General features: G+C 71.2%; 104 protein-coding genes and 4 pseudogenes (2 of these 108 running past the window's edge). 42 read left to right on the forward strand and 66 right to left on the reverse strand.

Annotation, left to right across the window (positions count from 1 at the left end; genetic code table 11):
- Window positions 1–71, reverse strand: partial view of a GAF domain-containing SpoIIE family protein phosphatase gene (locus ABZS51_RS00565; protein ID WP_355434255.1) — the start only. The gene continues 1474 nt to the left of window position 1, outside the view; 71 of the gene's 1545 nt are visible here — the first part of the coding sequence; the start codon lies at window positions 69–71; its stop codon lies beyond the left edge, outside the window.
- A 119-nt stretch (window positions 72–190) separates the two neighbouring features.
- On the opposite strand from ABZS51_RS00565, the gene ABZS51_RS00570 reads away from it, so the two are divergent.
- From ABZS51_RS00570 to ABZS51_RS00580, 3 genes are all read left to right on the forward strand, one after another.
- Window positions 191–4348, forward strand: coding sequence for a HAMP domain-containing protein (locus ABZS51_RS00570; protein ID WP_355434258.1), 4158 nt, complete (start codon window positions 191–193; stop codon window positions 4346–4348).
- 3 nt (window positions 4349–4351) lie between these two features.
- Window positions 4352–4981, forward strand: a complete 630-nt coding sequence (locus ABZS51_RS00575) for a response regulator (protein WP_310707372.1) — start codon at window positions 4352–4354, stop codon at window positions 4979–4981.
- A gap of 97 nt (window positions 4982–5078) precedes the next feature.
- Complete coding sequence (locus ABZS51_RS00580; RefSeq protein ID WP_355434261.1) at window positions 5079–6236, forward strand: VLRF1 family aeRF1-type release factor; 1158 nt, start codon at window positions 5079–5081, stop codon at window positions 6234–6236.
- A gap of 11 nt (window positions 6237–6247) precedes the next feature.
- Here the strand turns inward: ABZS51_RS00580 and ABZS51_RS00585 are convergent, their stop codons facing one another.
- Window positions 6248–7525, reverse strand: coding sequence for an NYN domain-containing protein (locus tag ABZS51_RS00585; RefSeq protein WP_355434858.1), 1278 nt, complete (start codon window positions 7523–7525; stop codon window positions 6248–6250).
- A gap of 185 nt (window positions 7526–7710) precedes the next feature.
- Window positions 7711–10761, reverse strand: coding sequence for a sigma-70 family RNA polymerase sigma factor (locus ABZS51_RS00590; RefSeq protein ID WP_355434264.1), 3051 nt, complete (start codon window positions 10759–10761; stop codon window positions 7711–7713).
- Window positions 10762–10894: 133 nt separating this feature from the next.
- On the opposite strand from ABZS51_RS00590, the gene pyrE reads away from it, so the two are divergent.
- A complete protein-coding gene (gene pyrE, locus ABZS51_RS00595) occupies window positions 10895–11428 on the forward strand; it encodes an orotate phosphoribosyltransferase (protein ID WP_355434267.1) in 534 nt (177 codons plus the stop codon).
- Window positions 11429–11449: 21 nt separating this feature from the next.
- Here the strand turns inward: pyrE and ABZS51_RS00600 are convergent, their stop codons facing one another.
- Window positions 11450–11842: a hypothetical protein gene (locus tag ABZS51_RS00600; protein WP_355434270.1), complete on the reverse strand. Its 393-nt coding sequence runs from the start codon at window positions 11840–11842 to the stop codon at window positions 11450–11452.
- Window positions 11843–11902: 60 nt separating this feature from the next.
- Window positions 11903–12616, reverse strand: a complete 714-nt coding sequence (locus ABZS51_RS00605) for a DedA family protein (protein WP_355434273.1) — start codon at window positions 12614–12616, stop codon at window positions 11903–11905.
- 122 nt (window positions 12617–12738) lie between these two features.
- Between ABZS51_RS00605 and fbaA the strand changes: the two genes are divergently transcribed.
- The 3 genes from fbaA to ABZS51_RS00620 all read left to right on the forward strand — a co-directional run bounded on the left by fbaA (window position 12739) and on the right by ABZS51_RS00620 (window position 15586).
- Entirely contained in the window at window positions 12739–13761 is a 1023-nt protein-coding gene (fbaA, locus tag ABZS51_RS00610; RefSeq protein ID WP_310707378.1) for a class II fructose-bisphosphate aldolase, read from the forward strand.
- 34 nt (window positions 13762–13795) lie between these two features.
- Entirely contained in the window at window positions 13796–14203 is a 408-nt protein-coding gene (locus ABZS51_RS00615; RefSeq protein WP_310707379.1) for a DUF3151 domain-containing protein, read from the forward strand.
- A gap of 99 nt (window positions 14204–14302) precedes the next feature.
- Entirely contained in the window at window positions 14303–15586 is a 1284-nt protein-coding gene (locus ABZS51_RS00620) for an adenylosuccinate synthase (RefSeq protein WP_355434276.1), read from the forward strand.
- A 42-nt stretch (window positions 15587–15628) separates the two neighbouring features.
- On the opposite strand, the gene ABZS51_RS00625 is transcribed toward ABZS51_RS00620, so the two are convergent.
- The gene (locus ABZS51_RS00625) at window positions 15629–16321 is read right to left on the reverse strand and encodes a GNAT family N-acetyltransferase (protein ID WP_355434279.1); all 693 of its coding nucleotides are present in this window, start codon (window positions 16319–16321) and stop codon (window positions 15629–15631) included.
- A gap of 86 nt (window positions 16322–16407) precedes the next feature.
- On the opposite strand from ABZS51_RS00625, the gene ABZS51_RS00630 reads away from it, so the two are divergent.
- Window positions 16408–16827 (forward strand): GNAT family N-acetyltransferase, encoded by a 420-nt coding sequence (locus ABZS51_RS00630; RefSeq protein ID WP_355434282.1) that lies wholly within the window; start codon window positions 16408–16410, stop codon window positions 16825–16827.
- A 70-nt stretch (window positions 16828–16897) separates the two neighbouring features.
- Entirely contained in the window at window positions 16898–17803 is a 906-nt protein-coding gene (locus tag ABZS51_RS00635) for a glycerophosphodiester phosphodiesterase family protein (protein WP_355434285.1), read from the forward strand.
- A gap of 22 nt (window positions 17804–17825) precedes the next feature.
- Here ABZS51_RS00635 and ABZS51_RS00640 read toward each other — a convergent pair whose 3' ends face one another.
- From ABZS51_RS00640 to ABZS51_RS00650, 3 genes are read right to left on the reverse strand one after another with little or no spacing between them, the layout of a single operon-like run.
- A complete protein-coding gene (locus ABZS51_RS00640; protein WP_355434287.1) occupies window positions 17826–18779 on the reverse strand; it encodes an Lrp/AsnC family transcriptional regulator in 954 nt (317 codons plus the stop codon).
- Window positions 18776–19369, reverse strand: a complete 594-nt coding sequence (locus ABZS51_RS00645; RefSeq protein WP_355434290.1) for a TetR-like C-terminal domain-containing protein — start codon at window positions 19367–19369, stop codon at window positions 18776–18778. Before ABZS51_RS00645 ends, ABZS51_RS00640 begins: the two co-directional genes overlap by 4 nt.
- Window positions 19362–20198 carry an alpha/beta hydrolase gene (locus ABZS51_RS00650; RefSeq protein ID WP_355434293.1) on the reverse strand — a complete coding sequence of 279 codons (837 nt, stop codon included), beginning with the start codon at window positions 20196–20198 and terminating at the stop codon, window positions 19362–19364. Before ABZS51_RS00650 ends, ABZS51_RS00645 begins: the two co-directional genes overlap by 8 nt.
- A gap of 238 nt (window positions 20199–20436) precedes the next feature.
- Between ABZS51_RS00650 and ABZS51_RS00655 the strand changes: the two genes are divergently transcribed.
- Genes ABZS51_RS00655 through ABZS51_RS00665 form a run of 3 tightly spaced genes read left to right on the forward strand, consistent with a single transcriptional unit; the run spans window position 20437 to window position 22643 of the window.
- Window positions 20437–21300: an NAD(P)H-binding protein gene (locus ABZS51_RS00655; RefSeq protein WP_355434296.1), complete on the forward strand. Its 864-nt coding sequence runs from the start codon at window positions 20437–20439 to the stop codon at window positions 21298–21300.
- Window positions 21297–22415 (forward strand): NAD(P)/FAD-dependent oxidoreductase, encoded by a 1119-nt coding sequence (locus ABZS51_RS00660; RefSeq protein ID WP_355434299.1) that lies wholly within the window; start codon window positions 21297–21299, stop codon window positions 22413–22415. Before ABZS51_RS00655 ends, ABZS51_RS00660 begins: the two co-directional genes overlap by 4 nt.
- A 6-nt stretch (window positions 22416–22421) precedes the next feature.
- Window positions 22422–22643, forward strand: a complete 222-nt coding sequence (locus ABZS51_RS00665; protein ID WP_355434302.1) for a Tn3 family transposase — start codon at window positions 22422–22424, stop codon at window positions 22641–22643.
- 116 nt (window positions 22644–22759) lie between these two features.
- On the opposite strand, the gene ABZS51_RS00670 is transcribed toward ABZS51_RS00665, so the two are convergent.
- Together ABZS51_RS00670 and ABZS51_RS00675 are read right to left on the reverse strand one after the other, a co-directional pair.
- Window positions 22760–23794, reverse strand: coding sequence for a DUF418 domain-containing protein (locus tag ABZS51_RS00670; RefSeq protein ID WP_355434305.1), 1035 nt, complete (start codon window positions 23792–23794; stop codon window positions 22760–22762).
- Window positions 23795–24095: 301 nt separating this feature from the next.
- Window positions 24096–24744: pseudogene (locus tag ABZS51_RS00675) on the reverse strand (response regulator transcription factor).
- A 91-nt stretch (window positions 24745–24835) separates the two neighbouring features.
- Here ABZS51_RS00675 and ABZS51_RS00680 point away from each other — a divergent pair.
- The gene (locus ABZS51_RS00680; protein ID WP_355434308.1) at window positions 24836–26014 is read left to right on the forward strand and encodes an alpha/beta hydrolase; all 1179 of its coding nucleotides are present in this window, start codon (window positions 24836–24838) and stop codon (window positions 26012–26014) included.
- A gap of 392 nt (window positions 26015–26406) precedes the next feature.
- Window positions 26407–27348 (forward strand): site-specific integrase, encoded by a 942-nt coding sequence (locus tag ABZS51_RS00685; RefSeq protein ID WP_355434312.1) that lies wholly within the window; start codon window positions 26407–26409, stop codon window positions 27346–27348.
- 153 nt (window positions 27349–27501) lie between these two features.
- Here the strand turns inward: ABZS51_RS00685 and ABZS51_RS00690 are convergent, their stop codons facing one another.
- The 6 genes from ABZS51_RS00690 to ABZS51_RS00715 all read right to left on the reverse strand — a co-directional run bounded on the left by ABZS51_RS00690 (window position 27502) and on the right by ABZS51_RS00715 (window position 32158).
- Window positions 27502–27801 (reverse strand): helix-turn-helix transcriptional regulator, encoded by a 300-nt coding sequence (locus ABZS51_RS00690; protein ID WP_355434315.1) that lies wholly within the window; start codon window positions 27799–27801, stop codon window positions 27502–27504.
- Window positions 27802–27806: 5 nt separating this feature from the next.
- Window positions 27807–28154, reverse strand: a complete 348-nt coding sequence (locus ABZS51_RS00695; protein WP_355434861.1) for a type II toxin-antitoxin system RelE/ParE family toxin — start codon at window positions 28152–28154, stop codon at window positions 27807–27809.
- A 115-nt stretch (window positions 28155–28269) separates the two neighbouring features.
- Window positions 28270–29091, reverse strand: a complete 822-nt coding sequence (locus tag ABZS51_RS00700; protein ID WP_355434318.1) for a sugar nucleotide-binding protein — start codon at window positions 29089–29091, stop codon at window positions 28270–28272.
- A 41-nt stretch (window positions 29092–29132) separates the two neighbouring features.
- A complete protein-coding gene (locus ABZS51_RS00705; protein ID WP_355434321.1) occupies window positions 29133–30236 on the reverse strand; it encodes a CU044_5270 family protein in 1104 nt (367 codons plus the stop codon).
- The gene (locus ABZS51_RS00710) at window positions 30233–30730 is read right to left on the reverse strand and encodes a SigE family RNA polymerase sigma factor (RefSeq protein WP_355434324.1); all 498 of its coding nucleotides are present in this window, start codon (window positions 30728–30730) and stop codon (window positions 30233–30235) included. Before ABZS51_RS00710 ends, ABZS51_RS00705 begins: the two co-directional genes overlap by 4 nt.
- A gap of 111 nt (window positions 30731–30841) precedes the next feature.
- On the reverse strand, window positions 30842–32158 hold the full coding sequence (locus ABZS51_RS00715) for a hypothetical protein (RefSeq protein WP_355434327.1): 1317 nt from the start codon (window positions 32156–32158) through the stop codon (window positions 30842–30844).
- A gap of 439 nt (window positions 32159–32597) precedes the next feature.
- Here ABZS51_RS00715 and ABZS51_RS00720 point away from each other — a divergent pair.
- From ABZS51_RS00720 to ABZS51_RS00730, 3 genes and pseudogenes are all read left to right on the forward strand, one after another.
- Window positions 32598–32830, forward strand: a pseudogene (locus tag ABZS51_RS00720) (hypothetical protein); the annotation flags it as partial.
- A gap of 282 nt (window positions 32831–33112) precedes the next feature.
- Entirely contained in the window at window positions 33113–33316 is a 204-nt protein-coding gene (locus ABZS51_RS00725) for a DUF433 domain-containing protein (RefSeq protein WP_355434864.1), read from the forward strand.
- Between the two features lie 73 nt (window positions 33317–33389).
- Window positions 33390–33767, forward strand: coding sequence for a hypothetical protein (locus ABZS51_RS00730; RefSeq protein WP_355434330.1), 378 nt, complete (start codon window positions 33390–33392; stop codon window positions 33765–33767).
- Between the two features lie 41 nt (window positions 33768–33808).
- Here the strand turns inward: ABZS51_RS00730 and ABZS51_RS00735 are convergent, their stop codons facing one another.
- Both ABZS51_RS00735 and corA read right to left on the reverse strand, forming a co-directional pair.
- On the reverse strand, window positions 33809–34210 hold the full coding sequence (locus tag ABZS51_RS00735; protein ID WP_355434333.1) for a UTRA domain-containing protein: 402 nt from the start codon (window positions 34208–34210) through the stop codon (window positions 33809–33811).
- A gap of 787 nt (window positions 34211–34997) precedes the next feature.
- Window positions 34998–36101, reverse strand: coding sequence for a magnesium/cobalt transporter CorA (gene corA / locus ABZS51_RS00740; RefSeq protein ID WP_355434336.1), 1104 nt, complete (start codon window positions 36099–36101; stop codon window positions 34998–35000).
- A 358-nt stretch (window positions 36102–36459) separates the two neighbouring features.
- Here corA and purD point away from each other — a divergent pair, with 358 nt between their 5' ends.
- From purD to ABZS51_RS00760, 4 genes are all read left to right on the forward strand, one after another.
- Window positions 36460–37698: a phosphoribosylamine--glycine ligase gene (gene purD / locus ABZS51_RS00745; RefSeq protein ID WP_355434338.1), complete on the forward strand. Its 1239-nt coding sequence runs from the start codon at window positions 36460–36462 to the stop codon at window positions 37696–37698.
- On the forward strand, window positions 37698–38534 hold the full coding sequence (locus ABZS51_RS00750; protein WP_355434341.1) for a phosphoribosylaminoimidazolesuccinocarboxamide synthase: 837 nt from the start codon (window positions 37698–37700) through the stop codon (window positions 38532–38534). Before purD ends, ABZS51_RS00750 begins: the two co-directional genes overlap by 1 nt.
- A gap of 82 nt (window positions 38535–38616) precedes the next feature.
- Entirely contained in the window at window positions 38617–39882 is a 1266-nt protein-coding gene (murA, locus tag ABZS51_RS00755; protein WP_310707403.1) for a UDP-N-acetylglucosamine 1-carboxyvinyltransferase, read from the forward strand.
- A gap of 201 nt (window positions 39883–40083) precedes the next feature.
- On the forward strand, window positions 40084–41373 hold the full coding sequence (locus ABZS51_RS00760; protein WP_310707404.1) for a GTP cyclohydrolase IIa: 1290 nt from the start codon (window positions 40084–40086) through the stop codon (window positions 41371–41373).
- Between the two features lie 461 nt (window positions 41374–41834).
- Here ABZS51_RS00760 and ABZS51_RS00765 read toward each other — a convergent pair whose 3' ends face one another.
- On the reverse strand, window positions 41835–42659 hold the full coding sequence (locus ABZS51_RS00765) for a patatin-like phospholipase family protein (protein WP_355434344.1): 825 nt from the start codon (window positions 42657–42659) through the stop codon (window positions 41835–41837).
- Window positions 42660–42769: 110 nt separating this feature from the next.
- On the reverse strand, window positions 42770–43228 hold the full coding sequence (locus tag ABZS51_RS00770) for a rhodanese-like domain-containing protein (protein ID WP_355434347.1): 459 nt from the start codon (window positions 43226–43228) through the stop codon (window positions 42770–42772).
- 202 nt (window positions 43229–43430) lie between these two features.
- Between ABZS51_RS00770 and ABZS51_RS00775 the strand changes: the two genes are divergently transcribed.
- Window positions 43431–44411 carry an EamA family transporter gene (locus tag ABZS51_RS00775; protein WP_355434353.1) on the forward strand — a complete coding sequence of 327 codons (981 nt, stop codon included), beginning with the start codon at window positions 43431–43433 and terminating at the stop codon, window positions 44409–44411.
- Between the two features lie 37 nt (window positions 44412–44448).
- Here ABZS51_RS00775 and hisC read toward each other — a convergent pair whose 3' ends face one another.
- The 6 genes from hisC to ABZS51_RS00805 form a co-directional block, all read right to left on the reverse strand.
- On the reverse strand, window positions 44449–45513 hold the full coding sequence (gene hisC / locus ABZS51_RS00780) for a histidinol-phosphate transaminase (RefSeq protein WP_355434356.1): 1065 nt from the start codon (window positions 45511–45513) through the stop codon (window positions 44449–44451).
- A gap of 25 nt (window positions 45514–45538) precedes the next feature.
- Window positions 45539–46204 carry an NUDIX domain-containing protein gene (locus tag ABZS51_RS00785; RefSeq protein WP_310707409.1) on the reverse strand — a complete coding sequence of 222 codons (666 nt, stop codon included), beginning with the start codon at window positions 46202–46204 and terminating at the stop codon, window positions 45539–45541.
- 54 nt (window positions 46205–46258) lie between these two features.
- Window positions 46259–48067, reverse strand: coding sequence for a DUF4434 domain-containing protein (locus ABZS51_RS00790; protein ID WP_355434358.1), 1809 nt, complete (start codon window positions 48065–48067; stop codon window positions 46259–46261).
- Window positions 48068–48110: 43 nt separating this feature from the next.
- A complete protein-coding gene (locus tag ABZS51_RS00795) occupies window positions 48111–49199 on the reverse strand; it encodes a glycosyltransferase (RefSeq protein WP_310707534.1) in 1089 nt (362 codons plus the stop codon).
- Between the two features lie 19 nt (window positions 49200–49218).
- The gene (locus ABZS51_RS00800) at window positions 49219–50472 is read right to left on the reverse strand and encodes a nucleotide sugar dehydrogenase (protein ID WP_355434868.1); all 1254 of its coding nucleotides are present in this window, start codon (window positions 50470–50472) and stop codon (window positions 49219–49221) included.
- A gap of 130 nt (window positions 50473–50602) precedes the next feature.
- A complete protein-coding gene (locus ABZS51_RS00805) occupies window positions 50603–52270 on the reverse strand; it encodes a glycosyltransferase family 4 protein (protein WP_355434361.1) in 1668 nt (555 codons plus the stop codon).
- A 56-nt stretch (window positions 52271–52326) separates the two neighbouring features.
- Between ABZS51_RS00805 and wecB the strand changes: the two genes are divergently transcribed.
- Together wecB and ABZS51_RS00815 are read left to right on the forward strand one after the other, a co-directional pair.
- Window positions 52327–53457, forward strand: coding sequence for a UDP-N-acetylglucosamine 2-epimerase (non-hydrolyzing) (gene wecB / locus ABZS51_RS00810; protein ID WP_355434364.1), 1131 nt, complete (start codon window positions 52327–52329; stop codon window positions 53455–53457).
- Window positions 53458–53551: 94 nt separating this feature from the next.
- Window positions 53552–55588 (forward strand): glycosyltransferase, encoded by a 2037-nt coding sequence (locus ABZS51_RS00815; protein WP_310707413.1) that lies wholly within the window; start codon window positions 53552–53554, stop codon window positions 55586–55588.
- Window positions 55589–55657: 69 nt separating this feature from the next.
- Here ABZS51_RS00815 and ABZS51_RS00820 read toward each other — a convergent pair whose 3' ends face one another.
- On the reverse strand, window positions 55658–56302 hold the full coding sequence (locus tag ABZS51_RS00820) for a hypothetical protein (protein ID WP_355434368.1): 645 nt from the start codon (window positions 56300–56302) through the stop codon (window positions 55658–55660).
- Window positions 56303–56690: 388 nt separating this feature from the next.
- On the opposite strand from ABZS51_RS00820, the gene ABZS51_RS00825 reads away from it, so the two are divergent.
- Window positions 56691–58658: an NAD(P)-binding protein gene (locus ABZS51_RS00825; protein WP_355434371.1), complete on the forward strand. Its 1968-nt coding sequence runs from the start codon at window positions 56691–56693 to the stop codon at window positions 58656–58658.
- Here the strand turns inward: ABZS51_RS00825 and ABZS51_RS00830 are convergent.
- Window positions 58639–59439, reverse strand: coding sequence for an SDR family NAD(P)-dependent oxidoreductase (locus ABZS51_RS00830; RefSeq protein WP_355434375.1), 801 nt, complete (start codon window positions 59437–59439; stop codon window positions 58639–58641). The two genes, ABZS51_RS00825 and ABZS51_RS00830, sit on opposite strands and share 20 nt — an antisense overlap.
- A gap of 153 nt (window positions 59440–59592) precedes the next feature.
- On the opposite strand from ABZS51_RS00830, the gene ABZS51_RS00835 reads away from it, so the two are divergent.
- Genes ABZS51_RS00835 through ABZS51_RS00850 form a run of 4 tightly spaced genes read left to right on the forward strand, consistent with a single transcriptional unit; the run spans window position 59593 to window position 63080 of the window.
- A complete protein-coding gene (locus ABZS51_RS00835) occupies window positions 59593–61752 on the forward strand; it encodes a nitrate- and nitrite sensing domain-containing protein (RefSeq protein WP_355434378.1) in 2160 nt (719 codons plus the stop codon).
- Entirely contained in the window at window positions 61749–62156 is a 408-nt protein-coding gene (locus ABZS51_RS00840; protein ID WP_310707418.1) for a roadblock/LC7 domain-containing protein, read from the forward strand. The genes ABZS51_RS00835 and ABZS51_RS00840 overlap by 4 nt, the downstream gene beginning before the upstream one ends.
- Window positions 62153–62527: a DUF742 domain-containing protein gene (locus ABZS51_RS00845; RefSeq protein ID WP_355434381.1), complete on the forward strand. Its 375-nt coding sequence runs from the start codon at window positions 62153–62155 to the stop codon at window positions 62525–62527. Before ABZS51_RS00840 ends, ABZS51_RS00845 begins: the two co-directional genes overlap by 4 nt.
- On the forward strand, window positions 62508–63080 hold the full coding sequence (locus ABZS51_RS00850; RefSeq protein WP_310707420.1) for an ATP/GTP-binding protein: 573 nt from the start codon (window positions 62508–62510) through the stop codon (window positions 63078–63080). Before ABZS51_RS00845 ends, ABZS51_RS00850 begins: the two co-directional genes overlap by 20 nt.
- Window positions 63081–63130: 50 nt before the next feature.
- Here the strand turns inward: ABZS51_RS00850 and ABZS51_RS00855 are convergent, their stop codons facing one another.
- The 3 genes from ABZS51_RS00855 to ABZS51_RS00865 form a co-directional block, all read right to left on the reverse strand.
- Window positions 63131–63505: a DUF742 domain-containing protein gene (locus ABZS51_RS00855; RefSeq protein WP_355434384.1), complete on the reverse strand. Its 375-nt coding sequence runs from the start codon at window positions 63503–63505 to the stop codon at window positions 63131–63133.
- On the reverse strand, window positions 63502–65802 hold the full coding sequence (locus tag ABZS51_RS00860) for a nitrate- and nitrite sensing domain-containing protein (RefSeq protein ID WP_355434387.1): 2301 nt from the start codon (window positions 65800–65802) through the stop codon (window positions 63502–63504). Before ABZS51_RS00860 ends, ABZS51_RS00855 begins: the two co-directional genes overlap by 4 nt.
- 62 nt (window positions 65803–65864) lie before the next feature.
- The gene (locus ABZS51_RS00865) at window positions 65865–66635 is read right to left on the reverse strand and encodes a DUF998 domain-containing protein (RefSeq protein WP_355434389.1); all 771 of its coding nucleotides are present in this window, start codon (window positions 66633–66635) and stop codon (window positions 65865–65867) included.
- A 190-nt stretch (window positions 66636–66825) separates the two neighbouring features.
- Here ABZS51_RS00865 and ABZS51_RS00870 point away from each other — a divergent pair, with 190 nt between their 5' ends.
- Window positions 66826–67785: an alpha/beta hydrolase gene (locus ABZS51_RS00870; RefSeq protein WP_355434391.1), complete on the forward strand. Its 960-nt coding sequence runs from the start codon at window positions 66826–66828 to the stop codon at window positions 67783–67785.
- A 147-nt stretch (window positions 67786–67932) separates the two neighbouring features.
- Here the strand turns inward: ABZS51_RS00870 and ABZS51_RS00875 are convergent, their stop codons facing one another.
- From ABZS51_RS00875 to ABZS51_RS00885, 3 genes are all read right to left on the reverse strand, one after another.
- Window positions 67933–69462 (reverse strand): FGGY family carbohydrate kinase, encoded by a 1530-nt coding sequence (locus tag ABZS51_RS00875; protein ID WP_355434393.1) that lies wholly within the window; start codon window positions 69460–69462, stop codon window positions 67933–67935.
- Window positions 69463–69738: 276 nt separating this feature from the next.
- A complete protein-coding gene (locus tag ABZS51_RS00880; RefSeq protein WP_310707425.1) occupies window positions 69739–69918 on the reverse strand; it encodes a hypothetical protein in 180 nt (59 codons plus the stop codon).
- 117 nt (window positions 69919–70035) lie between these two features.
- Window positions 70036–70485 (reverse strand): MarR family transcriptional regulator, encoded by a 450-nt coding sequence (locus ABZS51_RS00885; protein WP_310707426.1) that lies wholly within the window; start codon window positions 70483–70485, stop codon window positions 70036–70038.
- A gap of 60 nt (window positions 70486–70545) precedes the next feature.
- Here ABZS51_RS00885 and ABZS51_RS00890 point away from each other — a divergent pair, with 60 nt between their 5' ends.
- The 3 genes from ABZS51_RS00890 to ABZS51_RS00900 all read left to right on the forward strand — a co-directional run bounded on the left by ABZS51_RS00890 (window position 70546) and on the right by ABZS51_RS00900 (window position 74784).
- Entirely contained in the window at window positions 70546–71055 is a 510-nt protein-coding gene (locus tag ABZS51_RS00890; protein WP_310707427.1) for a VOC family protein, read from the forward strand.
- 140 nt (window positions 71056–71195) lie between these two features.
- Window positions 71196–71438, forward strand: a complete 243-nt coding sequence (locus tag ABZS51_RS00895; protein ID WP_355434397.1) for a hypothetical protein — start codon at window positions 71196–71198, stop codon at window positions 71436–71438.
- 148 nt (window positions 71439–71586) lie between these two features.
- Window positions 71587–74784 (forward strand): S8 family serine peptidase, encoded by a 3198-nt coding sequence (locus ABZS51_RS00900; RefSeq protein ID WP_355434400.1) that lies wholly within the window; start codon window positions 71587–71589, stop codon window positions 74782–74784.
- A gap of 65 nt (window positions 74785–74849) precedes the next feature.
- Here ABZS51_RS00900 and ABZS51_RS00905 read toward each other — a convergent pair whose 3' ends face one another.
- The 3 genes from ABZS51_RS00905 to ABZS51_RS00915 form a co-directional block, all read right to left on the reverse strand.
- Window positions 74850–75998, reverse strand: coding sequence for a CU044_5270 family protein (locus tag ABZS51_RS00905; RefSeq protein ID WP_355434403.1), 1149 nt, complete (start codon window positions 75996–75998; stop codon window positions 74850–74852).
- Window positions 75995–76486, reverse strand: a complete 492-nt coding sequence (locus ABZS51_RS00910) for a sigma-70 family RNA polymerase sigma factor (RefSeq protein WP_355434406.1) — start codon at window positions 76484–76486, stop codon at window positions 75995–75997. Before ABZS51_RS00910 ends, ABZS51_RS00905 begins: the two co-directional genes overlap by 4 nt.
- Window positions 76487–76600: 114 nt before the next feature.
- The gene (locus ABZS51_RS00915; protein WP_355434409.1) at window positions 76601–77176 is read right to left on the reverse strand and encodes an NAD(P)H-dependent oxidoreductase; all 576 of its coding nucleotides are present in this window, start codon (window positions 77174–77176) and stop codon (window positions 76601–76603) included.
- 106 nt (window positions 77177–77282) lie between these two features.
- On the opposite strand from ABZS51_RS00915, the gene ABZS51_RS00920 reads away from it, so the two are divergent.
- Together ABZS51_RS00920 and ABZS51_RS00925 are read left to right on the forward strand one after the other, a co-directional pair.
- Complete coding sequence (locus ABZS51_RS00920; RefSeq protein ID WP_355434412.1) at window positions 77283–77654, forward strand: helix-turn-helix domain-containing protein; 372 nt, start codon at window positions 77283–77285, stop codon at window positions 77652–77654.
- A gap of 22 nt (window positions 77655–77676) precedes the next feature.
- A complete protein-coding gene (locus ABZS51_RS00925) occupies window positions 77677–78135 on the forward strand; it encodes a MarR family transcriptional regulator (RefSeq protein WP_355434415.1) in 459 nt (152 codons plus the stop codon).
- Window positions 78136–78145: 10 nt separating this feature from the next.
- Here the strand turns inward: ABZS51_RS00925 and ABZS51_RS00930 are convergent, their stop codons facing one another.
- The 7 genes from ABZS51_RS00930 to ABZS51_RS00960 form a co-directional block, all read right to left on the reverse strand.
- Window positions 78146–79258 carry a hypothetical protein gene (locus ABZS51_RS00930; protein WP_355434418.1) on the reverse strand — a complete coding sequence of 371 codons (1113 nt, stop codon included), beginning with the start codon at window positions 79256–79258 and terminating at the stop codon, window positions 78146–78148.
- Window positions 79259–79315: 57 nt separating this feature from the next.
- The gene (locus ABZS51_RS00935) at window positions 79316–80725 is read right to left on the reverse strand and encodes an amino acid permease (RefSeq protein ID WP_355434420.1); all 1410 of its coding nucleotides are present in this window, start codon (window positions 80723–80725) and stop codon (window positions 79316–79318) included.
- 120 nt (window positions 80726–80845) lie between these two features.
- Window positions 80846–81475 (reverse strand): TetR family transcriptional regulator, encoded by a 630-nt coding sequence (locus ABZS51_RS00940; protein WP_355434423.1) that lies wholly within the window; start codon window positions 81473–81475, stop codon window positions 80846–80848.
- 36 nt (window positions 81476–81511) lie between these two features.
- Entirely contained in the window at window positions 81512–82210 is a 699-nt protein-coding gene (locus ABZS51_RS00945) for a DUF4328 domain-containing protein (RefSeq protein ID WP_355434426.1), read from the reverse strand.
- 113 nt (window positions 82211–82323) lie between these two features.
- Complete coding sequence (locus ABZS51_RS00950) at window positions 82324–83946, reverse strand: GMC oxidoreductase (protein WP_355434429.1); 1623 nt, start codon at window positions 83944–83946, stop codon at window positions 82324–82326.
- A 70-nt stretch (window positions 83947–84016) separates the two neighbouring features.
- Window positions 84017–84520: a carboxymuconolactone decarboxylase family protein gene (locus tag ABZS51_RS00955; protein WP_310707440.1), complete on the reverse strand. Its 504-nt coding sequence runs from the start codon at window positions 84518–84520 to the stop codon at window positions 84017–84019.
- Window positions 84517–85596 carry a dihydrodipicolinate reductase gene (locus tag ABZS51_RS00960; protein WP_355434432.1) on the reverse strand — a complete coding sequence of 360 codons (1080 nt, stop codon included), beginning with the start codon at window positions 85594–85596 and terminating at the stop codon, window positions 84517–84519. The genes ABZS51_RS00955 and ABZS51_RS00960 overlap by 4 nt, the downstream gene beginning before the upstream one ends.
- Before the next feature lie 225 nt (window positions 85597–85821).
- On the opposite strand from ABZS51_RS00960, the gene ABZS51_RS00965 reads away from it, so the two are divergent.
- Window positions 85822–86199, forward strand: coding sequence for an alpha/beta hydrolase (locus ABZS51_RS00965; RefSeq protein WP_355434435.1), 378 nt, complete (start codon window positions 85822–85824; stop codon window positions 86197–86199).
- A gap of 15 nt (window positions 86200–86214) precedes the next feature.
- On the opposite strand, the gene ABZS51_RS00970 is transcribed toward ABZS51_RS00965, so the two are convergent.
- From ABZS51_RS00970 to ABZS51_RS01040, 15 genes are all read right to left on the reverse strand, one after another.
- Complete coding sequence (locus ABZS51_RS00970) at window positions 86215–87756, reverse strand: aldehyde dehydrogenase (NADP(+)) (RefSeq protein ID WP_355434439.1); 1542 nt, start codon at window positions 87754–87756, stop codon at window positions 86215–86217.
- Window position 87757: 1 nt separating this feature from the next.
- Window positions 87758–89248, reverse strand: coding sequence for an FAD-dependent oxidoreductase (locus ABZS51_RS00975; protein ID WP_355434443.1), 1491 nt, complete (start codon window positions 89246–89248; stop codon window positions 87758–87760).
- The gene (locus ABZS51_RS00980; RefSeq protein WP_355434446.1) at window positions 89232–89516 is read right to left on the reverse strand and encodes a (2Fe-2S)-binding protein; all 285 of its coding nucleotides are present in this window, start codon (window positions 89514–89516) and stop codon (window positions 89232–89234) included. Before ABZS51_RS00980 ends, ABZS51_RS00975 begins: the two co-directional genes overlap by 17 nt.
- Complete coding sequence (locus tag ABZS51_RS00985; protein WP_355434449.1) at window positions 89513–90688, reverse strand: FAD-binding oxidoreductase; 1176 nt, start codon at window positions 90686–90688, stop codon at window positions 89513–89515. Before ABZS51_RS00985 ends, ABZS51_RS00980 begins: the two co-directional genes overlap by 4 nt.
- Window positions 90685–91368: a GntR family transcriptional regulator gene (locus ABZS51_RS00990; RefSeq protein WP_310707446.1), complete on the reverse strand. Its 684-nt coding sequence runs from the start codon at window positions 91366–91368 to the stop codon at window positions 90685–90687. Before ABZS51_RS00990 ends, ABZS51_RS00985 begins: the two co-directional genes overlap by 4 nt.
- Entirely contained in the window at window positions 91365–92366 is a 1002-nt protein-coding gene (locus ABZS51_RS00995) for a proline racemase family protein (protein WP_310707447.1), read from the reverse strand. The genes ABZS51_RS00990 and ABZS51_RS00995 overlap by 4 nt, the downstream gene beginning before the upstream one ends.
- Window positions 92363–93268, reverse strand: coding sequence for a dihydrodipicolinate synthase family protein (locus ABZS51_RS01000; RefSeq protein WP_355434454.1), 906 nt, complete (start codon window positions 93266–93268; stop codon window positions 92363–92365). The genes ABZS51_RS00995 and ABZS51_RS01000 overlap by 4 nt, the downstream gene beginning before the upstream one ends.
- Before the next feature lie 66 nt (window positions 93269–93334).
- The gene (locus ABZS51_RS01005) at window positions 93335–94669 is read right to left on the reverse strand and encodes an aminopeptidase P family protein (RefSeq protein WP_355434457.1); all 1335 of its coding nucleotides are present in this window, start codon (window positions 94667–94669) and stop codon (window positions 93335–93337) included.
- Window positions 94662–95954: an alpha/beta fold hydrolase gene (locus tag ABZS51_RS01010; protein WP_355434460.1), complete on the reverse strand. Its 1293-nt coding sequence runs from the start codon at window positions 95952–95954 to the stop codon at window positions 94662–94664. The genes ABZS51_RS01005 and ABZS51_RS01010 overlap by 8 nt, the downstream gene beginning before the upstream one ends.
- On the reverse strand, window positions 95951–96769 hold the full coding sequence (locus ABZS51_RS01015) for an ATP-binding cassette domain-containing protein (protein WP_355434463.1): 819 nt from the start codon (window positions 96767–96769) through the stop codon (window positions 95951–95953). Before ABZS51_RS01015 ends, ABZS51_RS01010 begins: the two co-directional genes overlap by 4 nt.
- Window positions 96766–97566 (reverse strand): ABC transporter ATP-binding protein, encoded by an 801-nt coding sequence (locus tag ABZS51_RS01020; protein ID WP_310707452.1) that lies wholly within the window; start codon window positions 97564–97566, stop codon window positions 96766–96768. Before ABZS51_RS01020 ends, ABZS51_RS01015 begins: the two co-directional genes overlap by 4 nt.
- Window positions 97563–98552, reverse strand: coding sequence for an ABC transporter permease (locus tag ABZS51_RS01025; RefSeq protein ID WP_355434467.1), 990 nt, complete (start codon window positions 98550–98552; stop codon window positions 97563–97565). The genes ABZS51_RS01020 and ABZS51_RS01025 overlap by 4 nt, the downstream gene beginning before the upstream one ends.
- Window positions 98552–99508, reverse strand: coding sequence for an ABC transporter permease (locus ABZS51_RS01030; protein ID WP_355434470.1), 957 nt, complete (start codon window positions 99506–99508; stop codon window positions 98552–98554). Before ABZS51_RS01030 ends, ABZS51_RS01025 begins: the two co-directional genes overlap by 1 nt.
- A gap of 7 nt (window positions 99509–99515) precedes the next feature.
- Window positions 99516–101198, reverse strand: coding sequence for an ABC transporter substrate-binding protein (locus ABZS51_RS01035; RefSeq protein ID WP_310707456.1), 1683 nt, complete (start codon window positions 101196–101198; stop codon window positions 99516–99518).
- Between the two features lie 56 nt (window positions 101199–101254).
- Window positions 101255–103150, reverse strand: a complete 1896-nt coding sequence (locus tag ABZS51_RS01040) for a beta-L-arabinofuranosidase domain-containing protein (protein WP_355434473.1) — start codon at window positions 103148–103150, stop codon at window positions 101255–101257.
- Window positions 103151–103624: 474 nt separating this feature from the next.
- Here ABZS51_RS01040 and ABZS51_RS01045 point away from each other — a divergent pair, with 474 nt between their 5' ends.
- Both ABZS51_RS01045 and ABZS51_RS01050 read left to right on the forward strand, forming a co-directional pair.
- Window positions 103625–103975 (forward strand): DUF4190 domain-containing protein, encoded by a 351-nt coding sequence (locus ABZS51_RS01045; protein ID WP_355434476.1) that lies wholly within the window; start codon window positions 103625–103627, stop codon window positions 103973–103975.
- Window positions 103976–104121: 146 nt separating this feature from the next.
- Window positions 104122–104715 carry a hypothetical protein gene (locus ABZS51_RS01050; RefSeq protein WP_355434479.1) on the forward strand — a complete coding sequence of 198 codons (594 nt, stop codon included), beginning with the start codon at window positions 104122–104124 and terminating at the stop codon, window positions 104713–104715.
- 212 nt (window positions 104716–104927) lie between these two features.
- On the opposite strand, the gene ABZS51_RS01055 is transcribed toward ABZS51_RS01050, so the two are convergent.
- The gene (locus ABZS51_RS01055) at window positions 104928–105695 is read right to left on the reverse strand and encodes a hypothetical protein (protein WP_355434482.1); all 768 of its coding nucleotides are present in this window, start codon (window positions 105693–105695) and stop codon (window positions 104928–104930) included.
- Between the two features lie 821 nt (window positions 105696–106516).
- Here ABZS51_RS01055 and ABZS51_RS01060 point away from each other — a divergent pair.
- Window positions 106517–108022: pseudogene (locus ABZS51_RS01060) on the forward strand (ISL3 family transposase).
- A 61-nt stretch (window positions 108023–108083) separates the two neighbouring features.
- On the opposite strand, the gene ABZS51_RS01065 reads toward ABZS51_RS01060, so the two are convergent.
- Complete coding sequence (locus ABZS51_RS01065; RefSeq protein WP_355434485.1) at window positions 108084–108629, reverse strand: helix-turn-helix domain-containing protein; 546 nt, start codon at window positions 108627–108629, stop codon at window positions 108084–108086.
- A gap of 156 nt (window positions 108630–108785) precedes the next feature.
- On the opposite strand from ABZS51_RS01065, the gene ABZS51_RS01070 reads away from it, so the two are divergent.
- Window positions 108786–109187 carry a nuclear transport factor 2 family protein gene (locus ABZS51_RS01070; protein WP_355434488.1) on the forward strand — a complete coding sequence of 134 codons (402 nt, stop codon included), beginning with the start codon at window positions 108786–108788 and terminating at the stop codon, window positions 109185–109187.
- Window positions 109188–110001: 814 nt separating this feature from the next.
- On the opposite strand, the gene ABZS51_RS01075 is transcribed toward ABZS51_RS01070, so the two are convergent.
- From ABZS51_RS01075 to ABZS51_RS01090, 4 genes and pseudogenes are all read right to left on the reverse strand, one after another.
- Window positions 110002–110448 carry a hypothetical protein gene (locus tag ABZS51_RS01075; RefSeq protein WP_355434490.1) on the reverse strand — a complete coding sequence of 149 codons (447 nt, stop codon included), beginning with the start codon at window positions 110446–110448 and terminating at the stop codon, window positions 110002–110004.
- Entirely contained in the window at window positions 110445–111200 is a 756-nt protein-coding gene (locus ABZS51_RS01080) for a hypothetical protein (RefSeq protein WP_355434493.1), read from the reverse strand. Before ABZS51_RS01080 ends, ABZS51_RS01075 begins: the two co-directional genes overlap by 4 nt.
- A 5-nt stretch (window positions 111201–111205) precedes the next feature.
- The gene (locus ABZS51_RS01085) at window positions 111206–112435 is read right to left on the reverse strand and encodes a hypothetical protein (protein WP_355434496.1); all 1230 of its coding nucleotides are present in this window, start codon (window positions 112433–112435) and stop codon (window positions 111206–111208) included.
- Window position 112436: 1 nt separating this feature from the next.
- Window positions 112437–112649 (reverse strand): annotated as a pseudogene (locus ABZS51_RS01090) (transposase); the annotation flags it as partial.
- A gap of 99 nt (window positions 112650–112748) precedes the next feature.
- Between ABZS51_RS01090 and ABZS51_RS01095 the strand changes: the two are divergent.
- Window positions 112749–112931, forward strand: a complete 183-nt coding sequence (locus ABZS51_RS01095) for a helix-turn-helix domain-containing protein (RefSeq protein ID WP_355434498.1) — start codon at window positions 112749–112751, stop codon at window positions 112929–112931.
- Window positions 112931–113420 carry the beginning of a site-specific integrase gene (locus ABZS51_RS01100; RefSeq protein ID WP_355434501.1) on the forward strand. 752 nt of this gene lie beyond the right edge of the window, so the window shows 490 of its 1242 coding nt (coding positions 1–490); the start codon lies at window positions 112931–112933; its stop codon lies beyond the right edge, outside the window. The genes ABZS51_RS01095 and ABZS51_RS01100 overlap by 1 nt, the downstream gene beginning before the upstream one ends.

Here is a 113420-nt window from a genome sequence, read left to right on the forward strand (position 1 = left end):
ATCGCGGCCGGCACGGCGGTCTCGCCGGGCGCGAATGTGGCGGCCAGCACGGCCTGAGGAGAAGCAGTCATCCCCACGTGCCTACCACACTTCCCGGTGACTTGGGGTAAATCCAAGGACAGGACTACGGGCTACACAACGTGACAGACTTGAACCACTCAAGCGGCACCCCGCGCGTCAAGGAGGGCCTATGACCACGGTCAGGACCGCACCTGTATCTGAGGAGAAGGTCTACAGCGAGGCCGATCTCGTCCCGATCCTGGAGACCCTGTTCTCCTGGCGAGACGGCGACTTCCGGCGGCGTGTGCCCCACGCCAAGCCGGGGATCCTCAGTGAGGTCCGGTTGCTCCTCAACGAGGTGGCCGATCGCCGTGAGCACCTGGCGAACGAGCTGACCCGGGTGCGCAAGGAGATCGTCAAGGAGGGCCGCTTCGGCGAGCGGCTGACGCCTGGGCCGGGCGTGGGCGCCTGGTCCGAGGGCGTCGAGTCGGTGAACATGCTGATCGAGGCCCTGGTGAGCCCGGTCAGCGGCGCGGCCGACGTGATCGACGCCGTGGCCAAGGGCGACCTGTCCCGGCGCATCGACCTCGACCGGTCGGCCCGCGGCGAGGTGCGCCGCCTGGGCAAGGCGATCAACGGCATGGTCGAGCAGCTCGCCCTGTTCAACTCCGAGGTGACCAGGGTGGCGCGCGAGGCGGGCACCGAGGGCCGGCTGGGCGGCAGCGCCAACCTGCGCGGCATGTCGGGCAGCTGGCGCGACCTGACCGAGGCCGTGAACACGATGTCCTCACGGGTGGCCGCGCAGGTGCGCGACATCGCCGTGGTGACCACCGCCGTGGCCAGGGGCGACCTGAGCCGCAAGGTGACGGTCGACGCCGTGGGCGAGATGTTCGAGCTGAAGAACACCGTCAACACCATGGTGGACCAGCTCTCCGGGTTCGCCGAGGAGGTCACCCGGGTGGCCCGCGAGGTGGGCACCGAGGGCCAGCTCGGCGGCCAGGCGCAGGTGACAGGCGTGTCGGGCGTGTGGAAGGACCTCACCGACAACGTCAACTTCATGGCCAACAACCTCACCAGCCAGGTGCGCAGCATCGCCACCGTGGCGACCGCGGTGGCCCAGGGCAACCTGTCGAAGAAGATCACCGTTGACGCGCAGGGCGAGATCCTCCAGCTCAAGGACACCTTGAACACGATGGTGGACCAGCTCTCGTCGTTCGCCGACGAGGTGACCCGCGTCGCCCGGGAGGTGGGCACCGAGGGCAAGCTGGGCGGCCGGGCCGAGGTGAAGGGCGTGTCGGGCGTCTGGAAGGACCTCACCGACAACGTCAACTCGATGGCCAACAACCTGACGTACCAGGTGCGCAACATCGCCCAGGTGACCACCGCGGTCGCCAACGGCGACCTGACCCGCAAGATCGACGTCGACGCGCAGGGCGAGATCCTGGAGCTCAAGTCGACGATGAACACGATGGTGGACCAGCTCTCGTCGTTCGCCTCCGAGGTGACCCGCGTGGCCCGGGAGGTGGGCACCGAGGGGCAGCTCGGCGGGCAGGCGCAGGTCCGCGGCGTGTCGGGCGTCTGGAAGGACCTCACCGACAACGTCAACTCGATGGCCAACAACCTGACCTCCCAGGTGCGGCAGATCGCGGCCGTGTCGTCGGCCGTGGCCCAGGGCAACCTGTCGAAGAAGATCACCGTTGATGCGCAGGGCGAGATCCTCCAGCTCAAGGACACCTTGAACACGATGGTGGACCAGCTCTCGTCGTTCGCCGACGAGGTGACCCGCGTGGCCCGGGAGGTGGGCACGCAGGGGCAGCTCGGCGGGCAGGCGCGGGTGCAGGGCGTGTCGGGCGTCTGGAAGGACCTCACCGACAACGTCAACTTCATGGCCAACAACCTGACGTACCAGGTGCGCAACATCGCCGAGGTGACCACCGCGGTCGCCAACGGCGACCTGACCCGCAAGATCGACGTGGACGCGCAGGGCGAGATCCTCGCCCTGAAGACCACCATCAACCGGATGGTCGACCAGCTCTCGTCGTTCGCCTCCGAGGTGACCCGCGTGGCCCGCGAGGTGGGCTCGGAGGGCCAGCTCGGCGGCCAGGCCCGGGTGGAGGGCGTCGAGGGCACGTGGAAGCGCCTCACCGAGAGCGTCAACGAGCTGGCCGGCAACCTGACCACGCAGGTGCGCGCCATCGCCACCGTGACCAGCGCCGTGGCCCGGGGCGACCTGACCCGCTCGATCGCCGTCGAGGCCCAGGGCGAGCTGGCCGAGCTCAAGGACAACATCAACTCCATGGTGGCCAACCTGCGCGAGACCACGCAGGCCAACCAGGAGCAGGACTGGCTCAAGTCCAACCTGGCCCGCATCTCGCGGCTCATGCAGGGCCACCGCGACCTGTTCGAGGTGGCCAAGCTGACGATGAGCGAGCTGACGCCGCTCGTCTCCGCCCGCTACGGCGCCTTCTACAGCGTCGATCCCGAGGGCGACCACGAGCTGCTGCTGATCGGCGGCTACGGCGTGCGGCCCGACCGCGGCCCGCGCCAGCGCTTCGCCGTCGGCGAGGGCATCGTCGGCCAGGCCGCCGCCGAGGGCCGGCACATCGTGCTCGACGACGTGCCGCCCGGCTACGTCACGATCGACAGCGGGCTCAGCTCCTCGACGCCGGCGCAGATCGTGGTGCTGCCGATCCTGTTCGAGAACCGGGTGCTGGGCGTGCTGGAGCTGGCCTCGTTCACGCCGTTCGGCGAGGTGCACCTCGACTTCCTGACGCAGCTCGTCGAGACCATCGGCGTCACGATGAACACGATCATCGCCAACTCCCGCACCGAGGACCTGCTGACCGAGTCGCAGCGGCTCACCCGGGAGCTCCAGGAGCGCTCGGACGAGCTCCAGCGCCAGCAGGAGGAGCTGCGCCGCTCCAACGCCGAGCTGGAGGACAAGGCGGCGCTGCTGGCCAAGCAGAACCGCGCGATCGAGATCCAGAACTTCCAGATCGAGCAGGCCCGCCGCACGCTGGAGGAGCGGGCCGAGCAGCTCGCCGTGTCCTCGCGCTACAAGTCCGAGTTCCTGGCGAACATGTCGCACGAGCTGCGCACGCCGCTCAACAGCCTGCTGGTGCTGGCCAAGCTGCTGACGGAGAACGCCGAGGGCAACCTGACGCCGCAGCAGGTCGAGTTCGCCCGCACGATCCACGGGGCCGGCTCGGCGCTGCTCCAGCTCATCAACGACATGCTCGACCTGTCCAAGGTCGAGGCGGGCCGGATGGACATCCACCCGATCCAGGTGTCGCTGCCGAAGATGGTGGACCTGCTGGAGGCGGCCTTCGCGCCGCTGGCCGCCGACAAGGGGCTGGCGTTCACCGTGGACGTCGCCGAGGACGTCCCGAGGGAGCTGCTGGCCGACGAGCAGCGCCTGCAGCAGGTGCTGCGCAACCTGCTGTCCAACGCGGTGAAGTTCACCCCCAAGGGCGAGGTCAAGCTGCGGGTCGCGGTCGCGCCGCCCGGCGTGGTGTTCGACGACGAGACGCTGCGCGGGGCCCCGGACCTGCTGGCGTTCCAGGTGGTCGACACCGGCATCGGCATCGCGCCGGACAAGCGGGAGCTGATCTTCGAGGCGTTCCGGCAGGCCGACGGCACCACCAGCCGCAAGTACGGCGGCACGGGCCTGGGCCTGGCGATCTGCCGCGACATCGCCCGGCTGCTGGGCGGCGAGATCCACGTGGACAGCGAGCTGGGCGAGGGCAGCACGTTCACGCTGTACCTGCCGGCCTCCTACAGCGGCCCGCTGGCCGCCGCCGAGGGCGACGCGAGCCGCCGGCAGCTCATGACCACCCCGGTCGAGGAGCCGGCGCCGGAGCCGCCGATGCCGATGGAGCTGCCCGAGCTGGTCGAGACGCCGTCCGAGACGCCGCAGTGGCAGGGCGAGGACCCGCTCAACAACGCGAAGATCCTCATCGTGGACGACGACATCCGCAACGTGTTCGCGCTGACCAGCGTGCTGGAGCGGCACGGCTCGACGGTCGTCTACGCCGAGAACGGGCGCGAGGGCATCGAGCAGCTCGAACGCAACGAGGACGTCGCGCTGGTCCTGATGGACATCATGATGCCGGAGATGGACGGCTGGGCCACGACGTCGGCCATCCGCCGCATGCCGCAGTTCGCCGATCTGCCGATCATCGCGTTGACCGCTAAGGTCATGCGGGGCGATCGCGAGAAGAGCATCGCCTCGGGCGCGTCCGACTACGTGCCCAAGCCGGTCGACGTGGACCGCCTGCTCGAACGACTGCGCGGTTGGCTCAGCCGTGGGCGGGTGTCCACCACCACGGACTCAGCCGAAGGGGCGTGATCCATGACGGATCGAGCCAACATCCTCCTTGTCGACGACCGCGAGGAGAACCTGATCGCCCTTGAGGCCATCCTCAGCTCGCTCGACCTCGTGCCGGTGCGCGCCCGGTCGGGCGAGGAGGCGCTCAAGGCCCTGCTCAACACCGAGTTCGCGCTCATCCTGCTGGACGTGCGGATGCCGGGCATGGACGGCTTCGAGACGGCCGCGCACATCAAGCGGCGCGAGCGGACGCGCAACATCCCGATCATCTTCCTCACGGTGGTCGACAGCGCCCCCGACTACGCCTTCCGGGGCTACGCGGCGGGCGCCGTGGACTACCTGACCAAGCCGTTCGACCCGTGGGTGCTGCGGGCGAAGGTGGCGGTGTTCATCGAGCTGTACAACATGAACAAGCGGCTGGCCGAGCAGTCGTCGATGCTGCGCGAGCGGATGGCGGGCGAGCTGGCGCCGGGCGCGGGCGACCCCGCGGCGGTGCTGCCGGAGCTGTCGCGCCGGCTGACCGCCGTGGAGGAGGAGCTGGCCAGGGTACGGGAGCTGGCGCGCAAGTCGCAGGACCCGGCGCTGACGATCCCGCTGGGCGATCTGGCCGAGCGGGTGACCAACCTGCGGGCCGGGTTCGACGCGCTGTCCTGACGTGCGTAAAACCGAGGACAATATCCATTAACGTGGGGATTTGTGCCTTTTCGGGTTCTCTACAGTCGGAATGAGGCCGACGCAGAGGAGAACCGACGTGCTGCACGATCATGGCTTCCTCCGTGAGCTCGTCGCGATGAAGGACGAGATGGGCGTCGTCTCGCTCTACGTGGACGCGGGGCCGCGGGTGGACCCGGGGATCAGGCCCGCGTGGGAGATCCGGCTGCGTGACGACCTCGCCGCGATACGCGCCAGGGTGTCGGCCTGGCCGGAGCGGGTCCGGCGCGCCACCGTCCTGGAGCACCTGGAAGCCCTCGAACCCGAGATCGCCCGGCTGGTCGATCCGGCCTCGCCCGGCCTCGGGCGGGCGCTGTTCGCCCCGGTCTGCACCGGAGAGATCCACCGGACGTCGCTTCAGGTGCCCGTGGGCACGTGCGCGGTGCTGGAGTCCACGGCGTACGTCCGGGCGATGATCGCCGCGATGGCGACCAGCGCGCCCGCCGGCGTGGCCGTGGTGAGCCGGGACGGCGTCCGGCTCATCGACTACCGGTACGGCATGGCGGAGGACGTGTACCGGTCCTCGTACGAGCTGGACAGCGACGACTGGCGGGAGATGCGCGGCCCCGGGCGGGCCGGCACCGAGCAGCGCTCGTCGGCGCACCACGAGCGCTTCCGGCGGCGCGCCGAGGAGAGCCTGGCCCGCTACCTGCAGGGGATCGCGCCCGAGATCAGCAACCGGATGGGCGCCCTGCGCTGGGCCGACGTGCTGCTGGTCGGCGATCCGCGGCTGACCTCGACGCTGGCGGAGGCGCTGCGCCCGCTCGACCTCGTCCAGGTGGACAGGGTGATCTCCGACGGCCCGGCCGGGGACGTGGTGAGCCGCGTCTCGGCGGAGCTGGTCGCGGTGCGCGTCCGCAGGGACACCGCGCTGGTCCGGCGGGTCGTGGACACGGCGCGGTCCGGCGGGCGCGCCGTGCTCGGTCTGGGGCAGACGCTCGCGCTGCTGAACGAGGGGCGGGTGGACTGCCTGCTGATCGACGAGAACGGGCGGTGGCGCGGCGGGCGGGGGCCCGACGGCTTCCTCTACCCGGCGGAGCAGGTGCCGCACGGCACGGTCACCACGGACGAGCCCGACCTCGGGGAGCGGATGATCGAGCGGGCGTTGGAGAGCGGGGCCGAGGTGACGGTCGTCCACGCCGGCGCGGCAGGCGCCCTGGCGGCGTACGACGGGGTGGGCGCGCTGCTGCGCTGGTGAAAAAGGCCGGGTCAGTGGCGGGCGCGCTCCAGGGCGTCCCAGAAACCGCGGCGCAGGGCGTGGCGGACCTCGTCGTGCAGCAGGAAGTCGATCGGCAGGGAGGAGCCCTGCAGCAGCCTGGCCTCCAGGTCGGAGGGCATGCGTGGCTTGCGCGCCAGCACGGCCTCCAGCCAGAGCGCGGGCGCGTCACGGGCGACCGACTCGCCGAAGTCGTGTCCCTCGCGGTGCGCGGCCTTCACGGCGTCGGCCAGCGTGGTGGCCTGCGAGCTGGACGGCGGCGTCGGCGTCACCCCGGACTGCGGCCCGGTGAAGGCGCCGAACTGCGCCGGTTGGTAGCTGCCGTTGGCCGGCTGCGAAGGCTGCGCGGGCTGCGGAGGCTGTGACGGCTGTGGCGGCTGCTGGTAGGCGCCGTTGGACGGCTGCGCGGCGAACTGCCCGGTGGACGGGGACTGCGACGGCTGCTGCGGGATGGGTCCGGTCGCCGGCGCCTGCGGCTCCTGGTGGTAGTAGGTGGGCATCGAGGGCGGCGGCGCGGCCTGGCCCCGTCCGGAGGGCGGCTGGCCGTCGCCCGCCGGGAGCGAGGGGGACGGGGTCGTCGGCGGGGCGGCGTGGCTGCCGCTCGGCTTCGGAGCCGGCAGCGGCGTCGGCAGGGACGAGGACGGCGGCGGAGCGGGCGGCAGCGAGTGGGTCGCGGCGTGGGCGGCGGAGCGGCCGTTGGACAACGAATGATGGCCGTTGCCGGTCTCGCTGACGCCGCTCACCAGGTTGACGTAGGGCCGCAGGTGGGTGTTGCCCAGCTCGATGAGGTCGTCGCCCTCCTGGCGCAGGGCGCGCGAGACGGCCCAGCCGTCCTCGGTGGCGATGGGCACCACGGTCACCCGGATGCCGAGGTCCTGCGCGTCGCAGACGACCTGGGCGAGGTCCTCGTCGCCGCTGACGACCACGGCGTCGCAGATCGCGTTGTTGCGGGCCAGCGTCATGAGGTCGCGGTGGACCTGGGCGTCCACGCCCTCGCGCCGGCCGGGCCGGATGCGGGACAGGCGCAGCTTCAGGCCGGGGATGTCGGCGAGGACGTCGTGCTCGGGGGTGCGGCGGCCCTCGACCGTCGCCTCGTACCAGTAGCAGCGCAGCAGCGGCAGCCCGGTGCGCTCGCGCGCGAGGTTGCTCATGAGCTGGAGCAGACCCGGGTAGTCCCACGCGACGGCCTCGCGATGACGGGTCCCATGCACGGCCATCGCGCCGTCAGCCAGCAGATAGCCGGCGTCCACGAACAGCGCGCAGCGATCCACTGACACCGCCCCTTTCCTGATGGTCCGCCCTCAAAGGCTCTGCACCGTCAGAGCCGGACTCGGCGGCCCTTTCTCAGGGTAGTGAAAGCAGGTGATCGTCCGAGGTTAATCCCGACGATTCGCCACCGCCCCGGGCATAGGCCAGACGATTCAGGGAGACCGTACCAGTTTGTCCCGGTTTCTGGTTACTGACGCGTACGGATGCTGACTGCGGCAATTCCAAACAGAATCGCATCTTTCTCGCTGGCAATGGTGAGGGCGGGATCGTCGCCCAGCTCCGCCTCGAACGTGTCGACGTCCACCCCGAACGTTGTCCCCGTGGCCCCGCCGGACGAGCCGTCGAACGGGTTCGCGGCGTCGCGGTCGCCGCCCTCCGGCACCAGCGGGCCACCGCCGGCGGACACCGTGTCGCCGCCGAGCTCCGCGTCCCCCTCCCACGTCACCAGCCGGACCCGCGCCGACGCACGGTCCGGCGTCAGGCCGTCCAGCGGCAACCGCAGCGGCCCCTTGCCGTCGCCTGTCACGGCCGCCCCGTCCAGGACGACGGTCCTGGTGTACGGCTTGGCGGGGTCGGTCGAGATGACCACGAGGCTCCACCCCGCGTGCCGGGACACGCCGCGCTCCATGGGCGCGTCGGCCGCCCACCAGTCGCCGTCCTTCCTGGAGTTGGCCACCAGGCCGGTGACGTCGGCGAACGCCTGGTACGCCGTCCCCGACGGCAGCCTGCCGGCCACCACCTGGTCCGGCCGCACCGGCTCGTACCTCCTGTGACCGGGCGGCCTCAGCCTGATCGGCCCCGGGACGCCGCCGCCCGCCGACCAGTACAGCCCCGCCCACACGACCCTGCCGCGCCCCGGCATGCGCAGGCGCGCGGCGCTGGACGCGGCGGTGGAGGCGGTTCGGTCGGCGTCGAGCGGGACCATCGACCACAGGTCGTTGTCACGTCTGGTGCCTTCGCGCCGCCTCGCCTCGGGGCAGCCGCTCCGGCCGTCGGGGCAGGTGAGCAGGGAGTTGCCGACCGCCATGACCGACACCTTGCCCTCCGTGGCGAACCTCGCGGGCGCCCCGGACAGCCGCACGCCCGCCGCGGCCCGCGCCGCCGTCCTCTGCCGACCGGCCCGCACCCGTACGGCCGGAGCGGCGCCCTCCCGGGCGTCGGGGGCCACCTGGACCCGGAGGAACAGCACGGTGCTCTCACCGGCGCGCAGCGCTCCCCGGGCGCACCGCGCCCCCTCCGGGACGGCCCGGCACACCCACCCGCCGACCGCACTGCCCGCGCCCGTCGCCCCTACGGCCTCCCGCGAGCCCGGAGGGACGGCTGCGTGACGCCCGTGGCGCTTGGCCGCGCCGTCCGGCGTCGTGTCCCGGCCCGCCGTCGCGTCGCGGCCCGAGGTCGCATCGCGGCCCGAGCTCGCGTCGCGGCCCGAGGTCGCATCGCGGTCCGAGGTCGCGTCGCGGTCCGAGGTCGCGTCGCGGTCCGAGGTCGCATCGCGGTCCGAGGTCGCGTCCCGGCCCGGCAGCGCGCCGCGACCAGGCAGCAGGCCGCGGCCCGTGGCGGGGCCGAGCACGGCGCCGTGGCCGCGGCTGCCCGGCGGCATCATCGTGACGCCGGGAGGCAGGTCAACCAGTGCCTTCACGCCCGCGCTCGGCCCCCCTCCGGAGTTGCGGACCCGTATCGCGACGATCCCCGGCCGGGCGCGGACCAGGGCACCGAGCGGGTCGATCGTGGCGTGCAGCCGGGCGCCGCCGCCGGCCGTCCACCCGGGCTCCGGGCCGGGCGGCGACACCGGGTTCGGCTCCGTCACGGTCAGCGGTGAACGCCCCGGAGTGAGCGGGTGGGCCATGGGGAAGGTGGCGAGCCGGTCGGCCGCGTGGCGGCCGGACGCGACGGCGAAGGTGGTGGCGGCGGCGACGGCCACCGCCGCACCGCCCGCCACGGCCACCCGCCGGCTCGCGGCCACGCGCTGGAGCCAGGCGAGCAGGTACGGGGTCCGGCGCGCCCCACAGGCGCCGGCCTCCCGCTCCCCACCCGGCCGTCCCTCCTCTGCCGACCCCTCGCCCGCCCGATCCCCCGGCCGCTCCTGGACCGGGTCCTCGCCGTCCCGATCCCAGCCCGCCCGGTCCTCGCCGTCCCGATCCCAGCCCGCCCGGTCCTCGCCGTCCCGATCCCAGCCCGCCCGGTCCTCGCCGTCCCGATCCAGGGCCGCCCGGTCCTCGCCGTCCCGGTCCCGGCGCGTCCGATCGTCGTGGTCCTCCCCGAGCTCGAGGTCCTCGTCCGCGTCCGCCAGACCGCCGTCCTCCTCCCAGAACGCGGTCTCCTCCTCCGCGCGCCCGGCGGCCACCGGCGTGCCGAACGGCGCCTCGACCGCCGCCGTGTCCGGCCCGACGGGTGCTGCGGAGCGGCGGGGAGCCGGAGTGACGCGGACGAGCGCCGACGACGGAGGCGCCGGTGAAGGCCGGGACAGGGCCGAGGCGTAGCCCGGGAAGACCGGGCCGAGCAGCAGGGGCCCGATGACGACCCGCAGCCCCCCGTTGATGTCCGCGAGCTCCGTCATGACCGCGTGGCAGCGCGGGCACCCGTTCACGTGCCGCCGCACCGTCCTGGAGTCGCGGCGCGACAGCGCGCCCCGGACATGCGCGCCGAGCCTGAAGAGCACCGGCTCGCACGCCGAGCCCGAGGAGGCGGACAGGTGCATATGGACGTACGCCTGTCTCAACCCTTCGCGGGCCCGGTAGGACAGCGCCGGCACCCCGTTCGGCGAGAGTCCCAGCAGCGGCGCCACCTCGGCGGGCTTGGCGCCTTCCACCTCCGTGTGCCAGAGCACCGCCCGCCACCGCTCCGGCAGCGACAGGAACGCCTGGGCGATCATCGACTTCTCCAGCCCGACGAGCGCCGGGTCGACGAAGGGCACACCCGGGTCGAACCGCTCCGTGTCGTCCGCCGACACCTGCCGGCTCTCGATCCGCGCCCGGTCGTAGACCGTGCGCCGCACCACCGTCAGCAGGTACGTGCGGAAGGCGTCCCCGGGCCCGCCGCCCCGCCCCACTAGGTCGAGGATCTTGGTGAACGCCTCGGCCACCACGTCCTCGATCTCCTCCTCACCCCGTACGAGCTGGCGGGCCAGCGCGCGGGCGGCGGTGGCGTGCCGCTCGTGGAGCCGCCCGTAGGCGGCGGCGTCGCCCTCTCTGACGGCTTCGAGGAGCTCGGCATCGCTCTGTGGTGATTCGATACACATGGTCACCTCGCGATTACGATTCGTTGCCTCGCCGAGTCATTCCGCAGCCATGGGCATGGCCAAACCCCTCGCGAGCCTTTACCTCGGACGGGCCGTCGTCCGGCGCGGAAGGCCGGCCCCTAAGCTTGGGCGCATGACGGATCGCGACGACCTGCTGGCTGAGATCAAGAAGAAGGCCGTGGTCCACGGCAAGGTGGTGCTCTCCTCCGGGCGGGAGGCGGACTTCTACCTGGACCTGCGCCGCATCACGCTCGACGCCGTGGCGGCGCCGCTGGTCGGCAGGGTGATGCTGGACCTCACCGAGGATCTCGGCTACGACGCCGTGGGCGGGCTCACGCTGGGCGCGGACCCGGTGGCCGGTGCGATGCTGCACGCGGCGGCGGCCCGGGGGCGGGAGCTGGACGCGTTCGTGGTGCGCAAGGCGCAGAAGGTGCACGGCCTGCAGCGCCGCGTCGAGGGTCCCGACGTGAAGGGCCGGCGGGTGCTCGTGGTCGAGGACACCTCGACGACCGGTGGGTCGTCGATGACGGCCGTGGAGGCCCTGCGCGAGGCGGGCGCCGAGGTGGTGGCGGTGGCCACGATCGTCGACCGTGGCGCGGCCGCGCGCATGGCCGAGGAGGGCCTGGAGTACCGCACCGCGTACACGCTCACGGACCTGGGGCTCTGAGCCGCCCGGACGGACGGCGCGCTACGGCGCCTTGACCGTGAATGCCTCCCGCTCGCCGGCCTTGCCCTGGGCGCGCGGCCTGCCGTTCTCCGTGACCCGGACCGTGGCCGCGTCGCTGAGGACCACGTCGAGCTCGGGCTGGAAGTAGCTGACCTCCTCGCCCCTGCTCATGTCGCGGTACTGCAGGACGTCTCCGCCCGGCACCCGGACCGTGACGAGGGGGCAGGTGTCGGCCACGCACTCGATGCGCACGGTCGGCACCTGGGCGCCGGCCGACGGCTCGGTGGTGGCACGGTGCGGCTCGGCCCGCTCAGGGGTGTCGAGCGTCAGGAACAACGCGCGCCCGCCGATGACGAGAAGCGTCGCGATCCCGGCGACCGCCAGAACGGCGACCGCGAGGCGGGCGAGGCCCATCGGATCTGACCTGTGGCGTCCCACACTCCGGAGAGTACTCCCGGAACGGGCCGGTTCCGATTACGGGCCGTCAGTGCCCGTGGGGATGCGGTGGTGCTTGCCCGTGGGCGCCGGCCCGGCGGGCTTGGGCGACCTGCGGCGCTTGACCACCTCGAAGATGATGGGGATCAGCGAGATCAGCACGATGAGGAAGACGCCCGGCAGGATGTACTTGTCGATGGCCTTGGGATCGACCTTGTCGCCGAGGTAGTGGCCGAGCAGCAGCATGCCCTCGACCCAGACCACGCCGCCGATGACGTTCCAGACGAGGAAGCGCCTCGCGGGCATCTCCAGCACGCCGGCGACCGGGTTCATGAACGTGCGGATGATCGGCACGAACCGGGCCAGCACCACGGCCTTGGCCGGGCCGAACTTGTCGAAGAACTCCTCGGCGCGCAGGACGTGCTCGCGCTTGAACAGCCGTGAGTCGGGCTTGTCGAACAGCCTCCGCCCGAACCTCGCCCCGAGGAAGTGACCGAGCTGCGCGCCCGCGATCGCGCACAGCGGGGCGCCGATCAGCAGCATCGGGAACGACAGCGGCTCGATCCCCATGCCGGCGGCCACCGACGCGGAGCTGAAGATACCGGCCGCGACCAGCAGAGAGTCGCCCGGCAGGAAGAAGCCGAGCAGCAGACCCGTCTCGGCGAAGATGATGACGAGCACGCCGATCGTCGCGAAGGCGCCGAAAAGGGTGAGCCACCACGTCGGATCGAGAAGGTTCAAGAGCGAGTCCACAGGCTGAGCCTACCTGGAGAGCGGGGGCTCGACGGGTGGTCCGAGGCGCGTTGTCACTACCACATGGGGTAGCTGACGGTAATACTGGGCAGCGCGCAGCCTTACTTCTCAGGGAGACGATCATGCCGATAGCCACTCCAGAGATCTACGCCGAGATGCTCGACCGGGCCAAGGCTGGCGGATTCGCCTACCCGGCCATCAACGTGACCTCCTCCCAGACGCTCAACGCCGCGTTGCGCGGTTTCGCCGAGGCCGGGAGCGACGGCATCGTTCAAATCTCCACGGGCGGCGCCGAGTTCCTGTCGGGCGCGTCGGTGAAGGACATGGTGACGGGCGCGACGGCGCTGGCCGAGTACGCCCGGGTGGTGGCCGCCAAGTACCCGGTGACCGTGGCCCTGCACACCGACCACTGCCCGAAGGACAAGCTGGACGGCTTCGTGCGGCCGCTCCTCGACATCTCCCTCGAACGCGTCTCACGCGGCCTCGACCCGCTCTTCCAGTCGCACATGTGGGACGGCTCGGCCGTGCCGCTGGAGGAGAACCTTGAGATCGCGCAGGAGCTCCTGGAGAAGTGCGCGCGGGCGCGGGTCGTCATGGAGATGGAGATCGGCGTCGTCGGCGGCGAGGAGGACGGCGTCGTCGGCGAGATCAACGAGAAGCTGTACACCACGCCCGGCGACGCGCTCGCCACGGCGGAGGCGGTCGGCATCGGCGACAGGGGCCGCTACCTGCTGGCGGCCACGTTCGGCAACGTGCACGGCGTCTACAAGCCCGGCCACGTCAAGCTGCGGCCGGGCGTGCTGAAGGAGCTCCAGGACGCGGTCGCCGCCAAGTACGGCAAGGAGAAGCCGTTCGACCTGGTCTTCCACGGCGGCTCGGGCTCGTCGCTGGAGGAGATCCGGGAGGCCATCTCGTACGGCGTGGTCAAGATGAACATCGACACCGACACGCAGTACGCCTTCACGCGGCCGATCGCGGACCACATGTTCCGCAACTACGACGGCGTGCTGAAGGTCGACGGCGACGTCGGCAACAAGAAGAGCTACGACCCGCGCTCGTACGGCAAGGCCGCGGAGGTCGGGATGGCCACCCGCGTGCGTGAGGCGTGCGAACACCTCGGAAGCGCTGGGACGAAGATCTCCTAGCCACGTCAGGGGCCCGGCGGGTATGACTTGTCCTATGGACAACCTTCTCGCCGGGCCGCCCCCGACGTACCTTCCGGACCTGCCCGAGGCCAGGGAGGCGCTGGAAGCCGGGGCCAAGCCCTCCGACGTGGCCGCGCGGTTCCCGGCCTACCCGACGGCCTGGGCCGCGCTCGCGGAGGAGTACTTCGCGCAGGGGCACGCCGTCACCTCCTACGCCTTCGCCCGTACCGGCTACCATCGCGGGCTCGACCAGTTGCGCCGCAGCGGCTGGAAGGGGCACGGGCCGATCCCGTGGGAGCACGAGCCGAACCGCGGCTTCCTGCGCTGCCTGTACGCCCTGGCGAGGGCCGCGCAGGCGATCGGCGAGAAGGACGAGGCCGAGCGGTGCGTCCAGTTCCTCAAGGACAGCGACGAGGCCGCCTATGACGCGTTGGCCGGGTAGCCCTTGGGACGAATAGGCATACTCGGGTAGTCTCTCTACGCAAGAGCCCCTGTCGCGCTTGCGCCAGGGGTTTCGTTTTGTGCTCGGGAGACTAGAACCATGCCGGCTGTCGTTCTCGTGGGCGCCCAGTGGGGCGATGAGGGCAAGGGCAAGGCCACCGACCTGCTCGGTGGCGATGTCGACTACGTCGTCCGCTACCAGGGTGGCAACAACGCGGGCCACACCGTGGTCATCGGCGACCAGAAGTACGCTCTGCACCTGCTGCCCACGGGGATCCTGTCGCCCGACGTGGTGCCGGTGATCGGCAACGGCGTGGTCATCGACCCGCGCGTGCTGCTGGACGAGATCGACGGGCTCGCCGCGCGGGGCATCTCCGCCGAGCGGCTGTTGATCTCGGCCAACGCGCACCTGATCATGCCCCACCACCGTGCGCTCGACAAGGTCACCGAGCGCTACCTGGGCAAGGCAAAGATCGGCACGACCGGGCGCGGCATCGGGCCCGCGTACGGCGACAAGGTCTACCGCATGGGTGTGCGGGTCCAGGACCTGCTCGACCCGGGCATCCTGGCCAAGAAGATCGAGGCCGCGCTGACCGAGAAGAACCAGGTGCTCACCAAGGTCTACAACCGCCGCGGCATCGAGCCGGAGCGGGTCCTGGAGGAGTACCTCGGCTACGCCGAGCGGCTCAAGCCGCACATCTCCGACACCTCGCTGGTGCTGTCGAAGGCGCTGGACGAGGGCAAGTTCGTGCTGCTGGAGGGCGGCCAGGGCACGCTGCTGGACCTCGACCACGGCACGTACCCGTTCGTCACCTCCTCCTCGCCGACCTCGGGCGGCGCCTGCGCCGGCTCCGGCATCCCGCCGACCCGGCTGACGAAGGTCATCGGCATTCTCAAGGCGTACACGACGCGGGTGGGGTCGGGCCCGTTCCCGACCGAGCTCGAGGACGAGATGGGCGACTGGCTGCGCACGACCGGCGGCGAGTACGGCGTCACCACCGGTCGCAACCGCCGCTGCGGCTGGTTCGACGCGGTCATCGCCCGGTACGCGACCCGCATCAACGGGGTGACCGACTTCTTCCTCACCAAGCTGGACGTCCTGTCCGGGCTGGAGCGGATCCCGGTCTGCGTGGCGTACGAGGTGGACGGGGTGCGGCACGAGGAGATCCCGATGACGCAGACCGACTTCCACCACGCCAAGCCGATCTACGAGGAGCTTCCGGGCTGGCAGGAGGACATCTCGGGCGCCAAGACGTTCGAGGACCTGCCGCGCAACGCGCAGGACTACGTCCGGGCGCTGGAGAAGATGAGCGGGGCCCCGATCAGCGCGGTGGGCGTGGGCCCGGCGCGTGACGCGACCCTGGTGCTGCGCCCGCTGACCTGAGCGGCCGTGGGGGGCGCGCCCGCTCACCTGAGCGCCCCCCGGTCAGCTGGTGAGGACCGCGGCCGTCATGGGGGTGTGGACGGCCCAGCCGAGGGTCTCGTAGAGGGAGCGGCCGGCGGGGGTGGCGACCAGCACTCCGTCGGTGGCTCCGCCGGCCGCGGCGGTCGCGGTGAGGGCGCCCATGACGATGGTTCCGAGACCGCGCCGCCGGTGGTGCGGCGCGGTCTCGACCTGGTCGACGACCGCCGTGGTGCCCGCGATGGCCATCTGCCCCCGCGCGGCCATCTCGCCGGCGGCGGTGAGCAGGCGCGCGACGGTGACGCCGGCCCGCGTGGTGACGGCCAGCGTGTAGCCGTCCGGCGCGACCACGCCGGCCCGCGCGGCCGCCGTCGCGCCGGTCAGACCCCTGGTGCGCGGCGCGGGGTCGAGCGAGGCGGTCATCATGAACTCCTGCTCCTGTACGTCCCACGGCCGCGGCAGCCAGGGCGCGACCTCCTCGTACGGCGCGCAGAGCTTCAGCCAGGTGCCGGGGGCGCTGGGCAGGGCCGTCAGGTGGCGCAGGGTGGCCGGGGTGGGAGCCGGCACGACGTGGCGGACCACGTGGCCGGGCAGGCCGACGTCGACTCTCAGGCCCCAGGGCTCGCGCACGGGGGTGGGGGCGTTGCGGGAGACGACCCAGCCGTCCACCCAAGCCCGTACGGTCGCGGGCCGGACCGTTTTGAGAGCCCGTGTCATGGCGGTCAGCTTATTGCAGGAAGATTGCAGCTATCCAGGCAAAAAAGGCATGCGACGGCTCACACCGGACACCTAACCTCGACCCCATGGACATCCGCCGGGTCACCGCGTTCGAGGCCGTCGAGGCCGCCGGCCACCTGTTCGACACGCCGCCGCGCCGAGAGGCGACCGGCAGGTTCCTGGCGGACGAGGGGCACCATCTGCTCATCGCGTACGTGGACGGCACTCCCGCCGGGATGGTCACCGGGGTGGAGATGACGCACCCGGACAAGGGCACGGAGATGTTCCTGTACGAGCTGGGCGTGGACGGGCGCTTCCGCGGCCAGGGGATCGGGCGGGCACTGGTGCTGGCGCTGGCCCGGCTGGCCCGGGAGCGCGGCCTGTACGGGCTGTGGACGGCGACGGGCAAGGACAACGCGGCGGCCCAGGCGACGTACTCGGGCACGGGCGGCGACCCGGAGTGGGAGCAGGTGATCTACACCTGGGCCTTGGACGGCCCGATGTAGGGATTTTGCGGGCAAAAGGGATGCGGCGTGGCGGCGCGGGAAGGCGGCGGGCGCCCGGTAGGGTCCGGGTGTGCGCGTCGAGATACATGGCCACCGGGGGGCTAGGGGCCTCTGGCCCGAGAACACGCTGCCTGGCCTGAGCCGCACGCTGGAGCTCGGGGTCCACGCTCTGGAGCTGGACGTCGCCCTCACCGCGGACCAGCGGCTCGTGCTCACGCACGACCTCACGGTCTCGGCCGTGACCAGTGCCGACACGCGGCCGGTCCGGGCGGGCGACCCGGCGTACCCGTACGTCGGCAAGCCCGTCAACTCCCTCACGCTCGCCCAGCTGCGCACGCTCGACGTGGGCGTGCGGCTGCCGCGACACCCCGACGACCCGTTCGCCATCACGCAGGTGGCCGTCCCCGAGACCCGCATGCCCACGCTGGGCGCGGTGCTCGGGCTGGTGAACGCCTACGAGGCGGACGCCGTGCGCCTGCACGTGGAGCTCAAGTCCGACCCGACCCGGCCCGAGCTGACCCCCGACCCGGAGCTGTTCACCGGGCTCGTGATCGAGGAGCTCGACCGGCACGGCAGGCTGGACAACGTCGCCGTCCTCAGCTTCGACTGGCGGATCATCACGCACGCGGCGGCGATGGCGCCCGGGACGCGGCGGTTCGCGCTGATCGAGCCCGACACGCTGCACTGGCACGACGACCTGGGCGACGACGTCCCGGCCGCCGCCCGCGACGCCGGCGCCACCACGCTGTCGCCCGAGCACGTGATGGTGGACGAGCGCCTGATGTCCCAGGCCACCGCCGCCGGGCTCGACGTGGCGGTGTGGACGGTCAACGACGCCGCGCTCGCGACGCGCATGCTGGATCTGGGCGTCTCCGGCATCGTGACCGACTACCCGGACCGGATGCGGGAGCTGTGGCGCGAGCGCGGGCTGCCGCTGCCCGCCCCGGTCGAGCCCCTGAGGCCCGTCCCCGCCTGAAACCCCTTCAGGGGATGACGGCTCAGGGGAGGACGGCGCCCACCCGCTTGACGGTGCGGATGACCGGCGACGTCTCCACCTCGCGCACGCCGTCCAGGGGCGCGACCCGCTCGGTCAGGTACCGGTACAGGTCCTGGGTGTCGCGGCACGTCACGCCGGCCATGAGGTTGCTCGGGCCGGTGATGGCCGCGGCCACGTCCACCTCCGGATGCTCCGCCAGCGCCGCCCCCACCTCCGCCAGCCGCGCGGGCCGCACCTTCATCCACAGCCACGCCTCGGCCCGGTAGCCGAGGGCCCGCGGCGGGATCTCGACGTCGAACCTGAGCGCGCCGGCGCCGCGAAGCTGCTCGACGCGCCGCCGTACCGTCGACTGCGAGCAGCGTCCCGCCGCCGCCAGGTCGCCGTACCCGGCGCGTCCGTCCTGGGCGAGCACCCGCAGCATCGCGAGGTCCTGCTCGCTGAAGGAGACCACCGTCGTGGACGGCGGGGCGGGGCTGAGCCGTGTGACCTGTTCCTCGGAGAGGACGGCGATCCGCGAGCGCCATCCCGCGTACATGTGCAGGGTCGCGTGCGCGGTCATGGACACGACGCGCGGCGTGCGCGGCAGCTTCTTCAGCAGCAGCGCGTCGCCGTCCTCCTCGCCGCCGGCGTGGACGCCGCAGACGATCTCGGTGCCGCCGGACAGCAGGCGCACCCACACCGTGTCGTCACGCCGGGCCAGCGCCTCGGCCACGGGCCCGGCGGCGTCGGGCGTGCAGACCAGCCGGACGGCCCACGAGGTGTGCCCGAGCAGGGTGCCGTCGAGCGTGCCGACGATGCGCAGCAGCCCCTGCGCGCGAAGCCTCCGGTAGCGCCTGGCGATCGTGTGCTCGGAGACGCCCAGGACCTCGCCGATCCCGTTGAACGGGGCCCGCCCGTCGACCTGGAGGGCATGCACGAGAGCGAGGTCGAGCGCGTCCATCGAGCCACCGCTCATGGTCGCGGAGCCGGGGAGGGGAGGCCTGAGATGATCATATCGGCGAGCAGGGCGTAGCTGGCGTCCAGGTCAAGCGGGAGCCCGAACGCGCCCCCGCTCTCCAGGACGGCGAAGCCGTGGACGGCCGAGCGCAGGCACCGCGCCGCGTGGACGGCGTCCGCGCCCTCCAGCCCGTACCCCCGGAACGTGGCGAGCATGATGTCGATCACCCGCTGGCCCGCCTTGGCCATGTCGTCCTGCTCGTTGGCCATGTCGTCCTGCTCGGGGCGGGCGGCCTGGATGACGGCGGCGTACCTGCCGGGGTTGCCGGTGACGTAGTCGCGGTAGGCGGCCATGCAGGCGCGCAGCGCCTCGTCCCCCGAGCGGCCCAGGACGGCTTCGCGCAGGCGGTCCGCCAGCTCGTCCATCACGCGTACGGACACGAGGGTGTTGAGCTCGGCGAGGTTGCGCACGTGCTTGTAGAGGGACGGCGTGGCGACGCCCGCGCGGCCGGCCACCGCCGCCAGCGTGACCGCGGCCGCGCCTTCCTCGTCGATGATCCGCAGGGCGAGATCGACCACGGCGTCCCGGGACAGGCCGGCCCTAGCCACGGGCGTGCTCCTTGAGGAAGGGCAGCACGACCTCGGCGACCTCCTCGGGGAACTGGGCGTGGGCGTAGTGGCCCGCGCCCTCGACCATCACCACCGTACCCAGCCCGGCCGGCATGCCGGCGACGATGCCCTCCGCCTCGGCCTCGGGGTCGGCCCAGTCGGGGTCGAGCGTACCCATGAGGACCAGAGCGGGGACGCGGAGGTTCGCGAGCTGAGCGCCGGCGTCGGTCGGGGCGGACATGCCCATCTTGGCGACCACGCCCATCCGGCCGGGACGGCTGAGCGCGGCGGCGAGCGCGGACATGTACGCCTCGTGGTCCGCGGGTCTGGCGCCCGGGTACGCGTGGTCGAGGTAGCTGCGCCACAGCTTCAAGCTGCGCAGCATCCCGGCGCTCATCAGCAGTCTGATCCCCTTGCGGTGCCGGCCGTTGCGCAGCAGGCCCCCGAGGTCGGGCTTCTGCTCCCGCGTGAACGGGGCGATCTCGACGACGGCGCTGACCAGGTCGGGCGCGAGCGCCGCCGCGATGGTGGCCGCGCCGCCGGCGAAGGAGTGGCCGGCGATGACGGCCGGGCCCCCCAGATGGCGTATGAGAGCCAGCAGGTCACCCGCGACGTCCGTGCGGGTGTAGGACGGCCAGTCGAGGCTGGACTCGCCGTGACCGCGCATGTCGACCGTGGCGACCCGGTAGCCGACGGCCACCAGGCGGGGCGCCAGGAAGCGGTACGCCTCCCGGCCGTTCCCGATCCCGTGCGCCAGCACGACGAGCGGCCCCTCACCGGCCACGTCGTAAGCCAGCCGACCGCCCTCGATCTCCAGGTACTGGGTCATGCCGTCCTCCTGTTGGCTAATCTCTGTTGCTTTAAAGCTACTGTCATTAGCCAATGCCTGTCAACAGCCGATCAGCCGGGAGAACGTCGCGCCCATCGAGTCGCCGGACATGCACGAGAGCTGGGCCGATCGCCGCGTCTGAGCCGCTTTTCGCCAAATTTCTCGATCTTGTGCCGGAAATCATCATCCGACCGGCTCCGAGCTGCGCCACCCGGGCTGCCGGGACGATGGTTGAGCCATGAGCACATATCTGGTTTTCGGCGCCACCGGTAACGTCGGCAGGCGAGTGACTGAGCGACTCTCCTGGTCAGGGGCCGCCGTGCGCGCCACCAGCCGCCGCCCCGAGTCGGCGCGGCTGCCCGAGGGAGTCGAGGTGGTCGCCCCCGACCTGACCGCGCACGGCGTCCTGGAGGACGTCGAGGCGATGTTCCTGATGTGGCCGTTCCACTCCGCCGAGCAGGCGGGCCCGTTCGTCGAGGCGATCAAGCGGAACGTCCGCCGCGTGGTCTTCATGACCGGCGGCGGCGTGCGTCCCGGGCTGCCGCCGGAGGAGCAGCCGAACCCGGTCGCCCGCTGGCACGCCACCGTGGAGCACCTGATCGAGCAGTCGGGCGTGGAGTGGACGGTGCTGAGCCCGAGCACGTTCATGACCAACACCCTGTGGTGGAGCGACCAGATCAGGGCCGGCGACACGGTCCGGGGAGCGTACGGCTCGGTGACCATGACGCCGATCCACGAGGACGACATCGCCGCGGTCGCGGTCGCGGCGCTGACCGGGTCCGGGCACGGGGGACGCCGCTACAACCTGACGGGCCCCGAGGCGCTGACGCAGGCCGAGCAGGTACGGGTGATCGGCGAGGCGATCGGCCGCCCCCTGCGCTGGGTGGAGCTCTCCTTGGCGGAGGAGCGGGAGCGGCTGCTCGCCGACCCGTCCTTCCCGGACTCCTTCGTGGACGAGCTGCTCGCCGGGTACGCGAAGATGACCTCTGCCCCGCCCCCGGCCCCCACCACCACGGTCGAGGACGTCACCGGGACGCCCCCGGCGACGCTGGCCGCCTGGGCCGCCGAGCACGCCGGCGCGTTCGAGAGGTTCCCCGCGTGAAAGTGATCGTCGCCGGGGCTGGGCTGGGCGGGCTGTGCCTGGCCGGCGCGCTGCGCAGGGCCGGGATCGAGGTGGCCGTCCACGAGCGCGACCCCGCTCTGAACACCCGCCGGCAGGGCTACCGCCTGCACCTGGGCGAGACGGCCATCCAGGCCCTCACCGCCGTGCTGCCGCCCGACCGGTGGGAGGAGTTCCTGGCCACCGCCCACGTGCCGCGGCCGCGCTTCGTCCGGCTCGACCCGGCGCTGAAGGTCCTCGACGTCGTGGAGATGGGGCACCACGGCCGGCACCTGGCCGTCGACCGGGAGACCCTGCGCCGGGCGCTGCTGGCCGAGGTGGAGGACGCGGTCACGTTCGGCCGGCGCCTGACGGCCTTCGACGCGCGGCCGGACGGGGTGACGGCGCTGTTCGCCGACGGGTCCACCGCCACGGGCGACGTGCTCGTCGGCGCCGACGGCGTCAACTCCGCGGTGCGCCGGCAGTACCTGCCGCATGCCCGGGTCGTCGCCACGGGCCTGGTCCAGCTCTACGGCAAGATCCCGCACGGCCTGGCGGACGACATGGGCAACGTGTTCACCGCGATCTCCGGGTCCGGCCACCGGGTGGTGGGCGTCGCGCCCACCCGGGACTACACGACCTTCTCGTTCAGCGCCCGCGCCGAGGACCTCCCCGCCGGCCTGGCCGAGCTGAGCCAGGAACGGCTTCGCGTCATGGTCCTGGACATGACGCCCGGCTGGCACCCCCGCGTCCACGAGATGATCGCCCGCTGGACGGAGGTCTTCCCGCTGGAGCTGCGCACCAGCGTGCCGGTCCCGGCGTGGCCGACCACCCGGGTCACGCTGCTGGGTGACGCCGTCCACGCCATGAGCCCGGCGGCGGGGGCGGGAGCCGGCATCGCCCTGCGCGACGCGACCGCCCTCGCCGCGGCCCTCGCCCGCGGCGGCGATCCTCTGGACGCGCTGCGGGCGTACGAGGGCGAGATGGTCGAGTACGGCTTCGCGGCCGTCCGCGACTCGGCCGCCAACGGAGCCCGCTTCCTCGGCCAGGACCCCCTTCCGGGCCTCCTCGGGCCGGCTCATTCGCCGGGCGGCAGGCGGGGGATGCCGGCCCGGTAGAGGCTCGTGATCTTCCATACGGCGCTGGACATGATGGAGGTGATGCGCCAGCTCCTGGCCGAGGGCTGGGAGATCAGCGCCGAGGACGTCGCACAACTGTCGCCCTACCTGACGGCGCACATCAGCCGGTTCGGCCTGTGTGCCACCGACGTGCTGCGGCTGCGGCCTGATGACTTCGACCCCGACCTGCCCGAGATCGACTTCGCCACTCTGGCCAAGGCGGCGTAGCGCTCCACCTTGCTCACGCGGTGACGGGCTGAAAGGGCTCGTTGGGTCGCCGGATAAGTCGCACCCCTGACGGCCGCGGTGGTTAACCGGGAAGAATCGCGTCTTCCCGGCGGCTCTTACAGGTCCGTACGTAGATCTCTCGATTCAGACGGCTCCTGGTCATCGTCCGATTGCCACGGGATGGGCTCAGCTCGTGGGATGCGCAGGGTGGGGCGGCGGGCCCAGGTGGCCCAGCGCCACAGCCACTCCATGGGGCCCTGGCGATGGCGGCGCAGCCAGAGGGTGGAGAGCAGCCACTGGGCCGCCAGGATGACTCCTGCGGCCTGGAACGCCGTCGACGACGATTGGCCGATCGGCAGGCCGAAAATGTGACTGACCGTCAGAACGAGGAGTGTGGCGGTCACGTAATTGGTCAGTGCCATCCGGCCCAGCGGCGCGAAGACGAACTGCAGCACCGGTCTTAGCGGCGTTCTGAGCAGGATGAGCAGGACGCACACGTATATACCGGCGAGCAGCAGATCGGCCAGGGTGGTCGTGGCGGGCAGGTACGTCGTGGCCCCCACGGCCCGCATGCTGGCCTGTACCCATAGGACGGCGGCCAGTCCCGCCGCGAAGGCCAGGCCCAGCAGGACCGGCCCTCGGGTGGACCGCTCGATCTTCTCGATCACCCCGTATCGGACCAGTGCCGAGCCCAGCAGGAACAGCCCTGCGATGAGCAGGGGCCCGCCCCCGCTGATCACCGCCCCCGTCATGAGCGTGGCGGCGAGACCGACCACGGCCCACCGCGGCAGCCAGGTCGAGGGCAGCAGGACCAGCAAGCCGGCGATGGCGTACTTGGTCAGGACTTCGCCCGGCCACAGCAGCATGTGCACCAGCCCGATCGCGAGCAGCATCAGGAGCCGGCGCAGCAGGGCCAGCCAGGGGCGGGGGACACGGTGCGCGGCGGAGTCGTGCAGCAGGGAGAACCCGATGCCGAACAGCAGGGAGAAGATCGGGAGCCCGAGCCAAGGGTCCCAGTCCCCCATGGGCTGCACCGCGACGGCGGTACCGCCGTCGGCTATCAGCTGGATGTTGGCCAGCAGGATCTCACAGAGTGTGAACCCGCGCAGAACGTCGAGCGCGGCGATACGCGGTCGGCCGGGGAAAGTCATGGGCGGGGTCTCCCCTGCCATTGCCCCGGCGTGGGTGGAGGGGACGCCGGGAGCGCGGGTCAGATCTCCGGCATTCATTCCCGGAGCGTGATCTTCATAGGGCATGGGGCCTCATCATGCGGATGCGGGCCTAGCGCGGACATCGACCACAAGTCTGGTCTCACGGTCTGCGACCGTACTTTCGGCCGATTCAGCGCAGATGTTGTCCGCTGAGATGTCGGCGTGCTTTTCGCGCACGATGCCCCTCAACGGGGCATCGGTGAGGTCCTGATTCAGTTGTTCCCGACAACCCCTCCGTTGCTCAGCTCACCACGCCGGATTCCCACGCCCAAGCTGCGATCCCCACCCGATTCCTGACACCGAGCTTGGCGAAGATGCTGCCTAGGTGCGTCTTGACCGTCGACAGCGACACGAACAGCTCCGCAGCCACCTCTTGGTTGGAGCGCCCCCTGGCCACCAGCCGAACGACGTCCAGCTCGCGATCGGTCAGCGGGGCGTTCGCCGGTTGCGCTGCCTGCCGGGGCTGGGTCAGGTGCTGCAGCAGTCGTACGGTCACCGACGGCGACACCAGCGCGTCGCCCGCCGCGGCCGCCCTGACGGCCTCGATGAGCAGCGTGGGCCCGCTGTCCTTGAGCAGGAACCCGGTGGCGCCGGAGCGCAGGGCGCCGTAGACGTACTCGTCCAGGTCGAAGGTGGTGACGATGACCACCCGCATCGGGTTGTCCGCCCCAGGCCCGGCCAGGGATACGGGTCACCTCGATCCCGTCCAGCTTGGGCATCCGGATGTCAAGCAAGCACACGTCAGGTCGCAGGCGTCTGGCCTCCGAGACGGCCTCGGCGCCGTCCGAGACTGCGGCCACCACCTCCATGTCCGATTGAGCGTCCACAATCATCTGGAAGCCGGTGCGTACCATTTGCTGGTCGTCGGCGATAAGAACCCGAATAGTCACGACAGCAGCTCTAGAGATCAACCGTTCGGCCGATGAGGTCATGGACTCGCGGCCGATGCCGGCGCCGATCCGGAACCGCAAGATCAGCTTCATGGCACACGACAACCCCTTCCCGGCGCGGAGAAGGCCGATACTTCTGGCCGCCGTCGCGGGACTGCTCGCCCTCACGGCCTCTCTCGTCGCGGCGCCGGCCCCCGCAGCCGCCGCGGCACCCGGCACGCCGTACCTCCCGAAGCCGACCGGCCCTCACCGCGTCGGCACCACATCCCTGCACCTGACCGATACCTCCCGCCCCGACCCGTGGGTCCCCGCGGCCAAGACCAGGGAGCTCATGGTCTCCCTGTGGTACCCGACCGCGGCGCGTGCCGGGCGGCGCGCGCCGTACGTCACCCCCAAGGAATCCGAACTGCTCTTGAAGGGCTCGGGAATCAAGGAACTGGAGAACATACCGCCTAAGGCGCTCAGCCGGACGCGGACGAACGCCCTCACTGACGCCGAGCCGTCGGGACGCCGGCGAAGCCTGCCGCTCGTAGTGCTGTCGCCCGGTTTCACCTGGCCTCGCAGCTCTCTCACGGGTCTGGCCGAGGACCTGGCGAGCAGAGGGTATGTGGTGGCCGGCATCGACCACACCTACGAGAACTTCGCCACCACCTTTCCTGACGGGCGGGTCGCCACCTGCGCCGCCTGCGCGCATGTCAACGACGGCGACTTCGGCCAGAGGGTGATCCGGAGCCGGGCGGTCGACATCCCCTTCGTGCTCGACCAGTTGACCGGTCCGCGGCCCAAGTGGAAGGGCAGCGCCCTGATCAATCCGGCCCGGATCGCGATGGCGGGCCAGTCCATCGGAGGGGCCGCCGCCCCGGAGACCATGTTGAAGGATGTCCGGGTTCGCGCCGGGGTCAACCTGGACGGCAGCATGTTCCTCCCGATCCCCGAGAGCGGGCTGGCGCGACCGTTCATGTTGATGGGCGCCCCCTCGGGCGACAGCACCTGGAAGCGTGACTGGGAGCACCTGACCGGGTGGAAACGCTGGCTGGTGGTGAAGGGAGCGCTGCACCCGTCCTTCACCGACTACGACATGCTGCTCCAGCAGCTCGGCGCGGACCTCGGCGGCGGCCTGAAGGAAACCCGCTCGATGGACATCACCCGCACGTACGTCGCCGCCTTCTTCGACCTGCACCTGCGCGGCAAGCCGCAGCCCCTGCTGAACAAGCCCTCCCCGCGCTACCCCGAGGTCCAATTCTGCGCACCGTCGGCCAAGAACTGCTGATGTGAACGCTTGCGCTCCAGGCCGATGATCATCCATCACAGTCGAGGGCAGCGCTGACCCCAGCATCGGCGGAGCCAACCGCACCGGGCTGCGCTGCCGGGGTCAGCCTGAGCCCCGAACACCTGGCGGGATTCCTCGGCAAGTGTGTGGGCGTGGGAACGCCCACACGCCCCGACCGCAAGATCGTTAACCCGGCGACTGCGGTGCCCCGGTGGCGAGAAGGGCGCTCTGTTCTCCAGCAGCTCATGTACGGGATAATTGTCTATTATCACGTACATGAGCGATCATGGCGGCGCGGCGACCAGGACAACACTTCGCAGGGACGGTGCGCGACTTCGGCACGTTATCCGGTACATCATCCGGGCCGCAGCAGGCTCCGCCGAGCGGTCGGCATGAGCGCCGCGCCAAAGATCACCGCCCTGCGCGGCGGGCACGTCACACTCGCCGCGGCCGCCGACGCCTTCCTCGCCACCCCGCGCACCGCCAACCCCAACACCCACCGCGCCTACGCCTCCGCGATCGACCGCACCATCGAGCGGCTTGGCCGCGACCGGCCGCTCGCCGAGATCGCCGACGCCGAGATCGGCCAGGCGCTCGCCGAGCTGTGGGGCCGCTGCGCGCCGGCGACCTGGAACCGCAACCGCGCCGCCGTCACCTCCTGGCTGACCTGGTGCCAGACCAAGAAACACTGGGCCACCCCCTCGGTCCCGGCTGAGGCCGAACGCCGCAAGGAGATCGCCGACGAAACCCGCGCCGTCGCCAAGACCACCATCCACCGGCTGCTGTCACGCCGCGACATCCCGCTCCGGGAGAAGACCCTGTGGCGAATGCTCTACGAAACCGCCGCCCGGGCCGCGGAGATCCTGGCGCTCAACGTCGAGGACTTGGACCTGGAGCATCGGCGGGCACCCGTCCGGTCCAAGGGCGGCGCGCTCGAGTGGGTGTACTGGGAATCCGGGACCGCCCACCTGCTGCCCCGGCTCCTCCGGCTCCCGGACGGCAGCACCCGCACGCAGGGCCCGCTGTTCCTGTCCGAACGCCGCCCCGTGCCGGCCCGCCGCCCGGCGGCCGCCGACATCTGCCCGCACACCGGCCGCGCGCGCCTCGGCTACGACCGCGCCCGCGTCCTGCTGGACACCTACGCTGGGCTCGACCTGCACCAGCTGCGCCACAGCGCGGCCACCCACCTTGGGGACGCCGAGATCCCGCTGCAGCTCATCATGGGCAAGACCCGGCACAAGAACCCTCGCACCGCCCTGCGCTACGTCAAACCCGGCACCGAAGCCATCGCCAAGGTCACCGAGGTCCTGGCACCCCGCCGCCGTACCCACTGATCAACGAGTGGCGGCTGGCCGGAGCTATAGGAGTTCCGGGCCGTCCTGCCTATGTGGCACCCGAAGGGGGGATCGCTTGCCTCAAGATCATCCCAATGTGGGTTTTGGGCTTATGTGGGCTGACCCCCATGAAGGCGTTCGGCCGGAGAAATGTCAGCCGGTTTCGCGCAGCGGCTCGAACGTGACGCTCAGCCGCAGCTCCAAGGCCTCAGCCAGGCGCTCCAGGAGGGGGATGGTAGGCATGCTGCCGCCCGCCTCGAACCGCGCCACCGCAGGCTGGAGAAGGCCTGCCCGCTCAGCGAGCTGGGCTTGTGTGAGGTCGAGCTCTTCACGGCGGCGCCGGACCGCCTCCCCAAGCTCGAATCGAATCCTGGCGGCTTCGTAACCCTCTCGGGCTCCAGGGTGGTTCATGATCTCGGCGCGCTTGTCGGACCACGCCTTCCGTTCGGCCATACCGCTCACTCCTCGTCCGCAGCGTGGGCCTCGGCCAGGCAACGCCACATTGCCCTCATCGCACCCTCCACCTCAGCCTTCTCACGCATCCGCTGCTTCCGCAACACCGTCAGCAAGATGGTGCGTCTGCCTGGCGCGATCCAGTAGCTGATCCGTACGGCCTCACGATCTAGATGGAAACGGAGCTCCCGAAGCTTTCCACGCAACTGCCTGGTGTACGGCTCATCCAGAAGCACTCCCCGCTCACCCGGTAGATCGACATAGAAGACAGCCGTTCCACGATCGTCCGGACTGAGCGAATCATCATGTCGTCGTGGCGTCCAGACTGTGCAACGCCGCCAAAGTCCGCTCAGGACTGGGGGGGTGGGGGCCGGTAGGCCCCACCTGGGGCGTAGCCCCCGGTGGGGCGTCCGAGCGGAGGGAGGGCCATGCCCTTGGCCCTCAAACGCTGACCCGCCACCGGCACTGTCACGACTGGAGGAACTCCCGCGCGCCCCGCAGCCGCGTCCTCAGGAACCGCTGCGTCATCGTGCAGTCCAGTCGTACGTCGAGCGGCCCCGTCAGGTCCGTGTCGGCACGTCGCCCCCGCGCCAGACGGGACGGATCGAGCCCGTCACGGCGCGCGACCAGGCAGCCGAGCTCGTACCGGCTCACCGCGTCGCTTCCGGCCACGTGGTGGACCCCCTGACGGTCAGCGGCCGCGAGCTCCAGCAGGGCGGCGGCGAGGTCGCCGACGTGCACCGGGCAGCGTACGTCGTCCGTGAACAGGGTCCCCTGCCTCCGGCCGGTCGCCAGGTCGCGCACGAAGGACTCATGCCCGGACCGCCCGTCACCGAGTATCAGAGACGTACGGGCGATCACCGCCGCCGGCGCGATCGCCCGGACGGCCACTTCGGCCGCCGCCTTCGCCGCCCCGTACGGGGAGACGGGATCCGGCACGCACTCCTCCGCGTAGGTGACCGCCCTCCCCGAGAAGACGGCGTCGCTGGACACGTGCACCAACCGCCCACCGGCCGCCGAGACCGCGAGCGCCACATGAGCGGCGCCGTCCGCCGTCGCCGTCCAGTCCGCCTGCCGGAACGCGGCGTTGACGACCACATCAGGCCGGAAGGCGCCGACCAGAGCGGCGACGGCCCTCCGGTCACGGACGTCCAGCGCCGACCACTCGACGCCTTCCACCTTCCCGGGACGGGACAGGCAGGTCGCAGCCACTACGTGCCCCTCGGCGATGGACCGCCGGGCCAGCTCACTGCCGAGGAAACCACTGCCCCCGACGATGAGAATTCTCATGGACGATCACCTGTCGCTCGGTCGATCACTCCGAACTCGTCCTACCCGGACACGCGCTCGCCCAGGCTGTCGACCCAGCCCATGTCCTCGTAGGTGACCTGCATTGCCGGCGACGATCCCCCTCGCGAGCGGAACTCGAAGGAGAGCAGCTCCGCCGTGTCGTCGTCCACGATCAGTCGGGACTCGCCCTCACCCTCCCCTGCTACGGTCCTGGCCAGGGCGGTCCCGGTGCGGCCCTGCGCATCGGTGACCCCTCCCAGCGACCTGATCGCGGGCTGTTCGGCGAGCACCCGGTACAGGGCGGAGCGGGTCCCGGGACTGATCGGCCCGGCCAGCAGGTCCTGCGCCGTCGACCACACGTAGTCGGTGAACTCCGGCTTGGCGGGCGACCATTCGTCTGGGGGCTCCTCGTCGTACAGCCGCCGCAACCGGCTCTCCAGGCTGTCCTTCTCGGCCGGCAGTTCGAGCAGTTGCCGGACCGTGAAGCGGTGTGTGCCGATCTGGAAGAACAGTGCCATGTCGTAGTCGTTGGTCGACGGCTTCTCCTTGACCAGCTCGGGCGAACCCAGTCGCCTCCACTTCGCCTCGTCCTCCGGGGAGGCGAAGGCGACCTTGGGGTTCTGGCCGGTCACGGTTCGGCTGGGCGCGCCTTTGTCGCTCGCGTACCAGCTGTCCTGGGTACTCGCCACGGTCGCCGAGAACGGTATCTCCTGGCGTCCCGGCTTTCCGATGTCCTTCGGCAGGCGACGCACCGGCTGGGAGATGCGCTGACGGGTGTACCAGTAGTGGCCCGACGTGGCCGGCTCACGGGCGGCGGTCTCGGCCGCGGCCAGCAGCACGGAGCGGGCGTCGAGAGATCTCGCACCGGGGAGACGCGAGGGCGGCGAACCGTCTCCGGAGCGCGGCCCACTCGCGACCGGAGCCGTACTCGGCGGCGTGGCGGGAGGGCCGACCCCGCCGGCGCCCAGAGCCACGACGACGGCTGCCGCGGCAAGACCCGATCCCGCGATGGCGCCCACCACGGCACGGGTCCTCCTGGCTCGGCGTCCCCGGCGTACCAGGTCCGACACCGGCGCGGGGGTGGCCGGCTCACGGTCAGCGAGGGTACGCAACGCTCGCGCGAGCTGTTCCTGATCGTCGTTCATCGTGCTGCCTCCTGGTTCTCCCGCAGAGCCGTGCGCAGCCGCGCCATCGCCCTGGAGTGCTGACTCTTGACTGTGCCGACCGTGCAACCGAGGGCGGCCGCGACCGCTTTCTCCGTCAGGTCCTCGTAGTGGCGGAGCACGACTATGGCGCGCTGCCTGCGCGGCAGGGAGAGCAGCGCGCGCCGCAAGCCCTCGTGCGGCTCGTACGGTCCGGACCGAGGATCCGCGTGGTCAGGTGGCTCGGCGGTGGGCAGTTCCCGTCCACGCCGTCGCCACCAGCTGACGTTCCCGTTGACCAGCATGCGTCGCAGGTAGGCGTGCGGGTCGTCGGGAGCTACGCGTCGCCACCGCACGTACAGCCGCACCAGGCAGTCCTGGAGCAGTTCCTCGCCCCGGTGGCGGTCGCCGGTGAGCAGGATGGCGACGGCCATGTGCCTGTTCCAGGCCGCCTCGACGAAGGCGGCGTACGCGGCTTCTTCCGTTGGGTCACTCACATGGCCTCGACGCCGAGGTGGCGGGAAAAGGTTGGCAGAAGGGCAGGATTGTTTTCCGCTTCCGCCGGGGCGGCGTAGCGCCGCCGCCAAGGCTCCTTCTGAAGCACAACGTCACCGGTAGACGGTCGGCCCCTTCCGCTCGCCGGGGAACACCATGATCAGCAGCTCGACGGCGCCGTCCGGCGGGTAGGGAACCTCGTGGACGAGGTCACGGCCGCGCAGGTGGACCCGAACCCGGTAGGACCCAGGGCCGCTGGTCGTCAGCTTGGGCGATGTCGCCCCCTCGCCGTCGACCAGGGTCAGCGAACCGGCCGGGCTTTCGTAGGCGACCTCGACCACTTCCTTCCACCCCTTGGTCTCCAACGGCGGCCGCCGGGTGTAGGACTCGGTGGTCACGCAAGCGTGGCCGATCTCGTCGGCGGCCCAGACGGCCAGCGCACCCGGTTCGCTTCCGACCAACTCCTTGACCAGGTCGGGGACGCTGTCTTCGTATCCGTCCTCCCATCCGCCGATGGTCCAGAACTCGGTCCACATGGTGGCGCGGTGCTGCCGGACCGGTTTGATCTTCGGACGGTGGGCGGGGTGCGCGGCGCAGGCCTTCTCCTTCTCGGCGAAGTAGGCGGCATGTTCCGCCTGTTCGCGCTGGCTGGCCAGCTCCTGGGCGCGGGCCACCGCGGGGCACAACGGTGCCAGTACGCCGGCCAGCGCCGCGTGGGGTGCCTCGCGCACGGCGGGGGCGCCGGTGTCGCCGCCGTGCTGTTCGGCCAGGCGACACAGGTGGCGGCCCTGGGTCAGGACCACCCGATCGGGAACCTGCGCCCAGCTTTCGATGCCGTCGTCCATGAACGAGTCGTAGCCGCGGACCCGGCACAAGAAGTCCTTTTCCGCCTTGGTCACGTCATGGACGGTGCCGTTGCCGAAACCAGCGCAGTCGAGCTCCCGGTCGCTGCTCATCCTGCCGGAAGCGGCCGCCTGGTCCACGACCAGAAGGGTCGTCATCAGCGTCAGGACTGCGACCACCGTACGGGCGAAGCGGCCTCTCCGGACGAAACCGCGGCGAGCGGGGCGCACCGCGAGCAGGACCAGGATCGGCGGCACCAGGAAGTAGAGGTCCATGCCCGCGTTCCGGGTCGCGATCTCGGGTGGGCCCCACGCGTCCATGCATTCCTGGCCCAGCGCCCCGTCGAGCGTGAACAGCAGCAGCTCGGGGAGTCGCAAGAGGAGAAGGGTCACGGCGCCTGAGCGGGCGACGATCCTGCCGAGCCGGTCACGCCCGGTCCGCACGCTCACGTGCCAGCAGACGAAGGCCACGACGATCATCGGCGCGCCGCCGTACCAGAAGAGGGGCAGAATCCTGGCCACGGCTTCCGGGGATCTGAGCAGGTCGTTGATCTGGTCGCCCAGGCACGAACCCCCCGACATCCACACGTAGCCCCGGCCACCCTCGTCTCCGGTCAGGAGTGATCGGATCCAGAAGAAGACTCGGGGAGTCAGGGTGACCAGTAATGCCGCACTCCACAGAATCCATGATCGTCGAGACACGACACCGAACCCTAGGACACCACACGGCCGGGTCGAACGTTGTGCAGCGGCTTGCAAGAATTGCGCGGGTCATCGGCTGAGCAACTGGAGCGGCTACCGGTCGTGGCTTCTCGGGCGTCGGGATGGCTCATGATCCCCGCGAGCCTGTCAGACCAAGGCCACCTTCTCCTCGGGGACAGACGAGCGCGGACCGCAGCGCCACCGAGGGCTGCTGACCCTCGATGATGAGTATTTACATGATGGACCCGATCAACGGGCAGAGGTCACATGCGTCCAGGCGCTTTGTTCTCTAGGCTGTGCCCTGGAGGGAGGGCCGCCGATGAGCATGCAGCGCGGCAGCCAGGACACTGGACTGATCGGCGACTTCCGCTATGTCACTCCCCTGTACACCAAGGGACAGGCAGCGGACCTCATCGGTGTGCCTCGGCAGTCGTTCCGCAATTGGGCCGTGGGTATGCCTACAAGCGGCTCGACGGCCCGGTCGTGGCAGCTGATCCCCTGGTCACGACCGTGGGTGCGAGCGGACCCACAGTCCCGTTCGTGGGCCTGGCTGAGGCGTACATGCTCGCAGCATTCCGTAGCGCCAAGGTGCCGATGCAGCGTATTCGCCCCGCCATCCGCTGGCTGGAGGAGAACATCGGCCTCGAGCAGGCGCTGGCGAGCGAGCAGCTCATGACCGACGGGGCCGAGGTGCTGTGGGACTTCCGGGAGCACACGGACGACCCTGCTGAGCGAGACGCCGTTGATGGGCTTGTTGCCGTACGCAGCGGCCAGCAGGTGTTCCGCCCTGTCGTACGCGACTATCTGAGACGCGTCACATATCAGGACGGGTGGATGCGGATGATCCATCTCCCCGGTTATGAGCGTGTGGACGTGACCGTCGACCCATGGGTGAACGGTGGACAACCCACGGTTGCCCGACGCGGGATACGTGTCGCCGACGTCCTCAACCGTCTGAAGGCTGGAGAAGACCGGCTGGATGTTGCCGAGGATTACGACCTGCAACTGAACGAGGTCGAGGCGCTCCTTCCGCAAGCCGCTTAGGGAGAGACATGGCGGATGAAGCGAGGGAGTCCGGGCTGATCTTTTTCCTTGATCGTGGCTAGGATCGAGGATCGTGCCAAACGCGCTCCGTGCCGCTGGGTGGATTTTGGAGACCATGGACGAGCGCTACGGAAAGGAAAAATCGCAGCAGATCGAGGATGTCCGGTGGATTGAGGAAGCCACTCTGCGTGGCGACATCCTGCTCTGCAAGGATCTGGCCATCGCCCGCAACCCGATCGAGGCCCGAGTGATCTACATGAGTGGTGCTCGTGCCTTCGCCCTCGCCAACGCGAGCGCCGTGGGGCGGGAGATGGCCAACATCTTCCTCGCGAATGAAGCGAAGATCATCCATATGGCTCAACGGGTGGCTGGACCTTTTGTCTTTGCCGTTGGCATCGAGGGGCTTCGGCGTACACGAGTGCGATACCCCATCGAGGGTTCAGATCTCTGAGTGATCAGCTGGGTGACAACGGCCGAGAAACAGGTGGTCGCTCAGAATTCGTCGTACCCGGAGACCTGGCCGATCGGGAAGATGTGCCGGTTGGCGGCGCAGATGGTCTCCAGCACGTGGACCGGCGTGTCCTCGGTCGAGTAACTCGCACGGAGCACCTGGACGATCCACTCGCCGGGCTCAAGCTCCAGCGTCTCGCGCTCGAACGAGGTCGGCGGCCGGGCGGTCAGGTTCTCCTCCGCATGACCGAACGCGTAACCGAGGGCGGTCAGCGCGGACTGGAGTGACGGCCGCACGAACTCCGGCTCGGCGATCCGGGTGTCACCGAACAGGTCGGCGCGGAAACAGCTCGTCGCGATCCGCACGGGCACGTCGTTCGCCGTCATCATCTTGCGGCGGGCGATGATCTCCGTACCGGGCTCGACTCGTAGGCATGCCGCCACATGATCGCCGGCAGGCTGGGCCCCACGTAGAGCATCCGGCGGTCGGCCTCAGGAACAAGGACTTGGATCCTCGTACGGCGGGCTCGGTCGGCAACGCACGCTACGAGCACGCGCGACCCTGGCGAGGCGGGCCCTTCAGGTGCTCGGGCGGCCGGTCCCTTCTTCATCTGGGAGATACGGCCAGGCGAGACACCGAGCCGTCCGGCGATCTCCTCCAGACTCATGCCCGACTCCCGGGCCTCGGCGATGGCCTGCCGCCGCATCCCGTCTCGAACGGGGAAGCCACGCAACACGCCGTTGCCGCTCACAGGGAGATCAGCGGGAAGCCGGTCGTCCCCTTGCCAGTGCTCGGGTGGTCCTTGCCCTTCCTGCCAACGGCGACGCAAGCCTGCCCAGCCTGCGTCCACCTGGCCCGAACAGTCCGCCGACAGCGGTGACTACGGGCCGGTAGAAGTTTCGGCATGAGCCCGATACGAGGGATCGGGTCGTGGGATCTACGGTTCGGCGACAGTGACGCCGTCACAGGGCGGGAAGAACTGTGCCGTCATGCCCTGACCAATACACGCCGATGCTTCAGCGGTGCCGCGACAAGCAGCCGTTTCCATCGGCATGGGCCGGGGGTGTGGGGGCCGGTAGGCCCCCACCTGGGGCATAGCCCCCAGTGGAAGGTCCGAGCGGAGCGAGGGCCATGCCTTCGCGGGTCGAGGGGCGGAGCTTCTGGGGGGCGCTGTCCGAGACGAGTGGGCGAAGCGCCCCCAGAAGCGAGGGCCTTGCCGAGAGGGTCCCTTCAGAGCCAGCCGTTGCGGCGGAAGCCGCGGTGGAGGACGACGCAGGCGGTGATCATGATGGCCAGGACCGCCGGGTAGCCCCAGACCTGCTTGGTCTCGGGCATGAAGTCGAAGTTCATGCCGTAGATGCCGGCGATCATCGTGGGGACGGCCAGGATGGCGACCCAGGAGGAGATCTTGCGCATGTCCTCGTTGGCGAGGGCGTTCGAGCGGGCCAGGGCGGCCTGGAGGATGGAGCTGCACAGCTCGTTCGAGGACTCGACCTGCTCGCAGACGCGGGACAGGTGGTCGCCGACGTCGCGGAAGTACTCGCGCATCTCCGAGGGGATGACGCGCCGCTGGGGCAGTGCCGCCAGCGGGTGCTGCAGCGGCGTGACCGCGCGCTTGAGCTCCAGCATCTCCCGCTTGAGCTGGTAGATGCGGTTGATGTCGCGGGAGCTGACGTCGGCGAAGACCGTGGCCTCGACCTCCTCCAGCTCCATCTGCATGAGGTCGGCCACCTGGAGGTAGCGGTCGACGACGTGGTCGGAGATGGCGTGCAGCACGCCGGCCGGGCCGCGGGTGATGAGCTCGGGACGCTCTTCGAGGCGCTCGCGCACCTCGGTGAGGGGGCAGTGCTCGCCGTGCCGTACGGTCACCACGAAGTCGGCGCCGAGGAACACCATGATCTCGCCCGTCGCGATGATCTCGCTGGTGGCGGTCAGCTCGTCGTGGTCGAGGTACGCGATCGTCTTGAGCACCATGAACAGGGAGTCGCCGTAGCGCTCGACCTTGGGACGCTGGTGGGCCTTGACGGCGTCCTCGACGGCCAGCGGGTGCAGTCCGAACACCCCGGCCAGCCACTCGACCTCGGGCGCCTCGGGCTCGTGCAGGCCGACCCAGAGGAAGGCGCTGGGCTTGGCGGCGCCGGCGTTGTGCTCGCGGACGAGGCGCAGCGACTCGGGGATGCCGACGGCCCCGGTCTTCTTGCCGTCGATGTAGGCGCCGTACTCGACGATGGAGTGGGGCACGCGGACCTCAGGCAGCAGCTTGGAGTGCTGGCGCTGGGAGTGCGGCTGAACCGGGTGACGGTTGATGCGACGGAAAAGCGTGGACGAGCGCATGGCAGTCCCTTTCCGCCCGACATGGCACGCTCCACGCGCGACGAAAAGTCACCTCAATCAACACAAATGCGTGGAGGCACGATCAGGCTGCCGGATTGGAGTGGTCGGGGGTATTGACGGTGTACGTGAACGAGCACGTACTGCTGGGATCACCAGGATTCATCCCGGACCACCTCCAATCACACGAGACGCACATAGCCGCCCCAAGCTACCACAGGCGGCGAGAACCCAACCGACGATACCTGCATGGCGGTCCGTCATCAGAGAGAAGTTCGTCATGGCTCCCCATGACGCCGGTGCCGACCGGGCGGGTCCACGTGGATGCGGGGCGGACGGCGGTAGCTGCGAGAATGGGCGCGTGCGCGTTCTAGTCATCGGATCCGGCGGGCGTGAGCACGCCCTGTGCCGCTCGCTCAAACTCGACCCCCACATCACCGACCTTCACTGCGCCCCGGGCAATCCGGGCATCGAGGAGGTCGCCACCCTGCACGCCGTCACCCCCACCGACCCGGAGCAGGTGGCCGCCCTGGCCACCCGGCTCGGCGCCGACCTCGTGGTCGTGGGTCCCGAGGCTCCGCTGGTGGCCGGGGTGGGCGACGCCGTGCGCGCCGCCGGGATCCCGTGCTTCGGGCCGTCCGGGGACGCCGCGATGATCGAGGGCTCCAAGTCGTTCGCCAAGGACGTCATGGCCGCCGCCGGCGTTCCCACGGCGCGGGCCCGTACCTGCTCGACGCCCGAGGAGGCGGCCGCGGCGCTCGACGAGTTCGGGGCGCCGTACGTGGTGAAGGACGACGGGCTGGCCGCCGGCAAGGGCGTGGTCGTGACGGGCGACCGCGACCACGCGCTGGAGCACGCGCGAGCCTGCGAGCGGGTGGTGGTCGAGGAGTTCCTCGACGGGCCGGAGGTGTCACTGTTCGCGCTGTGCGACGGCACGACCGCGGTGGCGTTGCAGCCCGCCCAGGACTTCAAGCGCGCCTACGACGGCGACCAGGGCCCCAACACCGGCGGCATGGGCGCCTACACGCCGCTGCCCTGGGCGCCCGAGGGGCTGACCGAGCAGGTGATGCGCGAGGTCGTCCACCCGACGATCGGCGAGCTGGCCCGGCGCGGCCTGCCGTACCAGGGCGTGCTGTACGTCGGCCTGGCGCTGACCGCCAAGGGCCCGAAGGTCGTGGAGTTCAACGCGCGCTTCGGCGACCCGGAGGCGCAGGTGCTGCTCGACCGGCTGGAGACGCCGCTCGGCGCGCTGCTGCTGGCCTGCGCGACCGGCACGCTGGCCGAGCACGCCCCGCCCGCCTTCCGCGAGGGGTCCGCGGTGACCGTGGTGGTCGCGGCCGAGGGTTACCCGGAGGCGCCGGTCAAGGGCGACCCGATCAAGGGGCTGGAGCCCACGGACGACGCGTACGTGATCCACGCGGGCACCCGGCGGGTGGACGGCGAGGTCGTCTCCGACGGCGGGCGCGTGCTCAGCGTCGTCGGCACCGGGCCCGACCAGCGCACCGCGCGGCGCCACGCCTACGACCTGGTGGCCCGCATCGAGCTGCGCGGCTCCTTCCACCGTACGGACATCGCCGGCTCGGGCATGGAGGACGTGTGATGAGGCATCTGCACTCGGGCAAGGTTCGCGACCTGTACGAGGCGCCCGACGGGCTGCTCCTCATGGTCGCCTCGGACCGGATCTCGGCCTTCGACCACGTGCTGGAGCCCGGCATCCCGGACAAGGGCGCCGTGCTCACGCAGCTCTCGCTGTGGTGGTTCGAGCAGCTCGCGGACGTGATCCCCAACCACATCGCCGGTCCCGGCCCCGACGCGCGCAGCGTGCTGTGCCGACCGCTGCGGATGGTCCCGGTCGAGTGCGTGGCCCGGGGCTACCTCGCGGGCGGAGGCCTGGCCGACTACCGGCGCGACGGGGCGGTGTCGGGCGTGCGACTGCCCGAGGGCCTGGAGGACGGCTCCCGGCTGCCCGAGCCGATCTTCACGCCGTCGACCAAGGCGCCGATGGGCGAGCACGACGAGCCGATCTCCTACGAGCAGGTCGTCGAGCAGGTGGGCGAGGAGACGGCGGCGGAGCTGCGCCGCATCACGCTGGCCGTCTACACGCGCGGCGCGGAGATCGCGCGGGAGCGCGGCATCATCCTGGCCGACACCAAGATCGAGCTGGGCTGGGACTCCGACGGCTTGCTCACGCTCGGGGACGAGGTGCTCACCCCCGACTCGTCGCGTTTCTGGCCGGCCGACGGATGGACGCCCGGGCGTGCGCAGCCGTCATTCGATAAGCAATTTGTCCGCGATTGGCTAATGTCGCCCGAATCAGGATGGGACAAATCCTCGGGGAACCCACCGCCGCCTCTTCCGGACAAGGTGGTCGAGCAGACGAGGCAGCGCTACCTGGAGGCGTACGAACGCATCACCGGCAGTTCCTTTAACAGGTGATTCGGCTGGGGCAGGTGGTGCGAGCGGCTACTGTTGGCCCGATCCCCCGCCCCCACCGATGACTTCCGAGGAGCCGCCGGAAATGGTCCGTTACCGCGTGCGCGGTGGCAACGCCCTGCGTGGAACCGCCTTCATCCAGGGCGCGAAGAACGCCGTGCTGCCCATGATCGGCGCCGCTCTTCTCGTGCCGCAGGGCCGCACGGTCCTGCGCAACGTGCCGATCATCGAGGACGTGCGCCGGGCCGTCGAGCTGGCCGAGGCCGTGGGCGCCCACGTGGAGCTGCACGAGGCGGAGCGGACGCTGGTCATCGACGCCTCCAGGCTCGACAAGGCCGTGCTGCCGGCCCGGATCGCCCGGCGCTTCCGCGGCTCCGTGCTGTTCACGCCCGCGCTGCTGCACCGGCTGGGCGAGGCGATCGTCGAGGGCGTCGGCGGCTGCAACCTGGGCAGCCGCAACCTCGACTTCCACTACCTCGGCTACAAGCGCCTCGGCGCGGTCGTGGACGAGGGCGAGACCGTCATCCACGTGAAGGCGTCGGGCCTGACGGGCGCCACCCTCTACCTCGACACGCCCTCCCACACCGGCACCGAGAACCTCATCATGGCCGCCGCCCTGGCCAAGGGCACCACCGTGATCGAGAACGCCGCGCTGGAGCCCGAGGTCCTCGACGTCATCGACATGCTGACCAAGATGGGCGCCCGCATCAGCGGCGGCGGCACCGGCTTCATCACCGTCGAGGGAGTCGAGGAGCTGCACGCCGTCGAGCACACCGTGATGCCCGACCGGCTCGACGCGGGCGTGTTCGCCATGGCCGCGGCCATCACCGGCGGCGAGCTGAGCCTCGTCGGCACCGGCCTCGACCTGGGCGTGGTCCGCTACAAGCTGGAGCAGATGGGGGTCGACTTCGCCCGGCAGGGCGCGGTGCTGAAGGTGCGCTGCGACCGGCCGCTGCGCCCGATCAACATCATCACCGACACCTACCCCGGCTTCGCCACCGACCTCCAGTCGCCCATGATGACGGTCGCGGCGCTGGCCGACGGCACCAGCTACATCCACGAGCGCATCTTCGACGGCCGCTTCGCGCTGGCCGGCGAGCTGAACAAGATGGGCGCCGACGTGGAGGTCGACGGCAGCCGGGCGATCGTGCGGGGGGCGACCCCGCTGACGGGCGCGCGGGTGACCGCTCACGACCTTCGCTCGGGCATCGCGCTGGTGCTCGCGGGACTGGCGGCCGAGGGCGAGACCCTCATCGAGTCGGGATACCTCATCGACCGCGGCCACGCGCATCTCGCCGACCGAATGCGGGCACTCGGAGCGGACATTACACGAGAGATTTCTGAAGGTTGAAAATGGCCGGGAAATCCTCTCTGAGCTGCTAGAACTTCTTCCCACGCGGCCAAGCTGAACGACTTTCCGGAAAAGTCGGGCGTGACATTACGGCCCTCGCGAGCGATCGTTCCAAAAGAGAGCACTGCAACTTACGGCAGGATGGGACGAACATTGGTCGAGAGGGCCGAAGAAACAACTCGAGTGTCGCGCCCGGGCGCCATGACACCGGACCTCACCATTGGCGTGGTCGGGCCCCACGATCTGGTCGAGCGCGTCATGTTGATGGGGCACGCCGCCGCGCCTCTGCCCTGTCGCCTCGTGGCCGCCGCGTACCGCGATGAGCAGGAGGCGCCCGACAAGGTGACACGGCTCGGTCCCGGCGTGGACGCGTGCCTGTTCGCCAGCCCGGTCCCCTATGACCTGGCCAGGCGTTCGGGTGTGCTGACGATGCCGGCGACGTACGTGCAGCTCGGCGGCGCGGCCCTGGTGGCGGCGCTGGCCAAGGCGGCACTGGATCCGCGCATCGAGCCGCAGCGGGTGAGCATCGACGTGGTGTCACGTGCGGACGTGGAGGAGGCGTACACCGACCTCGGCATACCCGCGTCCGACGTGCACAGCCGCGACGAGCCGGGAGCGACCGGCACGATCGCGGCCTACCACGAGCGCCTGAACCGGCAGGGGGCCACGACGGGGGCGCTGACGTGCCTTCCGGCGGTGGCCGACCGCCTGCAGACGGCGGGCGTGCCCGCCATCAGGATCAGGCCCACGTCGGCGGCCGTGCGCAGCGCGCTGCACACGGCGGCGCTGCTCGGCGCCCACCACCGGCTGGAGGAGTCACAGCTCACGGTGGTGCTGGTGGAGGTGCCGACGCTGCGCGAGCCCGTACGCCGGGCCGCGCCGCGTTACTGGCGCGACGAGCTGCGGCTGTCCCTGCACCGGTTACTGGTGCAGGAGGCGAACCGCATCAACGCCACGGTGTGGCCGATCGACGATCACAGCTACCTGGTCACGGCGACCCGGGGCTCGATCACGGCGGCCACGGACGGGTTCAGGGTGCTGCCGTTCGCCGCCAGGATCCGCGAGGAGCTGGGGCTGGCCGTCGAGGTGGGGGTGGGCATGGGCCGCACCGCGCACGACGCGGAGGCGCACGCGCGGGCCGCGCTGGCGCGCACCCAGGCGGGCAAGCAGGCCCAGGGGTTCGCGGTGGACAGGGAGGGCCGAGCGCTGATCCCGGCCCCGCGGATGCCGCCCACGGGCGCCGGGACGCTCAAGCCCAAGGGCGTCGAGGTGCTGGCCCGCCTGGCGGCCAAGCTGGAGGGCGGGGACACGGTCGTGGACGCGGAGGGCGCCGGCAAGATGCTGGGCGTCACGCCGCGTACGGCTCGGCGGTTGCTGCGCACGCTGGTTGACGAGGGACTCGCGTGGCCGCTTCCGCCGAACCGCACGCCGCAGCCGGGGCGTCCGCGCCAGCTCTACCGGCTCATCGTGGAGAAGCTGGGGCCGCGCTGACCACACACCGCTGATCACAGCCCACTGATCACAGCCCGCTGATCACACAGGGCCCGCCGTTCTCCTTCCCCTTCCAGGACGGCGGGCCGCCCTTTTTCCATCCTTTACGGCACAGCCGACCTGCCCCCACCCGCCGCACGGGGCCGAGGGCCTCCAGGGAGACGGCCGCTGACCGGATGGTGGCGGGCCGCCGTCACGGCGTCCTCTGGGCCATGCCTTCCTGGAAAACCACCGGCCATGCCTTCCGGAGAACCGCGGGCCACGCCTGCCGAGGGACGAGTCAGACACAACCAGACTTTGCCCCCTATGGGGATGCTCCAGGATTTTCGGGAGCCTGGTTGCGAGGTTCTTGGTTGACCGTTGCAGATCGGGGTATGTTCTGGGAGCCCCCGATCGACGGGATTCGGACGGGGGCGCCAACATTTCCTGGCCCCCCAGGGGCCGCACCGGTTTGGACCGGTTCATCCCCACAGTTCGGCGATGCGGGCCGCCAGAGCGGCGCCCTGGGCGTATCCGGCCTCGGCAGCGGGGCCTCGCACCTCGGGAGCCAGGGGGTCGGCGCCGAATGCCGCCAGTGACGCCTCGTCAGGTCCGACCACCTCGACCTTGCCGCCCGTGGCCTCGAAACCTTCGACCGGCTCCGGCATCGGCGCGATGACGAGGATCCGGTCGTGGCCGGAAGCGAGGTCGGCGTTGGCGGCCGAGCGCACGCCGCCGTCGATGTACCGTACGCCGTCGATGGTCACCGGCGGCCAGACGCCCGGGATCGCGCAGCTCGCCGCGACCGCGTCGACCAGCTCCACGCCCGAGCCGGGGCCGAACAGGGCGGTCTCCCCTGTGAGCGCCTCCACCGCCACGATGACGAGGTCGCGTTCCGGCCAGGTGTGGACGGGCAGGCGGCCCTCGATCACCCGGCGGCGTTCGGCCTCCGGGACCGTGTCCGCGGCCAGGGCCATCGCGCCGAACCCGCGCAGCCGCTCCACCCGGTCCCTGGAGCTCTCGTAGATCTCCTGTATGACGGCCCAGAGCTGGTCCATCTCCACGCCACTCCTGAGCTCGGGGGCTTGGAGGGCGGGGTTCGTCTGGCGTTCGAGGAGCTCGGGCATCGAGAGGCCGCTGGTGATCTGGGCGGCTACCGCGGAACCGGCCGAGGTGCCGATGATCTTGTCGGCGGTGGCGGGAACGTCCACTCCGTTGGCGGCCAGGGCTGCCAGGACGCCGGTGGCCCAGGCGATTCCGGCCACGCCTCCGCCACCCAGCACCAATGCCCGCTTGATCTCGCTCATGACGTTCCTCACCCATCCGAAGAAGGCGGCGATATCTGACAGCTGTCCACTATGACATCGTCATCCGCCGTCGAAGATGGTGGCGTCGCCGGCGCCTCCCGGTTCGGCGGTCAGCACGCGCAGGCGATGCCCGTGACCGGGGCCGTGAGCGCGTCCACGGGGCGCCGGGCGACCCCTGAGGGGGTCTCCACCGGAAAGCCCTCCCTCGCCCAGTACTCGAAGCCGCCGATCATCTCCTTGACCGGGTGGCCGAGCTTGGCCATCTCCAGCGCGGCCCGCGTCGCGCCGTTGCACCCGGGACCCCAGCAGTAGGTCACGACCGTGGCGCCCGCGGGGATCACCTCCGCGGCCCGCGCGGCGATCTCCGCGGTGGGCAGGTGGACGGCGCCCTGGATGTGGCCCTGCTCCCAGCTCTCCCGGCTGCGGGAGTCGACGACGACGATGCCGGGCACGGCGGCGGCCAGGTCGGCGGCCACGTCCGAGACGTCTGTCTCGAAGGCGAGGCGGCCGGCGAAGTGGGCGAGCGCCGCGGCGTTGGCGGCGGGCGGTACGGCGGTGACGGCGGACATGGTGCGGGACTCCCATCGTCGGGCGGATGCATCGGATGCGCGGAGCCGGCTCCCGGCCAGGGGCCCGGCTTCAGCGGAATCCTCGCAACGACCGGGTGTCCCGCGACAGTGGCGGACAGGTCCGCGACCGATGAGATCCCGCCAGTTGGTTGTCCGATATCTGCGGGTTCTCTGTCGGTGCCGACCGCTATCGTCATGACCCATGAACGAGAACACACCTGGCCGCCGGGCTCCCCTCCTCATCTGGGGCGCGCTCGGCATCGTCTACGTGGTGTGGGGCTCGACCTACCTCGGCATCGCCGTGGCCGTCGAGTCCATCCCGCCCATGCTCAGCGGCGCGATGCGGTTCCTCGTCGCCGCGCTGCTCCTCGGCGGGATCGTCCTGGCCAGGTCGGGGACCGGGGCGTTCCGGATGACCCGGCGGGAGTTCCTCGGCGCGGCCGGTGTCGGGCTGCTGCTGCTCACGCTGGGCAACGGCATGCTGGCCGTCTCGGAGCAGTACATCAGCAGCGGCCTGGCCGCGCTCCTCGTGGCGTCGGTGCCGCTGTGGCTGGTCGTGTTCAGGTTCGTGGTGCGGGACCGGCCGAAGACGCTGACGCTCGCCGGCGTCCTGGTGGGGTTCGCCGGGGTGGCGGCGCTCTCGCTCACCGGCGGGCAGGCGGGCAGCACGACCGGGATCGTGATCGTCCTGGTGGGCTCGCTGTCGTGGTCGGTGGGATCGTTCCTGTCGAGCCGCATCGCGATGCCGGCCAACGCCTTCGCCGCGAGCGCCGTCGAGATGCTGGCGGGCGGCGCCGGGCTCCTGCTGCTCAGCGTCGCGACGGGCGAGCGGCTGGACGTCTCGGCGGTCACCGGCAGGTCGTGGCTGGCGCTGGTCTACCTGGTGCTGGTGGGGTCGCTGGTCGGCTTCACGGCGTTCTCGTGGCTGCTCGGCAACGCGCCCATCTCACTCGTGTCGACCTACGCGTACGTGAACCCGGTGGTGGCCGTGGTCCTGGGCGCCCTCGTGCTGAGCGAGCAGGTGACGGTCCAGATCATCGCGGGCGGCCTGGTGATCCTGGTGGGGGTCGCGCTGGTCATCTCGACCGAACGCAGGGGCCGCCGGACGGAACACGAGGAGACCACGCCGCGCGAGGACGCCGTACGGGACGCCCGGCAGCCCGCCGAGGCCCCGCACGACTGACGAGTCCGAAGAGCGGACTACCCCGGCCGGGGAGGGATCAGAGCCGGGTGTGGAAGGCCGCCGCCGCCTTCAGGAAGGCGTCGTTGGCCTCCGGGTCGCCGATCGAGACCCGGGCCCCCTCGCCTTCGAACGGCCGCACGGCGACGCCCTCCACCGCGCACGCGGCGGCGAAGTCGAGCGTGTGCTCGCCCAGGCGCAGCCAGACGAAGTTGGCCTCCGTGGGCGGCACGGTCCAGCCCTGGGCGATGAGCGCCTCCCGGACCCGGGTGCGCTCCTCGACCACCCGGTCCACCCGCTCCAGCAGCTCGTCCTCGGCCCGCAGGGAGGCGACCGCCGCGACCTGCGCCAGGTGGTTGACCGCGAACGGCACCATCGTCTTGCGCACCGCGTCGGCGACCGGCTCGTGCCCGATCAGGTAGCCGACCCGCAGCCCCGCCAGGCCGTACGCCTTGGAGAACGTGCGCAGCACGCAGACGTTGGGCCGGTCGCGGTAGAGGGTCAGGCCGTCGGGGACGTCCTCGTCGCGGACGTACTCGCGGTAGGCCTCGTCGAGCACCACCAGCACGTCACCGGGCACCCGGTCGAGGAACGCCGCCAGCTCGGCGCGGCGGATCGCGGTGCCGGTCGGGTTGTTGGGGTTGCACACGAACACCATGCGGGTCCGCTCGGTGATGGCCTCGGCCATGGCGTCGAGGTCATGGTCCTCGCCGGCCAGCGGCACCCGTACGGAGGTGGCGCCGGACAGGTCGGCCAGCAGGGGGTACGCCTCGAAGGAGCGCCAGGCGTAGACCACCTCGGCGCCCGGCTCGCCCACGGTCTCGAAGAGCTGCTGCGCCACGGTGACGGACCCCGCGCCGAGCGCCACGTGCGCCGTGGGGACGTCGTACCGCTCCGCGACGGCCTCGGTGAGGGCGACGGCGGCCGGGTCGGGGTAGCGGTGGACCTGGCGGGCGCCGGCGGCGATGGCCTCGACCACGGACGGCAGCGGGTCGTAGGGCGACTCGTTGGAGGACAGCTTGTACGACCGTCCGTCGGCGGTGGCCACGGCCTTGCCCGGCCGGTAGGGCGGCATGGTGTCGAGAATGGGGCGGAAACGAGGCATGCCCTCACTCTAACGACGTCCGTGCCTACTCCTTCAGGGAGCGCAGCATGGGCGGATGGAGCAGCTCGGCGGGGCCGCGCCGGTAGAGCTTGGCGGGGCGTCCGCCGTCACGCGTCGTCGACGCGCCCGTCTCCACGAGGAAGCCCTCGGCCTTGGTCACCTTGCGGTGGAAGTTACGCGGGTCGAGGGTCCGCCCCCAGACGATCTCGTAGACCCGGCGCAGGTCGGCCACGGTGAACTCCGGCGGGCAGAAGGCCGCCCCGAGCGAGGTGTACTCCAGCTTGGCGCGGGCCCGCTCGATGCCGTCGAGCATGATGCGCCGGTGGTCGAAGGCCATCACGGCCAGCTCGGTGGCCGGCCGCCAGCTCATGTGGGCCTTCTCCGAGGCCGGCAGGTCGGGGGCCAGGCCGAGGTAGGCGACGCTGACGACGCGCTGGCGCGGGTCGCGGTCGGGGTAGCCGTAGGTCTGGAGCTGCTCCAGGTGGACGGGCGCGCCCGGCAGGCCGGCCCGTTCGGCCAGGATGCGCTGGGCCGCGGCCGGCAGGTCCTCGTCGAGCTGGACGAACCCGCCCGGCAGGGACCAGCGGCGCAGGAAAGGCGGGTTGTCGCGCCGCCACACCAGGGCGCACAGCGCCTGGCAGCGCACGGTCAGCACGACCAGGTCGACGCTGACCGGGACGCTCGGGACCATGGCCTGCACGTTACACGCCCCCGCCCGGCCGCGTGACGGCATGACGGGCTGACGTCACGAGGTGATGCGGACGTGCAGGCGTTCGCTGGTCTCCTGGCCTGACGGCAGCTTGACCCCGACCCGGACCCACGCGCCCGGCGGCACCTGCGCCCAGTCGAACGGCACCCATGCCGTCTGCATGCCCTCGGGCAGCTCCTCCAGCGGGTCGTCGTCCAGCCAGCCGACGGCGGCCACGTCCAGGTCCCGGGCTCCGCTCTCCCACTCCACGGTGACGGTGCCGCCCTTGAGGTTGTAGCCGCGCACCTCGATGCCGTCCTGGACGTCGCGCCCGCGCCGGATCGCGTCGACGGCGATCGGCCGGGCCCAGTCCTTCATGACCTCGCTCTCCAGGGACGGCGAGCCGCAGGTCATGAAGTCGCTCCACATGTAGGAGACGATCTTCTGGACGTACCGGCCGGCCATGGTGACAGCCTGGTCGAGCCGCTTCTTGTCGGTCTTGCCGCGCGAGCCCTGCGCCGCGCACGGCTCCTCGCCGGAGGGCTCGAACGCCTCGACGTTGGCCCACAGGTCCACGTCGCGGCCGCCCTTGACCAGCTCCTCGCGGACGAGGGCCATCTCGCGGTAGTAGTCGCGGGTGGAGCCGTGGTACGCCGTGCCGTACGTGCTCTCGCCGACGGCGGGCCGCAGCCGCTCGTCGACCTCCTGGTCGCGCTCGTCCGGCCAGAACAGGCCGACCTTGCCGGTGCCGCGGCTGTCCTGCGGCGCGATGATGCCGACGCCCGTCAGGGCCAGCGCCTTGAAGGCCGCGGCCACCTGCTTGGGCGTCTGGCCGAAGGGGACCCGCTTGCGGGCGTCCAGGTACGGGCTGATGAGGATGGGCTTGCCGGGCAGCTCCTGCTGGACGATGTCGTGCTGGCCGGCGTACACCTGCAGGGTGGGGTTGCTGGCGAGGGTGGCGGCCATCTGCACCTCGAACGGCTGATAGACGCCCCCGAGCGAGTCGCGGCCGGCGAAGCGGACGCCGTAGTCCTGCAGGATGCGGCGGGTCAGCGTGGTCAGCGTGTCGATGTGCTCGGGGTTGGCCCTCGTCTGGTTGTCCCGCTGGCGCGGCGCCAGCGGCAGCGCGGGGAAGATCCGGATGCCGAACTGGTCGCCGAGGTCCAGCAGCGTGGTCAGGCTGTCCTTGACCTCGCCGTCGCCCTTCCTGGTCGCGCCGGCGACGATGATCAGGTCGTACGGCCGGGGCTTGGTGAAGTCGCAGGTGGCGTCGTCGGAGCCGTCCATGGGGGCCAGCAGGCGGTAGTAGACGCGCTTGGCCGACATGACCCGGTGCTCCATCGTGGCGCAGCGGAACAGGTCGTCGCCGAACGCCTCGTCGGTCCGGTAGACGTAGGTGCGGGCCACCCGGTTGCCCGCGCCGGCCTTCTTCAGGTCACGCTCGGCCGCGTCGTGGCAGGACAGCCCGTCCTCCTCGCAGTCCCCGTAGAGGGGGTCGAGCTCGCCGTCCTTGTCGAGGACGCGGCCCTCGTCGTCCACCGCGCGGTACTGCAGGCCGTACCCGATCCTGATGACCGTGTCGCCGCCGACGTTGTGGATCTCCTGGAGCTGCTTGCGCCAGGTGCACGGGTTGGAGGTGGGCGTCACCCAGTAGCCGGTGACCGCGTACGGGGCCTTCTCGCCGGTGTCGAACGTGCCGCAGGAGTCGGTGACCGCGCTGACCTGCGGCGTCGGGAAGGTGGCGGAGGGCGTCGGCGCGGTCTGCCGGCTGACGGGCCTGGACGGCTGATCCGACGGGAGGACGACGACCACGGCCGCGACGGCCGCCAGGATCGCCGCGCCCACGAGCACGAAGAGCCAGCGCACGTTCAGGAACCTACCGCCCTCGGGATATGCCGGATGTCAGCCGCTAGCGCAGGCCCGCGGCCCAGGCTTCGAGCTGGGCGACGAACCGCTTGGCCGAGTTGGGCCAGTGGTGGTTGGACCGGGCCGCCGCGTAGCCGCGCGCGCCCTGCGCCCGCCGCTCCCTGACGTCGTCCCGGAGGGTGAGGACGGCCCGCGCCACGGCCTTGGGGTCCTCCCAGGGGACCACGACGCCGCTCTCGTACCGCTCGACCAGCTCGACGGCGCGGGGCGAGGGCGTGGTGATGACGGGGATGCCGTGCGCCATGTACTCCATGATCTTGGTAGGCATGGAGTGCCGGTAGTTGGGCTCGTCGTGCAGCAGAGACAGGCCCGCCAGGGCGCCGTCGAGCCGCTTGAGCGCCTCGTCGTTCGGCATGAAGTCGCGCCACTCCAGCAATCCCTCGGTGACGGCCTGGTTGAGCAGCGGGCGGCTCTGCGGGTCGGCGTAGCCGATCAGCTCGACGGACACCCGGTACGGCTGGAGCAGCCGCGCCACCTCGATGGCCTCCATGACGCCGCGCGCCCTGGACAGCCAGCCGAGGTAGACGACCCGGTCGTCGCCCGGCGGCGTGACCGAGTCGGGCACCCACGTCTCGTTGGGCACGATGAGGTGGGCGTGCTTGAACCTGCCGGCGTAGGCGGTCTCGGCCAGCAGCAGGTGCATCCGGCGCTCGGCCATGCTCTCCAGCATGCGGGCGAGGAAGCGGGCCGGCGGGCGCAGCAACGACGGCAGCCACGGCTTGAGCGACAGCGTCGCCGGGGTGTCCTCGTGCACGTCCCAGACCACGGGCGGGCTGTTGCGCACCCCCCAGACCGCGAACAGCAGCTCGGGGTCGTGGATGAGCACGAGGTCGACCTTGTCGCGCATCCGCTTGAACAGCCTGCGGGCCGCCCAGACGGCCGCGAGGCGCTTGCGCTGCGCGGCCCGGGGCAGGTCCACACCGTTGACCCACGGCCGGGGCACGATGCCGTGCGCCGTGAAGGACGCCGCATACGTGACCTCATGACCGGCGTCCACGAGGGCGCGGATCTGCCGATGCAGGATCCGCGCGTCCTCGGGGTTATGCACCACCGTCATGACGAGCACGTGCACAGCGCGCAACCCTCCGTCGCTACAGCCGCTCGACGCGTTCACCCTCGGCGAGCACGCCGCGGGTGTCGAGAACGAGCCTGGCCTTCGCCTCGACCATGTCGAGGTCGAACGCGGCGTGCTGCTGGAGCAGCAGCGTCACGTCGGCGCCGACCACGGCCTCGGCCAGATCCTCTTCGCGCGGCACGGGTGTGCCGTCGACCGACCATTCCTTGACATACGGGTCCACGAACGAGAGATCGGCGCCCAGTTCCAGCAGCGCACGGGCCACGGGGAGGGCAGGAGTCTCGCGTTCGTCGGCGATGTCCGGTTTGTAGGTGACGCCGAGCATAACCACTTTGGCGCCGTTCACGGGCTTCTTATGCCGGTTCAGCAGTCGCTGTACTCGTGCGACCACGTACGACGGCATCCGCTCGTTGATCTCCTGCGCCAGCTCGACGAACCGGAACGGGTACCCGAGCTTGCGCACGGTGTACGACAGGTACGACGGGTCGACGGGGATGCAGTGGCCGCCCACGCCGGGCCCGGGCAGGAACTTCTGGAAGCCGAACGGCTTGGTGGCCGCGGCCTCGATCGACTCCCACAGGTCGATGCCCAGCTCGTCGCAGAAGATCGCCATCTCGTTGACGAGGGCGATGTTGACGTGCCGGTAGGTGTTCTCCAGCAGCTTGGCCATCTCGGCCTCGCGGGTGCCGCTGACCGGCACGACCTGCTCGATGAAGCGGCCGTAGAACGAGGTCGCCCGGTCGCGGCAGGTGGGCGTGTAGCCGCCGACGACCTTCGGGGTGTTGCGCAGGCCGAACTTGGGGTTGCCCGGGTCGATGCGCTCGGGCGAGAACGCCAGGTGGAAGTCCTCGCCGGCGACCAGGCCGGAGGTCTCCAGCAGCGGGCGGGCCACCTCGTCGGTGGTGCCCGGCCAGGTGGTGGACTCCAGGACGACCAGCGTGCCCTTGCTCAGGTTGCGCGCGACGGTCCTGGTGGCGCCCTCGACCGCGGACAGGTCGGGGCGGTGGTCCTCGTCCAGCGGAGTCGGCACACAGATGACGATCGTGTTGCTCCTGGCCAGGACGGACTCGTCGAGCGTGGCGCTGAAACCGTTGGCCAGCATGTGCTCGAGGTCGGCGTCGGACAGGTCGTCGATGTAGGACCGTCCGGCGTTGAGCGCGTCGACCTTGGCGGGGTCGACGTCGACGCCGACGACCTTCAGTCCGGCGGCCACCGCCTCCTTGGCGAGCGGCATGCCGACGTACCCCAGGCCGATGACAGACAAGTCTATTTCTGTCACAGCAGTGCCTTGGAAAGACGGAAACAACACTTCATGGTCGCAAAGGTTATCTCAAGTCCACCTAGCTCACGCCTAATGCCGCTGAACCTGTCGCAACAGACAGGCAATCCGGAGGCCGGCATCAGGTGAGCGACCGGTAAAGGTCCCGGTAGGTCTCGGCCACGCGGCCCCAGGTCCGCTTGGCCGCGACCTCGGCGCGACCGGCCTCGCCCATCTCCGCGCGCCTGGCCGGATCGTCCCTGAGCCCGGCGATGGCCTTGGCCAGCTCCGCCGGGTCGCCAGGGGGCACGAGCATCCCCGCGCCCTCGGAGCCGACCAGCTCCGACAGCGCGGGCAGGTCGCTGAGGACGACGGGCTTGCCGAGGGCCATCGCCTCGACCGGCTTGAGCGGCGTCACGAGACGGCACACGCGCAGGTCCTCGCGCGGGCAGATGAAGATGTCGATGGCCTCCTGGGCCTGGAGCGCCTCGTCGGGCCCGACCCGGCCCGGCAGGACGGCACTGGTCAGCGAGAGCTCCTCGACGAGCTCCAGCAGGTTGGGGCGCTCGGCGCCGTCGCCGACGATGAGGACGCGCACCGGCGCGCCCTGGTCGCGCAGCAGCGCCGCGGCCCGCAGCAGGGTGGCGAAGCCCTCGTAGGCCACGATGCTCGACACCGAGCCGACCACGATCTCGTCGTCGCCGATGCCCATGCTCCTGCGGAAGGACGCGCCGTCGTAGTGGGTGCTCAGGAGCGAGTCGTCCACCGCGTTGGGGGCCAGGAAGATCCGCTCTCTCGGCACGCCGCGCTCGACGATCTCCGCGGCCATCGTCTCGGCCAGCGTGACGACGGCGTCGGCCTCGCGCATGAGGAACGCCTCACGCTCGCGCTGGAGCACGTGCCGCTCGCTGCCGACGCGGATCGGGTCGCGGGAGGCCCAGGTCTCCTCCAGGAAGCCGCGCACCTCGTAGACGTACGGGGTGCCGGTGCGGTCGCGGACGGCGTGGGCCACCGAGCCGTTGCGATGGTCGGTGGCGGCGTGCAGGAGCTGCGGGCGCAGCTCCTTGACCAGGTCGGTGACCGCGTCGGCGCCGCGCACCATCCGGCCGCGCATCTCGAACGGCATGTCGCCGTGGCCGTCCGGCAGCAGCCGGTGGTACGGGATGCCGTCGATCTCGTCGTACGGCGTGGCGTCGGCGTGGCCCTGGAACATCGGCCAGCCCCAGCTCGTCACCACGTGCGGGTCGAGCCCCGCGGCCTGCTGGGCGGTGACGATGCGGTGGGTGCGGACGGTGTAGCCCGCCTGGGTGTACGGCAGGGCGTTGGTGACGCAGTGCAGCACCCGACCCTCGACGCGCTCGCCGACGGACACCTTGCCGCCGGGCGGGATGGGGCCGGGGCTGATGGCGGCCAGCTCACCCCGGTAGTAGGCGGCCCGGCGCTTGACGAAGGGGTACTTGGTGTGGGCTTCGAGCACCTGCGCGGCCATGCTGACCCGGCCGGCGTTCCAGTGCTCCTTGGCCTCGTCCCACGGCGCCCTGATGACCCGCATGCCGAACTTGCGCACGGCCCGGCGGGCGCGGCGCGCGGCGGGCCAGGCCACCTTGCCGACGACGGGGCGAAGGCTCGGCGGAAGGGCTTCGGCGGCGGCCTGCGCGACCCGCACCGGGTCGGACTTGACCTTGGTGTAGACGACCCTGGAGACGAGGATCGGGTGCTGGACGAAGCCCTTCAGCAGCCCACCGACACCGGCACGCGCGGACTTGGCGGAAACCTTGGAGGAGTCTGGTCGACTGGCGTCGGATACCACGCGGTGACCGTACCATAGGCAGCGTTTTTTCCCTTCCGCACCGAAAGGCGAGGTCAATGAGGGAGAACCCCCTGGTCCTGCACGTCCTGGGCGCCCGGCCCAACTTCGTGAAAGCGGCCCCGGTGGTCAGAGCGCTCGGCGAGCTCGGCGTGCGGCAGGGCATCGTCCACACCGGTCAGCACTACGACGCGCTGATGTCCGACGTGTTCTTCGCCGACCTCGGGCTGCCCGAGCCGGTGGCCAACCTGGCCGTCGGCTCCGGCACCCACGCCAAGCAGACCGCGGCCCTGCTCGTCGGCCTGGAGGAGGTCGTGCTGGAGCACGCGCCGGACCTGGTCGTGGTCTACGGCGACGTCAACTCCACGCTGGCCGCGATCCTCGTCTGCGCCAAGCTCGGCGTCCGCACCGCGCACGTGGAGGCGGGGCTGCGCTCGTTCGACCGCGGGATGCCGGAGGAGGTCAACCGGATCGTCACCGACTCCCTGTCGGACCTGCTGTTCGCCACCTCCCCCGAGGCGCTGTCGTACCTGGCGGCCGAGGGCGTGCCGGCCTCGAAGGTGCACCTGGTGGGCAACCCCATGATCGACAGCCTGTTCGCGGCGCTGCCGTCGCTGGACCCGGCGCCCGTGGTGGCGCGGCTGGGCGCGCCCGAGCGCTACGCGGTGGCGACGCTGCACCGGCCCGCCAACGTCGACACCCCGGAGGCGGCGGCCGAGCTGGTCTCGGCGGTGCTGGAGGTCTCGCGGCAGATCCCGATCATCGTGCCGATCCACCCGAGGGGGCGCACCCGGCTGGCGGAGGCCGGGCTCGTCGACGGCCCGTCGGTCCAGGTCGTGGACCCGCTCGGCTACGTGGACTTCCTCTCCCTCGTACGCGGGGCCGCGCTGGTGGTCACCGACTCGGGCGGCGTGCAGGAGGAGACCACCATGCTCGGCGTGCCGTGCCTGACCGTGCGGCCGAACACCGAGCGGCCGGTCACGATCACCCACGGCACCAACCGGCTGGTCACGCCGGCTCTGCTGCCGGCCGCCGCGGAGAAGGCGCTGGCCGACGGCGCCTCGACGCCGTCGGGGGAGCTGCCCCCGCTGTGGGACGGCGCCGCCGGGCCGCGCATCGCCCGGGTGATCTCGGCGTGGCTCAAGGGCGACAACCTCTCGCCGGCTTCCCAGGGCATCCGGTCGGAATAGCCCCTTTCGTACGGCTTTTGGCCGCTTCACCGGCGCGCTCCCCCACGCTCCGCGTACCATGACATCTCTCCGCTAGCGATAGGCGAGCATCCCCATGGCCGAAACTCCCGAAGAGCCTGCCTTCCAGCGGCTCGGCCCCGTCAACTGGCTCCCGGAGGAGCGCAAGGTCGTCGAGCGCTACGAGACCGAGCTGAGGGAGCTGCGCCGGCGCCTGGAGATCGCCGAGGCCAGGGCCGCCTACGCCACGTGGAAGCTGGAGGCCACCCAGGCCAAGCGGACGTTCAAGCTGGGCGAGGCGATCGGGACCAAGCGGCCCGGCAAGGTGCTGGAGGCGGTCAGGTCCAAGGACCGCGCCCCCAAGCCGCCCGTCCCGGTCAGCGAGGCGATCGAGACCGCCAACCACCGGCCGCCGCTCGTCGACGTGCCCGCCGTCAAGTGGCCCTCCGGCCCCGTCAACCGGCCCGACCTGAAGGTCGCGGTCATCCTGGACGACTTCTCCCGGATGGCGTTCCGCTACGAGTGGGACCAGATCGAGTTCGGGCTCAAGGACTGGCCGGAGATCTTCGCCGAGAAGCGGCCCGACGTGCTGTTCTGCGAGTCGGCCTGGCACGGCAACCAGGGCCGCTGGCGCTACCAGATGACCGGCACCAACGCGCCCAAGGAGCCGCTGCGCGACCTCGTGGCCTGGTGCAGGGCGGAGGGCATCCCCACGGTCTTCTGGAACAAGGAGGACCCGCCCAACTTCGACTTCTTCATCGACACGGCCAAGCTGTTCGACTACGTCTTCACCTGCGACGGCGACATGGTGCCGAAGTACCGCGAGGTGCTCGGCCACGACCGGGTGGACGTCCTCCAGTTTGCCGCCCAGCCGCGCGTGCACAACCCCATCCAGCAGAAGGAGGGGCGGCTGCATGACGTGGTCTTCGCCGGCATGTACTTCCGCGACAAGCACCCCGAGCGGCGCGAGCAGATGGAGGTCGTGCTCGACCCGGTCCGTGAGCTGGGCCTGCACATCTTCGCCCGCAACGGCGAGGTGGACGAGAAGTACGCCTGGCCGGAGAAGTACCGTCCGCACATCGTCGGCGAGCTGCCCTACGACCGGATGCTCGCCGCGTACCGGATGTACAAGGTCTTCCTCAACGTCAACTCCGTGCTGGACTCGCCGACCATGTGCGCGCGCCGGGTCTTCGAGCTGTCGGCCTGCTCCACCCCGGTCGTCTCCGGCTGGTCACGGGCCATCGAGGAGACCTTCGGCGACCTGGTGCCCATCGCCCGCGAGCCGATCGAGTCGTACAACCAGGTGCTGCACCTGATCAACAGCCCCGAGCTGCGCGCCCGGATGGGGCACCTGGCCATGCGGGAGGTGTTCGACAAGCACCTGTTCTCGCACCGGGTGGACCAGATCCTGGGCTTCCTCGGCCGGCCGGTGCCGTCGCGGTCGCGCTCGATCTCGGTGGTGCTGCCGACCAACCGCGCCTCGCAGATCGAGCACGCCATCTCCTCGGTGGCCCGGCAGATCCACCGGCCGCTCCAGCTCGTCATGGTCCTGCACGGTCTCGACATCGACCCGGTCGTGGTGGCGGACAAGGCGCGCATGGCGGGCATCACCGACGTCGTGGTCCTGCCGGCGGCGCCCGAGCTGTCGCTCGGCGCCTGCATGAACCTCGGCATCGCCGCCGCCGAGGGCGAGCTGATCGCCAAGATGGACGACGACAACCTGTACGGCGAGCACTACCTGTCGGACCTGGTGCGCGCCTTCGACTACACCGACGCCGAGCTGACCGGCAAGGGCGCCCACTACTCCTACTTCGAGGGCAGCAACACCACCATGCTGCGCCTGCCCGGCCTGGAGCACCGCTACTCGTTCCTCGTGCAGGGCGGCACGTTCCTCGGCAAGGCGGACATGTTCCGCTCGTACGGCTTCGCCGACATCACGCGGGGCGAGGACACCCACCTCGTGCGGCGGCTGAAGGAGGACCGCGTCAAGATCTACTCGGCCGACCGGTTCAACTTCGTCTACTGGCGCAGCGCCGACGCGAGCATGCACACCTGGCAGGCCGACCACATCAAGCTGACCCGCAACGCCCAGTTCTCCTTCGTCGGCCGCCCGGACGACCACGTCCTCATCTGAAGCCCGAAGCCCGAAGCTTGAAGCCGCGCGGCCGGCCCCGGCTGTGCGGTGGCGGGGCCGGCGGGCGGCTCAGCCGTGCAGTTTCGCCAGACGTTCGTCGGCGAGCCGGCCGAGCTCGTACAGGCCCTCGCGTTTGACCTTGTGGCCCACCACGAGCAGGCTCATGACGGCCTTGCCCCGGCGGACCAGCACGGTGCCCACCTGGACGTCCTGGCCGCCGCCCGCGGCGGTGGTGAGGTAGGCGCGCGACTGGTCGCCGCGCCGCGGCATGGACAGCTCCCGCGTGCGGTAGGTCACCTTCGTGCCGTTGACGGCCGCCGTGTAGGAGGTGCACTGCTTCGGCAGCGGCGCCGGGAACCCGGGCGTGGGCATCGACACGATGGCCTCGGTGATCGAGCCCTTGTCGGAGGCGAACGCGACGACCGCGGCGGGGGCGCTCGCCACGGTCGGCTCGGTGGCGTCGAGCTGCGCCGCCTTGGCGCACTCCGGCCGGTCCGCGCTCGCGGCGCGGACCGCGGCCAGCCCCTTGCGGGTCGACTCCAGGGAGCCGAAGAACCCGGTCTCGGGCCCGTGGACCACCCGCATGCCCTGCGGCGGCGGCAGCAGGATGGCGCGGAGCCTGCCCGCCTCGGCGGTGGCGGCGGCGACCCGCGCCGGATTGGACCCGGACGCCCCGACGCTCTCCCCCGCGGCGCATCCCGCCACGAGCGTCACGCCCGCGCATATCCCTGAGAACACCTTGAAGGTGGACTGACGATTCGACTCTCCCAGCATATTTCCGAACGCTAGAGGAAAGGGCTCGGGCGGGGCCGGGCAACAGCGCTATTCACGGAATCGCGCGGTTTCATGGCGGCCATATGCATTCACCCCCATTCCGGGGCGAGTTCCGGACGACTTCCGTGCGAGTTCCGGGCTAGTTCCGGGCGAGGGGAGTCACCGTACGGTCGCCACCAGCGACGACCGGCGCCTCTTCCCCTCACCGGACCGGAACGGGTGCACGCCCCGCAAAGCGGCAATTCACCGTGACAGGTCGCGCAAAATGTTTCTCGGGGCGCTGCGCGGCGTAGCGCCGCATTTGCCCGGCGTCATCATCATCCAGCACATGGGCGACATCGACCCGCGCCGGGCGCGCGACCTCGGGATGGACCGGCTGATTTCGCGCCGCGACTTCTTCGACGGAGTCGCCGTGACCGCGGGCGCGGCGGCGGTGGGCGCGGTCACCGGGATCCCGCTCCTGCGCGGCGGGCACGGCGGGGGCGGCCCGGAAGGGCGCGCGGAGATCCCCTACCCGCCGGCGCTCACCGGGCTGAGGGGAGACGACCCCGACGCGCTCAGCGTGCCGCACGCGCTGCGCGACGGCCGCTTCTGGAAGCACGCGGGCGCGCCCCACCCCACGGGCGAGGCCTACGACCTGGTGGTCGTGGGCGGCGGCGTCAGCGGGGTGGCCGCGGCCCACGAGTGGCTGCGGCGCGACCCCGGCGCCCGGGTGCTCATCCTCGACAACCATGACGAGATCGGCGGGCACGCGCGGCGCAACGAGTTCCGGGGCGGCGGGCGGCCGGGGCCGCTGATCGGGCCGGGCGGCTCGCCGTCGCTCGGGTCCCCCGAGGCGTGGACGCCCGAGGGCAAGGAGCTGCTCGCGCTCCTCGGCGTCGAGCCGGACACGCTCGCCGGCTACACCGACCGGACGCTCTACCCGGGTCTCGGGCTGCGCAGGGGCGTGATGTGCGACAAGGAGACGTTCGGGCACGACCGGCTCGTGCGGTTCGAGGCCGGCGTGCAGGCCGAGGAGTGGGTGAGCCGCCTGCCGATCGACGAGCGGGCCCGCCAGGACCTGGTCATGCTCTACACCGACCCGCCCGACTGGCTCGCGGGCCTGTCGCGGGAGGAGAAGGAGGGGCGGCTGGCGGAGCTCACGTACTCGGCGTTCCTGCTGGAGGTGTGCGGGGTCCACCCGGACGTGGAGCGGTTCTGCCGCACGATGCCCAGCGCCCGGTGGGGGTACGGGGCCGACTCCTTCGGCGCGATCGACGCCTGGGGCACCGCCCGCCACTGGGACTATCCGGGCTTCCAGGGGCTCGGGCTCGGCAGGGGCAAGCCGTCGCGGTTCAACTCGCCCACGGTCCGCAAGGAGTGGGACGCGGGGGCCCCGGTCCGCTTCCCCGAGGGCAACCAGGCGCTGGTGCGGATGCTGGTGGGCCGGATGATCCCCGGCTTCGCGGGGTCCACCTCCGCGGACGGCGTCACGGCGGCCTCCTACGACTACGGCCGGCTGGACCGGCCCGGCAACCGGGTGCGCTTCCGGCTGTCGAGCCCGGTCGTCTCGGTGCGCAACGACGGCGATCCGCGCGGCGCGGATCCGGAGGCCGCCTCCACGGCGACGGTCGGCTACTTCGACGGCTACCGGCTCAGGACCGTCAGCGCGGGGGCCGTGGTGCTCGCCTGCTGGCACACCGTCATCCCGTACCTCGTTCCCGAGCTGCCCGAGGACCAGCTGCGCGCGCTGCGGGCCGCGGTCAAGACGCCCGTGCTGCACGCCACCGTACGGCTGCGCGACTGGCGGGCATGGCACGCGGCGGGGCTGCGGGCGGTCCGCTGGACGGGCGCGTACTGGTGTCAGACGGAGCTGGGGAGGCCGGTGAGCACTCCGGGCTACCAGAGCCCCAGGGACCCCTCAGAGCCGATCCTGGCGCATCTGGTGGCCGCTCCGTGCCGGTCGGAGCTCGGGCCCGTCCGCGGGGCCGCCGCGGGCCGTCAGGCACTGCTCAAGACCTCGTACGAGCATCTGGAGTACACCGTGCGGGATCAGCTCACCCGGCTGCTGGAGCCGCACGGGTTCGACCCGGCCGCCGACATCGAGGCCGTCACGGTCAACCGGTGGGGACACGGGTACGCGCCCGAGTACCGCAGGCCGTGGCACGACTTCTACCCGGACGGGCCGTTCCCGGCCGAGGCCGCCCGGCGGCCGTTCGGGCGGATCGCGATCGCGAACGCCGACGCGGTGCCGGGCGCGGGGTTCGACGCCGCGGTGACCGCCGCCCACCGGGCCGTCAGGGAACTGTCCCGTTGACCCCCACGGCCGCCAGGCTGGCCTCCCAGAGGCGCTCGGCCAGGGCCGGGTCGGCCATGGCGGCCGGCACCCGCCGGGGCGCCATGCCGGCGAAGTAGCGGCCCGCGCGCTCCGCCCCGTCGGCGTGCGTGGCGAGGTGGACGAGGGACCGCGCGCCGTGCTCCGGTGGTTTGGCGTACCCCGGCATGGCAAGGAAGATCCGCATGAGCAGCGAGCCGGAGGCGAACCCGGTGCGGATCACGCCCGGGTGGAAGCAGGTCGCCGCCACCCCGCGCGCCGCCAGCGCGACCGTGAACAGCGCGTTGGCCTGCTTGGTGTCGCCGTACTGGAGCCAGCCGTTCCACCGCCGCCGCTCCCGCGACAGGTCCGAGGGGTCGAGCCGGCCGGTCCTGCCGGCCCGCGACGAGGTGGTCACCACCCGGTCCACCCGGCCCGTCAGCGCCCGGGTCAGCACGAAGGGGGCCAGGTGGTTGACCTGAACCATGAGCTCGTGCCCGTCGGGCGTCACCTTCCGCTCCGTGCTCATCACCCCGGCGTTGTTGGCGAGCACCGCGATGCGCTCGTAGCGCTCGGCGAGCCGGTCGGCCAGCGCACGCACGTCGTCGAGCGAGGTGTAGTCGCACGTCAGCACGTCGGCCTTGGGGCCGGGCAGCCCGCCCGCCACCTCGTCGAGCCGCCGCCGGTCACGGCCCACGAGCACCACCCGGTGCCCCCGGCGGGAAAGCCCGGCCGCCGCGGCGGCCCCGATCCCGGAGCTTGCCCCAGTAATCACGCTAATCATCCTGTTCCTCCCACTGCGCCGGAACCTTAAACGGTGCTAGTCTCCTGTGCGATCTTCCGGAGGTGTATTTACACAAAAGGTGGAAATGCCCCTCGACTCCGAGGTTGGGACATGGGCTCGCGTAACCGGTCAATTCGGTTCAAGATCTTCTTATTGCTGCTGCTACCCCTCCTGTCTCTGAGCGCGCTCTGGGGGTTCGCACTGAACCTCACCGTGGGCGACGGCCAGGCCCTCCTGCGGAGCAACACCGTGTACCAGACGGTCGGCCTCACCTCGACCGAGCTGGGCCTCCAGCTCCAGGCCGAGCGCGCGCGCTCCGCCGTGGCCGTCACCACCCGTAAGCTCACCCAGGACCTCGGCGCCCAGCGAGCCCGCACCGACAAGGCCGTCGCCGACTTCCGCCGCTCCACCGTCGAGGCCGGCGACGCCGTCGACGGCGAGCTGCGCGGCCCCATCGACGGGCTCGACCGCGCCCTGTCCCGGCTCGGCTCCATCCGCGCCGACATCGACGCCGGCCTCAGCTCCCGCCTCATGGGCATCGACGCCTACAACGCCGTCCTCGACGCGCTCTTCCGCTTCTACGACCACATGGTCTCCGTGCCCGACCTGCCCCTCTTCCAGGTGGCCACGGCCATGCAGGCGATGGGCAACGCCCGGGAGGTCATCGCCCGGGAGCACGCCCTGATCAGCGGCGCCCTCATCGACGGGCAGCTCACCGACCCCGAGGCCGCCGCGTTCACCGAGTACGCCGCCGCCCGCAAGTTCCTGCACGCCCGTGGCATGGCCGGGCTCGACGTCGCGCTGCGCGGGCCGTACGAGAAGGTGTTCGGCGACCAGACCTTCCGCGACTTCGCCCGGATGGAGACGCGCGTGGTCACCACCGGCGCGCCGCCCCCCGACGGCGACGCCTGGAACGCCGCCGCCGGCCAGGTGATGACCCAGCTCGACCGGATCAACGCCGACTCCACCGCCGTCCTCGCCGACCGCGCCACCAGCGCCGCCACCGTCATCCTGCTCCGCATCGCCGTCGCGGGCGTCCTCGGCCTGATCGCCGTCCTCGCCTCGATCATCATCTCCGTACGCCTCGGCCGCCGGCTGGGCGCGGAGCTGTCCGGGCTGCGCGCCGCCGCGGTCGAGCTGTCGGACGAGCGGCTGCCCGCCCTCGTCGAGCGCCTGCGCCGCGGCGAGACCGTGGACGCCGCCAAGGAGACCAAGCCGCTCAAGGTCAGCGGCTCCGCCGAGATCACCGACGTGGCCCGCGCGTTCGCCTCCGTGCAGTCCACCGCCGTACGGGCCGCCGTGGGGCAGGCGGAGCTGCGCCGGGGCGTGAGCCAGGTCTTCCTCAACCTCGCCCGGCGCAAGCAGGGCCTGCTGCACCGCCAGCTCGCGCTGCTCGACAGCATGCAGCGCCGCACCCACGACCCCGACCGCCTGGAAGAGCTCTTCCGCGTCGACCACCTCACCACCCGCATGCGGCGGCACGCCGAGAGCCTCATCATCCTGTCGGGCTCCGCGCCCGGCCGGGCCTGGCGCAAGCCGGTGTCCGTGCTCGACATCGTGCGGGCCGCCGTCGCCGAGGTCGAGGAGTACACCCGGGTCACGGTCGACGCCATGCCGGCCAGCGCCATCGACGGCGGCACCGCGGCCGACCTGACCCACCTCGTGGCCGAGCTGGTCGAGAACGCCACCCTGTACTCGCCGCCCGACGCCGTCGTCCACATCCGCGGCGACCTGGTGAGCAACGGGTACGCGATCGAGGTGGAGGACAGGGGCCTCGGGCTCTCGCAGACCGAGTACGCCGCGGTCAACGCGCGGCTGGCCCGGCCGCCGGAGTTCGACCTGGCCGACAGCGACAGGCTCGGCCTGTTCGTGGTCGGCAAGCTGGCCGAGCGGCACGGCATCCAGGTGCTGATGCGCCGCTCGCCCTTCGGTGGCACCACGGCGATCGTCCTGGTGCCGCGCACGCTGGTCAGCGAGCAGGCGGCGCTGACGGCCGGCGACGACGACCGTGAAGCGGCCCGCGAGACGGGCAAGGACACGGGCGGCAGCGGCCGGGGCACCGCCACCACGCTGCCCAGCCGTACGAGGAAGAAGAAGGCCCTCGCCGTCGTGAACGGCGGGACCCATGCCGGCCTGCCCACGCGGGTCCGGCAGGCAAACCTGGCACCCCAGCTCCGGCCGGACCCCCAGCCGGAGCCGGAGCCGGAGCAGAAGACGGAACGCTCTCCCGACGAGGTACGCGATCTGTTCTCCGCGTTCCAACGGGGAACCCAACGTGCCCGAGAAGAAGCAACAGAGGAGGGGGAGGCATGAGCGCGCCCACGACCAACACCGGTGAACTGAACTGGCTGCTCGACGACCTGACGACCAGGGTCGCCGCGGTCCGGCAGGCGGTGATCCTGTCGACCGACGGCCTCGCGGTGGGCTACTCCAAGGGCCTGAGCCGGGAGGACGCCGAGCACCTGTCCGCCGTGGCGGCCGGGTTCCAGAGCCTCGCCCGCGGCACCGGACGCCACTTCGGAGGCGGGGACGTCCGCCAGACCATCGTCGAGATGGAGTCGGCGTTCCTTTTCGTGACCGCGGCCGGCAAGGGCACCTGCCTGGCCGTGCTGGCCGAGGCGAACGTCGACGTCGGGCACATCGCCTACGAGATGGCGATGCTGGTCAAGCGGGTGGGCCAGCACATCTCGACCAACCCGCGAGCGACGGCGCCATGACGGAGACCCCCCAATGGCTGGACGAGGCGGCGGGGCCGATCGTCCGGCCCTACGCGCTCATCCGCGGCAGGACCAGGTCGTCGGGGGACGCCTTCGACCTCATCGCCACCGTGAGCGTCGTCGGAGAGCCCTCCGACGAGGCGGCCGATGAGCTCGGGCCGGAGCAGCGGCTCATTCTGCGGGTGGCGCGCGACCCGATCTCGGTGGCCGACGTGGCCGTCGAGATCGACCTGCCCATCGGGGTCGTGCGGGTGCTGCTCGGCGATCTGCGTGACAACGGCCTCATCTCGGTGACATCCCCCTCAGCGGCCAGGCCGCGTCCGAGCGAGGGCATTCTCAAGGAAGTGATCAATGGACTCCGGGCTCTCTGACGACCCCGTGGCGCTGAAGATCCTCATCGCGGGGGGCTTCGGCGTCGGCAAGACCACCCTGGTGGGCGCCATCAGCGAGATCAAGCCGCTGCGCACCGAGGAGGTGCTGTCCGAGCGCGGGATCGGCGTGGACGACATCGACGGCGTGGAGGCCAAGACCACCACCACCGTCGCCATGGACTTCGGCCGCATCACCATCCGCGAGGGGCTGGTCGTCTACCTGTTCGGCACGCCGGGCCAGGAACGGTTCTGGTTCATGTGGGACGAGCTGTCCTACGGCGCGCTGGGAGCCGTCGTCATCGCCGACACCCGGCGGCTGACCGACTGCTTCCCGTCCGTGGACTACTTCGAGCAGCGCGGCACGCCGTTCGTGGTGGCCGTCAACTGCTTCGAGGACGCCGAACAGCACAGCGTGGAAGACGTGCGGATCGCGCTCGACCTGGACCCGGACGTGCCGGTGCTGCTGTGCGACGTGCGCCGGCGCACCTCGGCGAAGGAGGTCATGGTCACGCTGGTGGAGCACTCCCTGCGGACCCTGACCGCGACAGGCTAGCGTCCCGGCGCCCGCCCCCCGGCGAGGCGCCCGTCCGGCCCTGGCGGGCGCTACAGCGCCCGCAGGCCGTTGATGACCTCTCTGAGCAGGTTCTCCGTCGCCCCCGTGCCCTTGGCCAGCGGCGGGCGCACCGAGACCAGCCCGTAGTGCAGCAGGTCGCCGAGGAGCACCCGTACCACCCCCACGGGCAGTTCGAGCTCCGCGGCGAGCTCCACCACGGGTTTGGCCTGCACGGCGACGCAGCCGATCAGCCGCCGGTGCTGGCCGCTCAGCTCCGCCTTGGCCGGCGCGGGCAGGCCGCTGGCGACGACGTTCGCCAGCAGGTCGATCTCCGGGGCCGAGGACCTGGTGCGTCCGCGGGCGACCGCGTAAGGTCGCACGACCGGCCCGGCCTCCTCATCCACCCATTCGGGCTCGCGGCTCACGATCGAGTTCCCCCATCCTGGTCGCTGTCCTGGCGCCCGCGCCGCCAGCCCGACTGGAGGGAGGACAGCAGGGCCCTGGCCTCCTCGGGCGAGCGCTCGTCGGCGGACCGGGCGGGCTGCTGCGTGCGGGTACGGGACGGCAGTGCGGACTCCTGCTGGCCGCCCTGGGCGGGCAGGCCGGCGCCCTGCTGCTGGAGCTGGGGCGGCAGGTTGGTCTGCCGGACGCGGCGGGGCAGCCCGGAGTCCTGGGGCTGCTGCTGCGGCGCCGAGGCGCGGCGGGACGTGCGGACGCGGCGCGGCAGCGCTCCCGGCCCCGTGGTGCCCGTGCCGCCTTCCAGGGCCCCGGAGAGCCGCTCGGCCCCGTCGGCGTCGTGCCTGGCCATCGGCACCGACACCGGCTCGAACTCCGGCATGTCCAGCGGCGGCGGCAGCAGTTCCACCAGCATCGACGGGACGAGCACGATCGCCGTGGTCCCGCCGTAGGGTGACGGCTTGAGCGTCACCGAGATGCCGTGGCGGGCGGCGAGCATGCCGACCACGGCGAAGCCGAGCTGCTCGGTCTGCGACGGGTCGAAGTCGGGCGGGCTCGCCAGCCGCAGGTTGATCGCGTCGCGCTGCTCCGGCGCCATGCCGAGGCCCCGGTCCTCCACCTCGACCGCGAAACCGCGGCCGACCATCTCGCCGCGCACCGACACCTCGTTGTCGGGGGAGGAGAACGTGGCCGCGTTCTCGATCAGCTCGGCGAACAGGTGCATGAGGTCCGCCACCGCCGAGCCGGAGAAGCCGGCCTCGGGCATCGGGTAGACGCGGACGCGGGTGTACTCCTCGACCTGGGCGGCGGCGCCGTTCAGCACGTCCTCGACCGGGATGGTGCCGCGCCAGCGGCGGCCGGCCGAGCCGCCCGACAGCAGCACCAGGCCCTCCGCGTGGCGGCGCATGCGGGTGGTGAGGTGGTCGAGCTTGAACAGCCTCTCCAGCGCCTCCGGCTCCTCGGTCTGGCGCTGCATGTCGTCGAGCAGCCTGAGCTGGCGCTGGAGCAGCGTCTGGCTGCGCCTGGCCAGGTTGCGCAGCGCCTCGGAGACGCCCTGGCGGAGCCTGGCCTGCTCGACGGCGGCGTCGACGGCGGTCCGCTGGACGCTGTCGAAGGCCGCCGCGAGGTCCTGGACCTCACTCGTGGTCTTGTCGGCCACCGTGATGGGCGGCGCCTCGGCGTCCACGTCCACGTTGTCGCCCTGGCGCAGCCGGGTGACCACGTCGGGCAGCTTGATCTCCGCCAGGTCGAGCGCGCTGCGGCGCAGCGTCCCGAGGTCGTGGGCGATGCGCCGGCCGGCCCGGATGGAGACGACGAGGGAGAAGATGACGGCGAGCAGCCCGAGCGCGCCCGCGATGGCGGCGCGGACGATGATCGTGATGCCGGCCGGCTCGATCCGCGCGAACAGCGCGTCACCGGTGCGCCAGATGGCCTCGGTGTAGTCCTTCAGCACCGGGTCGGCCAGCTCGCGCCACATCTGCATGTTCACGGGCTCGCCCATGACGTACGACTCCAGCGCCCGCTCCATCGTCGCGAAGCGGGAGGAGCCGGCCACCTTCCGCACCCCGGCGCTCAGGTCGGCGTCCATGTTGGCCATGGCCGTCGGGAAGAGGTTCTGCCGGGCGCCGTCGATGCGTGCCAGCATGTGCAGGTCCGACATGGACGGCTTGCCGTTCGCGGCCACGATGAGGGCGTTCTCGCGGCTGAGCAGCTCGCGGACCTCGTCGGCGGCGATCAGGCCGTGGCTCTGCCGGGCCAGCTCCACGTCGGTGCTCACGGTGAACGTGGCGTACATGAGGTGGACGGCATCGGAGATCTCGGAGTACTGCTCGATCAGGGCCGAGGGGGTCATCCTGCCGCCGTCGACCTGGCGCCGCACCTCCGGCAGGCGCTCGATCGCCTGGTACGCCTTCTTCAGCCGGTCGCGCATCTCCGGCGTCATGGCCGACTGGGTGCCCGGGGCGGCGCCGTTCTCGACGAGCTTGGCGCGCACCCGGTCGACCTTGGCGCGGGCCTCGGACAGCGCGGCGGGGTCGGTGGCGGTGCCCGCGAGCCGCTCGGCGGAGGCCAGCCGCTCCTGCTGGAGATTGCCCACCACACCGTCGGCGTAGTTGATCACTCCGGTCCAGAGGGTCTGCGCCTTGAGGAGGTTGACGGCCTCGCCGATGGTGGTGCTGGCGGCGAACGCCCAGAGCGCGACGAGAGAGACCAGGGGGATGACGAGCAGTGTCGAGATCTTGAATCTTATGGATCTGCCCGATGCCATGGTACCTGCTCCCGGATAGAAGATCGCGGGAGAGAATAGCACCGATACGGGTGGGTTTAAGATCAACTAGCGATAAATCTGTGGTAAGTCAGGAAATTTGCGTCTTTTCCGATCGTCCGGGCCCAGGCCAGCCGGGCCAGCCACCCGGCCAGGACCAGCAGCAACGCCACCTCGGCGCCCAGCAACAGCCGCTCCACCAGCCCGATCATCACCCGTCCGCCGGGCAGCGCCACGTAGGTGATCGCCAGCAGCCCCAGCCCCCCGGCGAGCGCCAGCCACTCCACCACCCGCGCCACCGGCTTCCACGCCGCGTCGGCCGCCAGCCTCGGCACCATGAGCGCCGCCGCCGCGGGCAGGCTCACGAACGCCGCCACCGACACGTACCGGTGGATCTGCGCGGTCAGCGTCAGGTCCTGGCCGATGGGCGTGGTCGGCACCACCGCCGCGACCACCAGCGCCACCGACCACACCAGCAGCAGCCGCTCGGGCATGCCGCGGACCGGCGCCCCCACCGCCCGCAGCCCGCCCAGCAGCGCCAGCGACCCCAGTCCCATGACGGCCATCGCGACCTCCGTGACGCCCCCGCGGTCGGACACGGCGTACTCGCTGATGGTCACGTTCAAGGGGTCGAGATACGGGTCGGGACCGAGCTGGCCGGCCACGACCGCGACGACGGCGAACGCGATGGACAGGCACGCGACGAGGGCGTAGACCCCCACCCGCGCCCCGCCGAACCCTTTGGACCGGCCCCCGGCCGACGGCCGCGCCGTCCCCTCCGGCGCGGCCGTGACACGGCTCGTGGTCGCGGGGGTCCCGTCCTTCACTGCTGTCATGCCCCAACCTTCCCGTCCCGGCCGGGCCCCGGGCATCAGGCCACACCCCGAACGCGCCCCTGATCCCTTCCCGGGGTCCCCTAGGGGGCCGTCGGGGGATCGGCCGGGGTCAGGGCAGGTATCAGGGGGTACGTCAGCCCGAGGGCTCACATGACACACAGGCGAACACCCGACGAGAGGGACGTACCTCATGAGTGAGCACATCCTGGAGCCTGAGGCACAGGAGATCGCGGACGCGACCTCCAAGCCCCCGTTCCTGTACGAGCTGGGCCCCGAGGGCGCCCGGAAGGTCCTCGACGACATCCAGGCCGCCCCGATCGACAAGCCCGACGTCGACGAGAAGTGGATCACCGTGCCGGCCGAGGTGGGGGACGTTCGGGTCCGCATCGTCAAGCCCGCCGGCGCCGGCGGCCCGCTGCCCGCCGTCCTGTACGTCCACGGAGGCGGCTGGATCCTCGGCAACGCCGGGACGCACGACCGGCTCGTCCGCGAGCTGGCCGTCGGCGCGAACGCCGCCCTCGTCTTCGTCGAGTACGAGCGCTCCCCCGAGGCGCAGTACCCGGTCGCGATCGAGCAGGCGTACGCCACCGCGCGCTGGATCACCCGGGACGGCGGCTCGGAGGGGCTGGACGCCTCTCGCCTCGCGGTCGCGGGCGACTCCGTCGGCGGCAACATGGCCACCGCCCTGGCCATCCTGGCCAAGCAGCGCGGCGACGTGACCTTCGTCCACCAGTCGCTCTACTACCCGGTCACCGACGCCGCGCAGGACACCGGCAGCTACCGGGAGTTCGCCAACGGGCCCTTCCTGACCGCCAAGGCCATGGCCTGGTTCTGGGACGCGTACCTGCCCGACCACGGCAAGCGCGGAGAGATCACCGTCTCGCCGCTGCGGGCGAGCGTGGAGGACCTCGCCGGCCTGCCGGAGGCGCTGGTGATCGTGGACGAGAACGACGTGCTGCGCGACGAGGGGGAGGCGTACGCGCGCAAGCTGGTCGCGGCCGGGGTGCGGACGACGTGCGTCCGCTACAACGGCATCATCCACGACTTCATGATGCTCAACCCCGTCAGGAGCTCGGCCGCCGCGACGGGCGCCGTCGAGCAGGCCGTCCGCGTGCTGCGCAAGGCACTCGGCACCTCCGGCACCTCCTGACGCCACCCCGGAGGGTCACCCGCCGCCTGGACCGGCCGTTCGTCCGCACCGGGCGGCCGTGCGGACGAGGGCATCCGTCCGCACCGGGCGGCCGTGCGGACGGGGGCGTCCGTCCGCATCGGGCGGCCGCCCGGACGGGGCGTTCTTCTAGAGCGGGCGGTCGAGGACGTGGGGGCGGGCGGCGGCGTAGCGGTGGCGGATGTCCGGCACGGGGTCGGCCTCGTAGACCGCGGCGTCCTGCGACGACCAGTCCACCTCCGCGTCCAGCAGCCGGGCGGCCTGGTAGGCCGCGCCGTCGGCGACGTACTCGCCCGGCGGCGGAGCCAGGACGGGCCGGCCGAAGACGGTCGGCGCGATGCGGCGGACCGCCTCCGAGCGGGCCCCTCCACCGATCAGCAGGACGCGCTCCGGGACGTGGCCGAGCGCGTCGAGGCCGTCGGCCAGGCCGCACAGCATGCCCTCGATCGCCGCCCGGGCCAGGTGGGCCGGGGTGGAGGTGGCCAGGGTTAGGCCGTGGACCGCTCCCGTGGCGTTGGGCTGGTTGGGGGTGCGCTCGCCCTCCAGGTACGGCACCAGCGTGAGCCCACCGGCTCCCGGCGGGGCCTGGAGCGCCAGCTCGCCGAGCCGGTCGAGGCCGACGCCCGTGAGCCGGGCCGTCGCGTCCATGACCCGGGCCGCGTTCAGCGTGCAGACCAGCGGGAGGAAGCGGCCCGTCGCGTCGGCGAACCCCGCCACCTGGCCGCTCGGGTCGGCACTCGGCGCGTCGGAGACGGCGAACACGGTGCCGGAGGTGCCGAGGGACACCACGACGTCGCCGGGCCGCGCGCCCACGCCCAGCGCGGCGGCCATGTTGTCGCCGGTGCCCGGCGCGATGCGCGTCCGCCCCGCCTCGCCCCCGGAGCCCAGGTCCCCGCCCGGCGCGGTGCGCGCCCCGCCGGAGCCGGCCTCCCCGCCCGGCATGGTGCGCGTCCCGCCGGAGCCGGTCTCCCCGCCCGGCGCGGTGGCGGCGTCGGCCACCGGCCCGAGGACGCGGGGCAGCAGTGGCACCGCGCCGAAGGCCGCCTTGAGCAGATCCGTCCGGTACGTCCCGGTGGCCGGCGACCAGTAGCCGGTGCCGGAGGCGTCGCCGCGGTCGGTGGTCAGGTGGTCGAGCGGCGGCGGCGGCGCGTCGGCCCACGCGGCGAAGGGCAGGCCGAGGGCTCCCGCGAGCCGCCACGTGAGCCAGTCGTGCGGCAGGCACACGGCGGCCACCCTGCGGGCGTTGTCCGGCTCGTGCTCGGCCAGCCAGCGCAGCTTGGTGATCGTGAACGACGCCACCGGCACGCTGCCCACCGCCTCGGCCCAGGCGGCGGGGCCGCCGAGCTCGGCCACGAGCGCCGCGGCGGCGTCCGCGGAGCGCGTGTCGTTCCAGAGCAGCGCCTCGCGCACGACCTGGCCGGCCTCGTCGAGGCAGACCATGCCGTGCTGTTGTCCCGCCACGCTCACGGCGGCCACGTCGTCGAGCCCGCCGGCCTCCTCGACGGCCCGCAGCAGGGCGGCCCACCAGTGGGACGGGTGGATCTCGGTGCCCTCGGGGTGGGCGGCCCTGCCCTGCCGGACGAGCCGGCCGGTGGCGGCGTCGCGGATGACGACCTTGCAGCTCTGGGTCGAGGAGTCGACCCCGGCGACGAGGGTCATGCGGTCACGCCCGGCACGCCGCACGGGAGAGGAAGGTGAATGTTAGCGCTACCCATGGCCCTGATGCTGCACGAACCTGCCCGGACACCACAACCCCGGGCACCCCATTCCCCCACACCAGGCGCCACCGGCGGAACGCCGGAGACCCCCCGTCGCGGACCCCTGCGCCACGGCCCCCGCACCGTGGACGGGCCTCACAGACCCTGCGCCACGCCCCCCGCGCCGTGGACGGGCCTCACAGACCCTGCGCCACGGCCCCCGCGCCGTGGACGGGCGTCACAGACCCGACGGGTCGCGGCCCACGCTGATCTCCTCGGCGATCTTGCGTAGCTCGGGGCCGTCGAGACCCGGTGCCTTGGGAAGCTGACGCACCAGCGCGTCGAGCACCACCGGCACCGGCTCTCCCGCCAGCCGCCCGGCGATCCCGTGGACCGCCCTGAACAGCGCATCGTCCATGTCGTGCATCCCCCCGCTCACGTCCGGGCGTGCGGAGCGTCGTCCGCTCCCCCGCCGGCCGAGGCCGCACCCCGGCCACCCGCGCAACGCTACGACGTGCCACCGACAGTTTCCGCGCTAGCGCTCCAGCGTGTCCCGGACCGTGGCGCAGATGTCGTCGAGCGCCCGTATCCGCTCAGGGCCCAGCACGTCGAACAGCCTCCGCCGTACCTCCTCGACGTGGCCGGGGGCGGCGCCGGCCAGTGCTGCGAACCCCTCGTCGGTGAGCACGGCGAAGCTGCCGCGCCCGTCGTCCGGGCAGCGCTCGCGGCGCACCCAGCCGCGCTCCTCCAGACGGGCGACCGCGTGCGACAGGCGGCTCTGCGAGGACTGCGCCCAGGTGGCGAGCTCGCTCATCCGCATGCGGCGCTCCGGCGCCTCCGACAGCCCCACGAGGATCACGTAGTAGGCGTGCGGCATCCCCGCGTCGCGCTGCAACTGGCGGTCGAGCGTCGCGTACAGGAGCTGGGTGGCGGCCACGAAGTTGCGCCAGGCACGCTGCTCGTCGTCGTCCAGCCATCGGGTCATGGGGGCATTTTACTTGAACTCTCATATACTTGAGTCGTGTCCTGCTGAAAGGGGAACACCATGCCGGTCCAGCGGCTCAACCACGCGGTCCTGTACGTCCGTGACGTGGAGCGGAGCGTCGCCTTCTACCGCGAAGCCCTCGGCTTCGAGGTGGTCATGGGCATGCGGGGCGCCGCCTTCCTCCAGGCCCCGGGCTCGAACAACGACCACGACCTCGGCCTGTTCGAGATCGGCGCCGGCGCGGCTGCGTCGCCGGCCGGGCGCTCGTCGGTGGGGCTCTACCACCTGGCCTGGGAGGTGGACACGCTCGACGAGCTGGAGCGCATCGCGGCCAGGCTCGGCGAGATGGGGGCGCTGGTCGGCGCCTCCGACCATGCCACCACCAAGGCCCTGTACGCCCAGGACCCGGACGGGCTGGAGTTCGAGGTGTCCTGGCTGGTGCCGGCCTCGCTCATCGACGAGGAGCTGCTCGCCGCGCGCAGCTCGGTCCGGCCGCTCGACCTCGCCGCCGCCAAGCAGCGCTACGGCGGGACGACGCGCGGCGGCGTGGGCGTGTCCATCCCGGCCTGACACACACGCCCTGACACGCACGGCTGACACGCACGGCTGACACGCACGGCCTGGCAGCCGGAACGCAGGCGCGGGAGGAAGTGATCAGGCCCGGAGAGGTACCGTGGCCTTGTCCGACTCCCGCGCCTTGGAGAACGGTCATGTCGAGCGATCCTGACCACGTGCTCGACGCCATCGACGGCGTCGTCGACGAATGGGAGGCGCTGAGCGCCGACGCGATGCGCTGGGCGCCACCCGAGCAGAAACAGGTGGGCGTGGTGGGCGAGGTGACCGACATCCTCGCTCCGCTCGCCAACGCCCTCACGGAGGCGTTCCGCCCGCTGGGCGACGCCGTGACGCGCCTGCTGGACGGCATCGCGGGCGGCGATGACGACGACCGCTGAGGTCGTCAAGGTGATCCGCCGTGCCGCCGGCATCGCGGTGCGCCGCACCCGCCTGCCGGCCGGGGAGCGATGGACGTAGGCGGCAGCTGAAACACCTGCCGATCATCGGCCAATACGTAGTGACATTTCCGGATGATCGGATAACTACGTGCACAGAACGACAAGGTGGGCCGGCGTCGCCGTGCTCGCCGTGGCCGTGGCCGCCCCATGGCAGGCGGTCGCACATGGGGTCGCGCAGGCCGCCGGCCAGCCGGCGACCGGCGTGCGGACGGTCACGCTGGTGACCGGCGACAAAGTGACGGTGACCGGCCGGACGAGCGCGATCGTCGAGCCGGGCGAGGGCAGGGAGAAGGTCACCTTCCTCACCGACGAAGCGCAGGGGCGGCTCCACGTCTTACCGAGCGACGCCGCGCCGCTGGTCCACGCCGGACGGCTGGATCCCCGGCTGTTCGACGTGACGGGGCTGCTGGAGCTCGGGTACGACGACAGCCGCGAGGAGTTGCCCCTGGTCGTGACCGGGCTCTCCGGTCCCGGGCCGTCCGTCCGCGCGATGGCCGGCTTCAGGTCGCTGAGCGCGGTGCGGGGCTTCGCCGTACGGCAGCGCAGGGACGGCGCCGCGCGGACGTGGCGGGCACTCGCGGACGGCAAGGGCAAGGTCTGGCTCGACGGGCGCCGGCGCGTCTCGCTCGACGTGAGCGTCAAGCAGGTCGGCGCGCCGCGGGCGTGGGAGCGCGGGCACACCGGCGACGGCGTCAAGGTGGCGGTGCTCGACACCGGGATCGACGCGACCCACCCCGACCTCGCCGGACGGGTCGCGGCCCGCGCCGACTTCACCGAGACCCAGGACGAACGCGACGTGATCGGGCACGGCACACACGTGGCCTCCACCATCGCGGGCAGTGGCGCCGCCTCAGGCGGCACGTACCGTGGCGTCGCGCCCGGCGTGACGCTGATGGACGGCAAGGTGTGCGAGTCGGAGTGGTGCTCGGACTCGGCCATCCTGGCGGGCATGCAGTGGGCGGCCGAGCAGGGCGCGAGAGTCGTCAACATGAGCCTCGGGGCTCCCGACACCCCCGGGGTCGACCCGCTGGAGGAGGCCGTGCAGACGCTCACCGAGCGCTACGGCACCCTGTTCGTGGTGGCGGCCGGCAACTCCGGCGGCGACCGCACGCTCAACTCCCCCGCCACCGCCGACGCCGCGCTCGCGGTCGGCGCCGTCAGCAAGTCCGGCGAGCAGGCCGGCTTCGCCAGCCGCGGGCCGCGCGCCGGTGACGAGGGCCTCAAGCCGGACATCACCGCCCCCGGCGTGGACATCACCGCGGCCCGCGGCAAGGACAGCCCCGGCGGCGGCTCCTACGTCTCCATGTCCGGCACCTCCATGGCCGCCCCGCACGTCGCGGGCGTCGCCGCGCTGCTGGCCGGGGCGCACCCCGACTGGAAGGGCGACACGCTCAAGGCGGCCCTCATGGGCACCGCCCGGCCGCTGCCGGGGATCGGGGTCTTCGCACAGGGCGCGGGGCTGGTCGACGCCGACCGGGGCACGAGCCAGGCCGTCACGGCCGAACCGCCCGGTCTCGGCTTCGGACGGCAGGCGTGGCCGCACGACGACGACCAGCCGGTCGGCAAGAAGATCGTGTACCGCAATCGCGGGCAGCAACCGGTGACCCTCCGCCTGGGGGTGCGCGGCGACAAGGCCTTCGGCGTCACACCCGCCACGCTGACCGTCCCCGCGGGCGGTCAGGCCGAGGCCACCGTCACCGCCGACACCCGCACCGGCGGGCCGGACGGCCTGCTCGGCGGATACGTCGTCGCCACCGGCGACGACGGCCTGGTTCTCAGCACGCCGGTCGGGGTGGACAAGGAGACCGAGAGCTACGACCTCACCCTCAGGCACACCGGCAGGGACGGCCGACCGGCCACCAGGGCCTACACGACGCTGTACCGGCTCGACGCCCACCAGGACCCCATCGATGTGGAGGAGCCCGAGGGGCCGGTCACCCTGCGACTGCCGAAGGGCAGGTGGCAGATCAGGAGCGCCGTCAGCGACGACCGGAGCAGGACGCTCCTCGTCCACCCGGACCTCGTCCTGGACCGGTCGCGGACCGTGGAGGCCGACGCGCGACTGGGCCGGCCGATCTCGCTGACGCTGCCCCGCGCCGACGCCACCTCGCTGCTGGCCGAGATCGGCTACCAGTGGCGGGAGGCCGACGGCAGGTCGCGCAGCTGGGGCTGGCTCGCCGGCTCCTATGACGGTGCTTTCACCGCCCAGCTCGGTCCCGACCGCGCCTATCCGGGTGTGCGTACCAAGGTCGCCGGGCAGTGGGCCGCCGCCCGGGCCGGGAGCCCGTACGCCTACCGCCTGACCTGGTTCCACTCCGGAGGCATGGTCAACGGATTCGAGCGGCGCGTGGCCCGGCGCGACCTGGCCGCCATCCACACCGGCTACGCCCGCCACCTGCCCGACGCGGAGGCCGACGCCTCCAGCCGGGCCTGGCCGCGCGACGGGGGCTTCTTCGGGTACCTGTCCCCCACCACGTTCGGCACGCCGTTCCGACAGACCGAGTACGTCAACACCGACGACGGCATCCGCTGGCAGCGCTATCTGTTCGAGTACGCCCCCGACGGCAGACTCAACAAGTTCGAGGCGCCCTTCGCGGTCTACCGGTCCGGGCGGGCGTACACGGAGGCGTGGAACCGTGGCGTCTTCGCGCCCGCCCTGCCGTGGGCGGGGCACCCGGACTCCGACGGCGTCAGCCGCACCGGCGACGTCATCTCGACCGGCCTGCTCATGTACGGCGACGCGAGAGGATCGCTCGGCTACTCCTCCCGGGCGACGCAGCGGACCGCCCTCTACCGTGACGGCACCCTGGTGGGCGAGCAGCCGGAGATCGTGACGAGCTTCACCGTGCCCGCGTCGGAGGCCGCCTACCGCCTCGTCGTCGAGACCGAGCGCGGAGCGCCCGCGACGCTGTCCACGCGCGTGTCCTGTGTGTGGACGTTCCGGTCCGGGCACGTCGCGGGTGACACGCCTGCGCGGCTGCCGGTGTCGGTCGTGCGCTTCAGCCCTGCCCTCGACGCCGACAACTCCGCCCCGTCCGGGCGGCGCTTCACCGTGCCGGTGACCGTTCAGCCGCTGGAGGGAAGCGCCGCCCGCCCCGTCCGGCGGCCGGCGGTGGACGTGTCCTATGACGACGGCGCCACCTGGAGCAGGGCCGCGGTCCACGGGTCGGCGGTCGTCCTGCGCCATCCGGCCGGCGCGGGGTTCGTGTCCCTGCGCGCCCGGGCGGTGGACGAGGCGGGCAACACGGTGGAGCAGACGGTCATCCGGGCCTACCGGATCCGGTAGCCGGAACCCGTGAGGAGCGGCCGGCCGGGGCCGGCCGCTCCTCACCTGACCACGGAGGACGGCGGTCAGGAGGCGGGCTCGGAGTCGGTCCAGCCCGATTCGAGGATGGTGTACGAATCCGACACGGCGCCTGGTTCGAGGCCGGCCTGCAGCCCGCCCGGTTCCACCACGACGCTCTCCTGGGCGAGCGCCTGGCCGGTCGTCTCGTCCATGATCAGGCGCGACTGCAGGACGGCGCCGTCGCCGCCCTTCGCCCCGACCCGCTGCCTGACCGCGACCGCGGTTCCGGTGCGGCCTTCGGCGTCCTTGACGTCGTCGATGACCTCGATGTTCTTCAGGTCGGCGAGCATCCGGAAGGCCGCGCCGCGCACCTGCGGCGTGACCGGCATGTCCCTGATCAATCCGGTCGTGACGGCGAACAGCCAGTCGTCCGACGACATCCGGTCGCCGGACTCGGTGCCGTGCCCGCCGTACGAGCGCAGCAGCCATTTCCTGAGCCCGGCCGGCGTGGAGGGCAGGGAGCGCAGATCCTTCATGCTGACGTTCCTGCCGAGCCAGAACACCTTGTCCCCGTCGACCAGGGGAGCATGACCGACCTCGGCGGCTCGCGGCTCGGTGGACAGCTCCACCGTCCCCTTCCCCGGCACCTTGACGCGGATCTCGGCAGGTGAACCGGCCTGTCTCCACGCCTCCACGTCCTGTGGGGTCGCGGGCCGCGCGCCGAGCGACGACGCCCGGCTCCACTGCTCGCCACCGGGCGCCGACGGCGTCCAGGACTCGCTGCGCTGACTGTTCACGACCGTGTAGCCGGCCCCGTCGACCTTGAACAGCGTCCTCTGCACGCCGACCGTGTGCCAGTAGGCGCCCGTCGCCTCACGCCGGCTCTCCGCCCGCTGAGCGGCGGTCAGCAGGATCTCGCGGGCGGACAGGTGGATCTGCCGGCCGGACGCCGGCTGCGGCGCCGCGGTCGTGGCCGAGGGCGCGCGCGGGGCCGTACCGCCCGCGCCGGTGAGCATGACGGTGACCGCGGTCGCGGCCGCGGCGGAGCCCAGGAGGCCGAGTCCCCAGACCGGCCGGACCGTCCTGCGCCTTCGCCGCCTCGGGCGTGGCTGCGCCATGGCGTGGGACAGTTCGGCCGCTCTGGTCCGCGCGTCCACCGGCGAGTCGGACAGAACCTCGGGACGCGCCTGCCGCAGCTGATCGAGGACGTTCATGACAACTCCCTGCTGAGATTCATCGCCTGGGGCGCCGACCATGTGGTGCTCTCCATCGCCGCTCGCAGCCGCTTGCGGGCACGGTGCAGCCGCACACGGAACGCGGCGCCCGAACAGCCGATGACACGCGCGGCCTCACCTGGCGAGAGCCCGTGCCACGCGACGAGGACGAGGATCTCCCTGTCGTCCTCCGACAGCGTGGCCAGTGCCTTTCGCACACTCATCCGCTCGGCGATCTGATCGGCGATGTCTTCCTCGTCCCAGGCCCGCAGCTCCGCCATGAGCGACTCCCGGCGGGCCTCCGCCCGGACGTGGTCGCGCAGGACGTTGCGGGCCACGCCGAGCAGCCATGGCAGCGCCGGGTCCGCCACGTCGTCCAGTCGCCGCCAGGCGATGGCGAACGTCTGGCTCACCACCTCGTCGGCCACCTGCCGGCCGGAGCGGCTGACCACGTAGGCCCATACGGATTGTCGGCATTCGTCGTACATGCGGATGAGTCTTTGCTCATCATCCGACACGACCACCCTCCCTTCGCCTCGGGTGATTCCCTGGCACCAGGTAGTGGTCTGGGGCGCCCCAGTGTTACAGGCAGGGATCGGGGATCAGGCCGCCAGGCGCATGGGACGCAGCGCGCCGGTGAGCTTGGCCAGCTCGGCGATCAGGGCGTCGGCGGCGGCGTTCATCACCTCGTTGGGCCGCACCACGCCGTCCTCGCCGACGATCTGGGGGAAGAACGGGATGGTGACGGACTCCACCACGGGCACCATCTTCAGCGAGCTGGTGACCTGGCGCAGGCCGTTGACCGCGCGGGTCCCGCCGGAGACGCCTCCGTAGCTGACGAAGCCGGCCGCCTTGTGCTGCCACTCCTGGTGCAGGTAGTCGAGGGCGTTCTTGAGCACGGCGTTGAAGCTGTGGTTGTACTCGGGGGTCACGAAGACGAAGGCGTCGCCACGGTCGACGGTGGCGCTCCACGCCTTGGTGTGCGCGTGCTCGTACTGCTTGAGCCGGGGGTGGTTGGGCTCGTCGAGGAAGGGCAGCCCCACTTCGGCGAGGTCGATGAGCTCGACGTCGAAGCCGCCGGCGGCCACGGCGCGGTCCCGGAACCACTCGGCGATCGACCGGCCCACGCGGCCGGGCCGGGTGCTGGCGACGACGATCTGAAGGACGGGCTGGGACATGGACGGCTCCTCATGGCGCTGGTGTAGTGACGCTCAGCTTACTAAACATTCTTGAGGAACTACACATTCCTTAGTAAATGGCCGCCCAATCCGGTACGCTCGTCACGTGAGCCTCAAGACCGTCTGCACCCGCTTCCACATCGCCCTGGAGCTGATCGGAGCGCGGTGGTCCGGCGCGGTGATCCACATGATCTTCAAGGGCGCGCACCGCTACGCCGACCTCAAGGCCGCCATCCCCGGCCTCAACGACACGATGCTGGCCCGGCGGCTGCGCGAGCTGGAGGCCGCCGGACTCGTCGAGCGGCGCGTGCTGAGCACCTCGCCGGTCCGCGTCGAGTACCACCTCACCGAGATGGGCGAGGACCTGCGCCCCGTCCTGGACGAGCTGGTCACCTGGGCCCACAAGTGGATCCCGCTGCCCGGCGCCTCCGGCCACGAGGCGCCCGAGCACGTCTCCCGGGAGAACGCCGCGATCTGACATAGCTGTTACGTTGGACGGCATGGCATCCCTGGGGACGCTGCTGCGGCATGTCCACGAGGTCATGGACGGCGCGATCGCCCGGATCTACACCGATCTCGGCATGCCCGACTACCGGCCGCGCTTCTCCCCGGCCGTGCGCACCCTGGCCGCCGAGGGACCGCTGGCCATCCGCGACCTGGCCGCCGCCATCGGCGTCACCCACTCGGCGGCCAGCCAGACCGTCCACCAGATGAGCAAAGCGGGCTTCGTCACCCTCGAACGCGGCACGGACGGCCGCCAGCGCGTCGTCCATCTGACCGAGCGCACCCGGGCGGCGCTGCCCGCCATCGAGGCGGAGTGGGCCGCCACGACGCGGGCGGTGGCCGAGCTGGAGGAGGAGCTGCCGGCGCCGCTCACCGCCGTGCTGGAGGCCACGGTGGAGGCGCTGCGCCGCCGCCCCTTCCACGACCGCGTCACCGCCGCCCAGGACCGGGACTGAGCACCCCGGGTCAGGTCTGTGCGGGCAGGCCCAGGTGCTCGGCGATCGCGGCGGTCACCGGGGTGACCGTGGGCAGCGGCGGCCCGGCGTAGTGTCCCGGCTTGTGCGCCCGCAGCAGCAGCTCGCCGCTGCGCTCCCACTCGAACCCCTTGCGCCCGAGCAGCCCGGCGAACACCTCGCTCGCCCTGGCCGGGTCACGCTCGGCCAGGCGCAGGAGCGGCACCGGGGAGACGGCGTCGCCCCGGAGATAGGCGGACAGCAGATCGCGGTACGCGGCCCGGACCACGAGCGGAGGATCGTTGAACAACTCCTCCAGCATCCCGAACTCCGCGTAATACCCCAGCCCTGCCGCCTCGTCGAAGATCAGGCCGACCGTGCGCGCCGCGACCAGGTGCTCGGGCGGCTCGAACTCCCCGGACGGCGGACCGCCGAGCCGCGCCGCCTGGTGGGCGAGGTAGCCCCGGACCAGGTCGGCGAGGTCGACGCCGGGCAGCACGATCAGGTCGGCCCCGAAGTACTCGGTGAAGCAGCGCCGCTGCGCCCGCTGCGTCTCCTTGGCCTGGGCGAGCAGGACGGGGTTGCGGAGGACCCACGCCGGGTGGCCGAGCGCGAGCCGGGCGGCGACCTCCACGAGCGTGCCCCGCGCCTCGGCGGTGTGCACGGCCGGGGGCGCGCTGATCAGCCAGTCGGCGCCGAGCGGGAGCAGCCGCCCCACGACGAACATGCCGGGCGCCAGCGCCCGGAACGCCCCCTCGCCCAGGTTGGAGAAGGCCCGGTAGACCAGCTCGTCGACGAGGTTGAACAGCAGCACGGCCGCCTCGTCCACGGCCCGCACCTCGAACACTCCCTCGACCACGATCTTCCAGCCCGCCACCAGCTCCACGTCGGTGCGGTCGAGCCCCGGCGTCTCGGCGAGGAAGCGGTCCACGACCGTGTCGCCGCTGGGCAGCGCGTGCTGGTGGGCGAAGAAGTCGACCGGCAGGAAGGCGGCCGCCTCGTCGGCCGGCGGCCCGCCGGCGTAGAAGCGGTCGAGCACGGCGCCCAGCTCGGCGCCGAACCGGCCCGAGGTGGCGAAGTGGATCAGCTCGGCCTTCAGCTCCACGGCCCGCGCAAGCTTGCTCACGGAGTGAGGCTAACCGGTGACAGTGCGCTCACGCGGGCCGTTCGGGCAACTCGTGCCCTACCGCTTCCCGGCGGCCTGTGACTCCAGCACGGAGTGCCGGCGGCCGTAGCCGAAGTAGATGATCATCCCGATCACGAACCAGACGGCGAACCGCAGCCACGTCAGCGGGTCCAGGAACGTGATCAGCCAGATCGAGAACACCACCCCGATGGCCGGCACGAACGGCATGGCCGGCGTCCTGAACGTCCTGGGCAGGTCCGGCTGGCGGTACCGGAGCACGATGACCGCCACGCAGACCACCACGAACGCGAGCAGGATCCCGATGTTGGTCAGCTCGGCCGCCTCCCGGATCGGGAGGAACCCGGCGATCAGCGCGGAGGCGGCGCCCACGATCCAGGTGACGCGGGTCGGCACCCGGCGCACCGGGTGCAGCTTGGCGAACCACTGCGGCAGCAGCCCGTCGCGGCTCATCGAGAACCACACGCGCGTCACGCCCAGCATGAACGTGAACATGACGGTCAGGATGCCGATGATGGCCCCGACCGCGATCAGCGACGCCAGTCCCGACAGCCCGACCGAGGCGAACGCCGAGGAGAAGCCGCTCTCGGGGTCGATCTCCTTGTAGTTCTGCATGCCGGTGAGCACGAGCGTCGCCAGCACGTAGAGGATCATGGAGATGATCAGCGAGTAGATGATGGCCTTGGGCATGTGCCGCCGCGCGTCCTTGGACTCCTCGGCGGCGGTGCTCATCGCGTCGTAGCCGAACACGGCGAAGAACACGGTCGCGGCGCCGGTGATCGCCCCACTGATCCCGAACGGGAAGAACGGCGTGTAGTTGGCCGTGTTGATGAAGAAGAAGCCGACCACGATGACCAGCAGCACCACGGCCACCTTGATGCCGACCACGATCGTCTCGAAGCGGGCGGCGGCGCGGATGCCGAGGTTGAGCAGGAACGCGATCAACAGGCACAGGACGACCGCGAACAGGTCCACCACGTGGCCGCTCCCCGTGCCCGGCGCGCCGAGCATCCAGGCGGGCAGGTGCACGCCGAACTGCAGGACCAGGAAGCCGAAGTAGCCGGAGATGCCGATGGCCACGACGGCGACGATGGCGGTGTACTCCAGCAGCAGGTCCCAGCCGATGAACCAGCCGACGATCTCGCCGAGCACCGCGTAGCCGTACGTGTAGGCCGACCCGGCCTTCGGGATGAGCCCGGCGAACTCGGCGTAGGACAAGGCCGCCGCCGCGCTCGCGACACCCGCGATGAGGAACGAGACGAGGACGGCCGGTCCGGCCGTCTGGTTGGCGACGGCCCCGGCCAGGGCGAAGATGCCGGCCCCGATGATGCCGCCGACGCCGATGGCGGTGAGCTGCCACAGTCCCAGCGTCCGGGACAGCTCACCCTCGTGCTCCTGGGCGATCTGTTCCACGGGTTTGCGCCGGAAGATCCCGCGAGAAGACACCATGACGATCCTCCTGACCAGGGTTCGGCCCAGAGTGCCCCTTCCCGCCGCGTCGGCTCCTATGCCGTTCCCCCAGGTCGAACCACCTTTTCCCGGGTACGGCAGGACGAGCGCGGCGGCGGCTCAGGGAGGGTCGCCGGGCAGGCCCAGGGCGCGGTGGAGCAGGTGGTGCATGTGCGCGCGGAAGCGGCGCAGTGCCCGTGGGTCGTCGGCGCCGTGCCGCTCACCGGCCTTGTCGAACACCCCGCTCAGCACGAAGCTGTGGGAGCACCAGATCAGCGTGTTGACCGTGTAGTCCACGTCCGCGTCGGGGTCCACGTCCAGGGTGGCCTTGATGGTGTCGATGACGAGCTGGGCCAGCGGCTGGACGTACTCGGGTTCGAGCTCGGTGACGTCGCTGGCGTCGGCGAGCCACCGGTGCGTCCACAGGGCGGGAAACTCGGGGTGCTCGACGCAGAAGTCGATGTAGAGGTCGATCAGCCGGTGCGCCGTGGGGAGCTTGTCCTCCTGCGGGGCGGCCACCAGATCCTCGACCGCCGTCTCCAGCATGGCGCGGTGCGCGTTGTTGGCGCGGGCCATGACCGCGAGGTACAGCTCGCGCTTGCTGCCGACGTGGTAGCTGATGGTGGCCACGTTCAACCCCACCGCCTCGGCTATCTGCCGGGTGGAGGTGCCGTCGTACCCGAGTCCGGCGAACAGTTTCGTCGCGACCCGGAGAATCATCTCCCGCTGCCTCGTGTCCCCTGAAATCACCCAGGAGACGATAGGTCCCCCTATCGTCTCCCTCAATCAGTTGACGGACAGGTTCCGGTCAAGTTCCGGCAAAGCGTCGCGCCGATCTTCCTGGAAGCGGGTGATCTTCATGATGACGAACGCCGCCAGCGCCGCCGTGGCCGTCCACCAGGCGCAGCCGACCACGTCCACCCACGCCGCCTCCCTCTGCGCCTCCAGGTCCGACCGCCACAGCAGCACGGCCACCACGTCGAACACCCAGACGCCGATCAGGAAGGCGCTCCACCAGGCCCAGACCAGCACGGAGGGGCGCGCCAGCGGCAGGGGTCCCGCGGGCGCGCCCGGCCTGGAGGCGTTCCACACGTCCTCGACGACCTGCTTGGGGAACCACAGATTGACGACCGGCACGAACCAGCCCATGATCACCCACGGCCTCGCCCGCCGGTGCGGCCCCGGCAGCAGCACCTCGGCGTTCGCCCGCACCCGGCGCAGCCACACCAGGAACGCCCCGGCGGCCAGCACGAACACCGCGACCTCCGCGACCCCGTTCCCGATGGCCAGGGCGCCGTTGACGTCCACCTCCAGCGGCCGGACGGAGTCCGAGTCGACGAGCATCCGCTGGATGATCACGGCCTGCCACGCGTTCATCCCGGCTCCCACGACCTTCACCAGGGAGTGCGCCGCCAGCGTCACCACGGCCACTGACGCCATCCCCCGCACCGGCCGCAGGGTCACGGCAGGCACCGCCGGATGCATGAGAACTCCTCGCGTAGACACCCAGAAGCGCAGTATCGCCAACTTCCACGCCCCGAAGCTCCGATTCCGGGCGTCGCAACGCTCCTGTGATCGACGACGACGGGGTCGCGCTCTCAGAGGTCGGTAGCGATGATCTTCTCGATGTTCCGCTCGGCGAGGGCCGTGATCGTGACGAACGGGTTCACGCTGGTGTTGCCCGGAATCAGCGAGCCGTCGATCACGTACAGGCCCGGGTGACCGGTGAGGCGGCCGTAGTTGTCGGTGGCCCTGTTGAGGACCGCGCCCCCGAGCGGGTGGTACGTGAGGTGGTCGCCCCAGATCTTGTACGTGCCGAAGAGGTCGGTCCGGTAGATCGTCCCCTCCTTGGAGTTGATCTTGTCGAAGATGGTCTTGGCCATGTCGATGGCCGGCTGCTTCCAGGCGGTCTGCCAGCTCAGCTCGACCGCGCCCGTCGCGGCGTTCCAGGTGAACTGGGCGCGGTTCGGGTTCTTGGTGATCGACAGGTAGAACGAGGCGAACGTCTCGATCCCGGTCGGAAGCGGTGCGATCTCGGCGAACGCCCCGCCCGCGGCCCAGTTGTCGATGCCGCTGCACGGGATGGTCGACTGGTGGGAGCCGGTCGGGTCCCAGAGGTGGTTGGCGCGGCCGCACATGACGTTGCCGTTGTCGCCCCAGCCCTTGCCGACCTCGCCGTTCAGGTTGGGCAGCGCGCCGGTGGCCTTCAGCTTGACCAGCAGCTTGCTGGTGCCGACGCTGCCGGCCGCGAAGAAGACCCGGTCCGCGGTCACGGTCTTGGTGGCCGTGGTGTCGCCGTTGGTGTTGATCTGCTCGATGGCGACCGTGTAGCGACCCCCGGCCGCCGGGGTCACCGAGGTGACCTTGTGCAGCGGCGAGACGGCGACCCGGCCGGTGGCCCTGGCCCGGGCGAGGTACGTCTTCTGGAGCGACTTCTTGCCGTGGTTGTTGCCGTAGAGGATCTCGCCGGCCAGGGCCGACTTGGTGGCGGTGCCGGCCGCCTCCTGCTCCATGTAGCTCCAGTCGTACACGTCGGGGACGAAGACGAACGGGAACCCGGAGCGCTCGGCGTGCTTGCGGCCGACCCGCGAGAACTGGTACCACTCCGTCGAGTCGAACCAGGCCGGGTTCACCGTGCCGACCCCGAGCCCGGCGTTGGCGCGCGGGTAGTAGACGTCGTACATCTCGTCGGGGCTGACCGAGGGCAGGATGGCGGGGAAGTTCTCGCGCTTGGGGGTGACCGCCATGCCGCCGTTGACGAGCGAGCCGCCGCCGACCCCGCGGCCCTGGTAGACCGTGATGCCGCTGAACTCCTCGGCGTCCAGGACCCCGGTGTAGCGGCTGATGTTCCGGTCGATGGGGAAGCCGAGGAAGTAGTTGAGCGGCGCCTTGGTCCTGGTGCGCAGCCAGTACGACCGGTTGTCCGGCTCCAGCGTGCTGCAGAAGATCTTGCCGTCGGAGCCCGGGGTGTCCCAGGCCATGCCCATCTCGATCATGTGCACGTCCACGCCCGCCTGGGCCAGGCGCAGGGCGGCGACGGACCCGCCGTACCCGGTGCCGATGACCAGCGCCGAGACGCTCGCCCCGTTCGCGATCGGGCCGGTGATCGCCTGTGCCGTTGCCTGCGCCGGCTCGCGGCCGGCGAGGGCCGCGACCCCGAGCAGGGTTCCGGTCCCGGCGATGAACCCACGACGCGAGATGCCAGAGGTCTTCTCACTCATGCGGCGTTCCTCACTCTTGAGGGAGTTGTACGGGGTTGCTCGCGCCTGAGTCACTGCCTGGTGAATGCGTCTACCGGTCACCGGCCGGCGAGGGACCGCCGGTGGGCAGCACGCACACGGTGTCCAGCCCCAGCACCCGGTTGAGCCGGCCGAACGCCAGCCACGATCCGATGCACATGCTCAGCTCCACGATCTGGAGCTGGCTGTAGTGCGCGGTCATCCGCGCCCAGAACTCGTCGTCGATGCCGTGGTGGTCGACGGCGTACCGCTCGGCGTACTCGGCCGCCAGCCGGGTCCGCACGTCGAAGGCCGCGGTGGTGCGCCACTCGGCCACCGCCTCGGCGAACTCGTCCTCCACCTTCTGCCCGTCCCGTTCGGTACGCCAGTCGAGGCAGAACGCGCAGCCGTTGATCTGCGCGATCCGCAGCCGCGCGGCCTCGAACTCGCGCAGCCCGAGGGTCGTGTGGGCGTACACGGCGAGGGAGAAGTGGGAGGCGGCGGGCCCGATGCCGGGGACCAGCTCGCCCCACACGTACGTGATCGGGTCCTTGCCCGCGGGAATGTCGACCCTCACCAGCGGCTCCTTCCGAGCTTGCCCGTCGCCGGGCGCAGGGGGACGTCGAGCGCGTCGTACAGTCCCGGCTCCGCCTCGGCCAGCCACTCGACGGCGTTGACCAGGCGTCCGACGGCGGTGGCGTTCCCGCCGGCGGCCGGGTTGCCGCCCTCGTCGCTCGCCTCGACCGTGACCTCGATCCGCGGTCTGCCCTCGATGACCACGCGGTGCGCCCCCGCGCGGCCGGGCGTCGCGGGCCACTCCGGGGCGCAGGACGGGTGGATCCGCGTCACGTGCTCGACCACGATCCGCGGCTCGCCGCCCACGATGCCCTGGACCTCGAACCGCACCGCGCCCTGCGTGCCGGTCTTGAACTCCCCCATGGCCTCCGTGGCGACGGTGGCGTCGAGGGGGCGCCGCTCCACGCTCTCGCGGATCTCCTCGACCTGGACCCCGAGGCCCCGGGCGATCAGCCGTACCTGCCCGCCCCACACCATGGTCGGGACGGTCGGGGCGATCATGGGCGGCTCGTAGTCCATGGGCTGCCCCATCCCGACCAGGTAGCGGACGGAGTCCTCCTGGTCGTAGGCGGAGTAGTCGAAGATCTCCTGGCAGCGGATGGCGTCCACGGTGGTGGCCAGCCCGCTGATCAGGAGAGGCAGCACGTCGTTCCCCCACCCGGGATCGACCCCGGACACGAACAGCGACCCGCCGCCCTCCGCCACGGCCCTCAGCACGTTCAGCCGCGTCTCTGGCGGCGCGTTGCGCTGGTCGTAGAGCGCGTACAGCGAGGGGGTGACGACCACCGCCCCGCCCCGGATCGCCCGGATGACGTCGGCCAGCGCCTCGTCGGGGCGGATCTCGCCGGACGCCGCGTAGACCACGGCGCGGGGACGGGTGGCGAGCACCGCGTCTACGTCGTCCGTCGCCGTGACCCCCAGCCCGTGGCCGAGACCGGCGAGCTCGCCCGCGTCGCGGCCGGCCTTGCCGGGGTCGTGGACGAGCACGGCGGCGAGCTCCAGCGCCGGATGGGCCTCGACGGCGCGGATGGCCGCCCGGCCCACGTTCCCGGTACCCCAGACGATCGTGGACACCATGGGCGGAGCGTAACAAGCGCTTGGTTAGGTGTATAGGGCCCCCGGTGTCCGGTTCATGAGGAGATCACGGCGGGTCGGTGATCACGTCTCTGTCGGCGAGCAGCCGCTGACCAGCAGACTTTCCGGCATGAAGCGAATGGTGACTGTGTTCGGTCTGCTGTCCCTCGCCGTGGTCCCCGCCACCGCCACCGCCACCGCCGCCCATGCCCAGGACACGGGGCCGCAGTGGGCTTCGACCCCCGAGGGGTCGGCAAGAGCAGCCCGGTGAGCTGCGGCCTGGCCCACGAGGACCTGGCGATGGTGCGGCTGAAGCCGTACCCGGCGGCGGACGGGGACATCACGGCCAACGCGGCCTGGTCGCGGCGGATCGCCGACGCCTGCGCCGAGAACGGCGGCCCGGTGCTGCGCGGCGTCAGCACCCGCAACGAGGCCAGGGGCGCGAGGAAGATGCGGCAGGCGCTCGGCGACCGGGCCAGGATGCTGGTCGTGGACGCGGGCGGTCACGGCTCGTACGTCGACAGCGGCAACGCCTGCGGCGACCGCGGGGTGACCGACTTCCTCGTCACCGGCCGCCGCCCGGCCGACGGCACGATCTGCCGCTGACCGGACGACGCCCAGCTACAGCGCCTGCGGAACGCCGTCCACCGTGCGGGGGACGCCGAGCGGGTTGGCCTCGCGCAGCTCCGGGGGCAGCAGGGCCTCCGGGGTGTCCTGGAAGCACACCGGCCGCAGCCAGCGCTCGATCGCGGTACTCCCCACCGAGGTGGAGCCGCTGGTGGAGGCAGGGTACGGCCCGCCGTGCTGCATGGCGGGGGCGACCGTCACCCCCGTGGGCCAGCCGTTCACGACGACACGCCCGGCCAGTCCGGTCAGCCGGGCCACCAGCTCGGCCGCCCCGCCGTCCGCCTCGCCGCTCTCGTCGGCCGCGATCTGCGCCGTCGCCGTGAGATTGCCGGGCAGGGCGTCCAGCACCGCGTCCCGCTCGGCCCGCGACCCGTAGCGGGCCAGGACGGTGACGGGCCCGAAGCACTCCTCCAGCAGCTCGCCGTGCGCCCCGCCGGCCGCCAGGCCCGACGCCGCCACGGTCAGCATGCCCGGCCGGACCGCGAGCGGCGCGTCGCCGTCGCCCGCCTCGCCGGCCGCGAGGACCTCGCGCACGCCGGGAAGCCCGGCGCGGGCGCGCACCCCGGCCAGGAACGCCTCCCGCATGCGCGGGTCGAGCAGCGGCCCGGAGGGCACCGTGGCCGAGACGGCCGCCTCGACGACGGCGTCGCCCGCCGGGCCCTCGGGCAGGAGCACGAGGCCGGGCTTGACGCAGAACTGGCCGAGCCCCTGGGTGTAGGAGGCGGCCAGCCCCGCGCCGATCTCCGCGGCCCGGGTCTCGGCGGCGCGCTCCGTCACCACCACCGGGTTGAGGCTGCCCAGCTCGCCGTGGAACGGGATCGGCCGCGGCCGGGCGCAGGCGATGTCGTACAGGGCCCGGCCCCCGCGCACCGACCCGGTGAAGCCCACCGCCGCCGTCAGCGGATGGCGTACCAGCTCGGGACCCGCCTCGAAGCCGTGGACCAGTCCGACCACGTCCTCCGGCAGCCCGACCTTGACCGCCGCCGCGCGCAGGGCACGGGCGCACAGGACGCTGGTGGCCGGGTGGTCGGGGTGCGCCTTGACCACGACCGGGCAGCCCGCGGCCAGCGCACTCGCGGTGTCGCCGCCGGGCACGCTGAAGGCCAGGGGGAAGTTGCTCGCCGAGAAGACCGCGACCACGCCCAGCGGCACCTTGTAACGCCGCAGGTCCGGCCGGGGCGCCGGCCGGGCTCCCGGGTCCGCGTGGTCGATGATCACGTCCAGGTAGGCGCCGGACTCCGCCACGTCCGCGAAGGCCCGCAGCTGGTAGCACGTGCGCGCCAGCTCGCCCGTCAGCCGTACCCGGCCCAGCGCGGACTCCGCGTCGGCGGTCGCGATGATCTCCTCGCCGCCCTCCTCCAGCAGCGCGGCGGCCGTGCGGAGCAGGTCGGCGCGCACCGAGCGGTCCGCGAGGGCCTCCGTGGTGGCGGCCGCGGCCCGCACGGCCCGGTCGACGTCCGACGGCGTCGACTCCGTCGCGACGCGCTCGCGGGTCTCCCCGGTACGCGGATCGACGCTCAGCACGGCGTTCGCCATCTCATCCTCTTTCTTCGGTGGGGTCACTGACGGTCGGGTGCCGGTCGAGGGCGGCCAGCTCGCCCAGGGTCACGGGCGCCGCCAGGCTGCGGGTGGACAGCGGGCGCAGGTCATCGGCCGTGGTCTCGCGGCGGCTCAGGCAGGCTGCGACGCCCGCGGTCGCGAAGCCGCACACCCGTCCCTGGCACCAGCCCATGCCGGGCCTGGCCAGCATCTTCAGGGTGCGCGGGTCGTCCGCGCCGAGGTCGTCGTGCGCCCGTCGCAGGTCGCCGTAGGAGACCTCCTCGCAGCGGCAGACGAGCGTCTCGTCCCGCAGCCACTCCGTCCAGGCACGCGGTACGGGGTACGTCCGGTGCATGGCCGCGGCGAACCGCCGCCCGCGTCCGATCGCCCCGCGCAGCCGGGTCATCACGGCGGGACTGACCGGGCGGCCGAGCGAGCGGGCGACGGCGAGACCGCTCAGGCGGCCCTCCTGCGTGGCCAGCACCGCGCCGCCCACCCCGGTCGCCTCTCCCGCGACGTACACGCCTTCGACGCTGCTGCGCTGGAAGGCGTCCACGGTCACGACGAGGGAGCCGTCGACGTCCTTCCTCGTGCCGGCGCCGAGCATGAGCGCCAGCTCGAGGGAGGGGGTGAAGCCCCAGCCGAGGGCGACGAGGTCGGCGGCGACCTCCCTGACGGGGCCGGCCGGGCGGCCGTCCCGGTCGACCCCGGTCAGCCGGACCGCCTCGACCCTGTCCTCCCCGAGGATGCGGCTCACGACGGTCCTGGTGCGGTACGGGATGCGGTGGCGGGCCAGGAGTGCCGCGTACTGCAGCGCCTCGACGGCCTTACCGGGGACGGAGGCGGCCCCCACGGGGTCGCGCAGCCAGCCGAGCGTGCCGTTGGCCTCGGCGACGGCCACCACGGACGCCCCGGCCTGCGCGAGCCCGGTGGCCACCGGGAGCAGGAACGGCCCCGTGCCGGCGACCACGGCCCGGCCGCCCGCGAGCGTGCGATGCCCCTTGAGCAGGGCCTGCACTCCCCCGGCCGTCATCACGCCCGGCAGGTCCCAGCCGGGGACGGGCAGTTGCCGGTCGTATCCCCCCGTGCAGAGGACGAGCGCGCGCGCGACGACGTCACCGGCCCCGTCCGCTCCGGACTCCCTTCCGGGCTCCCCGAGGGAGGCGGACGGCGTGGTGCGGAGGGTGAACGCGCCCGTCTCGTCCCGCGTGACGAGGTAGACCTGGCGGCCGGGCAGGTAGCGGATCCGGCCGGCGGCGCCGAGGGCGTCCAGGCGGTCGCGGAGCCTGACGAACAGCGGCCAGCCGTGGTGGCCGGCGCGGTCGCCGGGCCGGGCGTGCCTCTCGTCGTAGTGCCGCCAGAACTGGCCGCCGGGCTGTCCGGCGCCGTCCACGACGGCGACCCGGAGCCCGGCCTCGGCGGCCTCGACGGCGGCGGCGAGCCCGGCCGGGCCGGCCCCGACCACGGCGACGTCATGCGTGTCCGTCATGGCCGCCCCCTCCCGAAGCCTCGTGCGGGTCGTCGCCGAGGCGCATGCCGTCGGCGGCCGGGACGAGGCAGGCCCGGCGGTCCGGGACGCCGTCGATGGTGATCAGGCAGTCGAAGCAGACGCCGATGCCGCAGAACAGGCCGCGCGGCCGGCCCGCCTTACGGGTGACGCGCCAGTCGAGGATGCCGGCCGCGACCAGGGCGGCGCCGACGCTCTGACCGGGCTCCGCGGGAACGGCGGCGCCGCGGAAGGTCATCCGGAGGGTCACGGGAGCACTTCTTCCATGTCGGGGAAGCGGTCGGGGGCGAACGGCTTGAGGTCCAGGTCCGGGCTTCGCCCCGTGAGGGCCTGGGCGACGAGCTTGCCGGTGCCCGCGGACAGGCCGATGCCGGCGCCCTCGTGGCCGCAGGCGTGCCACAGGCCGGGCGCGCGCGGGTCGGGGCCGATCACCGGCAGGTGGTCCGGGCAGTAGGGCCGGAAGCCCAGGTAGGTGCGCATGGCGCGGACCTCGCGCAGCATCGGGAACAGCGCGATCGCCTTGGCTGCCAGGGCGGCGATGGCCTCGACGGACGGCGTGCGGTCGAAGCCGACGCGCTCCCGGGAGGCGCCGATGAGGATCGTGCCGCTGTCGGTGCCCTCCACGACGGGCGAGGTCTGCAGGGCCGCGTCGGAGCTGGCCACGTCGCCCACGTACTCGGCGGCGTAGACCTTGTGCCGGATCGTGCGGGGCGGCATGGGCTGCGTGACCAGCACGAACCCGCGCCGGGGCAGCACCGGCAGGGACACCCCGGCGAGTCCCGCCAGGCCGCCCGCCCACGTGCCCGCCGCGTTGAGCACCGCTCCGGCGGGGATGTCGCCGCCGGTCGTGCGCACGCCCGTCACCCGGTCGCCGTCGCGCAGGAAACCCGTCACCTCGGTACGGGTACGCACCTCCGCGCCGAGCCCCCGGGCCAGCCGGAGCAGATGGGCGACCACCAGCATCGGCTGGACCTGGGCGTCCTGCGGGTAGAAGGCCGCCCCGGCGAGCTCCGGCGACAGGTGCGGCTCGTAGCCGGGCAGCTCGTCCCGCCCGACGTCGCGGACCTCGACGCCGTGCCGGCGCTGGTGGGCGCCCAGCTCGCGCAGCGACGCCACGCTCGCCTCCGAGCCCGCGACGACCAGGCCGCCCTTGGCCTCGAACTCCCACAGCCCGGCGTGCTCGGCGAGATCCTCACGCCACACCCGCTGCGAGTACAGGGCCAGGTCCAGCTCGGGACCGGCCTCCTTGTCGGAGACGAGCAGGTTGCCCTCGCCGGCGCTGGAGGTCCCTCCGGCGATGGGTCCGCGCTCGACGACGACCACCCGCAGGCCGGCGAGCGACGCGAAGTACGCGCTCGCCGCCCCCACCACGCCAGCGCCGACCACGACCAGGTCGGCGCCGCCGGCGCTGCGGGCGCTCATGTCGCCCCCTTGGCGCCACCCGCCCACAGACCGCGCACATGGCCGATGTGGCGGTGCATCAGGAGCTCGGCTCCGACGGGGTCGCGGGCCTGGACGAGGTCGAGCAGCTCGTGGTGCTCGGCGGCCGAGCGGGCCAGCCTGCCGCTCTGCAGCAGCGGGGTCAGGCCGAGCAGCCGCGTCTGGGAGCGCAGGTTGGACACGACGTCCACCAGGAACCGGTTGCGGCTGTACCCGAGCAGGGTCAGGTGGAAGACGTGGTCCGCCTCGACGTACCCGACGAGGTCGCCCCCCTCGGCGGCGTCGACGATGGCCTGGGCCAGCCGCCGCAGCTCGGGGAAGTCCTCCTCCGGGATCACGGCCACGCTCTCCCGCACGGCCGGCGGCTCGATCAGCAGCCGTACGGCGGCCAGGTTGTCGAGGTCCTCCTCGGACACCACCGTGACCCGGAAACCCTTGTTCGGCTGCGGGACGACCAGGCCCTCCTTCACCAGGTCCAGCATGGCCTCGCGCACGGGCGTGGCCGAGACGCCGAACTGGGTGCCGAGCGCCGGCGCCGAGTACACGACGCCGGGCTCCAGCTCGCCGGAGATGATGGCGGCGCGCAGGGCGGCCCTGATCCGGTCGCGCAGGTTCTCCCTGGGACCGATCTCGGGCAGCTCCGGGACCGGTGAGAGGCTCACAGCAGGAACCCCGCGGGGAACGGGTCGGTGGGGTCCAGGTGGAACTGCGAGGTGCCGGTGACCCAGGCGCGGCCGGTGATCGACGGCAGCACCGCGGGGAGCGCGCCCACCGTCGTCTCGCCGAGCAGCCGCCCGGTGAAGCGCGTGCCGATGAAGGACTCGTTCACGAAGTCCTCCCCGATCGCCAGCTCGCCGCGGGCGTGGAGCTGCGCCATCCGGGCGCTCGTCCCGGTGCCGCACGGCGAGCGGTCGAACCAGCCGGGGTGGATGGCCATGGCGTGCCGCGACAGCTTGGCGGTCGAGCCGGGCGCCTTCAGGTAGACGTGGTGGCACCCGTTGATGTCGGCGCGTTCGGGGTGGACGGGGCGGTCGTGCTCGTTGACGGCGTCCATGATGGCGAGCCCCGCGCTCAGCAGGTCGCCGGCGCGCGAGCGGTCGAAGGGCAGCCCGAGCTCCGCCAGCTCGACGACGGCGTAGAAGTTGCCGCCGAAGGCGAGGTCGTAGCCCACCTCGCCGAAGCCGGGCACCTCGACCTTCTGGTCCAGCGCGTACGAGAACGAGGGAACGTTCTCGATCGTGACCGAGGTCGCCGCACCGTCCTCGACCGCCACGGACGCGACCACGAGCCCGGCGGGCGTGTCGAGCCTGATCGTGGTCACCGGCTCCACCACGGGCACCATCCCGGTCTCCACGAGGACGGTGGCGACGCCGATGGTGCCGTGCCCGCACATCGGCAGCAGCCCGGAGACCTCGATGAACAGCACGCCGTAGTCGGCGTCGGGACGGGTCGGCGGCTGCAGGATCGCGCCGCTCATCGCGGAGTGGCCGCGCGGCTCGTACATGAGCAGCGTCCGGACGTCGTCGCTGTTGTCCATGAACCACTGCCGGCGCTCGGCCATGGTGGCGCCGGGGATGACGCCCACGCCGCCGACGATCACCCGGGTGGGCATGCCCTCGGTGTGGGAGTCGACGGCGTGGAAGGTGCGGCGTGATCTCACTTGTAACCCTTGCGGATGACGGCTTCGGTGTCGGCGGTGATGCGGGCGGTCAGCTCGGGCGAGAGCGGCAGGCGCGGCGGCCGGCAGGCGCCGCCCTTGAGCCCCGCGAGGTCCATCGACAGCTTGATCGACTGGACGAACTCGGTCCGGGAGTCCCAGCGCAGCAGCGGGTGCAGGTCGCGGTAGATCCGCGACGCCTCCGCGAGGTCGGCCGGGTCGCCCGAGGTGGCCAGCTTGTAGAGGCGGACCGTGGCCTCGGGAATCATGTTCGGGTAGCCGGCGATCCAGCCTACCGCTCCGGCGATGCCCAGTTCGAGCAGCACGTCGTCGGCGCCGATGAGCAGGTCCAGGCCGGGCGCCAGCTCGGCGATCTGGTACGCCCTGCGCACGTCGCCGGTGAACTCCTTGACCCCGACGATGAGCCCCTCGCCGAACAGCTCGGCGAGCAGGTCCGGGGTCAGGTCCACCTTGGTGTCGATCGGGTTGTTGTAGGCGACGACGGGCAGCCCGGCCTTGGCCACCTCGCGGTAGTGCTGGACCACGGCCTGCCGCTCGGCGCGGTAGGCGTTCGGCGGGAGCAGGAGCACGGACGAGGCTCCGGCCTCGGCCGCCTGCTCGGCCCAGCGGCGGGCCTCCTGCGCGCCGTAGGCGGCGACGCCCGGCATGACGCCGAACCCGGCGGAGGCGGCCTGGACGGCCGTCTCGACGACGCGGGCCCGCTCCTCCGGGGTGAGCGTCTGGTACTCGCCCAGCGACCCGTTGGGCGTCACGCCGTCGCAGCCGCCCGCGGCGAGGAAGCGCACGTGGTCGGCGAACGCGTCGTAGTCGACGGACAGGTCGTCGTTGAAGGGCAGGGCCGACGCGACGTGGATGCCGCGCCAGGGCGTGGCGGCGGTGGTCATGCTGAGGTCTCCTCTGTCAGGGTGTCCGAGATTACTGGTGCAATGTCACATCGACTACATGGCTGACTACACGGCGGCCATCCATTTCTCCAGCCCAGGTGCGTCGAGGGGCAGCGCGGCGGACAGGACCTCGGCGCCCTCGGCGGTGACCAGGAGGTCGTCCTCGATGCGGACGCCGATCCCGCGCAGCTCCGGGGGCACGGTCAGGTCGTGCGCGTGGAAGTACAGTCCGGGCTCCACGCTGAGCACCATGCCGGGCGCCATGACGGCGCCGTGGTAGGACTCCTCGGGCGCCCTGGCGCAGTCGTGCACGTCCAGGCCCAGGTGGTGGCCGATGCCGCACACCAGGTAGCGGCGGTGGTGCTGGCCGGTGTCGGACAGCGCCTCGTCCACCGAGACGGGCAGCAGTCCCCAGTCGGCCAGGCCGTGCGCGATGACCTCCATGGCCGCGTGGTGGAAGTCCGTGAAGCGCCGGCCCGGGCCCACCGCCGCGAGACCGGCCCGGTGCGCCCGCTCCACCAGGTCGTGCGCCTGCCGCTGCGCCGGGGAGAACGTCCCCGACGCCGGGAACGTCCTCGTCACGTCGGCCGTGTAGTACGCGTGGGTCTCCACGCCCATGTCCAGGAGGACCAGCTCGTCCGGCAGCACCGGGCCGTCGCAGCGCACCCAGTGCAGCGTCGGCGCGTGCCGGCCGCTGCCCACGATCGAGGCGTAGCCGGGGCCGTTGCCGTAGGCGCGGGCGTAACGGTCGAACGTGCCCTGGAGCCACCGCTCGCCGGGCCCGGCGACGGCGGCGGGGATCTCGCGGACGACGGCGGCGAAGCCCTCGACCGTACGGTCCACCGCCTCGCGGAGCTGGCCGATCTCCCAGTCGTCCTTGAACATGCGCAGCTCGGCCAGCGTCCGGCCGACCTCCTCGTCCAGGGGCGCGGCCGGGTCCACGCCGAGCTCCGCGAGCTCGGCCAGCGGCCGGACCGGGACCTCCAGCGCCGCCGCCCAGTCCTCCAGGCCCGGCGCGGCCCCCACCCAGAGCTCGCCGTACCTGGCGTCCGTCCAGAACCCCGGCTCGCCGGGGTAGGCGGGCGGCGGCAGGTAGAGGGTGGCATCGGCGCCGCGCAGCACCACGACGGCGTTCTCCACCGCGCAGCCCGTCAGCCAGAAGAAGTCGCTGTCCGGCCGGAAGTCGTAGGCCGTGTCGTTGCTGCGGGTCGGCGCCTCGCCCGCGCCCAGCACGACGGTCCGGCCGGGGAGCGCCTCGGCCAGCCTGGCCCGGTGGGCCGCCGCCGCCCGGGCCGCGCCCGGCACGACCGGCGGGGTCCGGTCGGGCGTGGCCCAGCCGGTGTTCATGTACGCGGTGAACGCGGGGATCTCGGAAAGCTTGGGGGGCCTGCCTTCACGCACCGGTGATCTCTCCTCCCATGTCGCGGATCAGCTCGCCCAGCCGGTCGAAGACCCGGGGGTCGCTGATGCCGTCGTGCTCGTACTCGTTGGTGACCCAGCACCGGGTGTTCCCCACCCGGGAGGCGGTGTCCAGTTGCAGGCCGGCGTCCACGTACATGTCGTCGTAGTAGACGGCGGCGGCGACGGGGACCTCGTTGGCGGCCAGCCGGTCGAGGTCGTACAGCGGGGGCCACTCCGCGCGGGCGGCCATCGCCTCGACGGCGCCCCGGAACGGGCGCAGCTCGGCGATCTCCTCGAACATCCAGGGGTAGATCATCTCGCCGGTGAACAGCAACGGCCTGGCCTCCTCCGCGAACTGCGGATGCCGGCCCCGCTCCTCCTGCGCCGCCCACGCGGTCGCGCCCGCGCCGTGGCCGTAGATGCTCTCCTGCAGCGCCGCGAACAGCGGGTTGTCGCTGTAGGAGCTGCGTGCCAGCACCTGGTGCAGGAACACCGCCGACAGCTCGTCCCCGTTGAACGCCTCGTCGAGCAGGTAGTGCATGCGCTCGTAGCCGGGCTTCATGCCGAAGTCGATGCCGAGCGACTGGAGCCGCCGGACCGTGAGCACGTCGCCGTCGGGCAGCAGCACGTCGCCGCCCGCCAGCCGGTCGGCGATGCGGCCCACCTGCTCGACATGCTGCGGGTAGCGCCGGTAGAACTCCTTGTTCTTGGCCTCGACCCGCGGGTACGTGCGCCGGTAGACCTCGGCCGCCGACGGGTCCAGGCCGGCCAGGCCGCCCGTGACGCGGCACGAGCTGAGCCCCTCCGGCGCCACCGACAGGTACGTCAGCGTGAGGAAGCCGCCGTACGACTGCCCGATCGTGCTCCAGCGCCGGCCGCCGAAGAACGTCCTGCGCACGTGCTCGTGGTCGGCCACGATCGCGTCGGCGCGGAAGCACGCGAGGAAGTCGGCGCCCTCCTCGGCCGTCGCGAACGCGCTCATCCGGCGGCCGTCGATCCGGCTGCTGCGGCCGGTGCCGCGCTGGTCCATCACGATGACCCGGTGCGTCTTCAGGGCCTGGCCGATCCACCCGTCGGCGTTGAGCGGGCGCGGTCCCTTCCCGCCGGGGCCACCCTGCAGGTAGACCAGGCACGGCAGGTCCTCGCGGGCCCGTCCCGGGTCGACGAGCTCGCGGAAGAAGAGGTCGATCCGGCCGCGCGCCGGGTCGGACCAGTCGAGCGGCACGGGCGTGACGTGGTCGCGCACGAGCATGCCCGGGATGGTGTACGCGGCGGTGACGCTCACTGGGCGGCCCTCCTTCTGCGGTCCCATTCGGGGTTGATCCGGGGGATCGCGGCCAGCAACGTTCGGGTGTACTCGTCACGCGGAGACCGGAAGACCTCCTCGCAGGGACCCTCCTCCACGATCTTGCCCTTGTTCATGACGGCCACCCGCTGCGCGAGCTGCCGGACCACGGCCAGGTCGTGGGCGATGAAGATGTAGCTGAACCCGCTCTCCCGCTGCAGCCGCCGCAGCAGCTCGATGACCTGGGCCTGGACGGAGACGTCCAGGGCGGACACGGCCTCGTCGCAGATCACCAGCTTGGGGTTGACGGCCAGCGCCCGCGCGATGCCGATCCGCTGCGCCTGCCCGCCGGAGAACTGGGCGGGGTAGCGCTGCGCGTGGTCGGGGTTGAGGCCGACCCGCTCCATCAGCTCCCTGGTGTACGCCCGGCGGCCGCCCTTCGGGGCGATGCCCTGGTAGTCCAGCGGCGCCATGAGGATGCGCTCGACGGTGTGCCGGGGGTTGAGCGAGGAGAACGGGTCCTGGAAGACGACCTGCACGTCGGCGCGGTAGCGGGCGAGCCGGGCGCCGGTGGCGCGGGTGATGTCCTCGCCGTCGAACTCCAGGGTGCCGGAGGTCGGCTCCATCAGCTTGGCGACGATCCGCGCGCTGGTCGACTTGCCGCACCCGGACTCGCCGACGACGGCGAGGGTCTCCCCGAGCCGCACGTCGAAGCTGACCTCGTCCACCGCGGTGAACTCGGTCCTGCGCCGGTACGGTCCGCGCACCGCGAACCGCTTGGTCAGGTCGCGGGCGCGGAGCAGCACGTCACTCACAGGACCACCTCGTCGTCGATGCGCGGGATGCTCTCCAGCAGCATCCGCGTGTAGTCGTGCCGCGGCGCGGAGAAGACCTGCTCGGCGTCGCCGTACTCGACCTGCTCGCCCCGGCACATGACGAGCACGCGGGTGGCGATCGAGCTGATCACGGCCAGGTCGTGGGTGACGAACACCATGCCGGTGCCGGTCTCCTGCTGGAGGCCGGCCAGCAGGCGCAGGATCTGCGCCTGCACGGTCACGTCCAGGGCGGTGGTCGGCTCGTCCGCGATGAGCAGCGCGGGCGAGCAGACCAGCGCCATCGCGATCATGATGCGCTGCCGCTGCCCGCCGGAGAACTGGTGGGGGTAGTAGCCAGCCCGCCGCTCGGGCTCGGGGATGCCCACCTGCGTCAGGGCCTCGACGGCGACCTTCCTGGCCGCCCGCTGCGAGCTCTTCCTGTGGGCCCGGTACATCTCCTCGATCTGCAGGCCGACCGTGTAGTAGGGATTCAGGGACGACAGCGGGTCCTGGAAGATCATCGAAGCCTGTTCGCCCCGGATGCGGCGCATCTCCCTGTCCGTCCGGCCCAGCAGCTCGACGCCGTCCAGCCGGATGCTGCCCCGTGTGAGGGCCCCGGACGGCAGCAGGCCCATGACGGCCAGGCTGGTCATCGACTTGCCGGATCCGGACTCGCCCACGATGCCGACGGTCTCGTTCCTCCCCACCGTGAACGACACGTCCTTGACCACGTCCACGGGGCCGCGCGTGGTCGGGAAGGTCACCGTGAGGTCCTCGACGACGAGCAGCTCGCTCATGACACCCTCACTCTCGGGTCGAGACCGGTGTAGAGCAGGTCGACCACGACGTTGCCGGCCATCACGAAGAACGCCGCCAGGAGGGTGACTGCCATGATCACCGGCTGGTCGTTCTTGGCGATCGAGTCGGCCGCCATCTTGCCGATGCCGTTGAGGCCGAAGACCGTCTCGGTGATCAGCGCGCCGCCCATGAGCGCGGCGAAGTCCATGCCGAAGATGGTGACGATCGGGGTCAGCGCGGGCCGCAGCGCGTGCCGGCGCATGGTGAGCACCGGGCTCATGCCCTTGGACCGGGCGGTCCGCATGAAGTTCTGCGCCAGCGCGTCGATCACGTTCGCCCTGGTCAGGCGGGCGTACAGGCAGGCGTAACCGGTGGCGAGCACCAGCCACGGCATGAGGTACGACTGGAACCACAGGAGTGGGTCGTCCGAGAACGGCACGGCCGAGGGGAACGGCAGGATCTGCAGCTTGACCACGAGGACGTACTGCAGGGTCAGCGCGAGCACGTAGTTGGGGATGCTGGCGCCGCCGAGGGCGAGGCCCATGGCGGCCCGGTCCCACCAGGAGCCCTCCTTGACCGCGCTCAGCAGGCCGGCGGCGATGCCGACGATCAGCCAGAGGACCGCCGCGCCCACCGCGACCGTGGCGCTGACGGGGAGCCGGTCCACGATCATCTGCGTGACCGACTGGCTGCTCTGGAAGGAGTAGCCGAGGCAGGGCGCCGGGCAGTGGATGAGGTTCGCCCCGCTGCCGTAGTCGCGGCCGGCGACGATCCCGCTCACGTAGTCCCAGAACTGCGTGACGAACGGCTGGTCGAGCCCCAGCGAGGTGCGGATCTGCGCGACGCGGTCGGGGGTGCAGGTCTTGCCGCAGATCATCAGCGCCGGGTCCGGCGACAGCTTGAAGAAGATCAGGTACGTGAACAGGCAGACCAGGAAGAGCAGGACGACGAGCCCGGCGATCCGGCCGGCGACGTAGCGGGCCATCAGGACGCCTCCCCCGCGTCGGTGGCGGCGCGGACCCGGTCCCCGAGCACGGTCAGCGAGAGCACCGTGAGGAAGAGGAAGAGTCCGGGCACCGCGAAGTACATCGGGTCGGTCGCGTACCAGCTCACCGCACTGGAGATCATCTGGCCCCACGAGGGAGTCGGCGGGGTGACGCCGACCCCGAGGAACGACAGGCCGGCCTCGGTGCCGATGTAGCCGGGGACGGCCAGGGTCGTCATGACGATGAGGGAGTTGCGGAGGTTCGGCAGGATCTCCTTGAACACGATGGCCCGGGTGGACGCGCCGGAGGCGCGGGCGGCCTCGACGAACTCCCGGTTCACCAGCGTGAGCGTCTGCCCGCGCACCACCCGCGCCAGGTACGGCCAGCCGAACACGGTGATCACCGTGACCAGCAGGACCGAGCGGTTGCCCGTCGGCAGGGACGACAGGATCGCGATCATGAAGATCAGCGCGGGGAAGGCCATCAGGAAGTCCATGACGCGCGAGATCGCCTGGTCCACCCAGCCCTGGTAGAACCCGGCCAGCAGGCCGAACACCACGCCGAGCAGGGTGGTCAGCACGGTCGCCGAGATCGCGATCAGGAACGACACGCGGGCGCCGTAGGCGATGCGGGCCAGGATGTCGCGGCCGTTCTGCGGCTCCACCCCGAGCAGGTGGTCGGCGCTGACACCGCCGAACGAGCCGCGCGGCAGCCCGCCGAGGTTGGTGTCCACGGCGGCGGGGTCGAAGTCGTTCGGCCCGTGCCCGGTGACGGCGGAGATCAGCGGCGCGCAGATCGCCATCAGCACGACCAGGACGAGGAACGCCGTGCTGAGGACGGCGCCCCGGTCGCGCAGCAGGGCGCCCGCGATCCGGCGCCCCTCCGTGGCGGGCGCGCTGCCCGCGCCCGCCAGGGGGTCCGCCATCGCGTCGTGCGAGGTTGCGGCGGTGGTCATGGCCGTCCTACTTGCTCGGGTCCTTGAGCCCGACCGAGACCAGGTCGATCCCGGCGGAGTACGAGTCGTTGAGGTAGGCACCCGCGATGTTCTCGCCGATGACCGTCACGTTCTTCTCGTAGAGCAGGGGCACGATCGGAGCCTTCTCCATGATCTGCTTGTCGAGCTCGCCGTAGGCCGCGTTGGCGGCGTTGACGTCGGTCATCGCGGCGATCTCGTCGATCTTCTTGTTGATGGCCTCGTCGTCGATCTGGGCGAGGTTGCTGTTGCCCTTGTCGAAGATGTTGCGGCCGTCGAACAGCGGAGGCAGGAAGGTGGCGCCGGACGACCAGTCCGGGCACCAGCCGGTGAGGGCGGCGTCGTGCTGCCGGGCGGGCGTGCCGATCACTTCGTAGAAGGTGGACGTGTCCATGTTGTTGATCTTGACGTTGACGCCCAGCGGCTTCAGCGACTCCTGGATCGCGACCGCCATGCCCTGCTGGCGCGGCACCGGGCGCACGTCCAGGGTCAGGTCGAAGCCCTTGTCCTGGCCCGCCTCGGCCAGCAGCTGCTTCGCCTTGGCCGGGTCCGTCGGGTACGGGTCGTAGTCCAGCCGGCCGACGATCGTCGGCGGCTGGATCGCGCCGCCCTTGGTGGCCAGCGTCGTGCCGCCGTCACCGGCGACCACGTTGTCCTTGTTGATCGCGTAGTTGATCGCCTGGCGGACCCGCACGTCGTCGAGCGGCTTCTTGGTGGTGTTCAGGCTCATGTACGTGGTGCAGCCCATGTAGCCGGACAGCGTGCGCGCCTTGTAGCGCGGGTCCTGGATGCGGGCCACGGTGGCCGGCTGGATCGCGCCCGCGATCGCGCTGGCGTCCGCGCCCTGCCCGGCGAGCATGCGCTCGTCGATGGTCGCGCCGTCGATCCCGAAGCTGAACTCGAACGCGTCCGGCTTGGCGGCGCGAACCGTGTCCGTCGCGGCCTTCCAGTGCGGGTTGCGCACCAGCTTCAGCTTCGAGCCGCGCTGGTAGCTCTCCACCTTGTACGGACCCGACGCGATCGGCTTGGCGTCGAACGCGGCGGCCGCGCCCGTGCCCTTGGGGAACGGCACGAAGTTGGGCTGCACGAGCGCGCTGGCGAAGTCGGCGAACGGCTTCTTCAGGTGGAAGACGACCGTCTTGGGGTCCGGGGTCTCGATCGTGTCCAGGTCTCCCGAGACGTACGGGCCCTTGTAGTCCTTGGGCGCGTCGATGAGCAGCTTCGCGTAGGGGGAGCCGATGCCGGCCTCCGGGTCCCAGGCACGCTCGAAGCCGAACTTCACCGCCTCGCTGGTGATCGGCTTGCCGTCCTCGAAGAAGATGTCGTCCTTGAGGGTGAACGTCCACGTCTTGTTGTCGTCGGACGGGGTGCCCGTGCTGGTGGCGAGGTCGGGGACCACCTTCGTGCCCTCGGTGCCCGGGCCCGCGCCGAACGTCGTCAGACCCCGGTAGATGAGCCGGTAGAAATTGTTGACCCCGCCGTCCCAGCCCCGGGCCGGGTCCAGGTGGGAGAAGTCGGCGGTCTGCAGGACGTGGACGGTGCCGCCGGAGGTGGCGGCCGGGGCCCCGTCACCGGAGGCGGACGCGTTCTTCTCCCCGCCTCCGCCGCCACATGCCGTGACTGCCAACGTGGTGAGCACCGCGACGCTGGCGAGCGTGGCCGATCTCCTCATTGTGCCTTCTTTCGAGCTGGCTTTCCGTTTACCGAAGCGACGCCGGGGGGCCGCCGTCACTGTGTCCTGATCCACACGCGCATGGCCTCGGGCCTGCGATTGCCCCACAGGAAGTAGGGGAGGAGGGCGGCGGAGACGTCCGCCGTCCCGCTGGTGCCGGCGTCCGTGCCGAGCTCGGGGTAGAGCTCCGCGGACGCGGGGATGACGACGCTCGCCGGGACCCGGAGAACGACGGCGCCTGCCGGCTCCTCGGAGATGTTCGCGCTGACAATGTCGGCCGGCGAGAGCACGAGGTCGTCCACCTCGGCCGGCACGTCCTGCTGCTCGACGCAGTAGACCAGCGGCCCGCGGGCGACGGCCACCGCGCCGCGGGCCGCGTCCACGTACGGGTGAGCCCCGTGCGCGCGTACCGGCATCGGCAGCGCCAGGCGCAGGACGTCGCCCTCCGCCCACCGGCGCTCGACGGTCAGCCAGCCGTCCTCGGCCGTGACCGGCTCGCCGTCCAGCGTCACGCCGCGCGCCCAGGCCGGAATCCGCAGCTTGAGCGCGTACGGGTGCGCCGGGGCCCGCTCGATCGTGATCCGGACGTCGCCGTCCCACGGGTAGGCCGTCTCGACGGTCAGCGCGACGGCGTCCGTCTCGACGCGGGCGTCGGCGTACTGGGCGAGGAAGAGCGCGCCGTCGCGCTCGGCCGCCGCGTAGTCACCGAGCTGGGCCATCCACCGGACGATGTTCGGCGGGCAGCACGGGCAGCCGAACCACGACCGGCGCAGCTCCTCGCCACCGGTCTCGGCGCCGCTGCGCTGCTCGTGGTCGGGGCGGCGCTGCAGCGGGTTGTCGTAGAAGAACGCCTTGCCGTCGGCGGACAGGCCGACCGCGTAGGCGTTGTAGAGGACGCGCTCGAACACGTCGAGGTACTTCGCGCCGCCCGTGGCCAGGAACATGCGCCAGCCCCACTGCATCGTGGCGATGGCCGCGCAGGTCTCGCTGTACGCCCGCTCGGACGGCAGCTCGTACCGGTCGCCGATGGCCTCGTCCGAGTGCCGGCTGCCGAGCCCGCCGGTGATGTACAGCTTGGCGGCGACCATGTCGTCCCAGAGGCGCTCCAGGGCCTCGAAGAGCGTCCGGTCGCCCGTCTCGATGAAGACGTCGGCCGCCCCGGCGGCGAGGTAGGCCATCCGCACCGCGTGCCCGGTGACCGACGGCAGCTCGCGGAACGGCAGATGGTCCTGGAAGTACTCCGGCGGGAAGATGCTGTGCTTGAGCTTGCCCTGGCCGCGGCGGTCGACGAAGAGCCGGGCCTGCGTCAGGTAGTCGCGCTCGCCGGTCTCCCGGTAGAGCTCGACGAGCGCCATCTCCACCTGCGGATGGCCGCAGACGGCCTCCTCGCCACCCTCGCCGAAGCGCCGCACCACCAGGTCGGCGAACCTGACCGCCACGCCGAGCAGCCGGTCGTCGCCCATCCGCCGCGACGCCGCGACGGCGGCCTGGATGAGGTGGCCCAGGTTGTACAGCTCATGTCCCCAGGCCAGGTCCTCCCACGGCTTCTTGGCCGCGTCGGGGTCCTGGAAGAACGAGTTCAGGTAGCCGTCCTCGGCCTGCACCCGCTCCAGCAGGTCCACGACCTCGTCGAAGAACTCCCGCTCACTCTCGCCGGCCTCGCCGCGGCCGATCTCGTACGCGAGCCCTTCGAGGGTCTTGTACAGGTCGGTGTCGAGGAAGGGGTAGCGGCCCCGGTAGGGCGGCGGCGCGTCGTCCGCGACGAGCCTCCGGAGGTTGTCGACGTTGCCCGCGGCCCGCAGCTGCTCGACGGTGTGCGGGATGGTCGCGCGCCGGTTGCGGTCCTGCCACTGACGGAGCAGACCCCCGGTGATGCGCACGCCGGCGACCGGGGCGACGGCTCCGGCCCGGGTCCGTACGGCTCCGGCCTGCTGCTCGATCTCCTCAGACATCCATCCGTCTCCTAGTGCTGTGTGGCATTGCACTGCACCCTAAGACTGCGTACGGTCAGCGCCAAGAGGTGACCGGGAAGTTGCACGATTCGTTATAAAAGACACCAGATGGTGATCTACCTGCACGTTTCCCTCGCGCGGAGAGGGCGGAAGCGGTCGGCGGCCTAACCCGTTTCCGCGCGCCGCGACCTGGCGCGACGTCCTGCATCCAGGATCGTCCCGCAGAGCAATTGCACATGGCAGTCTTTCCGGATGTGCGGTCACGCCGTTGCGGCCGTACCCGGTGCCCGGGGCGGTGCCCTTCGAGACCGGCGACTCACGGTAAGCCCGCGGCTCCTGACGAGGAGCGAGCCCTCAGGTCGCTCGACCTGTCTGAGCCGCCCCCGAGCCTGAGCCGTCACAGCAGGGCCCTTGATCAGTGAAGCGAACCGAAGGATCCTGACAGCTCGACCCTCATTCAGGGATGGAGCCGACATGCACTCCCCCTACGAAGGCGGCGACCATCGCCCTCCGCCACCCCCGCACCCCGCGCAGCCGTCAGCACCCACCTCAGGGGTCGCGGTCGCCAGCCTCATCTTCGGCATCATCGGACTGATCGGCAGCTGGTGCCTCTTCGGCATCCCGTCCATCGTGGCCGTCGTCCTCGGCCATGCGGCCACCAGGAAGACCAAACAGGGCATCAGGCCCGGCCACGGCATGGCGGTGGCCGGGCTCGTCCTCGGCTACATCGTCGCCGTGCCGGCTTTCCTCATCTCCGCCTTCGTCATCCTCACCAGGCCCGCCATGGTCGCCGACTGGGTGAACACCGTCTTCGACCTGTTCTGAGCAAGGGCGGGGCGGTCGCCCGCCGATCACCATGACGCACTGCCGGGCCGCCGGAGCGCTCACGGTCCGGCGTAGTGGTCGCCGACGGGCGGGGCTGCAAGCGGACGGCCAGCGGGCTCCAAGTACGGGCGCATAGCCTGCCCGGCATGAGAAAGCGACTCTCCGCCCTCGCCCTCCTGTCGGCCACCGCCGTACTCGCCGGGACCTCGGCCGCGTGGGCCGCCCCGGACTCGTCCGCCGAGCAGGCCAGGACCCTGTCCTTCCGCGGGATGACGCTGAAGATCCCCGCCGACTGGCAGGTGCACCGCAAGGGGGACACGGTCGTGGTGGTGACCGGCTCGCTCTGCAAGAAGCCGGAGCCGTTCGCCCCCGGCTGCGAGAGCTTCTGGATCTTCGGCCCGAAGGCGTACAAGAACGTCCCGGTCGGGGGTGGTTCCATCACCTACACCGGCAAGCGACAGTTCCACCCCTTCAGCGGCGTGATCCCCTGCCCGTTCAACTCCAAGCTGAGCTGGTACCCGGGCGAGAAGGCCACCTCCAGGGGCCTGCGCCAGGTCGGCCCCGGCCACAAGGCGCAGTACACCACCTGGCCGAACAGGTGCGTGACGAACGACACGGGCCGCACGACGGCGAAATGGACCCAGCGGGAGTGGCTCCTGTCCACCTCCCAGATCCTGGTGGTCGACGCCTGGAACACGCACGGCCTGTCAGGCGTCCTCAAACGCGCCACCTGGAGCTGACCATCACTCCGCCAATCCCCCGCCTCGTGCAGTTCGATGGGAGTGATCCTCCGGCGGAGGAGCCTCGAGAGACGCTCGGCGTCCCAAAGCTCGTCTCCTGCACCGGCGCGCAGCGTCGTCGCAGCCTGTCTACGCCGGCCGCGACGACGGAAGTTCGGCGGCCATCTCCTGCGTGCCGGCTCAGCGAGCGGAACCCCTGACCGCGCCCGCGGCTACTTCCTCAGCCAGAGCATGTAGTACGGGCTGTCCCAGCGGCAGTCGTACTCCTTGTACCCGCTCATGACGAGTTTGGCGGTCCCCGCCGAGACGCAGTTCTGCAGGGTCCGGTAGCCCTGGTACGGGGCCCAGCCCGTAGCCGTGGCGCTGGCCGGGGTGGCGGCGGCGAGGACACCGGCGGCGAGAGTGCCGGCCATGGCAAGGGTCACGCCGAACCGTGCGGCTTTCTGTCGCAAGACATGGTCCTTCCTCGATGGGCGGCGCACGCGCCGCCGTCTGGATGGCCCCACGGTAGCGCTTGTTGATCTAGAAAGTGTGCACGTTTGTCGATCTTGTCCCGAAAGGTCGGACAGGAAGGTGACGTGGTCCACCGACCGCACCCGCCCGTGCGGGAACGTCCCGCTCCACGCCAACCCCAGGCCACGTCCGGCCGGCTCATCCTGATCTGCCGACGCTCCGGCCAGGTCGTACCGCATCTCCAGCGCGACGGCGAGGTTGGACAGGCGTTTGGCCCGATCAGGGTGGCCAACGGGGATGATCTGCACGATCTGCCTGCACAGGGCGACGACCTTGTCTAGCTCCTCAGGCGCCTCCGTCCGGATGGCTCGCTGCAGCAACGCGTACGCGAGGTTGGACAGCGGTTCCCACCCGGTCGGGGTGCTCGGTGGGAGGGCCTCGGCCTCCTTGGACCACAGTTGCAGCGCCTCGGCGAGGTGGACCAGGTATCCGGCCTGATCGGGGTCGTCGGCGGAGACAGCCTGCACCGCTTGCCTGTCGCGGAAGGGGTGCGCAGCTGCACGTAGTGATGCGGAGCCACGGCCAGTTCCGGACACAGCCCCAGATCTTGCGTACTTCCTCAATCGAGGAACTTCAACCGGACCTTCGAGAACTACTTCCACGACTCGGGCATTCCGCTCATCCGCGTGCATGACACCCGCCACACCTGCGCCTCCCTCCCGCCGCCCTCCACGGACACCCGCGCATCGCCATGCACATCCTGGCACTCGCAGATCTCGATGACCACGGACGTCTACACGCAGATCCCGTCGCCGGAGACCCGTAAGGCACTCGACCGGCCCAACCAGCGGCTTGACGGATCCGAGAGTTAAGGCGTTGCTGTGAGTCACTGCTGCACGAGATCGAAAAAGGCCCTACGGGATCATCCCGAAGGGCCTTTGACGTGCTGTGCGGCCGGAGGTACTCGAAACCCCAACCTTCTGATCCGCAGCCAGTTCGCGATCGTCCAAGGATGTCTACCGCTGTCACAAGCACCTGCTCAGCGGCTTCTCCGGCTTGAGCAACTTCCGGGGGCGTACACCGGTGTCCAGGGACGTCGTTAGCACCGACGTTAGCAAGATTCGCTGGGCTGGTTGTTAGCGGTCATCAGGAAACCCCGATCGGCGGTCACTGACGATCCTGGTAGACGGCCATGGGCTCCAGTGCTAACGGACACGTGAAAGTGCTGGTCGGCGGCCTGCCGACAGCGGGAGTGTCCAGTAAATGGCTCTGGCTCGTAATCGGTGGTGGCGCTGAGTGATCCCTGCCAGGCTGGTCCGTGCTGAAGATCGACGATCTTGCAGGTGTGGTGTTTGCAGGTCTGTCTGCCCTGGTCATCGAGGCAGTAGAGGACGAGGGCAACCTTATTCGGGTCATGGCCCGCACGCGCGACGAGCCGGTGCCGTGCCCGATGTGTGGGGCGCTGACCGGTCGGGTGCACGGCTACGCGAGTCGGACGGTCACCGATGTCCCGGTCGATGGGCGGCGGGTGGTGGTGTCGCTACAGGTGCGGCGTCTGCTCTGCCCGGCGTGGGGATGCCCTCGACGGACGTTTCGTGAGCAGGTTCCTGGGCTGCTCGAGCGCTACCAGCGTCGAACGAGCAGGCTCACCGGCCAGTTGGGCGCGGTGGTCAAAGAACTGGCCGGCCGGGCAGGTGCTCGGCTTTCGGCGCTCCTGGCCGTCACGATCTCGAGGTCCACAGCGCTGCGACTGCTGAAGCGGCTACCGCTGCCGGCGCTGCGGATCCCGCGTGTGCTGGGCGTCGATGACTTCGCGCTCAAGCGGCGGCACCGGTATGCCACCATCCTGATCGACGTCGAGACTGGCGAGCGGATCGATGTTCTGCCCGGCCGCGGTGCCGATGTGCTGGAGAGGTGGCCGCGATCCCATCCTGGGGCTGAGATCGTCTGCCGCGACGGGTCGGGCGCTTACGGCGAGGCGATTCGACGTGCTCTGCCAAATGCGGTGCAGGTCGGGGACCGGTGGCACCTGTAGGTGAATTTCTGCGACAAGGCCCTGGCCGAGGTTCGCTCCCACAGCGCCTGCTGGGCCACGGTCAACCCGCCCCGGCCCGCCGGCGTGCGCGAACAAAGTACCCGCGAACGCTGGCAGCAGATCCACGACCTTCTGGAGCGGGGCGTCGGCCTGCTGGAGTGTGCCCGCCGCCTGAATCTGTCCCTGAACACCGTTAAGTGCTACGCCCGCACCCACAAGCCCGAGGCTTTGCGCCGCGCTCCGCGTTACCGGCCCACGGTGGTTGATCCTTACCGCGATCACCTCCGGCAGCGGCGCGCCGCCGACCCGGCTGTTGCAGTTCAGCAGCTGTTCCGAGAGATCAAAGAGCTCGGCTACACCGGCAGCCTCAACCTGCTCTACCGCTACATCACCCAGGGGCGGGCTGAAGGGGAACGGCCCGTCATCACCCCGCGCCGCCTGGCGCGCCTCCTGCTCACCCGGCCCGACCGGCTACGCGACAGCGACACCCAACTGATGCAAGAACTCACCGCAGCCTGCCCCGAACTGACCGCCCTCGCCCATCACGTCCGCGACTTCGCCGCCCTCCTCACCCCAGCTGAAGGCAACGACGACAAGCTCACCACCTGGATCACCACCGTGCGAGCCGCCGACCTGCCCCACCTGCACGGCTTCGTCAACGGCCTCGAACTCGACCGCGACGCCGTCAACGCCGCCCTCACCCTCCCGCACCACAACGGCCGAACCGAAGGCGTCAACACCCGCACGAAGAGGATCATGCGCCAGATGCACGGCCGCGCCGGGTTCAACCTTCTGCGCCACCGCATCCTGCTGCGATGAAGACCACTCAGCGCCACCACCGATTACGAGCCAGAGCCAAAAACCGTACAGTCCCCCGGGCCTAGGCGGCCGGCTGGGAGAGGCCGGAGAGGACGATGTCGATGGCCCGCGACAGGGTTTCGGGGTTGGGTGGCATGGTCGCGGACGCCTGGGCCAGGCCGCGGATGAGGAGATAGACCTCCTCGACGGTGGCGGAGGGGCGTACGGCTCCGCTGTTCTGTGCCTGGCGGAGTACCTCGCTGACGGCGGCCTTCAGGCGGTCCGAGGCGCCGATGGCGGCGGTGGAGGGCTTCGCGGGCAGCATCGTGCCGAGGGTAAGTTTGGTGGTCCCCGTTTCGATCATCGTGCGGAGCAGGGTGCGCCAGCCTGTCGCGGGGTCTGGGGTCGCGGCGATGGCGAGGGCCTGGTCGGTGAGGCGGTCGAAGTGCCGCAGGAGGGCCGCCTCGATCAGCTCCTCCTTGGTGGGGAAATGGCGGAAGACGGTGGCGTGGCCGACGCCGGCCCGTCGGGCGACCTCCTCGGTCGATCCGGCCGCGCCCTGGGTGCCGAAGACCTCCTCGGCGGCGGCCAGGATCCGCTCCCGGTTCTCTCGGGCGTCTTGGCGCATCCGGTCCCTTTCCTTCGGTTCTGGTAGAGACTTTAACCGGAGTAGCTACTTCGGTACAGTTACCGAAGTCTGGACTTCGATTAGTTCTGGAGGAATGCTGTGCCGTCTTCACCAGCCGATGTCGTCCGTGCCGTCGCCGAAGGGGTCAGCCGTGTGATGGCCGGTGGTCTGAGCAAGGAGGAGAAGGAGGCGGAGTTCGACCGTCTCGCGAGTCTGTACGCCGAAGAGACCGACGTCCGGCATCCGTTCGCGCCGCTGGGTGACACTCCGCTGCGCACCCGTGCCGAGCTGCGGCACCACTTCTCCGACGGGCCGGCCTGGGAGGTCGAACGGTTCGAGCCGGTGGGCCGGATCCACGAGACCGCCGATCCCGAGGTGGTCATCTACGAGTTCAGCTACGTCGGCTCGGTGGACGGCAGGGACTTCGCGGTGCCGTGCATCTTCGTGGTCCGGGTGCGGGACGGAGTCATCGTCGAGTCGCGCGACTATGTCGATCACGTGGGCATGGCTCGGGTCTTCGGGCGGCTCGACGAGCTGGCCACCGCGCTGTCCGCCTGAGCAGGTAGCGGTGGCCTGGTCCGGGGGCTCGGGGCCAGACCACCGCCCCGGGGGCGCGAGGCTGCTCCCTTCAGCCTTCCGCCAAAACCGACAACCTCTGGCCCTGGTGACACCACCCCCGGACCTGCACTTTCACTGGCCGCCTACCGGCACCCCCTGACCGCCCACCAGCACACGCTCTGGCCACCCACCAGCACAAACAACGGCCACCACACAGCACTTTCAAGACCACCTAACAGCCCTTCCAGATGGGCGCTGGCACTCCAGGCAGACGGCCCCGAAAATCCCGGCGGCCGGACTCATTGCCCGAGGGGCCGACTCCCGTACCGGGTGGGGTCCTATGCGCTCGTCATCGCGGTCCGGCTCCGCGTCTGGGGTCCGGGAGACCGTGCTCGATGCCGTGGGGCCGACGAAGGAGGCCCTGCGGCGCCGATCGCCCCCAGCCACGTTCCGACTCCGGCCACCGCATGGCGATCGTAGGGCGTTCTGGCTGGTCATCATGATCGATATCCAGACCCTGGTGTGGCCGCCAGACCAGCTTCCTGGTGACCGTGAGCCGGGAGAACTTTTGTCCGTCTGCCAGGATCGCCATGTCCGTATACCGGGAGGAACCTGTGTCCGTCCACACTGGTGACTCCCTCTTGGCAGCGCGTCACCATGGCACCGCCGAGGTGATCGACATGCTCGTGAAGGGGGCGGGATGACGCTCGGCGATGCATCGGCGGTGTCCGCACCGCCCCTTTGATGTTTCTGCCCGCGCGCCAGCCTCGCCCCCTGCGTCAGCGACACGAGGGCCAGCTTCAGACCTGCCGGGCTACGAGACGGCCCGGAGCAATCTACTCTTGCGGGTCTGCGGGCAGGCCGTAGCCCGGCGCCCGGTGGTCTCCCACGTTTCCAGGTCCTCTCGCAGCACTCCGTGGTGCAGCGGAATTACCCACAGGTACCACCAGGTGGCGCGCATCTGGTACGGCTGGTTGTTGCGGTAATGCTCCGCGGTACGCTCGCGCAACCCTCGCATGTCCGGCTGCTCGCGGGTGCCGCGCTGCACGATGCCGGTGTACAAGCAGTGCCGACCCTGGCCCAAGGCGACATACAGCGCCGACGACCATAACGGCAGCGCCTGGACCGTCCAGCGGCCATCGCCCGCGCGCAGGGGATACACGCACCGCCCGAGATCACCGGCAACCACGGCCAGGTACTCGCCGGGGATGCGGGCCACCCGGTCGGCGAGACCTGAGCCGAGGACCCAGCCGCCGCTCATTTCCCGCCGTCTTCAGGATAGGCGTACACGTCACCGGCGACGGGGGGCGGTTCGAAGAGAATCTTCCCCACGTCGGCGCCGAGCTTATGCACCCACTGCTGCAGTTCGTCCCGCTGGGCCTCGGTAGCAAAGCGCGGCGGGAAGTCGCTGCTGAGGATCTTCTCCAGAGTCAGCCCGATGGCGTGGATTTGAGTCTGGAGTGTCTCCAGCGATGAAGTGCCCGTGTCGCTGTTGGAGGTGCTCCTGGCACGCGCGGCGGCCTGTCGGGTCTTGATGTCAGCGCGACGGCTGCTTGGCAGGCCGAACAGCGCGGTGTCGAATACGTCCCATTCCAGGGCCCGATCGGGAACCTCGAACCGGGTGACGATCTCTGCGTTGCCGCCTGGGTTCTGGCGGACCTTCGGCACGGTGAAGCTGAGGGCGAAGGTGTCAGGTTCGCCGGTAACCCGCTTCACCCAGTCAGCCAGGGCCGCTCCGGGCATTAGGCGGCCAGCCGCGGTGGCGCTGAGCGCGGCGATGATGGTGTGAGGTTTGGCCCGATACGGGGTGTACTGCTCCTGGGGGGTGTCGGAGGTCAGCTTCTCCTTGGACCCTCGGTCGCGGGTCAGTGCCTCAGCCACGATCAGCGCGTCACCGCCGAGTAGCGCGAGCTCGGCACGCGCGGCCTCGTCGCCCTCGGCGCGCTTGCGCAACTCGACAACAGCGACGGCCGCCGCGTCCTGCGGAGAAAGGTCGAGGTGGGCGGGGGCCAAGCGGGTCAGGGTGACGCGTCCTGGCCGACGGCGACGCGGGCCCACATCTCCCTGGTGACTGCCCCGCCGTCGGTCCAGGTATGCACAACTGATGGGAAGGCCTGCCCTTCCTGTGCGCGTAGGAAGCGAGTGGCGAAGATCGCCACGACCTCCAGGAGTTTGCGCGGGAACTTCGGGTCATGGGGGTCGAGCGAGAGGGCCTCGGCGATAGCGGAGCGGATCATCGGCCCCGCCGTGGCAGACAAGACGGCCTCGATGAGGGCGGCGCGCGCGTAGGCCGGGTGGAAGGGCAGAGAGGTGGCGCGGGTGAAGTCCTCGCCGTGCAGGCGCCCAGAGAGGGCGGCGGCCTGGGCCTGGGTGAGCTTTCCGGCACGGTCGGCGGCGGTCAATGCGTCAGCGACAGCTTTCTCCCGGTCGCTGCCTCCGCCCCAGGGCCGAGTGCGCAGGTGGATCTGGGTGAGGAACTCGGTGAACCACTGGGTGGTGTCGCACGGCCGGCCGGAGCGGTCGAAGGTACCGAGCACGAGGTTGACCGGGGCGAGGTGGGAGTGCAGTTGCACAATCTCGCGCGCGGACCAGCCGTGGGTCTGGACGGTCTTCAGGGCGGTGTTGACTGTCGTACGGGCCTGCGTCACCGCATCGTGGGCAAACATGCGTCCGGCGATCTGCTCCGCGTACTCGCGTGCCTTCTCTTTGGTGAGCTTCGTACCAGGCACGATGCCCAGGATGTTGCGCCAGGCCGACACCAGACGGGACTGGCCGTCGATGACCACCACGACCGTCTCGGAGCGGCCGTCGGCGTAGTGCACCCGCATGGTCATCGCCACGAGCGCTTCCTGGATTCCGGTGCGAGCGATGGAATCGGACCAGTCATAGTCCTGCAGATGGTGCTGTACGGTCTCGACGATCATGCGTCGCAGGTCGGTAGGTCCCGGCAGGTCGATCTCCAGCAGGCCCGGCGTAGTGCCCTGCAGCACCGGGTCGGTCACCTGGCCTTTGGTGAACGTGTGCTGCAACTTGGCTAGAAACCGGGGGTTGACCACCAGGACCTTCAGCCCGGGCACCCGGTGGAGGAGACTACGGGCCGCTGTGGCATAGCAGGTGTCGGTGGATAGTCGCTGCAGCCGACCGACCAGGGAGACCCCGACCGAGGGCTTGTCGTTCTTGCGGGCACCGGACCGCCTGCCGTTCAACTGCTCGACGATTACGTTGGGGTGGATGAGCTGGTCGAGCACCTCATGCGGGTGCGTACTGCCGGCTCAGCCGGGCGAGTTCCTCCCGTTCGGATTCGGCCAGCTCATCACCGTTGGTGTCCTGCTCGCGGGCCAGTCGGTCCATCTGCACCCAGTTGGCCAGCGTGCCCGCATTGATGCCCAGATCCTTAGCGACCTGCGCGATCGGCTTTCCTGTCTCCCGCACGATGCGCACCGCGCCCGCCCGAAACTCCGGATCGAATGCGTCTGGTCTCTCCCACGACCCAACCTTCTCCTTAGGTCAGGTCTCCACGCTAGAAGGGGAAGTCCAGAGCTCGCCTCGAACGGAGTCCTCATGAGCTGTGAGCTTCTGACGGTCCCCGAGGCGATGGCCATCCTCAAGGTCAGCCGCTGGACCCTCTACAACCTCATCCGCTCCGAGCAGATCACCTCGATCGTCATCGGCGAACGCTGCCGCCGCATCCCGGTCTCAGCCCTCGACACCTACGTCGCCCGACTCTGTGAGGAGGTCGCCTGATGGGCAAGCGCTCGAACGGGGAAGGCTCGATCTTCCCCTACAAGGACGGCTGGGCGGGCTACGTCTGGGTCACCACCCCGGAGGGCAAGCGCACCCGTAAGTGGGCGTACGGCAAGACCCGCGAGGAGACACACGAGAAGTGGCTCACCCTGCACGAACAGTCCCGCAAGGGACCGGTGCCGACGAAGAACCCCACCATGACCGCCTACCTGTCCCGCTGGCTGGAAGAAGTGATCAAGCCCAACCGTGAGCCGACGACCTATGTCGCCTACGAGCCGCTCGTCCGGCTCTACATCGTCCCCGGCCTGGGCAAGAAGCGCCTGGACAAGCTGACCGTCCGAGACGTACAAGCCTGGCTGAACACCCTGCCCACCCTCTGCACCTGCTGCGATCAGAAGAAGGACCACAAACGGCCCGAACACAAGCGGCGGTGCTGCTCGCTCGGCAAGTGCTGCAAGGGCTACCCATCACGCAGCACCATCGCGGGCA

The organism is Nonomuraea sp. NPDC005501 (assembly GCF_040605905.1).
Lineage (GTDB): Bacteria > Actinomycetota > Actinomycetes > Streptosporangiales > Streptosporangiaceae > Nonomuraea.

Excerpts from the sequence above, each read along its gene's own strand:
- ABZS51_RS00570 (WP_355434258.1), top strand. The coding sequence starts at position 191 with ATGACCACGGTCAGGACCGCACCTGTATCTGAGGAGAAGGTCTACAGC.
- ABZS51_RS00575 (WP_310707372.1), top strand. The coding sequence starts at position 4,352 with ATGACGGATCGAGCCAACATCCTCCTTGTCGACGACCGCGAGGAGAAC.
- ABZS51_RS00590 (WP_355434264.1), bottom strand. The coding sequence starts at position 10,761 with ATGTGTATCGAATCACCACAGAGCGATGCCGAGCTCCTCGAAGCCGTC.
- pyrE (WP_355434267.1), top strand. The coding sequence starts at position 10,895 with ATGACGGATCGCGACGACCTGCTGGCTGAGATCAAGAAGAAGGCCGTG.
- ABZS51_RS00600 (WP_355434270.1), bottom strand. The coding sequence starts at position 11,842 with ATGGGCCTCGCCCGCCTCGCGGTCGCCGTTCTGGCGGTCGCCGGGATC.
- fbaA (WP_310707378.1), top strand. The coding sequence starts at position 12,739 with ATGCCGATAGCCACTCCAGAGATCTACGCCGAGATGCTCGACCGGGCC.
- ABZS51_RS00615 (WP_310707379.1), top strand. The coding sequence starts at position 13,796 with ATGGACAACCTTCTCGCCGGGCCGCCCCCGACGTACCTTCCGGACCTG.
- ABZS51_RS00620 (WP_355434276.1), top strand. The coding sequence starts at position 14,303 with ATGCCGGCTGTCGTTCTCGTGGGCGCCCAGTGGGGCGATGAGGGCAAG.
- ABZS51_RS00625 (WP_355434279.1), bottom strand. The coding sequence starts at position 16,321 with ATGACACGGGCTCTCAAAACGGTCCGGCCCGCGACCGTACGGGCTTGG.
- ABZS51_RS00630 (WP_355434282.1), top strand. The coding sequence starts at position 16,408 with ATGGACATCCGCCGGGTCACCGCGTTCGAGGCCGTCGAGGCCGCCGGC.
- ABZS51_RS00640 (WP_355434287.1), bottom strand. The coding sequence starts at position 18,779 with ATGAGCGGTGGCTCGATGGACGCGCTCGACCTCGCTCTCGTGCATGCC.
- ABZS51_RS00650 (WP_355434293.1), bottom strand. The coding sequence starts at position 20,198 with ATGACCCAGTACCTGGAGATCGAGGGCGGTCGGCTGGCTTACGACGTG.
- ABZS51_RS00655 (WP_355434296.1), top strand. The coding sequence starts at position 20,437 with ATGAGCACATATCTGGTTTTCGGCGCCACCGGTAACGTCGGCAGGCGA.
- ABZS51_RS00670 (WP_355434305.1), bottom strand. The coding sequence starts at position 23,794 with ATGACTTTCCCCGGCCGACCGCGTATCGCCGCGCTCGACGTTCTGCGC.
- ABZS51_RS00680 (WP_355434308.1), top strand. The coding sequence starts at position 24,836 with ATGGCACACGACAACCCCTTCCCGGCGCGGAGAAGGCCGATACTTCTG.
- ABZS51_RS00685 (WP_355434312.1), top strand. The coding sequence starts at position 26,407 with ATGAGCGCCGCGCCAAAGATCACCGCCCTGCGCGGCGGGCACGTCACA.
- ABZS51_RS00690 (WP_355434315.1), bottom strand. The coding sequence starts at position 27,801 with ATGGCCGAACGGAAGGCGTGGTCCGACAAGCGCGCCGAGATCATGAAC.
- ABZS51_RS00700 (WP_355434318.1), bottom strand. The coding sequence starts at position 29,091 with ATGAGAATTCTCATCGTCGGGGGCAGTGGTTTCCTCGGCAGTGAGCTG.
- ABZS51_RS00705 (WP_355434321.1), bottom strand. The coding sequence starts at position 30,236 with ATGAACGACGATCAGGAACAGCTCGCGCGAGCGTTGCGTACCCTCGCT.
- ABZS51_RS00725 (WP_355434864.1), top strand. The coding sequence starts at position 33,113 with ATGATCCATCTCCCCGGTTATGAGCGTGTGGACGTGACCGTCGACCCA.
- corA (WP_355434336.1), bottom strand. The coding sequence starts at position 36,101 with ATGCGCTCGTCCACGCTTTTCCGTCGCATCAACCGTCACCCGGTTCAG.
- ABZS51_RS00750 (WP_355434341.1), top strand. The coding sequence starts at position 37,698 with ATGAGGCATCTGCACTCGGGCAAGGTTCGCGACCTGTACGAGGCGCCC.
- murA (WP_310707403.1), top strand. The coding sequence starts at position 38,617 with ATGGTCCGTTACCGCGTGCGCGGTGGCAACGCCCTGCGTGGAACCGCC.
- ABZS51_RS00760 (WP_310707404.1), top strand. The coding sequence starts at position 40,084 with ATGACACCGGACCTCACCATTGGCGTGGTCGGGCCCCACGATCTGGTC.
- ABZS51_RS00765 (WP_355434344.1), bottom strand. The coding sequence starts at position 42,659 with ATGAGCGAGATCAAGCGGGCATTGGTGCTGGGTGGCGGAGGCGTGGCC.
- ABZS51_RS00770 (WP_355434347.1), bottom strand. The coding sequence starts at position 43,228 with ATGTCCGCCGTCACCGCCGTACCGCCCGCCGCCAACGCCGCGGCGCTC.
- ABZS51_RS00775 (WP_355434353.1), top strand. The coding sequence starts at position 43,431 with ATGAACGAGAACACACCTGGCCGCCGGGCTCCCCTCCTCATCTGGGGC.
- hisC (WP_355434356.1), bottom strand. The coding sequence starts at position 45,513 with ATGCCTCGTTTCCGCCCCATTCTCGACACCATGCCGCCCTACCGGCCG.
- ABZS51_RS00785 (WP_310707409.1), bottom strand. The coding sequence starts at position 46,204 with ATGGTCCCGAGCGTCCCGGTCAGCGTCGACCTGGTCGTGCTGACCGTG.
- wecB (WP_355434364.1), top strand. The coding sequence starts at position 52,327 with ATGAGGGAGAACCCCCTGGTCCTGCACGTCCTGGGCGCCCGGCCCAAC.
- ABZS51_RS00815 (WP_310707413.1), top strand. The coding sequence starts at position 53,552 with ATGGCCGAAACTCCCGAAGAGCCTGCCTTCCAGCGGCTCGGCCCCGTC.
- ABZS51_RS00825 (WP_355434371.1), top strand. The coding sequence starts at position 56,691 with ATGGGCGACATCGACCCGCGCCGGGCGCGCGACCTCGGGATGGACCGG.
- ABZS51_RS00830 (WP_355434375.1), bottom strand. The coding sequence starts at position 59,439 with ATGATTAGCGTGATTACTGGGGCAAGCTCCGGGATCGGGGCCGCCGCG.
- ABZS51_RS00840 (WP_310707418.1), top strand. The coding sequence starts at position 61,749 with ATGAGCGCGCCCACGACCAACACCGGTGAACTGAACTGGCTGCTCGAC.
- ABZS51_RS00845 (WP_355434381.1), top strand. The coding sequence starts at position 62,153 with ATGACGGAGACCCCCCAATGGCTGGACGAGGCGGCGGGGCCGATCGTC.
- ABZS51_RS00850 (WP_310707420.1), top strand. The coding sequence starts at position 62,508 with ATGGACTCCGGGCTCTCTGACGACCCCGTGGCGCTGAAGATCCTCATC.
- ABZS51_RS00860 (WP_355434387.1), bottom strand. The coding sequence starts at position 65,802 with ATGGCATCGGGCAGATCCATAAGATTCAAGATCTCGACACTGCTCGTC.
- ABZS51_RS00865 (WP_355434389.1), bottom strand. The coding sequence starts at position 66,635 with ATGACAGCAGTGAAGGACGGGACCCCCGCGACCACGAGCCGTGTCACG.
- ABZS51_RS00870 (WP_355434391.1), top strand. The coding sequence starts at position 66,826 with ATGAGTGAGCACATCCTGGAGCCTGAGGCACAGGAGATCGCGGACGCG.
- ABZS51_RS00875 (WP_355434393.1), bottom strand. The coding sequence starts at position 69,462 with ATGACCCTCGTCGCCGGGGTCGACTCCTCGACCCAGAGCTGCAAGGTC.
- ABZS51_RS00880 (WP_310707425.1), bottom strand. The coding sequence starts at position 69,918 with ATGGACGATGCGCTGTTCAGGGCGGTCCACGGGATCGCCGGGCGGCTG.
- ABZS51_RS00885 (WP_310707426.1), bottom strand. The coding sequence starts at position 70,485 with ATGACCCGATGGCTGGACGACGACGAGCAGCGTGCCTGGCGCAACTTC.
- ABZS51_RS00890 (WP_310707427.1), top strand. The coding sequence starts at position 70,546 with ATGCCGGTCCAGCGGCTCAACCACGCGGTCCTGTACGTCCGTGACGTG.
- ABZS51_RS00895 (WP_355434397.1), top strand. The coding sequence starts at position 71,196 with ATGTCGAGCGATCCTGACCACGTGCTCGACGCCATCGACGGCGTCGTC.
- ABZS51_RS00905 (WP_355434403.1), bottom strand. The coding sequence starts at position 75,998 with ATGAACGTCCTCGATCAGCTGCGGCAGGCGCGTCCCGAGGTTCTGTCC.
- ABZS51_RS00910 (WP_355434406.1), bottom strand. The coding sequence starts at position 76,486 with ATGTACGACGAATGCCGACAATCCGTATGGGCCTACGTGGTCAGCCGC.
- ABZS51_RS00915 (WP_355434409.1), bottom strand. The coding sequence starts at position 77,176 with ATGTCCCAGCCCGTCCTTCAGATCGTCGTCGCCAGCACCCGGCCCGGC.
- ABZS51_RS00925 (WP_355434415.1), top strand. The coding sequence starts at position 77,677 with ATGGCATCCCTGGGGACGCTGCTGCGGCATGTCCACGAGGTCATGGAC.
- ABZS51_RS00935 (WP_355434420.1), bottom strand. The coding sequence starts at position 80,725 with ATGGTGTCTTCTCGCGGGATCTTCCGGCGCAAACCCGTGGAACAGATC.
- ABZS51_RS00945 (WP_355434426.1), bottom strand. The coding sequence starts at position 82,210 with ATGCATCCGGCGGTGCCTGCCGTGACCCTGCGGCCGGTGCGGGGGATG.
- ABZS51_RS00950 (WP_355434429.1), bottom strand. The coding sequence starts at position 83,946 with ATGAGTGAGAAGACCTCTGGCATCTCGCGTCGTGGGTTCATCGCCGGG.
- ABZS51_RS00960 (WP_355434432.1), bottom strand. The coding sequence starts at position 85,596 with ATGGTGTCCACGATCGTCTGGGGTACCGGGAACGTGGGCCGGGCGGCC.
- ABZS51_RS00970 (WP_355434439.1), bottom strand. The coding sequence starts at position 87,756 with ATGGCGAACGCCGTGCTGAGCGTCGATCCGCGTACCGGGGAGACCCGC.
- ABZS51_RS00975 (WP_355434443.1), bottom strand. The coding sequence starts at position 89,248 with ATGACGGACACGCATGACGTCGCCGTGGTCGGGGCCGGCCCGGCCGGG.
- ABZS51_RS00985 (WP_355434449.1), bottom strand. The coding sequence starts at position 90,688 with ATGAGCGCCCGCAGCGCCGGCGGCGCCGACCTGGTCGTGGTCGGCGCT.
- ABZS51_RS01000 (WP_355434454.1), bottom strand. The coding sequence starts at position 93,268 with ATGACCACCGCCGCCACGCCCTGGCGCGGCATCCACGTCGCGTCGGCC.
- ABZS51_RS01020 (WP_310707452.1), bottom strand. The coding sequence starts at position 97,566 with ATGAGCGAGCTGCTCGTCGTCGAGGACCTCACGGTGACCTTCCCGACC.
- ABZS51_RS01025 (WP_355434467.1), bottom strand. The coding sequence starts at position 98,552 with ATGGCCCGCTACGTCGCCGGCCGGATCGCCGGGCTCGTCGTCCTGCTC.
- ABZS51_RS01030 (WP_355434470.1), bottom strand. The coding sequence starts at position 99,508 with ATGACCACCGCCGCAACCTCGCACGACGCGATGGCGGACCCCCTGGCG.
- ABZS51_RS01035 (WP_310707456.1), bottom strand. The coding sequence starts at position 101,198 with ATGAGGAGATCGGCCACGCTCGCCAGCGTCGCGGTGCTCACCACGTTG.
- ABZS51_RS01040 (WP_355434473.1), bottom strand. The coding sequence starts at position 103,150 with ATGTCTGAGGAGATCGAGCAGCAGGCCGGAGCCGTACGGACCCGGGCC.
- ABZS51_RS01045 (WP_355434476.1), top strand. The coding sequence starts at position 103,625 with ATGCACTCCCCCTACGAAGGCGGCGACCATCGCCCTCCGCCACCCCCG.
- ABZS51_RS01050 (WP_355434479.1), top strand. The coding sequence starts at position 104,122 with ATGAGAAAGCGACTCTCCGCCCTCGCCCTCCTGTCGGCCACCGCCGTA.
- ABZS51_RS01065 (WP_355434485.1), bottom strand. The coding sequence starts at position 108,629 with ATGCGCCAAGACGCCCGAGAGAACCGGGAGCGGATCCTGGCCGCCGCC.
- ABZS51_RS01070 (WP_355434488.1), top strand. The coding sequence starts at position 108,786 with ATGGCCGGTGGTCTGAGCAAGGAGGAGAAGGAGGCGGAGTTCGACCGT.
- ABZS51_RS01075 (WP_355434490.1), bottom strand. The coding sequence starts at position 110,448 with ATGAGCGGCGGCTGGGTCCTCGGCTCAGGTCTCGCCGACCGGGTGGCC.
- ABZS51_RS01095 (WP_355434498.1), top strand. The coding sequence starts at position 112,749 with ATGAGCTGTGAGCTTCTGACGGTCCCCGAGGCGATGGCCATCCTCAAG.